The following is an 89,541-nucleotide window of genomic DNA, read 5'->3' on the forward strand; positions in this document are numbered from 1 at the left end:
CTCACGCACGTTATGATCGGTGATCAGCACGCCGATGTCGCGGGCCTTGAGCTGACGGATGATGCCCTTGATCTCGCCCACCGAGATCGGGTCGACCCCGGCAAAGGGCTCGTCCAGCAGAATGAAGGCCGGCTCGGTGGCCAGCGCCCGGGCGATCTCCACTCGCCGCCGCTCACCCCCGGACAGGCTCATGCCCAGGTTGTCGCGGATGTGCGTGACGTGAAAGTCCTCCAGCAGCTGCTCCAGGCGCTGCTGACGCCCCTGACGATCCAGGTCCTTGCGTGTTTCCAGGATTGCCATGATGTTGTCGGCCACCGAGAGCTTGCGGAAGATCGAAGCTTCCTGAGGCAGATAGCCGATGCCCGCCTTGGCGCGCTCGTGCATGGCGCTCTTGGAGAGGTCGAGATCGTCGATGCAGACGTTGCCGGCATCGGCCTTGACCAGCCCCACGATCATGTAGAACGAGGTGGTCTTGCCGGCTCCGTTGGGGCCGAGTAGCCCCACCACGCAGCCCTGTTCGATGGAGAGACTGATGTCGTGCACCACGCGCCGGCGCTTGTAGCTTTTCGCCAGGTGACGGGCGTGCAGGGTCTTCATCGCCATCTCAGCGCTCCGGCTGCAGGGTCATGCGAATGCGTTGGCGTCCTTCGACGCCTTCGCTCTCGGCGCGGGCCTGAACCACGCGACGGTCGAGGAAGTACTCGAGATAGCCGCCATCGAAGGTGTCCCCACCCTGGTGCAGCTCGGCGCGGTCGATCAGTTCGACGCGGCGTTCGGCCGCGTGATAGATGACGGTACGTCCCCAGCCGCGGACCACGGGCTGATCGGGGTCGGGCTGCTGTTCGAGGTAGGCACGCTCGCCGCGGGCCGTGGCGCGTGACAACTCTCCGGCCGCGTTGCGCCGGAGCTCGACGCGGTCGCCGGTGATGCGCATGGTGCCCTGGCGAATGTCCACGTCGCCGGTGTAGACCGCCGTGCCGGCGACATCGTCGAGATCGAGCCGGTCGGCCTCGATATGGATGGGCTGGTCGGCGTCGCGCTGCTGGGCCATGCTCGCGGCAGGGCTCCATGCCAGGCCGATCAATGCCAGGGTGAGCAGCATGCGTGGCGTTGGAAGCTTGCGTCGCTTCATGGCGTGAGTTCCTCCAGGGTGACGGGGTCGGCCTGTCCCGGCTGAGCGCCTTCCGGGGGATGATAGCCGCGCACATTGTCGGTCAATCGTGCCCGGTTGTCATGGATCCAGACGTCGAAGCGTTCGCCGCGCATGTGCTGCGGCGGTTGCTGCAGCAGCGCCGGCGTATCGCTCCAGGCGTGTCCGACATTGGCGTCGTAGTGCAGCACCTCGGTATCGAGTTGCCAGCGCTCCTCGGGGGCGAAGAGCCGTGCGTCGCCGGTCAAGGTCAGCGGGTTGCCGCCCGGGCCGAGCCGCCCCTCCTGGCTGTTCGCCACCCACTGTCGTCCTTCGCGGTCGATCAGGTGCGCCAGCGGCGTGACGGCACGTGTCACGTCGTCGTGAGGGGTGTGTACCAGGCGCGGGCTCTCCAGCCGCTGATGAGCGCGGCCTTCGAAATCGAAGCGTGTCAGGCGGGCCTGCTCCAGGAAGTAGTCGGGCTCGCCGGCTTCGTCGGTGGGTACCGGGCCGGGGGGTGGGGGCCGCCATGGGTCCAGCCAGGTGATCAGGCCGCCCAGAGCCAGCAGCAGCAGAAACAGCCAGATACGGAACGAGGGGCGCGGCAGACGACGCAGCATCGGCGGGCGACCTCAGCGCTTGCCGTGCATGTAGGTGTCGATCAGGGCGTCGCGATGTCCCTGCGCCTCGAGCAGCAGGTCACAGATCTCGCGCACTGCGCCATGGCCACCGCTGCGCTCGGTCACGTGATCGGCCAGGGCGCGGATGTAGGGCGGGGCGCCGGGCACGGTGATGCCGACACCTGCGCGCTGGATGGGCGCCAGGTCGGGCAGGTCATCGCCGCAGAAGGCGACCTGCTCGAGCTCGATGCCTTTGCGATTGCAGAGTTCGCGGAGAGTGGTGAGCTTGTCTTCGCAGCCCTGAAAGACATGATCGACGCCCAGTGCGGCGGCGCGATGGCTGACCATGGGTGACTCCCTGCCAGTGATGAAGGCGACCTGTAGCCCGGCGCGGCGCAGCAGCTTGATGCCCAGGCCGTCCTGGGTGTGGAACGCCTTGATCTCCACGCCGTCGGCCTGGAAATAAAGCCGACCGTCGGTGAGCACGCCATCCACGTCCAGGGCGAGCAGGCGGATCTTGCGCAAGCGGTCGAGCAGACGCGGGTCGAGGGTCGAGGTGGCGAGCGCCATGGGCTCTCCTTGTCAGAGTGAATTCAGATCACGCCGCTTCGCAGCAGGTCGTGCATGTGCAGGGCACCGATCGGGTGACCATCGTCATCGACCACGGCCAGTGCCGTGATCAGGTTGTCTTCCATCATGCGCACCGCTTCGGCCGCCAGTAGGTCGGCGCTGATGCGCTTGCCGGGACGGGTCATGACGTCGTCCACCGTCAGCCGGCTGAGATCCTGGTGCTGATCGAGGGTGCGGCGCAGATCGCCGTCGGTATAGACACCGATCAGACGATTCTGCTCGTCGACGACGCAGGTGAAGCCGAGTCCCTGGCGGGTGATCTCGAGCAGGGCGTCGCGCAGCGGGCTGCCCAGCGGCACGCGGGGCAGCCGGTCGCCCTGATGCATCAGATCGCCAACCCGCAGCAGCAGGCGCTTGCCCAGGCTGCCGCCGGGGTGGGAGAGGGCGAAGTCCTCGGCGGTGAAACCGCGTGCCTCGAGCAGCGCCACCGCCAGCGCATCGCCCAGTGCCAGGGCGGCGGTGGTGGAGGCGGTCGGTGCCAGGTCGAGCGGGCATGCCTCGCGTTCGACCCCGGCGTCGAGGTGGGCATCGGCGTGGCGTGCGAGTGTCGAGTCGGGGCGTCCGGTCATGCTCACCAGCGGTGTGCCGATGCGCTTGAGCAGTGGTAGCAGGGCGGTGACTTCCGCCGTCTCACCGGAATTCGACAGGGCCAGCACCACGTCGCCCGGGGTGATCATGCCCAGGTCGCCATGGCTGGCTTCGCCGGGGTGTACGAAGAAGGCGGGGGTTCCGGTGCTGGCCAGGGTGGCGGCAATCTTGCCGGCAATGTGACCGGATTTGCCCATGCCGGTTACCACGACGCGGCCCTGGCAGGCGAGCATCAGCTCGCAGGCGCGGTCGAAGTGGCTGTCGAGCCGTCCGGCCAGCGCGGCAATGGCCTGCTCCTCGATCTGCAGGGTGCGACGGGCGCTAGCCCGCATGGGCGAGTCCCCTTCCGCTGGGACGTTCTCGATTGTCGGCGTTGAGGTGTCGTTGGTCATGCGCTGATTGTTGTCCTTTGCGGGGAATCGCTCAAGTGGCACCGCTGGTTGCCGCGGCCAGCCAGGTCAGATAGACCAGATAGATGCCCAGGAAGAGCATGCCGGGCAGCCGCCCGAGCCGGCCGTGGCGGAACCACAGCAGGAGCATGCCCATGCCGAGGGTCAGCAGCAGCATGATCGGAAAGTCTCGGTTGGCGGCGGCGGGGTCGATCGGGCCAGGCGCCAACAGGCCGGGAATCGGCAGCACGGCCAACAGGTTGAACAGGTTGGAGCCGATCACGTTGCCGATGGCCAGGTCGTGATGTCGCTTGATGGCACTGGCAATGCAGGCCGCGAGTTCAGGCAGGCTGGTGCCTATTGCCACCACGGTGAGGCCGATGATCAGTTCGCTGATACCCAGGCCGCGGGCCAGCTCGCTGGCACCCCACACCAGGGTGCGCGAGCCGAGTGCCAGCAGGATGAGAGTGAAAGCCAGCCACAGCAAGGCGCGCCTGAGGGTCATTTCGGGGATGTCGTCGTCCGCCGGAGCATCGGGGGTATCGGCACGCAGCAGCCACCACAGGCTGAAGATCAGCAGCAGGCCCAGGAACAGCGCATCGAAGCGCCCCAGGATACCGTTGGCCAGGGCATAGCCGGCCAGGCCGGTGGCGCCCAGCAGCAGGGGCAATTCACGCCGCACCATGGAAAAGCGTATCGGGATCGGGCGAACCAGGGCAGTGATGCCCAGCACCAGGCCGATATTGGCGATGTTGGAGCCCAGGGCGTTGCCCGTGGCCAGGTCGGGCAGGCCATCCAGGGCGGCAAACACCGCCACCACCATCTCGGGGGCCGAGGTGCCCAACGCCACCACGGTCATGCCGATCAGCATGGCGCTCAGCCCGGTACGGCTTGCCGTGGCGGCAGCGGCATTGACGAAGCGGTCGGCGCTCCATACGAGCACGGCAAGGCCCAGGGCGATCGCGATGGCAGGCAGCAGCATGATGAAGGGTCGCAGCTAGGATACGAGGTGGCACATTAGACGTCTTCGGTGGCTCGGGTGCAAGCGACAGGACGTGCAGGCTGGCGCCGGGCGGCATGATTAGGATACGATGTTCGATAATTCTTTCTTGGATCTTGCAGCATGATCGAATCCCCCCTCGTGGAGGTGAAGGGCCTGCACTTTTCCCGCGGTGAAAAGACCATCTTCAGCGGCGTCGAACTGCAGATTCCTCGCGGCAGGATCACCGCCATCATGGGGCCCAGCGGCACCGGCAAGACCACGCTGCTCAAGCTGATCGGCGGCCAGCTCACGCCCGATGTCGGTCGCGTCCTGATCGACGGACAGGACGTGCATGGGCTGTCGCGCAAGGCGCTGTTCACCCTGCGCCGTCGCATGGGCATGCTGTTTCAGAGCGGTGCGCTGTTCTCCGATCTCAGCGTTTTCGAGAACGTGGCGTTTCCGCTGCGCGTGCACACCGAGCTGCCCGAAGCGATGATCCGCGACCTGGTGCTGATGAAGCTGCAGGCCGTCGGGCTGCGTGGGGCGCGTGAGCTGATGCCCTCCGAGCTGTCGGGCGGCATGGCCCGCCGTGTCGCCCTGGCCCGCGCCATTGCGCTGGACCCCGACCTAGTGCTTTACGACGAGCCCTTCGTCGGGCAGGACCCGATCTCCAAGGGCGTGCTGGTGCAGCTGATCAAGACCCTCAACGACGCGCTGGGGCTGACCTCCGTGGTGGTGTCCCACGACATTCCCGAGGCACTTTCCATCGCCGACTATGTCTATGTCATCGCCGACGGTCAGGTGATGGCGCAGGGTACTCCCGCCAGCCTGGATGTGGACGAGGACCGGCGGGTCAGTCAGTTCGTGCACGGCGAGCCGGACGGCCCCGTGCCCTTCCACTATCCGGCCCCCGAGTACTTCCGCGATATCCTCGATCTGGAGGGGCGCCCGTGATCGCACACATCTTGAATCTGGGGCGTCGCGGCTGCGACGTGCTCGAAGCGCTGGGTCGCTCAGGGCTGTTCCTGGCCCAGTCGGCGGTCGGCGTCCCTTCCCGCGAGGGTTGGTATCTCTGGTTGCGCCAGATGCACTTCGTCGGCGTGCTGTCGATCGCCATCGTGCTGGTTTCCGGTCTGTTCATCGGCATGGTGCTGGCGCTGCAGGGCTATACCATCCTGGTCGACTTCGGCGCCGAGCAGGCACTGGGCCAGATGGTGGCGCTGTCGCTGCTGCGCGAGCTGTCACCGGTGGTGGCGGCCCTGCTATTCGCCGGTCGTGCCGGCTCGGCGCTGACCGCCGAGATCGGCCTGATGAAAGCCACCGAGCAGCTCACCAGCATGGAGATGATCGGCGTCGATCCGCTGCGCCGGGTGGTGGCGCCCCGGCTGTGGGCCGGCTTCGTGGCCCTGCCGCTGCTGACCATCGGTTTCAGCGTGATCGGCATCTACGGCGGCTATCTGGTCGGGGTCGAGTGGCTGGGCGTGTTCGAGGGCTCCTACTGGGGCGGCATGCAGTCCAGCGTCGCCTTCATCGGCGATGTCGGCAACGGCATGATCAAAAGCATGGTGTTCGCCCTGGTGGTGACCTGGATCGCGGTGTTCCAAGGCTACGACCTGGTGCCGACCGCAGAAGGCATATCCCGCGCCACCACGCGCACGGTGGTCTACTCGTCCCTGGCCGTATTGGGCCTCGATTTCGTTCTTACGGCGGTGATGTTCGGAGGATTTTCCTGATGGTTGAGCGGCGTCTATCGCGCGATGGAGAGGCAGGATGAAGCGCAGTAAGACAATGGAGCTGGGGGTTGGCCTGTTCATGCTGGCCGGTATCCTGGGGTTGCTGTTCCTGGGGCTGAGGGTCAGCGGGCTGACCTTCAACATGCCGGGCGACACCTTCCGGCTGGAGGCCAACTTTGCCAACATCGGCAGCCTCAAGCCACGTGCACGAGTCACCATGTCGGGGGTGACGGTAGGGCGGGTCACTGCCATCGAACTCGACCGCGACTGGTACGATGCCCGGGTCATTCTCGAGCTCGACGCCGAGCTGGAAGGGAGGCTGGCGCGGGATACCACGGCAGCCATCCTGACGGCGGGCCTGCTGGGCGAGCAGTACATCGGACTCACCGTCGGCGGTGACCCGGAGATGCTCGTCGATGGCGACACCATCCGCGATACGCAATCGGCTCTGGTACTGGAGGAACTGATTCAGCAGTTTGTGTCCAATATGGTCAGCGATTGAGGAATTACTTCTCAAATGCCTGTGCGAGCGAATCGCTGCGTTGCGCGGTGCTCGGAATCCTCACATATACCCCATATGCTCCGGTTCCTGTGCTCCGTGCGCCTTGCGCTTCATCTCGCTCGGCGATTTGAGCAGCGATTCCTTGAGTTACCTTTTATTTGATGAGGTCCAGCCATGACTCAGATGACATCCCCCTTCACTCTTTTTCACCGCGTAGTGCTGGGCCTGTGCCTGATGCTCACCAGCCTGGCCGCAGCGGCGGCGCCCGAGCGCAGTCCCGAGCAGGTCATCCGCTACAGCGTCGATGAGCTGATGGGACAGATCGAAGGGCGTAGAGATTACTATGCCGACAACATGAACGAGCTGAAGGCGCTGGTGGACGAGAACCTCGATGACATCGCCGATTTTCGCTACATTGGCGCCAGCGTGATGGGTCGCTATTTCCAGAATGCCACCCCTCAGCAGCGTTCGCGCTTCGCCAACGTATTTCGTCAGACCCTGATCGATACCTATACCAAGGGCCTGGTGACCTTCGACTATCGTGAGCTGCGCGTGCTTGACAGCCAGCGTCCGCCGCGCCACGAGGATCAGGCGTCGGTCTCCATGGAAGTGGTGGCGATGGATGGCACCGTCTATCCGGTCAGCTACACGCTGCGCCTGACCGACGGCCAGTGGAAGGTGGTCAACGTCATCGTCAACGGCATCAATCTGGGCCTGACCTTCCGCAATCAGTTCGATCAGGCCATGCGTGATCACGGCCGAGATTACGATGCGGTGATCGCTTCCTGGTCGCCGGAAATCGCCACCGAGGAGCTGGAGCAGGGTGGTGATGCATGAGCCGTCTGCTCGAGCGCGGCGGTATTGAGCTCGAGGCTGGCCCGGAAGGGCTGGCCGTCAGCGGCGACGTCGATTTCGACATTGCCGCACCGCTGGCCGAGGCCGGTAGCGCCTGGATCGCTGGGCAGCCCGCCGGAACCCGCATCGTGCTCGATCTGAGCGGCGTCGAGCGGGTGAGCAGCGCGGCCGTGAGCGTGCTGCTCGAGTGGACGCGCCAATCTCGCCGTGCCGGCGTCAAGATTCGCGAGGTTCGGCTTTCCGCTCCGCTGGCCCGGCTCACCCGGGTGGCGGGGCTCGACGAGCTCCTGCCGCTGGCCCCCTAAAGCTGGGCTCGGCCTGCAGGGTCTGTACCCGGCATCGCCAAGCGCGATGCTTTTCTTTACCATGTAGGGATTCTTGTTCCTGGCCGTGGCCCCGTTTGGGGCCGCGTGCCGCTCCATTCGTCCCACAGGAGTTTCGCTTTTCATGCAACCCAGTGACATCAAGGCGCTGCTCGAGGCGCGCCTCGAGGATTGCGATTTTTACATCCAGGGCGAGGGCTGCAATTTCCAGGTCATCGCCGTGGGCGAGGTCTTCGCTGGCCTGTCCCCGGTCAAGCGCCAGCAGCTGATCTATGGAGCGCTCTCCGAAGAGATCGCCTCCGGTGCCGTACATGCCGTAAGCATCAAGACCTATACGCCGGCGCAGTGGGCTAGTGCGCCTGAGAACGTGGCTTCACCCGGCCAGGGTGCCTGACGGTCGAGATACATGGACAAGCTGATCATTACCGGCAACGGGCCCGTCGACGGCGAGGTCTGGGCCAGCGGTGCCAAGAACGCGGCGCTGCCTATCCTTTGCGCTACCCTGCTGGCCGACGAGCCAGTGACCATCGGTAACCTGCCGCATCTTCAGGACATCACCACCACCCTCGAGCTGCTCGGGCGCATGGGCGTCGAGCCGGTGATGGGCGAGAAGATGACCATTCAGCTTGACGGCTCCCAGGTGCGCGATTGCCATGCTCCCTATGAGCTGGTCAAGAAGATGCGCGCTTCCATCTTGGTGCTCGGGCCTCTGTTGGCGCACTTCGGTCACGCCGACGTCTCGCTGCCGGGCGGCTGTGCCATCGGCTCGCGTCCGGTAGACCTGCACATCCGCGGCCTCGAGGCGATGGGGGCGGAGATCCGTGTCGAAGGCGGTTACGTGCGCGCCCGCGTCGACGGCCGGCTCAAGGGCGCCACCATCTTCTTCGATACCGTGACCGTCACCGGCACCGAGAACCTGCTGATGGCCGCAACGCTGGCCGAGGGCACCACGGTTCTGGAGAACGCGGCCCGGGAGCCCGAGGTGGTGGATCTGGCCGAGTGTCTGATCAAGATGGGCGCCAAGATCAGCGGCCACGGCAGCAACAACATCGTCATCGAAGGCGTCGAGCGCCTGCATGGTGCCTATCATGACGTCATGCCCGACCGTATCGAGACCGGCACCTTCCTGGTCGCCGCCGCCCTGTCGCGGGGGCGGGTACGGGTGCGCAACACCCGCGCCGACATTCTCGAATCGGTGCTGGCCAAGCTGGAGGAGGCCGGGGCGAAGATCGCTCACGGCGACGGCTGGATCGAGCTCGACATGGAAGGTCGCCGCCCGCGGCCGGTCAATATTCGCACCGCGCCGTACCCGGGCTTCCCGACCGACATGCAGGCTCAGTTCGTGGCGCTCAATGCGGTTGCCGACGGCACCTCACGCGTGGTCGAGACCATCTTCGAGAATCGCTTCATGCACGTTCAGGAACTGAACCGCATGGGGGCGAAGATCGCGCTCGAGGGCAATACCGCCATGATCACCGGGGTCGAGCACCTCTCCGGCGCACCGGTGATGGCGACCGACCTGCGGGCGTCAGCCTCGCTGGTGATCGCAGCCATGATGGCCGAGGGCGAGACCCTGGTCGATCGCATCTACCACATCGATCGCGGCTACGAGTGCATCGAAGAGAAGCTGCAGCTGCTGGGCGCCCGGATTCGCCGTATCCCCGGCTGAGCGGGCAGGCGATTCGACCAGCGTTGACCATAGGCGAGAGCATGAGCAAGCAACTGATCCTGGCCCTGTCGAAGGGCCGTATTCTCGACGAGACCCTGCCGCTGCTGGCGGATGCCGGCATCGTGCCGGCCGAGGACCTGAGCAAGAGCCGCAAGCTGCTGTTCGACACCAACCTCGACGACGTCAAGCTGGTGATCATTCGCGCCACCGACGTGCCGACCTACGTTCAGATGGGGGCCGCCGATCTCGGCGTGGCGGGCAAGGACGTGCTGCTCGAGCACGGTGCCGAAGGGCTATATGAGCCGCTCGATCTGGAAATCGCCAAGTGCAAGCTGATGACCGCCGGCATCGACGGCGCCAAGCCGGCGCGCGCGCGCCGGCGGGTGGCGACCAAGTTCGTCAACGTGGCGCGCCGCTACTACGCCGAGCAGGGCATCCAGGCGGAGGTCATCAAGCTCTACGGGGCGATGGAGCTGGCACCGCTGATGAATCTGGCCGACGAGATCGTCGACATCGTCGATACCGGCAATACCCTGCGCGCCAACGGCATGTCGCCACGGGAGCTGATCGCGCCGATCAGCACGCGGCTGGTCGTCAACAAGGCCGCCATGACCATGAAGCACGAACGCCTCAAGCCGTTGCTTGCGCGCCTCTCCCAGGCGGTGGAGCGGCGCCGTCCGGCGGCAGAGCTTCCCGCCGGCTGAGCCGCGAACAAGACCACATCTCTTCTAGGAGGCGAATGCGAACATGAGCGAAACCCTGGCAGGATCCGTCGACCTGGCCCGCCTTTCCACCCGCGACGGCGACTTCGATGCCCGTCTCGACGCGCTGCTGGCCTGGGAGGGCGTGTCCGATGCCGAGGTTCAGGGGCGGGTGGCAGAGATCATCGCTGCGGTGAAGGAGCGTGGCGATGCGGCATTGGTGGAGTACACCCAGCGCTTCGATCGTCTGTCGGTGGGCAGCATGGCCGAGCTTACCCTGGGGGCCGACAGGCTGGAGCAGGCCTATCGCGGTCTGCCCGAGCAGCAGCGTGACGCCCTGGCCCAGGCTGCCGAACGCATTCGCCTCTATCACGAGCGTCAGAAGCCTGAATCATGGTCCTACACCGAGGCTGACGGCAGCGTGCTGGGCCAGCAGGTGATGCCCCTCGACCGGGCTGGCATCTACGTGCCCGGCGGCAAGGCAGCCTATCCCTCCTCTGTGTTGATGAATGCCATCCCGGCTCATGTGGCGGGAGTGCGGGAAATCGTCATGGTGGTGCCGACCCCCGACGGCGTGCTCAATGAGCTGGTGCTGGCGGCGGCCCACCTCGCCGGCGTGGACCACGTCTTCACCATCGGCGGCGCCCAGGCGGTGGCGGCGCTGGCCTATGGCACCGAGAGCGTGCCGCGGGTCGACAAGATCGTGGGGCCGGGCAACATCTACGTGGCTACCGCCAAGCGGGCGGTGTTCGGCCAGGTGGGTATCGACATGATCGCCGGGCCGTCGGAGATCCTGGTCGTCTCCGACGGTGGCACCGATCCCGACTGGTTGGCCATGGACCTGTTCTCCCAGGCCGAGCATGACGAGGACGCCCAGGCGCTGCTGGTGAGCTGGGACGAGTCCCATCTGGATCAGGTCGAGGCGGCCATCGCGCGCTTGCTGCCGACCCTGGAGCGTGAGGCGATCGTGCGCGAGTCGCTGGCGCGGCGTGGTGCGTTGATTCACTGTCGTGACCGCGACGAGGCCGTGCAACTGATCAATCGCATCGCCCCGGAGCACCTTGAGCTCTCCCTGGCCGACCCCGAGGCAATGCTGCCGCAGGTGCGCCACGCCGGTGCCATCTTCATGGGGCGCTACACGGCCGAGGCGCTGGGCGACTACTGCGCCGGCCCCAACCACGTGCTGCCGACCTCCGGTACGGCGCGCTTCTCCTCGCCGCTGGGAGTCTACGATTTCCAGAAGCGCTCTTCGATCATTCACTGCTCGGAGGCGGGGGCGTCGACGCTGGGTCGCGTGGCGTCGGTGCTGGCGCGGGGTGAGTCGCTGACGGCCCATGCACGCTCTGCCGAGTATCGCATCAAGGGTCGCTAGCAAGGAGCCTGGCGCGTCCCAGTCCAAGGGCGCTGGGGCATCGCATCAGCCGCGACCCCTCAGCGCTCGGGGCGCCGGCTCGGCGGGAGCGGGCGCTCGCCCACCTCCAGATCGACGGTGAAGGTCTCGCCGCTGCGCACCAGCGTCAGCGGCAGGGTCGCGCCTGGCTGTATGGCGGCGATATCGCTCATGGCGGCACGCGCATCGAGGATGGGGCGTCCATCGACCTCGAGCAGGACGTCGCCGGGCCGCAGGCCGGCCTCCGCCGCGGGCCCCTCGGGAACGACGCCGGAGATGACCACGCCGCGCGGCGCCACCAGGCCGAAGGAGGCGGCCAGGTCCTGGGTCATTTCCTGGGCTTCGACGCCCAGCCAGCCGCGGATGACCCGCCCCTGTGTCACCAGATCGTCCAGGATGGTGCTGGCCAGCCGCATGGGGATGGCGAAGCCGACCCCCTGGGAGCCGCCCGTGCGCGAGAAGATGGCGGTATTGATACCGACCAGCGCGCCTTCGGCATTGACCAGTGCGCCGCCCGAGTTGCCCGGGTTGATGGCGGCATCGGTCTGGATGAAGTCCTCGTAGGCGCTCAGGCCGAGGTGGCTGCGCCCCGTGGCACTGATGATGCCCATGGTCACCGTCTGGCCCACGCCGAAGGGGTTGCCGATAGCCATGGCGATGTCGCCCACCGCCACGTCGTTGGTATCGGAGATCTCGATCACCGGCAGGTTGTCCAGCTCGATACGCAACACGGCCAGGTCGCTCTCGGGGTCGGTGCCGATCACCTCCGCCAGGGTTTCCCTGCCGTCGCGCAGAGCCACCTGAATCTCGTCGGCGCCGTCGATGACGTGATGGTTGGTCAGCACATAGCCGTCCTCGCTGACGATGACGCCCGAACCGAGGCTCGACAGCAGGCGCTGTTGGGTGGGCAGGTCGTCGCCGAAGAACTGACGGAAGAACGGGTCCGACATCAGCGGATGCTCCTCGCGCGCCACCACCCGCGTAGAGTAGATGTTGACCACGGCCGGGGCCGCCTTCTCCACGGCCTCTGAATAGCTCACCGGGCCCTGCTGGCGCGAAAGCGGGGCGGCTTGCTGCAGCTCGGGGGCCGGGCGTGTCTGCGGTTGTACTGCCGCGGGTTGGCTTGGCTGGGCAGGCGTTTGCGGTGCCGAGGGGCCTTGGAGTAGCTGGGGAAAGGTATTCAGCAGCACGATGGCCAGCAGCACACCGATGAGAACGGGTAGGGCGTAGGCTATGAGAGAACGTCGCATGCGGCGTTTCCTGGTCGGCGGTGGTCGATGGTACCCCGCTCAGTCGTTACAATGACGTAATTGTAACATCGACTTCGAAGCGCTGTCCGGGAGGCACGATGATTTTGCGTAACGACCTGGTGCGGGCCTGCGATACCTTGCTCGCTGCGGCCGCCTTCAAGGATTACACCGTCAACGGACTCCAGGTGGCGGGGCGTGAAGAGGTGCGGCGTGTGATGAGTGGCGTCACGGCCTGTCAGGCGCTGCTCGACGAGGCGGTGGCGTGGGGTGCCGATCTGCTGCTGGTGCATCACGGCTATTTCTGGAAGAACGAACCGGTGCCGATCACCGGTATCAAGCAGCAGCGCATCCGCACGCTGCTGCTCAACGACATCAACCTGCTGGCTTACCACCTGCCGCTCGATGCCCATGCCGAGCTCGGCAACAACGCCGAGCTGGGCCGGCTGCTCGGCTTTCAGGTGGACGGCTGCGCCGACGGTGAGCTGGGGCAGGGGTTGGTGTGGCTTGGCGGCTTGCCGCAAGCCGCGACGCCGGCTGCGCTGGCGCGCCAAGTCGGAGAGCGGTTGGGGCGCGAGCCGCTGCTCATCGAGGCGCCCGGTGGGCATGCGATTCGGCGTGTGGCCTGGTGCACCGGCGGGGCGCAGGACATGATCACCCAGGCCTGGGAAGCCGGGGCCGATGCCTTCGTCTCCGGCGAGATCTCCGAGCGCACCACGCATCTCGCGCGTGAACTCGGGATCCACTATCTGGCAGCTGGCCATCACGCCACCGAGCGCTATGGCGTCCAGGCACTGGGAGCCTGGATCGCTCGGGAGTTCGGGGTCGAGCATCGCTTCGTCGATATCGACAACCCCGCCTGACGGGATAACGCTAACCCCGGTGGCGGCGGTCAGTAGCGGGGCGGCTGAGGCAGCTCGCTCTTGTCCTGGTTGGATTTCAGGCCGAAATCTTCCGACAGGGTGCCGCCGGAGCCGTCGGCATAGTCGCGGGGGGCCGGTATCTCGTCGCTCTCTGCGCCGGTCAGGGCCGGCTGGTCGGCAGCCTTGAGCTGCCGGCTCTTCACCGGCTCGCAGTTCAGCGTGCTGGCATCTTCGGTCAGGCGATGCTCGAGGGTGCGCATCTCGCGCTGGATGTTGCTCACCATCATGCTCACCTGGCTGAAGTGCTCGTCCAGGCCCTCCCGCACCACGCCCAGCTCGCGCTCACGTTCGGCCAGCTGGCGTCGCAGCTCCTGCAGCTGGGTCGATGAGGTGGCGAGCATGCGATAGCCAAAGGCGCCGATGCCGAGGCCGGCCAGCAGGCTGACGATAGCCACGATCCAGTTCACATTGCCGTAATCCACGAAATTCTCCTGATGCTGATACACGCCGCTGCCAGAGGTCTGACCGGTTCGGCGCACGAGACTTGTCTGGCTGGCCCATTATAGAAGCGTTGGCTGTTGGCGGGTCAACGATCATCGGTCTGCCGCGAGCGGGCGTTTTTGCTTCGCACGCTGGCGGCGATGCGTATAATGCGTTGCCTGAAACGCCATGAGCAGAGATCACCAAGGAAACTTCCATGTGCGCGACCGTGCCTCAAACGGAGAACCGCTCGGCTGCTGCCGGCACGCCGCTGGCGCGTTACCGGGCCGACCTCGAGCGCGATGACTTCCACTTCGACCCGGCTCAGGAGCAGGCGGTAGAGCATCTGCAGCGGCTATACGACCAGCTGGTGGCTTCGCCCAGGACCGAGCCGCTCTCGGTGACCACCGGTCGCGGGCTGAAGTCCAAGATGGCCGGCCTGTTCGGCAAGCGCGACAAGGTGTCGCCACAGCCGGCGCTGCCGGCCATCCAGGGGCTCTACTTCTGGGGTGGGGTCGGGCGCGGCAAGACCTATCTCGTCGATACCTTTCATGCCTCCCTGCCGTTTCCCGACAAGATGCGCACCCATTTTCACCGCTTCATGCAGCGGGTGCACAACGAGCTCGAGCACTACAAGGGGGAGAAGAATCCGCTGACCCTGATTGCCGGCAAGTTCGCCGCCGAGGCCAGGGTGATCTGCTTCGACGAGTTCTTCGTCAAGGACATCACCGACGCCATGATCCTGGCCAATCTGCTCGAGGCGCTGTTCGAGCGCGGCGTGGTGCTGGTGGCGACGTCCAACATCGTGCCCGACGAGCTGTACAAGGATGGATTGCAGCGCGCACGCTTCCTGCCGGCCATCGACCTGATCAAGCGGCACTGCCGGGTGGTCAACGTCGACTCGGGCATCGATTACCGTCTGCGCGCCCTGAAGCGCGCCGAGATTTTCCATGCGCCCCTGGACGAGGCGGCAGAGAGTGAGCTCGCTCGCAGCTTTCGTGAGGTTGCCGGGCATGCCGGCGAAACCGACGTGCCGATCGAAGTCAATCATCGCATTCTGCGCGCGCGCCGGCTGCATGAGGATGTGGTCTGGTTCGAGTTCCGTGAGCTGTGCGACGGGCCGCGCAGCCAGAACGACTACATCGAGCTGGCTCGCGAATTTCATACCGTGCTGGTTTCCAACGTGACGCGCATGAGTGCGGCCACCGACGACCAGGCACGACGCTTCATCAACATGGTGGACGAGTTCTACGACCGTGGGGTCAAGCTGCTGATGTCGGCCGAGGTGCCCGCCGAGGCACTGTATGCCAATGGACGCCTGGAATTCGAGTTCCAGCGTACCCTGTCGCGGCTGCAGGAGATGCAGTCCCACGAATACCTGGCCCTGGCGCACAAGCCGTGAGCTCCATGGTGGCGATAGTGCTTTAAACAGGGGGCGCAGTTCATGTAGAATACGCGCTCCTCGACCGTTGTCGCTTCCTGACGAGGCGACAACCAAGAAAAATAGGGATGATCCTGACCGCACTTCGTTGCGCTGGGTCCAATACACTTGTTTGATTTTGTGGTGATTTCTCCATGAAAACGTTCACTGCTAAGCCGCAGTCCGTGCAGCGCGACTGGTATGTCGTCGACGCGGCGGACAAGACGCTCGGCCGTCTGGCTACCGAAATCGCTCGTCGCCTGCGCGGCAAGCACAAGCCCGAGTTCACCCCTCATGTGGATACCGGCGACTATATCGTCGTGATCAACGCCGAGAAGGTGAAGGTCACCGGCAACAAGGCCAAGGCCAAGACTTATTACCGTCACACCGGTTACCCGGGTGGCCTGCGCTCCATGAACTTCGAGAAGATGATTGCGCACGCTCCCGAGCGCGTGATCGAGTCTGCCGTCAAGGGCATGCTGCCGAAGGGTCCGCTGGGGCGCGCCATGTACACCAAGCTCAAGGTCTACGCCGGCGCCGAGCACCCGCACGCCGCCCAGCAGCCGCAAGAACTGAACATCTGAGGGGATCATCACCATGGCACAGCAGTATTACGGTACCGGGCGCCGCAAGACTTCCACAGCCCGTGTTTTCCTCAAGCCGGGCACCGGCAAGATCACCGTCAACGATCGTGAGCTGGATCAGTATTTCGGTCGCGTTACCGGCCGCATGGTGGTGCGTCAGCCCCTCGAGCTGACCGAGACCACCGGTCAGTTCGATGTCTTCGTCACCGTCAAGGGTGGCGGCGGTTCTGCTCAGGCCGGCGCCATTCGTCACGGCATCACTCGCGCACTGATGGAGTACAACGAGGACTTCCGTCCGGCCCTGCGTGCCGCCGGCTACGTCACTCGTGACGCTCGCCAGGTGGAGCGTAAGAAGGTCGGCCTGCGCAAGGCGCGCCGTCGTCCGCAGTTCTCCAAGCGCTGATTTTTACTCAGTCGCTGGCGAAAAAGCCCGGGCCAATGCCCGGGTTTTTTTATTTTTTAATTCAAGAGATTGCAAAAAGAATTCCACCTTGGTCAGGGCCGCTTCGTCTTGTGCGAAGCGGCCCGATTCCTTAATATGTATCGGATTTTTAGTATCCGTGGTAGCGGAATTCAATCCGTGCGGTATCAACGGGTAAGCTGATGGGAGAAACCAGAAGATGGCAGACAACGGCGTGAACAAAGGGCGGCGCCGACTGCTCCTGGGTGCCACCACCGTCGTAGGGGCGGTGGGTGCCGTGGGAGTGGCGGTTCCCTTTGTGGCTTCCTGGCAGCCGAGTGCCAGGGCAAGGGCGGCCGGTGCGCCGGTTCAAGCGGACATTTCCAAGCTCGAGCCTGGGCAGCGCATGACCGTGGAGTGGCGTGGACGTCCGGTATGGATCGTCATGCGCACCCCCGACATGATCGAGCGCACCGAGAACTTCGATCCTGCACGCCTGGCCGACCCCGATTCTCAAGTGCAGCAGCAGCCTGCGTACGTATCAGGGCCGCTGCGCTCCATCAGGCCCGAGATTTCCGTATTGATCGGCATCTGTACCCATCTGGGCTGCTCGCCGCTTTTCCGCCCCAGTCCGGACGATGTCGACATGACAGCCTGGCCGGGCGGTTACTTCTGCCCCTGCCACGGCTCCTACTTCGACCTCGCGGGCCGGGTATTCCGCAACGTGCCGGCGCCGGCCAATCTCGAGGTGCCGCCATACCGCTTTGAAACCGACGATATCATTATCATCGGCGAAGATCAGGAGACTGCGTGATGGGTAATCCGAATCGGGTCAAGGCGGAAAGCGGCTTCATGCGCTGGGTGGACGATCGCTTTCCCGCCACGCAAATGTGGCAAGATCATCTGAGTCAATATTACGCGCCCAGGAATTTCAACTTCTGGTACTTCTTCGGTTCGCTGGCACTGCTGGTGCTGGTCAACCAGATTCTCACCGGTGTCTGGCTCACCATGAGCTACAACCCTTCCGGTGAGGGGGCCTTCGCTTCCGTCGAGTACATCATGCGCGACGTGGAGTATGGCTGGCTGATCCGCTACATGCACTCCACCGGGGCTTCGGCCTTCTTCGTGGTGATCTACCTGCACATGTTCCGCGCCCTGCTGTACGGATCCTACAAGGCGCCGCGCGAGCTGGTGTGGATCTTCGGCATGGCCATCTATCTGCTGCTGATGGCGGAAGCCTTCATGGGTTACCTGCTGCCCTGGGGTCAGATGTCCTACTGGGGTGCTCAGGTCATCATCTCGCTGTTTGCCACCATACCCTTCGTCGGTCCCGACCTGGCCCAGTGGATTCGTGGCGATTATCTCATCTCCGGTATCACGCTCAACCGCTTCTTCGCCCTGCACGTGGTGGCGTTGCCCATCGTGATTCTGGCATTGGTGGTGCTGCACCTGATCGCCCTGCACGAGGTGGGTTCGAACAACCCCGACGGCATCGACATCAAGGCCAAGAAGGACGAGAGCGGCAAGCCGCTGGACGGTATTCCGTTCCATCCGTACTACACCGTCAAGGACGTGTTCGGCGTGGCCGTGTTCCTGTTCGTCTTCGCGGCGGTGATCTTCTACTTCCCCGAGGGTGGCGGTTACTTCCTCGAGCGGCCGAACTTCGAGCCGGCCAACCCGATGGTGACGCCAGACCATATCGCGCCGGTGTGGTACTTCACGCCCTTCTACGCGATTCTGCGAGCCATCACCTTCGACATTGGGCCTCTGCAGGCCGAGTTCCTCGGTGTGGTCTTCATGGGTGGCGCCATCGCCGTGCTGTTCGTCCTGCCGTGGCTCGATCGTAGCCCGGTGAACTCCATGCGCTACAAGGGCTGGCTGTCGCGCATCGCGCTGGCGCTGTTCGCCATCAGCTTCGTGGTCCTGGGCGTTCTCGGCGCGCTGCCGGCCACGCAGCTGCGTACCATCGTGGCGCAGTTGTGCACGGTGATCTACTTCGCCTTCTTCCTGCTGATGCCGTTCTACACCAGGATGGAGAAGACCAAACCCGTTCCGGAGAGGGTGACTGGCTAATGAAAAAGCAACTGTTCGCACTGCTCTTCGCGCTGGTGCCCTTCGCTGCCATGGCGGCGCCGATGCCCGACGTGCCGTATTCGATGACACCGGATCTGCGTAACGAGGCGTCACTGCAGCGTGGCATGCAGCTCTACGTCAACTACTGCATGGGCTGTCACTCTCTGGAGCATCAGCGCTTCGCGCGTGCCGCCGAAGACTTCGGCATGCCTCAGGACCTGGTCGAAGAGAATCTGATCTTCTCTGCCGATCTGGCCTACAACGACCAGATGCTCACGGCCATGACCCGTGCCGACGGCGACAGCTGGTTCGGTGCGGCAGCGCCGGATCTGACGCTGCACGGTCGTCTGCGTGGAGCCGACTGGATCTACTCCTACCTGCTGACCTTCTATCGCGACCCTGACCGTCCCAACGGGGTCAACAACGAGGTCTTCGACATGGTGGCCATGCCCAACGTGCTCGAGCCGCTGCAGGGCGTTCAGGAGAAGGTCTGCGCTCAGACCGATCGTCCCATCGAAGGCGCCGAGCTCGATCCGCTGACCGGCAAGTATCAGTCCTGCGACGTGCTCCAGGTAACTCGCCCCGGCAGCATGGAGCCGGACGAGTTCAGAGAGGCGGTCTACGATCTGACCAACTTCCTGGCTTACGTGGGCGAGCCCTCCAAGCTGCAGGCGCAGGTGCTGGGTCCGAAGGTGCTGATCTTCATCTTCATCTTCGGTGTGCTGGCGTACCTGCTCAAGCGTGAGTACTGGCGCGACATTCACTGATTCGATTGAATCGGCAGGTTGTGCCGCAGGGGGCGTATGGCTATCGGGTCATGCGCCCCCTGTGTGTTCTTCTGAGTCCGCATTGCATGGCACGCCCCCGAGCTCGGGGTGTCGTGCTATCATGCGGGTTCGAATTGATGCGAGGATTGTTACATGGGTGTAGTGGCCAAGCGGTCATCGATGATCTTCTATTCGGGAAGCGATGACCACTTCAGTCATCGCGTGCGCATTGTGCTCGCCGAGAAGGGCGTGGCGGTCGATATTCTCGAGGTTAGCGGCGATCAGCGCCCCGAGGAGCTCGCCGACATGAATCCCTACAATAGCGTGCCGACCCTGGTCGATCGCGATCTGGTGCTCTACGAATCCAAGGTCATGATGGAGTACCTTGACGAGCGCTTTCCTCATCCGCCGTTGCTGCCGGTCTATCCCGTCGCGCGGGCACAAAGTCGTCTCTGGATGCATCGCATCGAGCGTGAGTGGTGCCCGCTCGTCGAACAGATCGAGAGCGGCGCCAAGAAGGACGTGGAAAAGGCGCGCAAGGAGCTGCGCGAAAGCCTGGTCGGCATTTCGCCGATCTTCGAGGACGTTCCGTTCTTCATGAGCGAGGAGTTCTCGCTGGTGGACTGCTGTATTGCACCGATCCTCTGGCGTCTCCCCGTGCTTGGTATCGAGCTGCCGGAAAAGCAGGTGAAGCCGCTCGTGACCTACATGGAACGCCTGTTCGAGCGTGACTCCTTCGTATCGTCATTGAGCGAGAACGAGCGCGAAATGCGCACCTGAACCAGGCGTCGGCCTGGCCGACGCCGCCACAATGGAGGAGGGCAGAACCCATGTTGTCGAGCCGTCCCTATCTTGCCAGAGGGCTCTATGAGTGGCTTCTGGACAATGAGCAAACGCCCTACATCGTGGTGGATGCCGAGCAGCCGGGCGTCAGCGTACCTCGTCAGTTCGTGCAGAACGGTCAGATCGTGCTGAATGTCGGGCCGACCGCCGTACGTGACCTGCACATCGAGAACGATGCCATCCGCTTTCATGCACGCTTTGGCGGGCAGCCAATGCAAGTGGTGGTGCCGATGCCGGCGCTGGTGGCGATCTACGCCAAGGAGAATGGCGTGGGGATGGTCTTCGGTCACGAGCCCGCCATGCCGATGCCGCAGGGGGAGGAGTCGGCCACCGACGCCAAGCCCGAGCTCAGCGGCATCGACACACCCGAAAGGGAGGGCGAAGGCTCCACCTCTGAGTCCGGTCCTGCAGGCAAGAAGCCTTCTCGCAAGCGTCCGTCGCTGCGCGTGATCAAGTGATTGCGTGACATGCGTCACACGTCGATGTGACGCGAATGAGCAGAAACGCAGAACGGCAGGCCATGGGCCTGCCGTTCTGCGTTTCGATGCGAGCAGCGTGTGGTATCAATCGAGGTAGTCGAAGACCTTGACGATGCGCTGGATGCCGCCGACATCGGCAACGGCGTTGACGATGCGGTCTGATTCGGCTCTTCTGACGATGCCCATGATGTAGACCGTGGCGTTCTCGGTCACGAAGCGCAGTCGGCTGGTGTCGATGCTCTGATCGGCGGCCAGGGTGGTGCGGATACGGGTATTGATCCAGGTATCGGACAGACGCTGGCTTGCCGGCAGGTTGGCAGACACCGACAGCTCGTTGTGCACGTCGCGCACGTTTCGGACCTCGAGGGCCACTTCGCTGGCGCGTTGTTTCAGCTCTTCGCTGGGCACCTGGCCGGTGAGCAGTACGATGCCGTTGTAGCTGTCGACGTTGATGCGCGCATCGCCGAGCCGTGCATCGGTGCGGCGCAGGTTGTGAGCGATCTTGGTCTCGATGCTCTCGTCTTCCACCTGGGCGCCCAGGGTGCGCTTGCCGTAGTTCTCGTCGATGGTGCCGGGGTTGGCGACGCCGGTGACGGTGGTGCAACCGGCAAGGGTAATGGCCAGTGCGGTCAGAAGGGTGGCGATCAGTCTTGTCGAGGTCATGGGATTACTCGCTGGTACCGAAGAGTTGTTCATCGATGAGGTCGCACAGGCAGTGTATCACCAAGAGATGAACTTCCTGGATGCGTGCCGTTGAAGTGGCAGGAACGCGGATTTCGCAGTCGTCCTGCCCCAGCAGGGAAGCCATGTCGCCGCCGTCGCGACCGGTGAGGGCGACGACGGCCATGTCGCGGTCGTGGGCGGCCTGTATGGCCTGGATGACGTTACCCGAGTTGCCGCTGGTGGAGATGGCGAGCAGGATGTCGCCGGGCTGCCCCAAGGCTCTCACCTGCTTGGAGAAGACTTCGCTGTAGCTGTAGTCGTTGGCGATGGAGGTCAGCGTCGAAGTATCGGTAGTCAATGCCAGGGCCGGCAGGCTGGGCCGCTCACGCTCGAAGCGGTTGAGCAGCTCGGAGGAGAAGTGCTGGCTGTCGCCGGCGCTGCCGCCATTGCCGCAGGCCAGGATCTTGCCTTCGTTGACCAGGCATTGAACCATCATCTGGCTGGCTACCTCGATGAAGGGAGGTAGCACCTCGCTGGCATAGGTCTTGGTATCGATGCTGGCGTTGAAGTGGCCGAGTATGCGTTGCTGATAGTCCATTCTGTCAAAGTCCTGGTCGCGGGACATGGTACGAGCTGGTGGTCAGAACGCTTCGAAAGCGCCCTGCACCCATTCGAAATCAAGCAAGGGCGGGGTGCCGGTCACTGCCAGCACGTCGAAACGGCAGGGACATGATAGCCGGTTGCGGGCCAGATAAAAACGCGCGGCATGGACCAGCCTGCGCTGCTTGGCCCGGGTGACGGTCTCGAGAGGATGGCCGTGGCGGGTGTCGGCGCGATGACGCACCTCCACGAAGACCAGTGTCTCGCCGTCGCTCATCACCAGATCGAGCTCACCGCCCTTGAACTGCTGGTTGCTGGCGATGAGCTTGAGCCCTCTGCCCGCAAGCCATTCGGCACCCAGGCGCTCGACACGAGCGCCGCGGGCCCGGGCATCAGTTGAGCTGGCCATTGTCGAGAAGGTCGCCGTCGAGTAGTTCGAAGCTCAGGATCGGGCGCGGTACGCCACGCTCGAAGCGTGCCCATGGCAGCCGGCGCTCGATGCGACCGTCACGCCCTGGCAGCAGCAAGCCGGTAGCGCCGAACAGCTCGCTCTCTGGCAGCAACTGGAACTGGGGCAGCCTGCGTGCCAGCTCATAGGCATCGACGCCCATTGCCATCAGGCGGAAGGTGGAGGGGTCGGAGTCTTCGCGCAGATCCTGGAAGCTGGCCAGGTAAGGTAGCGCCTCGACGCCGCCGACCGCTGCATCGGGGATCTGCCAGGGAATGTCGACGAAGAAGACGTCATCGAGGTCGTGGTCGAGCAGCGGCTGCGGGCGCCCCTCGTACAGGTGCGAGGTGGCGTAGATGGGCAGGTTGGCGGCGTCGATATAGTCGAGATTCGGCGGAACCTGGCGGGCGTAGCTGGGCAAGGCCAGCAGGAACAGCATGTCCGGACGGCCGCCGGAAAGTGCCCGACGAGTGCTTTCGGTGGCGGAGCCGCGGGGGTCGTAGGTGACGGCGTTGGTGACGATGCCGTCGAGTCGGCTCCACTCCTGCTGGAAGGCGCGGCCGACCCGGGTGCCCCACTCGTTGTCGGGTACCATCATGGCAGCGCGACGGTGGCCGTCCTCACGGGCGCGACGGGCTACCTGGCGCGCTTCGTCCTCTGCCGACAATCCGTACTGAAACAGGCCTTGCGCCTGGTTCATGTCGCCGTGGCCGTAATTGAGCGCCAGTGTCGGCAGCGGTACGCGGTCGCGATTCTCGAGTTCGGTGACCTCATCCTTGTCGAGAGGGCCGATGACCACCTGGGCACCGATGTCGCGCGCTTCGGCGTAGAGAGCATCGAGGTTGCCGTGACTGGCGTCGATGAACGAGAGGCGCAGGCCGCCGTTGCGCTCCGAGCTGTGCATGTGGTGCATGCGCATGCCGGCGCGGATCGACTCGGCGACGCTGCTCAGCGGGCCCGATTCGGGAAGGAAGACGGCAATGTGGCGAACTTCCCGGCCGCGCAGTTCGCGCAGGGCGACCAGCTCCGAGGGCACGTCGCGGGCTGCCGGGTGCCGGGCATTGCGCTCACGCCAGGTTTCCAGATTCGACAGCAGGCGCTCGATGTCGCCATCGCTTTCACGCACCAGGCTGGCAAGACTCAGCCAGCCCAGGGTCAGCTCGTCGGCGCCTTCGCGCAGGCTGGCCAGTTCGCTGGCGTCGAGCCGGGAGAGCGAGTTCCAGATGGGATCGTTGAGTGCTTCACGCTCGGTGCGGGCCTGAACGTACATCAGCATGTCGGCGGCGGCGCGATGTTCGTCGACCTGGCCAAGCGCCAGCCCCAGACGCTCGCGCAGGATCAGGCCGGCATCGCGGGGGAAGTCGATCTCGTCGAGCAATTGACCGGCCTGGATCACCGCCCAGGGCTCGTTGAGCTCGTTGCCAAGCTCCGACAGCAGCATGGCCCACTGCAGCCGGTATTCGGCGGGCAACTGGCTGTCGTCGATCTCGCTGGAGATCTGCAGTGCCTGGGTGCGCTGCCCCTGGCGTGCTAGGATGTCGGCCGCTTCGAGTCGGCTGCGCGCGGCCTCTTCGGGTGCCTGCTGCTGTGCCTGCCGCAGGAGCTGCTCGGGGTCGTCGACGGGAGCTCGCTCGACGATGCCGGGAGGAGCGCAGCCAGCCACCAGGAGGGCGAGGAGCGCGGTGGCCAGCAGGCCGCGGGGCATCTTTAGCATGAATCCTTCCTTGTCTCGGGCTCGGAGCGGCGTTCATCTGCCTCGGGAGTCGACCCTTCATCTCGCACGGGCCAAGGCCGAAAAATCCCCCTGAGGAGTCGCCATGTCAGATATACATCTTGGTACATTGTACGTGGTCGCCACGCCGATTGGGAATCTGGAGGACCTGAGCCCCAGGGCGGCGAGGATACTGGGCGAGGTGGCGCTGGTTGCCGCCGAGGATACCCGTCATACGTCGCGGCTGTTGCGTCACCTGGGATTGTCGGTGGCCATGCTCTCGCTGCATGAGCACAACGAGGCGGCCCGGGTCGAGCAGATCGACCAGCGCCTCCTGGGCGGTGAAAGTATCGCTCTGGTGAGCGACGCGGGAACGCCGCTGATCAGCGATCCGGGTTTTGTGCTGGTGCGCGAGTTGCGGACGCGGGGGCGTCGCATCGTGCCGGTTCCCGGCGCCTGTGCACTGGTGGCGGCGTTGTGTGCGTCCGGCTTGCCAACCGACCGCTTCCTGTTCCAGGGGTTCCTGCCGGCCAAGGGCGGGGCTCGTCGCCAGCGCCTGAAGGACCTGGCGACGCGGGAGGAGACGCTGGTCTTCTACGAGTCGCCGCACCGGATTCGCGACACGCTGACCGACATTGCCGCCGAGCTCGGTGCGCGCCGGCTGGTCCTGGCACGGGAGCTGACTAAATCCTTCGAAACCTTTCTGGAAGGCGACGCCGAGACACTGCTGGCCCGGATGGAGGCCGACCCGGATCAGGCGCGGGGCGAGTTCGTGGTCATGGTGGCGGGGGCCGAGCCGAGAGAGAGCGCCGATGCGGCAAGCGTGGAGGCGCAGACTCTGCTTGCAGCGTTGCTGGACGAGGGCGTGGGGGTGAAACAGGCTGCGGCCGTAGCGGCAAGGCTGTTGGGCGGGGCGAAGAAAACCTGGTATGGCCAGGCCCAGGCGCTGAAGGAAGCCCGTTGATACGGGGCGGAAAGACATTGAGAGGCCACCGGCACGCTGGTATTCTTGCGCTCGGAGTCGGCCAGACGGTCGCCGCCGCATCGGCCCTGGTCGGTGCGGGGGAGGAAAGTCCGGGCTCCACAGGGCAGGGTGCCAGGTAACGCCTGGGCGGCGCGAGCCGACGGAAAGTGCAGCAGAGAGCAGACCGCCTACGTCTCCTTCGGGAGGCCGGCAAGGGTGAAAGGGTGCGGTAAGAGCGCACCGCGCGCCTGGTAACAGTGCGTGGCATGGTAAACCCCACCCGGAGCAAGACCAAATAGGAACCCTATGACGTGGCCCGCGTCGGGTTCGGGTAGGTTGCTGGAGGGTCGCGGTGACGCGGCTCCTAGATGAATGACTGTCCACGACAGAACCCGGCTTATCGGCCGACTCCCCCGATTCACAGCTAGCGCATCCGGGCTACCGGATGCGTCCCTACGAGTCCGAGACATCAGGAAAGCGCATGCCGCCATCCGCAGCTGAACCGAGCCGTCATGGCTTTCGTCATGCCAGCGTGCTACTGGATGGGGCCGTGGATGCTCTCGTGCACGATCCCGAGGGTGTCTATCTGGATGGCACCTTCGGGCGCGGCGGCCACTCCCGAGCCATCCTCGAGCGCTTGAGTCCAGAGGGCCGCCTGCTGGCCATCGACCGCGACCCCCAGGCCATTGCCGAGGCGCACACGCTGACGGATTCGCGCTTCGCCATCGAGCAGGGCGAGTTCGCCAATCTGGCCGAGATCGCACGCCGCCACGACCTCTTCGGCAAGCTGAATGGCGTGCTGCTGGACGTTGGCGTCTCCTCGCCGCAGTTGGACGACCCCGAACGGGGCTTCAGCTTCCTGCGTGACGGCCCCCTCGACATGCGCATGGACCCGACCCGTGGCGAGAGTGCCGCCGACTGGCTGGCGCGGGCCAGCGAAGCCGATATCGCGCAGGTGTTCAAGAGCTACGGCGAGGAGCGGTTCGCCAAACGTCTGGCCCGAGCCGTCGTGACGCGGCGTCTCGAAAAGCCCTTTCTGCGCACCGGCGATCTGGCCGAGGTGCTCAAGACGGCCCACCCTGCCTGGGAGAAAGGCAAGCATCCTGCCACGCGGGCCTTTCAGGCGCTGCGTATTCACATCAACGCCGAGCTCGAACAGTTGGATGCCGCCCTGGCTGGGGCGCTGGAGGCGCTGGCTCCCGGTGGTCATCTGGTGGTGATCAGTTTCCATTCGCTGGAGGATCGGCGGGTCAAGCGCTTCATCCGCGAACACGTGCGTGGCGACAGCGACCTGCCGCGGGGCGTGCCGGTACGGGAGGACCAGCTGCGCAGGCGGTTGGAGATGCTGGGCAAGGCGCAGCGCCCGTCGGCGGCTGAAGTCGACGCCAATCCGCGCGCGCGCAGCGCTGTGATGCGCGCTGCACGCAAGCTGGCCTGAGGAGCGGCATGATGCAAGGACGCCTGTCACCACGCATGCTGCGAGCCGCCTGGCCAGCGAACAGGCGCCCCAGTTGGCGGCTGCTGCTGGTCATCGGCCTGGTCCTGGCGTGCCTGATCACCGCCATGGCGGTGGTCAATACCAGCCATCAGACACGCGCCCAGTACGCGCGTCTGCAGCAGCTCGAGCGCGAGCGCGACCAGTTGCAGACGGAGTGGGGACAACTGCTGTTGGAGGAGAGTGCCTGGTCGTCGCCGGCGCGCATCGAGCGTCTGGCTGTCGAGCGGCTCGAGATGCGGCTTCCCCACGTCAACGAAGTCGAGGTCATCCGGCCATGAGTACGGATGTGCGCAATGGAGTGACACCGCGTCGGCGCCCGCCCATGGCGCCCATGGGTGGGCTGCGGTACGGCGTCGTGCTGGGAGTGGTGTTCATCGGCCTGTTGCTGCTGGCCGGACGTATCGTGACCCTGCACGTCTTCGACCGACCGTTCCTGCAGGGGCAGGGCGATGCGCGGATTCTGCGCACCGAGTCGCTCACCGCACACCGCGGCATGATTACCGATCGCAACGGCGAGCCGCTGGCCATCTCCACTCCGGTGGTGACGCTGTGGGCCAATCCCCAGGAGGTCCCCGAGGACCGTATCCAGCGGCTGATGCTCTCCCAGGCGCTGGGCATGCCACCCGACGATCTGGATGCCAGGCTGGAGCGTTTCGCGGCGCGGGAGTTCATGTACCTGCGTCGCCAGCTCACCCCGGTTGCCGCACAGCGGGTCCTGGATCTGCGCGTTCCCGGCGTCTATGCCCAGCATGAATACAAGCGCTATTATCCCGCCGGCGAAGTGATTGCCCAGTTGCTGGGTGTGACCAACGTGGACGATATGGGCCAGGAGGGGGTGGAGCTTGCCTACCAGCCCTACCTGGCCGGCACACCCGGGCAGCGCAGGGTGATCAAGGACCGCCGTGGCCGCCTGGTGCGGGATCTGGCCGTTCTGCGCGAGGCCCAGCCGGGAGGTGAGCTGACCCTTGCCATCGATCAACGGCTGCAGTACATGGCCTATCGCGAGCTCAAGGCAGCCGTGGCCGAGCACGATGCCGATGGCGGTGTGGTCGTGATGATGGATGCCCGCACCGGCGAAGTGCTGGCCATGGCCAATCAGCCCTCCTACAACCCCAACAACCGTGCCGGGCTGGACCCGCGCGGATTGCGCAACCAGGCCATTGTCGACGTCTTCGAACCCGGCTCGGTAGTGAAGCCTCTGGCCATGGCGGCCATCATGGAAAGCGGACGCTTCGACAGCGACATCGTGGTCGATACCTCGCCGGGGTGGATGCGCATCGACCGCTTTACCATTCGCGACATACGCAACTACGGCAGATTGGATCTGGCGGGCATTCTCGAAAAGTCGTCGAACATCGGCATGTCGAAGCTGGTGCTGCAACTGGACGATCCGCTGGTGCCCGACCTCTACCGTCGGCTGGGCTTTGGCCAGAGCACCGATACCGGCTTTCCCGGCGAGGCCGTAGGTCATATGCCGGCGCCTGTTCGCTGGTCACGCAGCCAGTGGGCAGCGCTCTCGTACGGTTATGGCCTATCGGTCTCCGCCCTGCAGCTGGCCAGCGCCTATACCGCCCTGGCCAACGGCGGGGTGCGCATGCCGCCTTCGCTGCTCAAGCTGAACGAGGCACCGATGGGAGAGCCGGCCATCGATCCTCAGGTGGCCCACGAGCTGCTGCGCATCATGGAGCAGTCCGTGCAGCCGACCACCGGCGGGCGGCGGGCGGCGGTGCCGGGCTATCGCGTGGCGGGCAAGACCGGTACGGTACGCAAGACCTCGGTGACAGGCTATGAAGAGAACGCCTATCGCAGCCTGTTTGCCGGCGTTGCCCCGGTGTCCGATCCGCGCATCGTCACTGTCGTCATGATCGACCATCCCCGGGCTGGAGATTTCTTCGGCGGTGCCGTGGCGGCGCCGGTCTTCTCGCGTGTCACGGGCAGCGCTCTGCGCCTGCTCGACGTGCCGCCGGATCAACGAACACAATGACAGCTGCCTTTCCTACGACAGAGGTGCGTCGATGCAGGTGAGTGCTTCCCGTCTACAGTTGGCTCTGCGCCGCTGCTGGCCCAATCTGACGATGCCGGAGTCGACCGGCGATGCTGCGTTGCGTCTGGTGCTCGACAGCCGTCTGGTCGAACCGGGCGATGTCTTCGTGGCCGTGCCCGGTGTGAGCGGAGACGGCCGTAGGTATCTGGGCCAGGCGCTGCAGGCGGGCGCCGTGCAGGTGCTCTACCATCTCGAACCGGGCGAATCGCTCCCTGACTCGGCCGAAGGGCAGCCGGTGCTGGGACTGCCGTTTCTGCGCCAGCGCCTGGGCGAGCTGGGGCAGTGGCTGTACGAAGTGCCGGAGACGCTGGAGCTGATCGGTGTTACCGGGACCAATGGCAAGAGCTCCGTGACTCACTATCTGGCCGAACTGAGTGCGGCCCTTGGTCGGGCGGCCGGGCTCATCGGCACGTTGGGCGTCGGGCGTCCCGGGCAGCTCACGGATACCGGGCTGACGACGCCGGGGCCGCTGATGCTGCAGGCGGCTCTCGGTGAGATGGCCGCAGGCGGTATCGGGCGGGTGGCCATGGAGGTGTCTTCCCATGCGCTTGAGCAGGACCGCCTCGAGGGCTGTCGGGTCATGGCCGCGGTGTTCACCAATCTCACTCGTGATCACCTGGATTATCACGGCAGCATGGCCGCCTATGCGGCGGCCAAGGCACGCCTGTTTCGTCGCTCCGAGCTGGAGTTGGCGGTGGTCAATGCCGACGACTCCCTTTCCGGTCTGATGCTGGCGGGTCTCAAGGGCGGGGTGCGCGTGCTGGCCGTCGGCGACGATCCGGCGGCGACGCTGCGCGTCGTCGACTGGAAGCCAAGCACGTCCGGCCAGCTGGCGCTGGTAGCGACGCCGGAGGGGGAGCATAGCCTTGAGCTGCCGCTGATGGGGCGGTTCAATCTCGACAACGTGCTGCTTGCCATTGCCACGCTCTACGGTCTCGGGGAAAGCCTGGAAGCGCTGTTCGCCGCGGCATCCGGGCTGACGCCCGTACCCGGACGCATGCAGCGCTTTGGCAGCGATGGCATGCCGACCGTGATCGTCGACTACGCCCATACTCCCGGAGCGCTGGAGAATGCGCTGGGCGCGCTGCGCCAGCATCTGCCCGGCAACGGTAAGTTGTGGTGTCTGTTCGGCTGCGGCGGCGATCGCGACAGCGGCAAGCGCCCGCTGATGGGGGCGGCGGCGGAGCGTCATGCCGACCGGCTGGTGATCACCGACGACAACCCCCGCAGTGAAGACCCCGCCGAGATACGTCAGCAGATTTTTGCCGGCGTGTCGGCCGAGGCCAGCCAGCGTAGCGAGGTCGTGGCGGGGCGTAGCGAAGCCATTGCCCGCACCATCGCACAGGCCGACGCCAGCGATGTGGTACTGATCGCCGGCAAGGGCCACGAAACCTATCAGGAGATCGCCGGCGTGCGTCATCCCTTCAGCGATGTCGCCGAGACCGAGTCGGCATTGGCCAGGCGCGAGGCGGAACAATGAGCGGCTCAGGTCTGCACACGCTTGCCGAGGTGGCCGCCGCACTGGGCGTGAATGCGCCCCAAGGCGACGTTGCACTGGGCGATATCGTCAGCGATACGCGCAGCCTGTCGCCGGGTAGCCTGTTCGTGGCACTGCGCGGCGAGCGCTTCGATGCCCACGACTTCATTGCCCAGGCCCGCGAAGCCGGTGCCGCGGCAGCTCTGGTCGAGCGGCCCGTCGAGGACCCGCTGCCTCAACTGGTAGTGCCCGATACGCGCCTGGCGCTCGGTCTGCTCGGGCGTGCCCGGCGTCGGGCCTGGGGCGGCCCGCTGGTGGCGGTAACGGGAAACAGCGGCAAGACCAGCGTCAAGGAGCTGCTGGCCCAACTGCTTGGTCTGGGCGGCATGACCCTGGCCACACGAGGCAATCTCAACAACGATATCGGCGCACCATTGACTCTGCTGGGGTTGACCGACGCGCATCGTCTGGCGGTGGTAGAGCTGGGCGCCAACCACCTTGGCGAGATCGCCTGGACCACCAGTCTCGCCGAGCCACAGGTGGCCATCATCACCAACGTCACCGGAGCGCATGTCGGCGAGTTCGGCGGCATGGGCCAGATCGCCCAGGCCAAGGGCGAGATATTGGCCGGGCTCGGCGCCGATGGCGTGGCGGTGCTCAACCGCGACGATGTCTATTACCCTTTCTGGGCACAACTTGCCGCACCGCGTGAAGTGCTGGATTTCGGATTCGCCGAAGACAGCCGAGTGCGGGCCGACGAGCTGGCCTGCGACGCTCTGGGGCGCTATGCTTTCACGCTTGTCATGGACGGACGCAGGCTGGGCCGGGTGCAGCTTGCCCTGTTGGGACGGCACAGCGTCGCCAATGCGCTGGCGGCAGCGGCGGGTGCGCTGGCGCTGGGTGTCGACAGCGAGCAGGTGCTGGCAGGGCTAGCGGCTTGCATACCGATGCCGGGGCGCCTGAGCCCGCTGGGCGGTATACGGCAGAGCCATCTGTTGGACGACAGCTATAACGCCAACCCGGGAGCGGTCAAGGCGGCGCTGGCGCTGCTGACCGAGCTGCCCGGCCCCAGGTGGTGCCTGCTTGGCGCCATGGGAGAACTGGGGAGGGATTCGGACCGGCTGCATGCAGAGGTCGGCCACTACGCACGCAAACTGGGGATCGACGTGCTGATGACCTGCGGCGAGCCGGCACGGGCCGCGAGTCAGGCTTTCGGCGACGGCGGAATTCATTTCAACGACCACGAGGCGCTGACGCGTCATGTCCTGGACCATCTGCCCACCGGTGCCAGCGTTCTGATCAAGGGATCGCGCAGCGCTGGCATGGAACGGGTCGTGGCGGCGCTACGAGCTGACGCATCAAGGTGAACGCAACACATGCTGCTTTTTCTGGCTGATTTTCTGGCGCAGTACCAGAGCGCCTTCAATGTTTTCAATTATCTGACCCTGCGCATGATCCTGGGCACCATGACGGCTCTTCTGCTCTGCCTGTGGCTGGGGCCGTGGATGATTCGGCGATTGGTAGAGCGCCAGATCGGTCAGGCAGTGCGCGACGACGGCCCTCAGTCGCATCTGTCCAAGGCGGGCACGCCGACCATGGGCGGGGCCATGATCCTGATGGCGATCGCCGTCAGCACCCTGCTGTGGGCCGATCTCACCAACCGCTTCGTGTGGATCGTGCTGGTGGTGACGTTGGGCTTCGGTGCAATCGGCTGGGTCGACGACTATCGCAAGGTGGTGGAGAAGAACCCCCGCGGGCTGCCGGCGCGCTGGAAGTATTTCTGGCAGTCGGTGATCGGCCTGGCAACGGCACTGGTGCTCTATCTGACCGCCACCAGTGCGGTGGAAACCAGCCTCATCGTGCCGCTGTTCAAGGACATCGTCATCCCGCTGGGCGTTTTCTACATCGTGCTCACCTATCTGGTGATCGTGGGCAGCTCCAACGCCGTCAACCTCACCGACGGCCTGGATGGCCTGGCCATCATGCCCACTGTCATGGTGGCCATGGGCCTGGCGATCTTCGCCTACGCCAGCGGCAACGCGGTATTCGCCAACTATCTGCAGATCCCGAGCATTGCCGGTGCCGGCGAGCTGGCTGTCTTCTGCGCCACCATTGCCGGCGCCGGGCTGGGCTTTCTGTGGTTCAACACCTATCCGGCCCAGGTGTTCATGGGCGATGTCGGGGCGCTGGCACTGGGTGCGGCTCTCGGCGTGGTGGCGGTCATCGTGCGCCAGGAGATCGTGCTGTTCATCATGGGCGGCATCTTCGTGCTCGAGACCATCTCGGTGATCCTCCAGGTGGGCTCCTACAAGCTGACCGGGCGTCGCATCTTCCGCATGGCGCCGTTGCACCACCATTATGAGCTCAAGGGCTGGCCGGAGCCGCGGGTCATCGTGCGCTTCTGGATCATCACCGTGGTGCTGGTTCTGGTCGGTCTGGCGACGCTCAAGATTCGCTGATTCGAGTGCGCCCATCCTGTCGGGCGAGGAGAGTGGAATGCGCAAGGTGCCGAAGGGAGTGACGCTGGTGGTCGGGCTGGGTATCTCCGGCCGGGCCATCTGCCGGCACCTGGCCAGAGCGGGCGTGCCTTTCATGGTCGCCGATACCCGTGAAGTGCCGCCGGGGCTCGACGATTTTCGTCGCGCCCACCCCCAGGTGGAGCTTCACTGCGGAGTGCTCACGGCGCTCGACATGAGTGAAGCGGCGGAGATCGTGGTGAGCCCCGGCGTCGACCTGCGTACGCCGGGCCTGGCCGAGTGGGTGGGGCGTCGGCGCGATTCGGGAGAGCCGCTGGTGGTGGGCGAGATCGCCCTGTTCGTACGCGCCGCAAGTGCCCCCATCGCCGCCATTACCGGCTCCAACGCCAAGTCCACCGTGACCACGCTGCTGGGCGAGATGGCTCAGGCCGCCGGTCGGCGGGTGGCGGTAGGCGGCAACCTGGGCACGCCGGCGCTGGATCTGCTGGCCGAAGCCCCCGAGGCGGAGCTCTACGTGCTGGAACTGTCGAGCTTTCAGCTCGAGACGACCCCTCGGCTGGGCGCCGAGACGGCCGCTTTTCTCAATCTCTCCGAAGATCATCTGGATCGCCACGACGACATGGTGGGGTATCGCGCAGCCAAGCTGGGCATCTTCCGCGGCGCTCGTCATGCCGTGGTCAATGCCGAAGACCCGATGACCTGGCCCCTCGACCCGCTCCCCATGGAGCGCTTTACCACTCAGCCGCCGCAGGCGGACGAGTGGGGTATCGCCCAATTGGACGGTCGCGACTGGCTGATGCATGGTGGCACTGCGCTGATGGCGGCCGACGAGCTGGGAGTGGCGGGGCGTCACAACCAGGCCAATGCCCTGGCGGCGCTGGCCATGGGGTCGCATCTCGGCTTTTCGCTGGAGGCCATGAGTCGCGTGCTGCGCCAGTTCAAGGGCCTGCCTCATCGCAGCGAGCTGGTGGCCGAAGTGGACGGCGTGCGCTGGATCAACGACTCCAAGGGAACCAACGTCGGCGCCACCCTGGCGGCCATCGCCGGGCTGGGGCCCACCCTGCCCGGACGCCTCGTGCTGCTGGCCGGGGGGCAGGGCAAGGGGGCGGATTTTTCGCCGCTGGCCGAGCCGCTGGCCCGCTACGCACGTGAGGCGATTCTGTTTGGTGCCGATGCCGAGCGGATCGCTGCGGCGCTGCAGGGCCGCGTGACAGTGACCCGGGTCGACGATCTATCGGCGGCGATGGTCAGAGCGCGGGACATTGCCGCGCCGGGCGACTGCGTATTGCTCTCGCCAGCCTGTGCCAGCCTCGATCAGTTTTCCGGTTACCCGGCACGCGGAGAGGCGTTTCGCCGAGGCGTCGAGCGGTTCGTGAAGGAGGCGGGACATGTCGACTAAGACGAAGCAGGCGAGCAAGGTGCGGTTCGCGCGGCTGCGGCGCCTGCGCCAGCGGCTATCGACCCGCGATCAACCGTTCGACGGCTGGCTGCTGTTTGCCGCCCTGACCTTGATCCTGACCGGTTGGGTCATGGTCACCTCGGCGTCGACCGAAGTGGCGGCCAGCCTCACCGGAAACCCCTGGTACTTCAGCCAGCGCCATGCGCTGTTCGTGCTCATGGCGCTCGGGGTTGGCGTCGTGACGCTGCGCTCCCCGCTGGCCTGGTGGCGCGCCAACGGGCCACTGCTGTTGCTGATCAGCATTGCCTTGCTGTTCCTGGTGCTGCTGATCGGGCGTGAGGTCAACGGCAGCCGGCGCTGGCTGTCGATACCCCTGCTTCCTTTCAATTTGCAGGTGTCCGAGGTAGCCAAGCTGTGCCTGATCGTCTACCTGGCCGGTTACCTCGAGCGTTTCCTGCCGGAGGTCCGTCGTAGCTGGGGCGCCTTTCTGCGCCCGCTGCTGGTGATGGGGGTGATTGCCGTCCTGCTGATTCTCGAGCCCGATTACGGTGCGGTGGTGGTGATGACCGGCTGCGTGTTGGGCATGCTGCTGCTGGCCGGCGCGCCCTGGGGCCGCTTCGTTTTCATCCTGATCGGCGTCGGCGTGCTCGGTTTCTACGTGGCCATTGCGGAGCCATACCGCCTGGCGCGACTGACCAGTTTCTCCGACCCCTGGGCCGATCAGTTCGCCAGCGGTTATCAGCTCACCCAGGCGCTGATCGCCTTCGGTCGCGGCCACTGGCTGGGCATGGGCCTCGGCAACAGCGTGCAGAAGCTGTTCTACCTGCCCGAAGCCCACACCGACTTCGTCTTTGCCGTGATCGCCGAAGAGCTGGGGCTGTTCGGTGCCATTGCCGTGGTCGGGCTGTTCGCCTTGCTGATCTGGCGGGCGCTGGCGGTAGGGCGGCGTGCCGAGTTGGCCGGGATGGCCTTTGCCGCCTATGTCAGCTATGGCATCGCCCTGGTGATCGGCGCCCAGGCTTTCATCAACATCGCCGTGAGCACCGGCATGCTGCCGACCAAGGGCTTGACCCTGCCGCTGCTCAGTTACGGCGGCTCCAGCCTGCTGGTCAGCGCCGCCATGATGGCGCTGCTGCTGCGGGTCGACATCGATACTCGTCAGGCGTTGCGGCGGGCCAGCCCGACCGCACCACGGGAAGCCGTCGGGCGTCGTGAACCCAGGATCCATGGACAGGGAGTCATGAAGTGACGCAAGTCGGGCAGCGAAGGGTACTGATCATGGCGGGCGGCACCGGTGGCCATGTCATTCCGGCGCTATCGCTGGCTCGCGGGCTGCAGGCCCAGGGGCTGGAGGTGCACTGGCTGGGCAGCCCGCGAGGAATCGAGAACCGGCTGGTGCCGGCGGCCGAACTGCCGCTGCATCGCATTGCGGTGGCCGGCCTGCGCGGCAACGGCCTGGGCGGCTGGCTCAAGGCGCCTTTCAATCTGGTTCGCAGCGTATGGCAGGCGGTACGCATCATTCGCCGGCTCGAGCCGGCGCTGGTGGTGGGCCTTGGCGGTTTCGCCAGCGGGCCCGGTGGGCTGGCGGCCTGGCTGCTGCGCCGACCGCTGGTGATCCACGAACAGAACGCCGTGGCCGGGTTGACCAACCGCGCTCTGGCGCGGCTGGCCCGCCGCGTCTATGCCGCCTTTCCCCAGGCCTTCGGCTCGCGGGGAGAGGTGGTCGGCAATCCGGTACGCGAGGAGATTGCCGCTCTGGGCGAGTCGCCCCGCGAGGCGCAGACCATGCGCGGCCGGCGCCTGCGACTGTTGATCGTCGGCGGCTCGCTGGGGGCACTGCCCCTCAACCAACGCCTGCCCGAGGCGCTTGCCACACTGCCTGAAGCGAGCCGTCCCGAAGTACGGCACCAGGCCGGCCGCGACAAGGATACGGCGACCCGTGACGTCTATCTGGCGCAGGGCGTCGAGGCGGAGGTGAGCGCTTTCATCGACGACATGGCGGCGGCCTACGACTGGGCCGATCTGGTCGTCTGTCGGGCCGGGGCGCTGACCGTATCCGAAGTGGCTGCCGCGGCCAAGCCGGCCCTGTTCGTACCGCTGCCCCACGCGGTAGACGATCACCAGACGGCCAATGCCCGCGCCCTGGTGGCGGCGGGTGCGGCGCAGTTGATGCCGCAGCATGAGATGACGACGGCGGCGCTGGCCAAGAGCCTAACGACGCTGCTCGACCCCGACACTCTCGCCACCATGGCCCGGCAAGCGCGCCGCTGCGCGCACCTCGATGCCGTCGAGCGCCTGGTGGCCGGTTGCATGGAGACAGCGCTTGAGCGATAGCACTTTGAGGCCGGTTCCCGGTCAGGCAACGCTGCCCCGCCACGGGCGGGGCCTGGGCATGCGCCGTATTCGGCACATCCATTTCGTGGGAATCGGCGGCGCCGGCATGTGCGGCATCGCCGAAGTGCTCGCCAACCAGGGCTATCAGGTCAGCGGCAGCGACCTGAAGGCCTCGACGGTGGTGGCCCGGCTGCGTGAGCGCGGCATTCGCGTGGCCATCGGCCATGCCGAGGGCAACGTGGCGGGCGCCGACGTGGTCGTCGTCTCCACCGCCGTGGACGCATCGAATCCCGAGATTCGCTGGGCCCAGGAGCACCGCGTGCCGGTGGTGCGCCGGGCCGAGATGCTCGCCGAGCTGATGCGCTTCCGCCACGGTATCGCCGTGGCCGGTACCCACGGCAAGACCACGACCACCAGCCTGACCGCCACGCTGCTCGCCGAAGGCGGCCTCGATCCGACCTTCGTCATCGGTGGCAAGCTGACCAGCGCCGGTACCAACGCGCGCTTGGGCGAAGGCGATTACCTGGTGGCCGAGGCCGACGAATCCGATGCCTCGTTCCTGCACCTGCAGCCGATGGTCTCCATCGTCACCAATATCGACGCCGACCACATGAGCACCTACGGCGGCGACTTCGAGCGGCTCAAGGGCACCTTCATCGAGTTTCTGCACAACCTGCCGTTCTACGGGCTGGCCATCCTGTGCATCGACGACGAGCACGTGCGTAGCCTGCTCGACCGCGTTCATCGCCAGTTCGTCACCTATGGCTTCAGCGAGGACGCCGACTACCGTATTACCGATTTCGTGCAGCAGGGCGGCGAGATCCGCTTCACCGCGCTACGCCCCGATGGGCTGGCGCCCCTCGAGGTGCGCCTGGGCATGCCGGGGCGGCACAATGCATTGAACGCGCTGGCGGCTATCGCCGTGGCCACCGATGCCGGCGTCGACGATGCTGCCATCCTGCGCGGCCTGGCCGGTTTTGCCGGCGTGGGCAGGCGCTTCCAGGTGCACGGTCACTTTCCGCCCCCGTCCGGCACTGGCGAGGTCATGCTGGTGGACGACTACGGCCACCATCCCCGTGAAGTGGAGATGGTGATCAAGGCGGTGCGGGCCGGCTGGCCCCAGCGTCGGCTGGTGATGGTCTATCAGCCTCATCGTTACACCCGTACCCGCGACCTCTATGAGGATTTCGTCAGGGTGCTGGCGGGGGTCGACGTGCTGCTGCTGCTAGATGTCTACAGCGCCGGCGAGGCGCCCATTCCCGGCGCCGATGGCAAGACGCTGGCAGGCTCCATTCGCCAGCGCGGTCCGCTCGATCCGATCTTCGTGCAGCATAAGTCCGAGCTGCCGGACCTGCTGGCCAGGGTGCTGAGAGATGACGACATTCTGATCACTCAGGGAGCGGGTGACGTGGGCGGCATCGCCCTTGGGTTGGCCGAGAGCCGACTGAATCTCGACGAGGTGACGCTATGATGCAGACGCAAGGGCTCGGCCGGGTAGTAGTGCTGTTCGGCGGGAATTCCGCTGAACGCGAGGTATCGCTGAGGAGCGGAACGGCGGTGTTGGCGGCGCTCGAGCGCAGCGGTGTCGACGTCATCGGCTACGACCCCGCCGATGGCGGCCTGGTCGGCCTCGAAGCACTGGCCCCCGACCGCGTGTTCATCGCCCTGCATGGGCGTGGCGGCGAGGACGGAACGCTGCAGGGCGCGCTCGAGCTGCTGGGCATCCCTTACACCGGCAGCGGCGTGCTGGCTTCGGCGCTGGGCATGGACAAGCAGCGCACCAAGCTCGTGTGGCAGGCCCTGGGGCTGCCCACGCCGGAGTCGTTGATGTTGGCGGCCGACAGCAACTGGGACGAGATCGTCGCCACCCTGGGGCTGCCGCTGATCGTCAAGCCGGTGCACGAGGGTTCGACCCTCGGCATCACCATCGTCGACAGCCGGGAGACTCTCGAGGCGGCTTACCTTGAAGCGGCTCGCTACGACGCCCGGGTCATGGCCGAGCGCTTTATCAGCGGTGAAGAATATACGGTATCGCTCCTGGGCGACCGCGTGTTGCCGGCCATTCGCGTCGAGGTGCCGAGCGGCTTCTACGACTACGAAGCCAAGTACAACTCGAATGACACCCGCTACCACCTTCCCTGCGGTCTCGATGCCGAGCAGGAGGCGGTGCTGGGAGTGCTGTGCCGTCAGGCCTTCGAGGCGGTTGGCGGCGAGGGCTGGGGACGCGTCGACGTGATGCGCGACGCCCAAGGGCGATTCTGGCTCATCGAGGTCAACACCTCGCCGGGCATGACCGACCACAGTCTGGTGCCCCAGGCGGCCGCCCATGCCGGAATGGGCTTCGATGAACTGGTGCTGCGTATTCTGCGTACCACGCTGGAGCCGCGTCAGGCATGAGCAGTCGTGGCTCGACGCTGGGGGTATTGCTGCTGCTGATCCTGCTGGGAGCAGGCGGTCGCGCCCTGTGGACCTGGCTCGATCGCCCCATCGAGCGGGTGGCGATCCGCGGCGAATTGCAGCACGTCAGCGCCGATTATCTGCGCTCGCAGCTGGCGCCGCTGCTGCAGGGCCAGACCTGGCTCTCGGCCGACTTGCCGGCATTGCGCCGCGCGGCGCGCAATATTGATTGGCTGGCTGAAGTTCGGCTGTCGCGTGAGTGGCCTTATACGCTGGCGTTCGAGCTGGTCGAGCAGGTGCCGGTGGCGCGCTGGAACGATGATTATCTGCTCAATCCCGATGGCGAACCCTTCGCCTTCGAGCCGATAGAGCCGCCTGAAGGCTTGCCCGATCTTGCCGGTCCGGTGGGCAGCGGTGCCGAGGTGCTGGCCTATCACAATCGCTTGAGTTCGCGCTTTGACCGCATGGGAATCACCATCTCGCAACTGCGGCTGGAGCCGCGCGGCGCCTGGCGGCTGCAGCTCGACGACGGGGTCTGGGTCATGCTGGGACGTAGCGATCGAGACGCACGTCTGGCCAGGTTGGCTGCAGCATGGGAGCGGCAGTTGGGACCTCATGCAGCGCATATTCGTTATATCGATTTGCGTTATCCCAATGGAGTTGCCGTGGCCTGGCATGGCGAAACCGACCTGCAGGACGACGACGACGGGGCCGGCTGAGACCTTTATTCACCTTTCGGGCTCGTCTTGCAGCGTTGCGGTGTTTTCTTTGTCGTCAATAACCCGTATCGTGAAGCATGTTTTTTGCAATGGACTGGTGGTTTAACGCCAGTTGTTTCTATAATGGGCGCAATGACCATTTATCAGAATAATGGGATACCCAGCGAGTCAAGTTTCAGGAGACACTCCGGCACATGGCAGTCACTTCCAATTCATCCAACATGGTAGTCGGGCTGGATATCGGAACATCCAAGGTAGTGGCCATCGTCGGACAGCCTACCGATGACGGCGGCATCGAGATCGCTGGCATCGGGTCGCACCCTTCGCGCGGCATGAAAAAAGGTGTGGTGATCAACATCGAGTCGACGGTTCAGTCGATCCAGCGCGCCGTGGAAGAGGCCGAGTTGATGGCCGGGTGCGACATCCATTCGGTGTATGTGGGGGTGGCGGGCAGTCATATCAGCTCGATGAATTCCGATGGTGTGGTGGCGATTAAAGAGCGCGAAGTGATGCCCGCCGATATCGAGCGCGTCATCGATTCAGCGCGAGCACGGGCCATCTCCGAGGGACAGCGTGTGCTGCACGTGCTGCCGCAGGAGTTCTCCATCGACACCCAGGGTGGCATTCGTGAGCCGCTGGGCATGTCCGGTGTACGCCTCGAAGCGCGCGTTCATCTCGTCACGGCGGCGCTCAATGCGGTGCAGAACATCGATAAATGCGTGCGGCGCTGCGGCCTCGAAGTCGATGCCATCATCCTCGAGCAGCTTGCTTCGAGCATGGCGGTACTGACCGAGGACGAGCGTGAGCTCGGCGTTTGCATGGTCGATATCGGCGGTGGTACCACCGATATTGCCGTTTTCACCGAAGGCGCCATTCGCCACACGGCGGTGATCCCCATTGCCGGCGACCAGGTGACCAACGACATTGCCATGGCACTGCGTACGCCGACCCAATATGCCGAAGAGATCAAGGTCAAGTACGCCTGCGCACTCACCCAACTGGCTGCCAGCGACGAAATGATCAAGGTGCCGAGCGTGGGCGATCGTCCTTCCCGCGATCTGTCGCGCCAGGCCCTGGCCGAAGTCGTGGAGCCTCGCTACGAAGAGCTGTTCACGCTGATTCGCGATGAACTGCGGCGCAGCGGCTACGAAGACCTGGTGGCGGCTGGCGTGGTACTCACCGGTGGCACGTCGCGCATGGAGGGGGTCGTCGAGCTGGCCGAGGAGATATTCCACATGCCGGTTCGCATCGCCTGCCCGCACAATGTGCGCGGTCTCGCTGATGTCGTGCGCAATCCGATTTATTCCACCGGTGTTGGTTTGCTACATTACGCCCTTCAGGAGGCCAGGCACGGGCATGGCCGCGAGGGCAGGGTGGTGGCTGCGCCACCCAGGCGTGATGACGTCTCTCAGCGTGGAGGATGGGAAGGGATTCCGGCGCTGGCAAAACTCAAGGGCTGGTTGAAAGGAAATTTCTGACAGGGCCGCGGCGCGGTCCAGGAGACGGGGCTTATGTTCGAACTGGTAGATAGCGCACCCTCGAGCAGTGCGGTCATCAAGGTCGTGGGCGTTGGCGGTGGCGGCGGTAACGCCGTCAATCACATGGTCGAGAGCAACATCGAAGGCGTCGAGTTCATCTGCGCCAATACTGACGCTCAGGCGCTCAAGCGGGTGGCCGCCAAGACCGTGCTCCAGCTCGGCAACGAGATCACCAAGGGGCTGGGTGCCGGTGCCAATCCGGACGTCGGCCGTCAAGCAGCGATGGAGGATCGCGAGCGTATCGCCGAACTCATCAGCGGCGCCGATATGGTCTTCATCACCGCCGGCATGGGTGGTGGTACCGGTACTGGCGGCGCGCCTGTGGTGGCTCAGGTGGCCAAGGAACTGGGTATCCTCACCGTGGCCGTGGTCACCCGCCCGTTCCCCTTCGAGGGGCCGAAGCGCATGCGCGTGGCCGAAGAGGGCATGAAGGAGCTGTCGGAGCACGTCGACTCGCTGATCACCATTCCCAACGAGAAGCTGCTCTCCGTGCTGGGCAAGAACGCCAGCCTGCTGACCGCTTTCAGCGCTGCCAACGACGTGCTGCTGGGTGCCGTTCAGGGCATTGCCGAGCTGATCACCAGCCCCGGCATCATCAACGTCGACTTCGCAGACGTGCGTACCGTGATGTCGGAAATGGGCATGGCGATGATGGGTACCGGTGGCGCCACCGGCGAGAACCGTGCCCGTGAGGCGGCCGAGAAGGCCATCCGCAGCCCGCTTCTGGAGGACATCGATCTCCACGGTGCACGCGGTATCCTGGTCAACATCACCGCCGGCCCCGATCTGTCGATCGGTGAGTTCAACGATGTCGGTGCCACGGTGCAGGAGTTCGCTTCTCAGGACGCCACCATCGTCGTGGGCACTTCCATCGACATGGACATGACCGACGAGCTGCGGGTCACCGTGGTGGCTGCCGGGCTGGAAGGCCGTCAGGTCAAGGCGGCAGCGGCACAGGCTGCCAAGCGCAACGAAGGCAGCGAGTATCGTCAGCGTGCGCAGCCGGCCATGCGTCAGCAGAGCGCCGTGGCCAAGGCCGAGCCCCAGGAGGCCGCCAAGCCGCAGCCGGAGCGGAGGCGCTCCCCTCAGGAGCTGGACGATTACCTGGACATTCCGGCCTTCCTGCGTCGACAGGCCGATTGAGAAAAGCTATTGCAGGCTTAGGCAGGGCCAGGAGATGTTTTTTTGTTGAAACAATCGTTCGGTGTTATAGTGAACGGTGTTTGATAACCTAACAACGGCCTGGCTACTGCCCATGATCAGACAACGCACCCTGCAGAACACTATCCGCGCCACCGGCGTCGGCCTCCATTCAGGCAAGAAGGTCTACCTGACCTTGCGCCCTGCACCGGTAAACACGGGTATCGTGTTCGTGCGTACGGACCTGGATCCCGAAGTCCAGGTGCCGGCCAGCGCCACTCTGGTTACCGACACCACCCTGTGCACTGCGCTCTCGCGCGACGAGGTCAAGGTCGCTACCGTGGAGCATCTCATGTCGGCGCTTGCCGGCCTGGGCATCGACAACGCCTATGTCGATATCAGCGCTCCTGAAGTGCCGATCATGGACGGCAGTGCCGGTCCCTTCGTGTTCCTGATCCAGTCGGCCGGTATCGCCGAGCAGGAAGCGCCGAAGAAATTCATCCGCATCAAGCGGGAGGTGGTGGTCCAGGAGAACGGCAAGGAAGCGCGCTTCCTGCCGCACCAGGGCTTCAAGGTCTCCTTCGCCATCGAGTTCGATCACCCGGTCTTCGAGGACCAGAAGCAGACCGCGGTGGTGGACTTCTCCACGACCTCCTTCGTCAAGGAAGTCTCCCGGGCCAGGACCTTCGGCTTCATGCGCGATCTCGAATATCTGCGCTCGAACAATCTCGCCCTGGGCGGCAGCCTCGACAACGCCATCGTGGTCGACGACTACCGCATCGTGAACGAGGGTGGGCTGCGCTATGAGGACGAGTTCGTCAAGCACAAGGTGCTCGACGCCATCGGCGATCTCTACCTGCTGGGCTATAGCCTGATCGGCGAGTTCCGTGGCGTGAAGTCGGGCCACGCGCTGAACAACCAGCTGTGTCGCGCCCTGCTGGCCCAGCCCGATGCCTACGAGATCGTCACCTTCGAGAAGGAGCGCGAGCTGGCGCCCATCTCCTATGCGCAGCCGGCCATGGCCTGATTCTCAATCTGCCGCGACCGCTCATGGCAACGGCGCCGCCTTCGGGCGGCGCCGTCGTTTTCGGGGCAGCGTCTCTCAGCTCAGGAACGCCTTTCAGCCCGGAGACGCCGTCACTTCAGAAACCAGCCCTTCATCGTGCCCGTGATCTGACGCATGTCCACCTCGGGCGTGACATAGGCGGGCATGGTGTAGAGCCAGCGTCCGAACGGGCGCAGCCAGACCCCTTGGCGGCGGGCGAATGCCGCAACGCCCTGCAGTCGGCTGCCATCCTTCACCTCGATGACGGCGGTGGCGCCGAGCACGCGCACGTCGTCGACGTCGGGATGCCGGCGCAGTGCTTCATCCTCCAGCAGCTCCTCGCGAAGCACGCGATTGAGGCCGGCGATCTTGTCCAGGTAGCGCTCTTCCTCGAACACGGCGAGGCTCTCCAGGGCGACGCGGCAGGCCAGCGGGTTGCCCATGAAGGTGGGGCCGTGCATGAAGGCGTGCAGCGGCGACTCGCCGATGAAGGCGTCATGCACCCGGTCGGTGGCCAGGGTGGCCGCATGGCCCAGATAGCCGCCGGTCAGGCCCTTGGAGAGCACCATGATGTCCGGCGTCACCCCGGCATGGTCGGCGGCAAACAGCTTGCCGGTGCGGCCGAAGCCGGTGGCCACCTCGTCGAACACCAGCAGCACGTCGAACTCGTCGCACAGCTGCCGTGCGCCGGTCAGGTAGAGCGGCGAGGTCATGTTGAGGCCACCGGCGGCTTGCAGCAGCGGCTCCATCAGCAGCGCGGCGATCTCTCCGTGATGCCGCTCGAGTACGCTGCGCAGGGCGGCCAGGTCCCTCGCCACCTCGTCGGGTCCGGCGTCGTAAGGGGCTTGTGGCGCGGGTGCGAAGTGGTGGCGGGGCAGGTAGCCGGAAAACAGGCTGTGCATGCCCTCCTCGGGGTCACACACCGCCATGCAGCCGCTGGTATCGCCGTGGTAGGCCTGCATCAACGACAGCATGCGGTGCTTTTCGGGTTTGCCACGCAGGTGGTGATACTGCACGGCCATCTTCATCGCCACTTCCATGCCCACCGAGCCGCTGTCGGAGAAGAACACGTGCTCGAGTCCGGGCGGCGTGATCCTCACCAGCTCGCGGGCCAGCCTGTCGGCGGGTTCGTGGGTGAGCCCGCCCAGCATTACGTGGCACAAGATATCTGCCTGCTCCTTGATGGCGGCCACCAGGCGCGGATGCGAGTAGCCATGGATCATGCACCACCAGGAGCAGGTGGCGTCGAGCAGCGTCTCGCCGCCTTCGAGGAAGAAGCGCGGCCCCTCGCCGCCGACGACCTTGGGTGCGGTAGCCTGGGTGAGCAGATGGGCATAGGGATGCCAGACGGGGGAAGCCATCAGCGCCTCCGGGAAGGTTGGGCGGTAAGTTGAGCAATGAGCTGACGCCTGAGCATGGAGCGGGCGCAGCGAATCGGCAGCGTCATGCGCGCCGTAACGGCAGCCACGCAGGTTGCGGTGTACCTTGCAACGGCAAAAGCGGCAAGGACAAAAACGGCAAGGGTAAAAACGAGAAGTGTCACACGGCTTGAAGAGGGCGAGCCGAGATGGTGCGGATGGGGAGACTTGAACCCTCGTCTTTCCACACTATTTTGTTGTTCCCAAACAGTAACTTGCATTATGTATGGTTCCTGAAATGGCTGTATGGGGACCGGGGTGGGGACTGGCTACAGGTCGAGCAGCTTCTCGACGGCTTGGTGAATGTCCGGTCCGTCGGCGTGGATCCACTTGCCGTAGCGCTGCTGGATCATCTGGATGCTGCTGTGGCCCACGTGGTCTGCGATCCAGTGAATGGGGACCAGGCCGGTGGAGAGCATCTGGCTGATGAAGGTATGCCGGGCGTTGCCCGGGCCTCGGTACCGCACGCCGGCAAGCTTGAGGTGTGCGCGCCAGAACTTCTCCCTGACCGCCTGGTCCCCCGAGAAGGGGCGCCCCTGGTCATTGAGGAATACCGGCCGGACCTTGTGCTTCCGCTTGGTACGATTGTCGCGGTCGACGATCTCCACGCTGATCGGCGGCAGGTCACCAGTTAGCTTGTGCTGCTCGAGCAGCGCCTCGCGGGCTGGCTTCAGCAGGCGATGCCGGCGGCTCGATCGCTTGGTCTTGGTCACCTTCCAGCCACCTTCGACCAGGGCATGGCGGTACCGCACCATGCCGTTCTCCAGGTCCTCGACATCCTCCCAGCACAGCGCGATCGCTTCGCTCAGGCGGGGACCGTCCCAGATCGCGTAGCGCATCAGGTTCATCGGCTGCGGCCGGTGGGTTGGGGTAGAAGAAATCTTCTCGATCTCGGCCAGAGTGAACGGGTCGGGATCCTGGGCATCGGGCAGCTTGACGATGATGCCGGCAGCCGGGTTGTAGGTTGCCTTCACGCTGGCAACGTAGAGCTCGAACACCTGGGAGAAGATGGCCACCACTTCCTTGATGGTCTTGCTTGCCAGGTAGTTGAGCTCTTCGGCGATCCATTCGCGGATCTCGGTATGCTCGATGGTGTGGATCTGCCGGTGCGCCCACTTGGGCTTCAAGTGCTTATTGGACTTGTTCCGGTAGCTGCGGATCGACGAGGCGGCGACCTCCCGCTCCTTGCTCTTGAGCCAGGCCTCGAGGTAGTGGCCGAAGGTGTTGCGGGCCACGCGCCGGCTGCTGGGGAAGTGTCGGGCGTAGTCGAAGGTGCCCGAGGTCAGCTCGTAGTCGAGCACCTGGGCGAAGCCCTTGGCCCGCTCGCGGTTCTCGGGCGTGTCAGGTCCGAACGGTTCCCGGCACTTCTCACCCTGGTACTGGAAATAGACGCGGAGCTTGCCGCGGTGAACCTCGAAGCCTGCCATATCGCCCTCGCAGCGTTAGAGGCCACAGTGTAAGGAAAAACACGAGTCAACACGATAGCACCTGAAAAGTTGACTGATTTATACCGTTATCGCCCTTTTTGAGCGAGCCGCCCGCAGTGGGCGGCAATAAAATCAGTAACTTGGAAGGGTAGGTTGAGTGCGGTACCGCCAATTGATATAGCGCTGGCGAATGCCCTCGAAAGTCTCGGCGGCCTGGGGATTGTGGTCCAGCTCGGCGCGGCTCTCGATGCAGCAGGCCTGGCAGAGCCAGTCCCGGGCGTCGTCCTGGTTGTGGGTGCCGTCGGGCAGCTGACTTTCGCTCAAGCCGTGCTTGTGCCGCCGGCGGCGATCCAGGTAGAGCCGGAACGCGGGGTCCTGGCAGAGCATCGCCGCCTGGCGGGCGAGGCGCCCGCCTTTCGGCTGTTCTGTCATGCAGCACCCCCTTCCTTGCTTGAGATGCGGCCGGCAGTGAAGGCATCGACTGCGGGACACTCGGGGGCATGGAACTGGCCCGGCGTTGAATTGCAGGCCTGGCAACCTTGCGCTTCCTTCTGATCGCACTGCTCACTCGCGAGGGTAGCCAGGGCATCATGCGCATCTTTCAGGTGCTGGCCAGTCAGCACGAAGCGTTCGTCGCCCGGCCCAGTTGACCAAAACCCCTCGAGAGCGCGCTCAAGGCGGCGCTCGTTGGCTATTCGGCTGCCGTCCAGCCTGGGTTGTCTGAGCAGCCAGGCCTGGGCGAAAGGGCGTAGGGCGCCCTTCATTGCTTCGTTATCTATTTCGAGCTCCAGAACTCGCCCCTCCAACTCGTTGACCTCGCCCTGAAGCTGGGCCTCGAGGTTGCGCAGTCGGCGCGCTCGCTCATCAGCACTTGCCAACCGCGCCTCGAGGTAATCGACGCGGGCCGCGAGAGTGGTCTCCTGGGTGGCTTGCAGCTGCTCTCGCAGCTGCAGGACCTCGTCGCATAGCTCCTGGTAGGTCTTATTCATTGGTCTGGCTCCTCTCCGAACTCCTCCAGGTGCACGCGCCTGAAGTAGGCGGTACGCCGGCACTTGCCGCATTCGATGTCTTCCGAGCTGTCGCCGAGCAGAAACTCGTCGATCTCTCGGCCGCAAGCGCTCACGCCTTGCTGGCCTTCGGCTCGCAGGTGAGAAACTGGCTCTCTCATGACTGCGGCCCTCGTTCCAGTTGCTTGAGTGCGGCACGAGCAGTGGTAGCCAGGGCCTTCCGGTGGCTGATCTTCTCGTAGCCGCAGGCCTCAATGCGGTCGAGCGCGGCGACGCAGACCTCGAGCGTTTCGATCGGGCCTTGCCGCTGCAGCATGAGCTTGAGGTCGACGCCGGCGTCGGTCGCGCTGGTGTTCAGCAGAGCACTGATGCGGTTCACGGTGGTTGGATGCATGGCAGTTCTCCTTGTGCCTCAGCGCCGCTGGGCGGCGCGCTGCTCGCGGATGCCCTGGCATTCGATGCAGGTAGTTGCCCAGGGCGCGGCTTGTCGGCGGGCGGCGGGGATTTCATATCCGCAGTCCTCACACTCGGGGTCGAGGATGACGATCCTCGAGGGCCGCTGGCGGCTGGCCAGGGCGCCGGCAAGCCGGCGTTCCATCAGTTCGGTGGCGATATCTGCGTTGTCAGCCATGACGGGCCTCCTGGATGGCTTGGCTGTCCTGGTACCGGCACTGGTGGGCTTCGATGGCCTGGCGCAGCTCGTCCTCGGTGTTGAACGAGACCACCATGGCGTAGCGGTGGCGGGTATTGCCGGTGCGATCGCTGGCGACGGCGAGCTCGCCGGCGTCCTGCAGGATGCCGCGGGGCGGCCTGGTGTTCGTCTGTGTGGTGGCCATGATCATTCCTTTCCTCCGGTTTCGATGAGCCAGAAGCGGCGCATCAGCTTGTCGCCGTCGTCCAGGTACTCGTGGAGCTCCCGCCCGGTGTAGGCAGACCACTCGATCACGGTGAAGGCGGCGCGCTGCAGATCGCGGTCGATCACGCGCAGGCGGGTGAGATCGAGGGGCCATTCACTGCCGTTGTAGACGGCGAGCAGAATGCGCCGGCAGTGGTGGCTCTGGCCGGTGTGGCCGTTGGCCACCTCGACGAGGCGTTGCAGGGCGAAGGGGCCGCGCTGCTCGAGGTCCTCGAGGCGCTGCTCGGTGGCGGCCTCCTGGGCCAGCATCGCTTCCAGGGCTTCGCGGTTGCGCTCGCTGAGGCGCTGGCTGAGGTTTGGCATACGGGTCTGCATGGCTCAGCCCTCCGCCTGACAGTCGCAAGTGCCACATAGGGCATATGTGAGTGGGCTGGGAGCGCCCTGGGGAGTGGCGTCGCCCTTGTTGACCCTGTACAGCTTTTTCCGGCTTTCGATGGATAGGGTTTCATCAAGTACTTGAAGTACCTTTCCCTCCTTGGTCGATATTCGAATAGAGCGACCGCGTTGGGTTGCAGTAACAAACGAGACCTTGTCACCTTCCCGAATCTGGCTCAGATCGGGACGACGCTTCTTTCCACAGGTGTTGCAGTCGTAATCACTCATAATCAGCTCCTTGCATGGTGCGGTGGTTGTGCGCGCCGGCTGCTGGGGTGCGGCAGGCGGGCGAGTTCGATGCCGAGCTTGGTGGCGATGTGGTCGAGCCCGGCGTCGGTGAATTCGGTGCGGCCGTAGTGGGTCCAGCCGGCAATGGGGTGCCGGTAGGTGCCGGTGGCGACGATCACCAGCTCCACGCGGCCGCGGTAGGGGCCGGCCGGCAGGTTGTCGGCGCCGAGCACGCCGGCCTCGCGCAGTCGGCGGGCCAGGACGTTGCGGCCCAGGTTGAGCAGGGCGGCGGCTTGGTCGAGGGTGTAGGTGCGGTGGCTCATGGCGACGGTCTCCTTGCTCAGGCCTGGAAAACCCAACACTTCACGCTCGTGCCGCCCAGGCGGATCTGGCTGCGAACGGTGCGGTTGGCGTCGATGAACTTGCGGGTCTTGCTGGCACGCAGGTAGCGCTTCAGCTCTCGCATCTCAGGCACGCGCAGCTTGTAGTCGGCACAGCGGCGCTCGAAGTCTTTGAGGTTGATGGCGATCTGCGCGGCGCCCTTGCCGTAGTGGTTGAGCATCGGCTCCTCGGAGAGGCCTTCGAGGTAGTCGTAGGCTTCCCAGAAGTCCTGCACGAGAGGGTGGTCGGCGTTGATCGCCTGCTGCCGCTCGCGGGCCATCTGGCGCACGTAGCCGGCGGCCATCTCGATCACCTGGGCCTCGAACAGGCCGAGCCCCTCGGGGCCGAGGCAGTCGAGCAGGGCCATCAGCTGGCCGTGGCACTTGGCGATACGCAGCACCTTGATCTCGGGGTCTTCGGCGAGGCGGTTGGCGTAGGTCCGGGCGTTCGTGGTGATCAACTCGAGCAGGGCGGCTTCCCGCTGGGCGACGTCCAGGGCGAACTGACTCACGTGCTCGAGCTCGGTTTTCTCGAGCGCCTCGGCCAGCTCCTTGGTCTGGCGGCTCTGGCCCTCGCGGGTGAACATCAGGTGGCAGATACGGGTCTGGATCGCCTCGCCGGCCTGCACCGGGGCGTTCTGGCTGATGACGATGGAGCCGCGGAAGGGCGGTTCGTAAGTGTCGTTGCCGCTGTTCTTCACGCCGCGGGCGCGGATGCTGCGGCCGTTGAAGGCGGTCTTGAGTTCGTCCCAGTCGAACTGCTTTTGCTTGGTGCCGCCTTCCTGCTCGCGATCGGACTCGATCAGCACCACCGGCAGGTTGCTCACCTGGGCGAAGTTGCGGCTGCGCGCCGGCATGGTCGCCTTGCTGGGGTCGAAGCCTTCGTAGTCGCGCCGGCCGACCAGCTTCCACAGGAACTCGATCAGCGTGGACTTGCCCGCGCCGGCCTCGCCGACGATCTCGAGGAAGGGGAAGCTGCCCATCTCGCTGCGGATCTGCTCGGCGAGCAGGCTGCCCAGCCAATAGGCGGTGGCCACCACGCCGCGTAGGCCGAAGGCGCCGTAGAGTTGGCCGGTCCAGTCGGTGCGGTAGGCCTTGCGATCGGCATTGAGCTGCAGGGTGACGGACTGGCTCAGGGTCTTGAGCTGCTTGCGCGGGCCGAGCTCGAAGAAGTCCTCGCTGTTGATCTTGTGCAGCTTGCCGCCGGCCACGGCCAGGTCGCCGAACACGTAGGCGCCGTGTTCCTTGCTGTAGCCGATGAAATCGATGGTCTCGACCGTCTTGATGTTGCCGATCTGGTCCTGCAGCAGGGTGTCCAGCTGCTGGCTGGTACCGGTCCACACCGCGCCGGGGGCCACGCCCAGCAGGCGCTTCTTGAATTCCGAGGCGCTGGCCAGCTGGCCACCGCTGAAGGTGTTCTTCACCGGCGGCTGGCCGCCGGGAAACTCGACGCGGTAGTAGTACCAGCTCTCGTCGGTGACGCTGTTGGCCTGGTAGTAGAGCGCCGTGGGGTAGCAGGTGCAGATCCGCTTCACGCTGCCTGCCTGCTCGAGGGCGGCGTCACGAATGGCCGGATCGATCTGCATCTGATCACCGCCATCGGCGCCTTCGGCACGCACTGCACGGTCGTAGGCGTCGACGTCCAGCTTCCACCACCAAAGTTGCCGCTTGAACTCGAACCAGCACTCGCGGCGCTCGGTGCGGCGGTAGATGATGAGCGCCTTGGCCATGGCCGTAGGCGCGAGCAGCAGGTCGCCATGATAGCGATAGGTCTCGAGGTGCTTCTCGGTGAGCTCGCCGCGCTGGTGACAGTCGTTCCAGTCGTGACGGCCGCCGCCGGGAATCTGCGCGGCCTTGCACTCCCAGCCGGCGGCGCGGGCGCGCTTCACGTGCTTTTCGGTGGCGTTCTGGCCGGCGCGGTTGCCGTCCAGCGCCCACACCAGGTTGGGGCGGGCGGTCCCAGCCTTGTGCGCGGCATCGCTCAGCTGCTCGAGGGCGTTCTCGGGGTAGTTGGAGCAGCTCATCGCCGAGACGGCGGCGATGCCGTGGTGATAGAGCGCGATGGCGTCGAAGATGCCCTCAACGATCCACACCTCGCCGGCCTCGACCAGGTCCTCGAGGGAGAGCGCCGGCGGGCACCACCACTGGCCCTTGTAGCGGCCGACGAAGTTGGCCTTCTGCTTGCCGAAGCGCTCGGGCTTGTCGAGCAGGCGCTCCCAGTAGGCGCCGCCGGGCAGGGTGAAGCGCACTGTGGCGGTACCGCCGACGTCCTGACGCCAGTAGCTTTCCTGGGTATACCAGCCCTGGATGCGCTCGAGCTCGAAGCCGCGGCCGTCACGCAGGTAGCCGTCTGCCACCGGTGTTTGGCTGCTGGGTTTCTCATTCGGCTTTGGCGCGTAGCGCTCGCTCCACGACTCGAACAGCTCGGGGAACAGGCTCTTCACGTGCACCTGCTCACCGCACTGGTTCTCCCGGCCACACTTCAGCATCCACGGCTCTTCGGCCTTGATGAAAGCCTCGCGCTTGCCGCAGCCCGGGCAGCGCACCTTCTGCAGGTACGGCCCGCGCTCCTGGGCGTCGAAATCGCGCAGTAGGCGCGCGAGGATGTCTTGGCGCAGCGATGAATTCACGCTGAGCCTCCTATGCCGTGACGTGGAAGAGAGGGTTACTGCTGGATGACGATCGGCGTGCGGGTGGTGCTGTTCACCACGCGGGCCTTGCCTTCTTCACGAGCGCGAGAGAGCACGTGCATCAGGTCTTCGGCGGTGAAGGCCACGGGGCGACCGCCGGCAGTGCGCATGACCACCAGGTGGGCCGTGGTGGCATCGACATCGATGTGGGCCAGCTGGTTGGCGCTCGAGGTTTCGGCGTAGGCCTGCAGCGCCTGGATTTCGGCGACGTGCTCGGGGAGCTCCAGCTCGCTCATCAGGTACACCGTCAGCTCCTCGATGGCGGTGACGCGGTCGAGCTGGTGGCCGCAGCGGAACATCCAGCCGATGGCGAGGTTCTGCGGGTCCAGTTGGTGGACCACGGCGCGGGACTGGGCGGCGGCGGTGATGGGCGTGATCTTGGTCATGGTGATGTTGCTCCTGCGTACCGTGTGGTTATCAGTTGGCTTCGTTCATCAGCTGGGCCAGCAGGGAAGGCGCCGGCGGCAGCTGTACATCCGGGTTCGGCTTGGCACTGGGGCAGGTGGTGTGGATCAGCTCCATGCCCATCTTGGCGCGGAAGCCGCACCCCACCTCGTCGCTGCAATGTACCCAGGCCTCGCGGTACACCGGCGTGATGCCCACCGAGTTGCGGATGCGCATGGAGCTGCCGCAGTGGGGGCACGAGAGGCGTCGGGAATGCGTCACTGGTTTCCTCGTTTCACTTCGTAGAGAGCCCGGCCGCGGCCGGTGAGGCCCTGGGCGCCGCGGCGAATGCGCCGGCGCAGCAGCCACTCGGCGGCCTGCTCGCGGGTTTCCAGCCCCTGCTGCTGGCAGACGGCATCCAGCACCGCCTTCATCTGCTGATCGAGCTCCATGGGTTGTTCCGGCATGAGCACCTCGGATGCACGGTGGATGTAGGGGCTCCGTTCAGCTGGCTTGATCGGTGATGCTTGGCGTGAGGCCAGCGAGATCGACGCCGAGCACCTCACGCGCTTCCTTCATCATCATTTCGCGCATGACCTCGGCCTTGGGCACGCCCAGGTAGTTGGCCAAGGCGATGATCACGCCTTCCTCGTACTGGTCGAGGTAGACGGTCTTCTTGGTTCGAACGCGTTTGGGGTCCTGGTACATGGCAAATGTCCTTCTGCAGCGGTCACGAAACGGGTTACAGCAAAGGGATCTGGTCCGGCTGCTGGCCGATCAGGCTCAGCCCGGGCAGCGGCTTGCCCACCAGCCGGTAGAGATCGCGCAGCTCGCCGAGCAGCACCGACTGCTGAAAAGCGTTGCGGCAACGCATCAGGTCGCGGGTAATGGCGGTGATCTGGCGGGAGAAGGCCAGGCGATCCTTCTGCGGCACATGGCCGAAGAAGCCCTGCTTGCGGATCGCCGGCAGCACTTCGCTGCAGACCCAGTTGGCGAACTCGATGGCTTCGGGCTTGTTAGAGCGGAAGGTGGTCCGATAAACGGCCGCTTCGGAGATGAAGTACGTCTCCTTGGTGCCGTAGCTGGTCCGGAGATACAGGACCACCTTCCAGGTTTCCGGCAGGTTTCGGAGACCAGCTCCGCCTTTCCAACTGATGCCCAAGGCGTCGAAGACGTCCTTGGCACAGAACCAGGCTTCGCCCTGGTCGTCGGTGGCGGTGCGCACTTCGGCCTGCTGGAACAGGAACGGGGTGGCGAGGGGTTGCATCTCTTGCATGAGGTTTCTCCTGCTCGGGCGAACCGGGGCTCAGTCGTTGGGCTTGGGCGGGAAGTCGTCGACGTCGGTGACGACACCGTCCTTGATGCCGAGCAGCACGGCGGCACGATGGGCCTCGCCGCGGCGGCCCTTCTTGCGGCCGGCCAGCAGGTCACTGACGAGGTTGGGGTTGAGGCCGTGGGCGCGGCTGAACTCGGCGATGCTGATACCGCGTTGATCGAGCGCCTGGCGGGCTTGCTCACGGGTAAGAGGCATTGTGTTAACCTGTGTTGGTTTGCGTGCTTGTTTGAGGGAGTGTTAATGCGAGTTCCCGGAATTCGAGAACCCTATGTGCGTCGCTTCTGCTGGGACGTGGTCCGTGGAAGCGAGCCGCGCCATGTCAGGCACGAACCGCTGCCGGGTGCTCCAACAATGGAATGTTTCAGCATCGTTCCAGAGCAGGTGGCGCGTTTTGGCGGAGAACAGGTGCTGGGCTGGGCGATCTTCGAGTGGCGAAAAGTCATGATCGAGGCCGAGTTCCACACCGTTTGGCGTAACCCGAATGGGGATCTCGTGGACCTCACTCCTCGGCCGATCCCCTTGCGCAAGATTCTCTTTCTTCCTGATCCGAACCGCCGTTACGAAGGCCGACAGGTGGATAACGTCAGAAAGCCTTTGGTTAACGACCCGCGTATCAGGCGCTTCATCCAGTTGGCGGAGCGCCTCACCGCACTGCTCAATGAAGGCGATTTGGCCGATCAGTATGGAGAAATCCCTGCCACCCCCGAGATGAGGGATGTGCAGAACGAGATGGGCCAACTGCAGTTGGCGTTGGCAGAACGCTACGGAAGGCCCTAGCGAGTGGGCTTTCCATAGGATGCGGCGAATCCCGAGAGGTTGAGCGGCCATAGTGTTAACCTGTGTTCAATCGTGTGTTGCTCAGATGATGGTATTCGAATGAACAACTGTCAAGGGTTTGATTGTGCAATCGACCAACTTAGGTGAGCGGCTTCGGCTGGAAAGAACCCGGCTGGGCCTGTCACAAGAGGCTTTTGGCGAGGCTGGTGGGGTAAAGAAATTTGCTCAATCGAATTACGAGCGAGGCAAGAGAAACCCCGACACGAGCTATCTCGAAAAGCTTTCCAAGCTCGGGGTCGACATTCAGTTCGTTGTAACTGGTATCCGTTCGACCTCTGGTGGTCCAAACGAAGGTCAGGCTGCCCAGTTGATTAACGGCTCTGCTGATGTGGCAGTTGCCGGCACACCCGGCCCTGGTCTGGCCGAGGTGAAGCTCTACGACGTCGAGGGTGCCGCCGGCGCCGGCCGGGACCTCGAAGGCGAGCGGATCGAGGGGCATATCTACTTCCCCGAGGCGCAGCTGCAGGCCCTGGGCATTCAGCCCACCCAGGTAGCAGGCATCAAGGTGCGCGGGGATTCGATGGAGAGCACCCTGGCCGACGGTGACTGGGTGCTGGTGGACCTGGCCAACCGGGACATTCGGCAGGAAGGGGTGTTTCTGCTGACAGTGAGCGGCGAGCGGCGCATCAAGCGCGTGCAGCGCCTTGCCGGCGGCGCGCTCTACCTGATCAGCGATAACGAGCACTACCAGCCCGAGATGATCAAGCCCGAGCAGATGCGCGAGGTAGAGATCCTGGGGCGCTGTGAGGTGAGAATAGGGAGAATTTCGTGACCGGCATTATTGCAACAATGCAGTAATGCCACAGAGCCAGGCGGGCGCCTGGCGGACCCTCTGACGATAAGCGAGGCGGCAAAGACCGCCCAAAAGAACCGCCCCAGAGGGGGCATGTACGCAAGGGAATGACAATGGAGAACCTAGTAACTATCGGCGGGCTTTCGCTCGGCGTGGCGGGCTGGTGGGCCCTGGCTCGCTCCATGAAGACCAATGGCCGGCCCTGGTGGTGGCGGCATACGGCCGGCTTCCTGCTCTTCCCCTTTGCCATGTTGGGTGCTGGGATGATGCTGGGCGGCCTGCTTGGTGTTCCCTGGCAAGAGGGCGAGACCTCGAGGAGTGCGGAAATATTCGGCGGGTTGCTGTTTGCCTTGCCGGTGCTCCTGATTCTGTGGGTTTCCAGAAGGGCTGCCAAACGTCGTCTCGCTACCGCAGAATTGCCACCGCCGTCATCACAGCCAGCGCCGCCAGCCACTCCGGCACCGCCCAAGCCTGCATCACGACAGCCTGCACCGCCTAACTCCCGCACGCCGGTCCGCTCCGGCAATCTGCGCTTTCAGTATGAGGACGCCGAGGGAAATCTCAGCACGCGAGAGGTGGCCAACTGGAGCGCCTCGGGGCGCTACATCAAGGGCTTCTGTGTTGACCGGGGAGAGCTTCGCACCTTTCGTCGGGATCGCATCGCCTGTTTCCTCGAGGGGGAACATCTGCTCAATAGTCCATCGGTGGCTACGGCGACTCCCCGCCGGGCCAAGAGCCGCCCGCTGGAAATCCTGTTTACCGGTTTTGATGCTGAAGCCAGAGAAGAGCTGGAGGGCGAGGCCGAGTCGGAAGGCATGAAGGTGCGAAAGAGTGTCACCCAGAACCTCGATTTCCTCTGTGCCGGCCCCAATGCCGGGCCGAGCAAACTGGCAGAGGCCAAGGCAAAAGGGGTTGTCGTGATGAGTGAAACGGAGTTCTTGGATTTTCTGGATACCGGCGTGGTGCCAAGCTGATGGAGAGGGGTGATGAAAGTGAATTACTTGGGCCCCTGCCAGCTTGCCGAGCACCCGGCGTTTGATGGGCTTGAACCCCAGCGGCTGCCAGCCAGCTGCTACCTGGTCGAAGTGAGCGACGAGGCTGGGGTCGACGGCGGTATCATCGAGGGCGATGTGCTGGTGGTGGATGAGGCGCGCCCCGTGGAGCATGCCGACCTAGTGGTGGTGGAGATCGAAAGCCAGTACCGGCTGTTTCGCAGCCACCGGATCGGCGGTGGTCATCGGCTGATGCCGGCATGCGGTGGCCGAGGCCACTTTGCCAAGGCGAGCGACTGCCGCGGCGTCGTCATCCAGCACTTAAGACAACAGGCGACGGCCTGATACAACGCAAGGGAAGGGGGAGAGACAACCATGAAACGATTGACTGCAGCTGCGGCTTTGGCTGCCCTGATGCTGGCGGTATCGACCACGGCGATGGCCTGCGACCAAGACGACGCACTCACCAAGTGGGAGCAGGCGGAGGAGCATGAGATCATTCTCGGCGCTGGCAATATCAACGGCACCATGTCATTTGCCGTGGATGAGGGCGTTTGGGATCAGCTCGACTTCGGCACCCGCCTGGGCATGGTCGAGACTTTCCAGTGCCTGGTAGCAGGGCCGGGCAACGTGCTGCGCACTGCCAACGTGATCAACCGCGGCGGCCGGGTGCTGGCGGTCTGGGACGGCATCAGCAAGCAGCTGGATATCAAGTAGGTCAGGATCGGCTTTTTCCTACATCCGTGTAAGCCATATGCCATATCGGTGCCCGCGGCAGGCTGATAACTTGGTGAAGACGCTTCGCGATGCGATCGATTCGCCGCGGTCGCCAAGGATGAAAAGAGGCGCCATTCCAAAAGCCCTGCTCAGGACGAGCGGGGCTTTTTCATGGGCGCGCTACGCCAAATCCAGACCCTTCACCCTTCGTCTTCCTCCAGATTTCGCGTAGCGCCGCCTTCCTGATTGCGCACTTCCAGCTGCACGCTGCTGGTGAAGCCGCCATCGCCCAGCTCGTGGGTCACTTCGGTGACGATCCAGGGCGTGGCGTCGATCTCTGCCTTCCAGCCGCGCAGGCGTACCGGGGTTTCCGGCATCAGGCGTGGGTCACCTTCGGCCAGCTGCAAGGTGAACTCGGCGTGGCCGCGCTGGATGCGCTGCCATTCGCTGGTGGCGGCGGCCAGGGCATCGGCCTGGCTGGCGTAGCTGGGGCGCAGGCGTTTGGGGTTCTCGTCGGTACCGGCGATGACGTCGTGAACCCTGGCGTCGGTGGGATCGTGCCACTGGGCGATCACGCCGCTGTAGCTGTCGCGATCGGTGCTGGTGTAGCGGTGCTGGTCGCCGTCGCGGCGGGTGAGGGTGAGCGTGGGGATCTCGAGGCCGCTAGCGGTGAGCGCCTGGCCGGCAGCGACGAACAGCAGGCGCCTGGCCTTCACGGTGGCCACCGCATCGAAGCGTTCGGCCAGGCGGGTGAGGAAATGGAGATCCGACTCTTCGGTCTGGTCGATATGCTCGACCAGGGCGCCGAGGTAGCTCTGGCCGATGACGGGCTCGAGCTCGTGCTGGCCGGCGATGGTCTCGATGATCTGCTCGAGGGTGAGATCGTCCCAACTGCGGCTGCGCTTGCCGGGCAGGTCGCCGCGCATGTCGGCGCTGCGGGCGCGGATGCTCACCTGGTCGGGGCTGCCGCTGTGCTCCACCTCGTCGACGATGTACGTACCGCGTTCGACAAGGCCTTCCCCATGCCAGCCGATGGCAAGGGTCAGCTCGGCACCGCGGGGCGGCAGGGCGAGGCGGCCGTCGTGGTCGGAGAGGGTGAGGTCGAGCTGGTCGGCTTCCATGCCACGGCGATCGGTCAGGCGCAGCCGGCCGAGGCGGGCGCGCAGCTCAGGATGGAGCGTTTGCCCCTGCAGGGTGAGGCGGTAGTCGGGCCGGCGGCTCATGCGAACATCCCCCGCACCAGGCGCAGGGTGGCGGCATCCAGCACGGCGAGGCGCTCGTGATCGTCGTCGTCGATGCGCTGCAGCGTCATGTCGAAGTCGATCTGGCCGGCGGCGCCATCGCGGAAGAACTTGCTCTTGCGCTCGTTGAGCGACTCAAGCACAAACAGGCCGTAGTTCTTGCCGGTACCCTCGATCAGCGGCCAGGCCTTGCCGTCGCCCGCCATGCGGCGCAGCTCGTCCAGGTGCCGCTGGCCGCCGGTGAATTCGGGCAGCAGGGTACCGGTGAGCGTGATGGTGTCTTCCCCTGGGCCGAGAAACTGGCGCGCCGGCCGGGCGCCCACGCGGCTCTGCCCCGGGTGGCGCCAGTCGGTCTGCCGCTGCAGCTCCTGGTAGGGCACCGTACCCAGGCGGAACACGAACAGGCCGTAGGTCATCATCATGGTTGGGTGTCCTCAGTCGGTGTCGGTCAGTCGGTATCAAAAAGGGCGGAGCGCTGGCGGGCGCGTGCGTTGCGCTCGGCCTCGGCCAGGGCGCGCTGCACCTCGGAGGCCACCAGGCGGGCGAGGGCCTGTTCATCCATGCCCGGGGCGGCGTGCACGTTGATCTCGCCGATGCTCACATGCAGGCCGCCGGCGCTGGGCGCGGCCATGGGCGGGCGGGTATCGAAGGCGATGCCGCCGCCGTGGCCACCGCTCTCGACTCCGCCGCCGGCGACGGCCGCCGTGGCGATAGTGCCGAGGGCCAGGCCGGCGCCGGCACGACGCACGCGGTCGCCGAAGTATTTGATCTCGCGCAGGGCGCCGTTTTCCGAGCGCTCGAGGCCTTGCTGGTAGCCGGCGAGGGTGTCGTCGCCCAACTGGGCGAATACCCGCGATGGCGAGCGGATGCCTAGCCGATCGGCAAACCAGCCGCGCACGGCGCTGGCAGTGCTACCGATTTTGTCGCGCAGCACGCTCCACTTGTCGTCGATGCCATTCATCAGCCCATCGAGCAGGTCGCCGCCGAAGCCGGCAAAGACCCTCGAGGGCGAGTTGATGCCCAGGCGGTCCTTGAACCAGCCGACGATGTTGCCGCCGATGCCGGTAACGGCGTCGCGCACCTCACCGGCCTTGGCGCGTAGGCCGCCGAGCAGGCCGTCGATGATCATGCCGCCCAGCTCGGAGAGCGAGGCGGGCAGCTCCATGCCCAGGGCGGCCAGTCCGGCGCGGATGCCGCGCCACAGGATGCCGAGCGGCGACCAGTCCACCAGCAGTTGGGTCACGCCGCCGATGCCATCCTCGAAGGCGCCCTTGATGCCGGCCCAGGCGCGGCCGGGCAGCTCTCGCAGGGTGTTCCACAGGGCGGTGAACTTGGGCCCGATGGTTTCCCAGTTGCGCCACAGGTAGATGGCGCCGGCGGCGATGGCGGTGATGCCGGCGATGACCCAGCCGATCGGCGTGGCGGCGAAGGCGAGGCCGAGTGCTTTGATGCCGCCGACCAGGCCCGGCAGGGTGGCGGCCAGGCTGGCCAGCGCGGCGCCGGCCTTGACCAGGCTGATGCCGAACATGACGACGCTGAGGATCAGCTTGCTGGCGAACAGGCCGCCGACCACCATGGCCAGGTTGTCGAAGCCGCCGACCATGTCGGCCGCTCGTGTGACGATGTCCGCTAGTGTACCGGCCAGCTTGGCGGCGCCGCTGGTCAGTTCGATGATGACCGGTACCGCGGCCTTGAGGCGCTCGCCGAATTCGCGGGCAAAGGCGCGTACCCGGTGGCTGTTCTCCTGCATCCAGCCGGAGAGCTCGCGCATTAGCTGGGTTACGGCCGGCATCAGCTCGGCGCCGATGGTGTGGCGCATGCCGCTCATGCCGAGCTGGGCATCGAGCAGGGCGTCCTTGAAATCTTCGGCGCCGCGTGCGGCCTCTTCGGAAAGCACGCTGCCGGTCAGGCGGGCCTGGCGGGCGTAGTCGGTCAGCCCCTCGCTGCCGTCCTTCAGCATGTTGAGCATGTCGGCGCCGGAGTTGCCCAGCAGCTGGCTGGCAAAGGCAGCCCGGGTGGTGTGGTCTTCGATCTCGTTGAGCCGATCGGCGACGATGCCAAGCGCTCGATCGGGCGACATGCGGGCGAGCTCCTGGGCCGAGAGGCCGAGCTCTTCATAGGCTTTCTTGGCGGCACCGGAGCCTTGGGCGGCCAGACCGATGCGGCGAACGAAGCGCTGCATGCTGCCGTCGAGGGTGCCGGTGGCAACGCCGGAGCGCTCGGCAGCGTAGCGCAGCTCCTGCAGCTCGGTGATGCCCATGCCGATGGCGTCGGCGGTCTTGGCGACATCATCGCCGAGGGTGGCGGTGCTGTTGGCCAGGCCGAAGATGGAGCCGGCTGCGAGGGTGGCGCCGATGGTGAGGTTACGCGTGAAGCGGCGAGCCTCGCCGGTCATGTTGCGGAAACGACCGCTCACGTCGGCATCGCCCAGGCGGCGCAGGGCGTTCTGCTGACGCTCGAGGCGGCGGTTGGTCTCTTCGATCTGGCGGGCGAGGGCTTCGTTCTGTTGGGCGAGGCCGCGGGTGCCCTCGATGCCTGGCGGCAGCTGCCGGGCGAGTTCGCGCACCTGGTCGCGCTGGCCGCGGTACTCACGGGTGAGCTTGTCGACCTCGCGCTGCGCATTGGCCTGCTGCTGGGTGAGGCGACGGGTGGGACCCTCGGCGGATTGCAGCTGCTGGGAGATCTGGCGCAGCTCTTCGCGCTTGTCCATCAGTGCCCGCCGGGTGGCGTGGCTCTGGCGACTCATGTCGCGAAAAGCGGTGAGCTGTTTCTGCTGGTCCTGCAGGTTGCGCAGCTGGTCGCGGGTCTCGCGGATGGCGCGGCCGGCGCCCTGGCTGCCCTGCATGATCTGACGAAGTGGCCCGGTGGCCCTGTTGATGGCGCTGAGCGTCACGCTCAGGTTGAGATCGCGGGCCATGCGGGCTCCTATCGGCGTTGTGGAGAGCGTTGCGGTCGGTTGGTCTGTTCCACGCGCTGGCGGGCGCGCTCTCGCCAGTCCATCAGCTCCTCGAGGGGCATGGGGGCCATCTCAGCCGGCCCCCAGTGAAACACCATGGCGATATCCGCCATGGCGTCATCGACATAGGCGGGCAGGATTACGTGTCGCTGTCCTCCGCCCGCTTGCCCAGCAAAAAACGGCTCACCTTGCTGCCCAGCTGCACCAGGTCGGCCGGGTCCATCTTGCGCAGCTCGGCCTCGGTGAGGGCGGGCTCGGTGATGCGCGGCAGCACCTTATGCAGGCTGTGGGTATCCATGTTCAGCAGATCGACCAGGGCCACGCCGCGCAGGGCACCGCTGAGCGGTTTGCGCACGGTGATCTCTGTCACTGTCTTGCTGCCGCGCTGGATCGGCGTATCGAGGGTGACGGTTTCGGTGGGTATGCCCGGCGCGGTGGCGGGGGCGGTGTCTTTGGCTTGCTCGTCCATGGTCTCTCCTGGAGCGGATCAGGCCGCCGGGTGGCGGCCGGGAGTGGGGTGGTTTAGACGCCGAGGTTCCGGCGTCGCTGGGCGTAGCGGTCCTCACCGCGCACGCGGAACACCATGCCGGGCACGTCGCGCTCGATGATCACTTCACCGTCGACGGTCAGCTTGAAGTAGCTCAGCGTGGTGGTGACGCTGATCTGGTTGTTGTCGCCCTTGCTGGCGTCGCCCAGGGCGATGGTCTTGTGGCGGCCGCGCATGACGATCTCGACCGGGACGGTTTCGCCGGTCTCGTCGCTCTCGTAGCTACCGGTGAGGCGCAGCAGGGCGGCGTCGTGGATCGGTGAGCCCCAGGTATCGAAGATCTCGACGATCATGCCGCCGGCGGTCCACTCGAACACCTGCAGCTCGGCGCCCTGGTCGACTTCGATGGGCCCATCCATTCCGCCGCCTTCGTACTCGACCATGCGGCGTGCCAGCTCGGGCAGGGTGAGCTCGGGGATCTGGCCCTGCCAGTTGTTGCCGTCCCCGAACAGGTTAAAGTCCTTGAGAATCTTGGGAAGTGCCATGCTCAGCTTCTCCTAATTGGTTACCGAGGCCGAACCGGCTCAGGCGGCGGCGACGCGGTCGGCGAAGTCGACCAGGTAGCGATCGGTGATGCGCTGCATCAGGTTGAGGTTCTCGAGCGGCGGCACGGGGGTGTAGTCGTAGTCGATGAACAACTTGCCGTCCTTGAGGGATTCGGGGCTGTTGGCGGACTCGTCGAACCACGCCTCGCCGCCCATCAGGTAGCCCAGGCGTACCCATTCGCGGAATTTTGCGTTGATGCCCTCGATGATGTCGCGCACCAGGCTGGGGTGCATCGGCTTGTCCACGGCCCAGAGGTGCGCCTCGGCGAGGGTGTCGGCGATGACCTGGGCGGTGCGGGTGTAGTTCTCGAAGGCAAACAGCGGATCGTCTGACGTGGTACGCGAGCCCCAGAAACGGAAGCCGTTGCGGTTGATCAGCGTGGTGACCTCGGCAGCGTTGAGGTAGCCGGCGTCGGTGTTGGGGTCCTGCAGATCCCAGAACACATCCTTGCTGATGCCGGTCACGCTGTTGACCGGGATGTTGGAGAGCGTCTTGTGCCAGCCGAATTCCTGGTCCAGCCGGGCGCGGTGGCCGAGGGCCTTGGCCACGGCGGAGAGCGGGCGGGTTTCCTCGGCGTCGACGTCGAAGGCCTGGAAGTCGGGCCAGATCACCATGGCCTCGCGGGCGCCGAATGCCTCGCGGTACATGGCGGCCTCTTCCTTCGTCTCGCAGCCGTGGGCACTGACGTAGGCGAAGGCGCGCAGCTTCTTGGCTGTGGTAATCAGCTCGGCGGCCACGCTCTCGTCGTCCAGCTCGGGCACGCCGAGAATGCGCGGCTTGATGCCGAAGCGCTGCTCGGCAGCCAAGAGCGCCTGCATGCCGGTTTTCTGGCCCGATTCGGTGACGCCGCCGATGAGGTTCGCGGTGGTTTCGCCGGCATCGGCGCCTTCCTCGACGCGGACCGCGACCACCAGAGTGCGAGCCTCGGCGACGATGGCCCGCAGCGAGCGCGCCAGGGTGCCGCCGGTACCGGCCTTGCCGATGGCGGCATACAGATCGGTGAGCAGCACAGGGGTATCCAGCGGGAAGAGGTCGGCATCGGCCTCCGGCCCGGTAGCCACCAGGCCGACGACGGCCGTGGCAACGGTACGGATCGGGCGCGTGCCCTCGTTGATTTCGTGGACGCGGACGCCGTGATGGTATTGATCGGGCATGGGGGCTCCTGCGCGGTGGCGGGTGGCGACAGATCGGGCGTGATGCCGTCACCGTGCCCCGCACGCGCGCAAGGGGCCATAAGGGGGGCGTGTACCGGAGAGATGGTACATTGCGGGCTGTATTCGAGTAAGATTTTCAGAGCATGAAAGCCCCAAGAGGTGTGTCTGATGTCTATATCGCTATTAGTGGGTGCGCTTTCGGAGGGCAGTTAAGTTGAATGAATAAAATCTATAAGGAGGGGGAGTGAAGACGGTCAATGTGTGGATCGTAATCTGCGTTGCCATTGTTTCTTTAATGGCAATAGGGTTTTACGCAATTAATTTTTGGGGAAGCCCGATATCTGACGATACAAGTGCTTGGGCCGATTTTTCCACTTACGTGTCTGGAACGGTCGGGGTCGCAGCAGTTGTAGGGACATTAATGGCTTTTGTAATAACTTTGAGGCAGCAGCAAAGGCTTATCGATAGTCAGGAGGAAATGCTTATAGAGCAGCGGGTCCAAATATCAATAATGAAGAAGCAAGGGGAGGAGCTAAAGAAAAAGAACAAGATCGACATTGCATATAGCAGTACTGCCGCACTTTTTCCTGATTTTTGTAAGAATTTTGAGCTGTCTATAGAGAGAGGTGTGTCTGTTTTTTCTAAAGAAAGAGAGTTGAGCGTTGCTTTTGATGAGCTGGGCTATAGCAAATCGTTTGTTAGATCGACGATGCTAAACAGTCCGAATAAGTTATTGTCTGTAGCGCATATGGTCAGGGTGGGTGAGTTGGAAAGCTATGTTGGTCGTGTTTTTGAAAATATCAATAGGCTCTACTGCTTCATGGTTAGACAAGTTGAGGCGGCGCCGGAGTTGAAATTTTATTTTGAAAACTATCTTTTCTCAGGGAGGGGATGTGATAATATTTATTATTTCCACTTGTATCAGTCCTACTTGGTAGGGCGTGGAGAAAAGGAGCTTTTAGAAAAAGGTGTTAAATATTTGAATTTGTGGCATCACTACCCTGATGATCAAACTGCAATGTTTCATTGGGCGGAAGTGGGTAGAGTAATTCAAGAAAAAGTAGCGACAAACGATTAGCGCTTAACGATTCTCAAATTGCTCCAACTGATGAGACAGATTCTAGAACTGCTAGCCGCTGTGGGGTGGCCTTGGTGAGGATGGAAAGCCCGCCGGGTGGCGGGCTATGGCTCAGTAGAGGATTGGCCAGTAAGGCCATAGCCGTGCAGTAAGCTCTAGCAGTTGGTTGAGTAGCTGGAGCACGATGAGCAGAATTTCGTAGCGCATCATAGGTCCACCTCCAATGCATAGCGTCGAAGGTGGGTTGAAATGAGCCGTTGGCAGGAGGCTCGGCCTGATCTAGGATAGGTCATGCAGTAACCCTCGTTGAAGGCGCGCTAACGCCTGAGACTCCGAAGCCCTGGTCCCCACGACCGGGGCTTCGTTCGTTACGTGGTCTATTAACGACTGAATTCTCGGTCGGATCAAGCACCACAGCTAGACATTATTTTTAACGCTAGCTATTGATACCCCTAAGTTTTTGATTGGGAAGGGGGACGCCATCTTGTGCTTTTTTAAACGGTCCATTGCCTTGCTGCTCAGCAACTGTTCAAAGTGAGTGAGCTCTCGACACGTGAACTCAGGGTAACCCACAGCTCTGGAAGGAAGCGGCAAATAATCAACGCAAGGGTAGAAAAACCCGCCGAATGGCGGGCGCTATGCTCTCTCTGTATAGGGCAGCAATTAGCTACCAAGTGACGGCCTCGATGGCCGCGCGCTTGGCGTCGTCGTCGAGATTCTCGTCCTCGAGGGCGGCGTCGATCGCATCCTTGCGCAGCCAGGATCGGCCGTAGATCTGTTCGATGTGCTCCAGAGCGGCCAGGGCGAGGGCGTCCATTTGCTCGGCCGTCAGCGTGCGGTTGACGTTCGAGAGGCCGCGAAAGGTGAAGGTGGTCTCGGTGTCGCCGGCCGCGAGCAGGCGCTGCGCCTTGGCCGATAGGCCCAGCAGGTTGATCTGATCCTGCGGCCGGGTCTGCACCACGTCGTCATGCCCTGCAATCTTGTAGGGCAGACCGGCGGCGAAGGCGCGGTCGCGCTCGGCGTCGATCTCCTGTCGTTTGCGGGCGGCGAGGGTTTCGAGGTCCGGCGGCGGGATTGGCACCCAGGCGGGGCGGCCGTGCTCGTCGGCGCCGCGCCTCATGCCTTTAGGGGGCTCACCCTGGCCGTAGATTTTCCATTCTTGGTCGGTGACTTTTATAGCATCGTCTGGCCATTTCCCGCTTGACTCGTAATCGTCCCGCACTGTCGCTGGGTAAAATGCATTCTTGTGGCTGCTGTAGTACATAACCATTCCTCAGTGCCCGATTGCTAAATAGGAGCATGCATCATTAGCAGATTCAGAGAGAACTACGAGGCCTTCTGTTTCGCTAATGATAGCCCCGCCAACATACCTCAATGCAGATGTGGGAGTTCCCGTAACTTCTGTGCATAGCAGCCTTAAACCTGCATTTGGAAATGCGATGGGGAAATTGAAAAACGCATGGTTCGAACTATCAATGGACACCCGCCCCCACTGGAATATCAAGCCACCCAACCAGCTTGGCAAGATAAGATACCCTTGGTTTCCTATGCTGTATGACACTCCCCAGCGCAGCTTTTTCGGCGTAACAAACTTGGCATCATCCGTGCCGGCATCGACGGTCGATTGACTAGCAATTCGATCATCGATCGCGCCTTTCACCCGGGCCGGCGTCATGGCTCGGGTATTGTCAGTCCCGGCCAGCGCCTGGGCATTGGTCGCACGTTGGATCATGCCCTGTGCGGATTCCGTAGCGCCGGGGTGCTCGCGGCTCTCCTCATGCGCCTTGCGTTGATCGTCGACGTACTTGCGCGTGGCCAACACCACGCTGGGATCGATCTTCAGCTGAACGTTGGCCGTGTTGCTGAGGACCAGGTGCATGCGCACCACCTGGTTGCGGCCGCTGCCCTGGGCGAGCAGGGGCTTGTAGCTGGGCGGGCAGTTGGCCACTGCAACGAAGTCGCCGTCTTCGTCCTCGAGGCCTAGCTCGCGGATCCACCAGCCGCCGACGTTGGGCGGCAGCACGACTTCTGCGATCAGGATAGCCGGGTTGTCCGAGTCAACAGAGAGCTGATTGATAGCGGCGCGGTGCCGCTGGTTGATCAGTTGGGTTTGATCATGCTCGGGTACCGGGTCTGTTCCGTTGGCATCGCCGATCAGCATGTGCGTGAGTTTCCAGGGGATCCCGAGCGCGTTGGCATTGGCCTGCTTGGCCTCGCCAATGTCGGTCAAGAAGCCGCCGAAGGTGGAGTTCTCATTGATCATAGGTGGACATCCATCGTGTCATTGGAAGTGGTGACCAGGGCCTGGCGGGTGTGGCAGACCACGTCGATGTCGGGGCTCTCCCAGGGCAGCACGTCGAGCTCGTCGCCGTCGTTGATGGCAACGCCGAAATAGGTGTTCAGGTAGGTACTCAGAGTGATGTCGAGGCCGGTGATGTGCCGGGTGAGCGGTTTGGCGTCAGCAATCAGGCGTTCCAGCTCGATGAACATCGGCTCGGTGATGCCCTTATCGAGAACACCGATCCGAAGCGCGAAGGTTCCCCGGGGTCCTTCGGGCTCGGTTTCCCACCACTCTTTCACCTCGAGCAGGTAGCCCAGCGGCTCGACGACGCGGCGCAGGGCGCTGATCGTGCCTTTCTTGCTGTGCACGTAGTGGGAGCTAGCGATCACAGAGCGCTTGGCGGCCTCTGACCAGCTCGGATCCCATCGGTCGACCGAGAACGCCCAGGCGAGGTAGGGCAGCAGGTGGGCCGGGCAGTCCCAAGGGTTCCACAGTTGGCGCAGCGGTACCGGTACCCGCTGGATCTCGGCGAGGGCTTCGGCGGCGGCGCGCTCGAGGGGCGAGGCGTTGGGCGGCAGCAGGGGGCGGCGCTGGTCACTCATCGGGCACCCCCACCACAACGCTGGTATCGGTGCAGCGGGCGGCCTGAGTCTTGGCGATGATCAGGTGCTCGGCTGGCTCGATCAGATTGACGTGCTCGACGCCCTCGACGTGCAGGGCCGCTTTTATGGCGTCGCGATAGATGCTGACGCCGAGGCGGCGGCGCTGGCGGTGCTGGGCTTCGATGTAGCGTTGCAGCCGGGCGTTTGCGGCTTCGAGGATCGGCTCTTCGGCACTGCTGGCCCCCTCGAAGAGCTGCAGCTCGGCAATGATCTGGTAATCGATGATCTCGGCTGACTGCACTGTCACGCGGTCACCCACCGGGCGAATATCCTCGGCAGAGAGGGCCTTGCCAACGATGCCGAGTAGCTCCGGGCTTGCCTCACCGTTTCCCTCTCGGGACAGGACGATGATTAGTGCCTCGCTGGGCTCGGGCGAGAGGGCGCGGACATCGGCAACGCGGCCGTCGGCGCTACGGGCGTGGAACTCATAGGCACCGGTGGGGCCGGCGACGCTGAGGCCTTCCCATGATTCCTGCCCGCGCAGGCGTAGCTCGGTGTTGCCCTCGTAGGTGGGCGCTACCGGCGGGGTGGCGGTGGGGTCGCCGGGGTCGATCATGAGGCGTTGAACGTTGTAGTTGGCGACCAGGTGATCGAGGTCTTCGTCGTTGGCGTACGCGAGCATGACGGCGCGGGCGGCTTCGTTGACGCGCTGCCGCCAGTGGAGCTCGCGGTATGCGTTTTCCTGCAGCAGCAGGGTGAGCGGCTCGGATTCCAGCTCTAGGGTGGCTTCGACGTCGTCGCGGCGCTCGGCCGACACCAAGGCGAGAAGCGCGGCCTTGCGCTCGGCATAGACGGCCTCGTAGTCGAGATCTTCGACGACGGTCGGCGGTGGGAGCTGGGAGAGATCGATAGGGCCGCTCATGCAATGGGTACCTCGAGCTGCAACGGTTGGCCGGTGCGGGTCTGACCATCAATCTCGAGCACGGCGGCGCCGGGCTGGGTGGTGCTGACGCGGCGGCGAATGGCCGTCACTCTGATACGCGGTTCCCAGCGGATGATTGCCATGATGCTGGCGGCGTAGGCTTGCAGCAGTGTGGCGTCATTCAAGGGTGCGTCGATCAGCTCGGGCAACAGGCTGCCGTACTCGCGACGCATGACGCGGGAGCCGATAGGCGTGGTGAGGATGTTGCGCACGCTCTGGCGGATGTGATCGAGGCCTTCGAGGCGCCGACCGGTTTGCGCGTTCATTCCGGTCATCTACACGACTCCGTAGGTGCCGGCCGAGCTGCCGGTTGTCACGGGCACTTCAGCGTTGCTCTGGATCTCATCGACGACAGCGTTAGCGATGGCCTCGGCCAGTCGGTCCACCCATGAATGTTCGCCTTCGCGCTCGGCGCCAAGGCCAGCGAACTCGGCGGCTATACGTACCTTCAGGCTGTCTTTGTCGAGGGCCATGGCTATTCCCCTGCGGTGACCGTGCTGGACCCGTCGCCATGCGGCAGGCCGGTCAGGTGGCAGATATGGGCCGTAGTGACGACGGCGCTGCCGCCGTTGTGGTGGATGCTCTCGGCGTCGATGGTGGCCTTGCCGGCAGTTTTGACGTGGACGGCGCCGACACAGTCGATGGTGAGGGTTTTGGCTTCGTGGTCGTACTCGATGCGAGTGCCGTCGGGCAGCCAGCGGCCGATGACGTTGGGGCTGCTGTTGGGGGCCGGGTGGGCTTCCTGATAGATGCCGGTCAGCACCACGGCGGCGGCGAGGTCGCCACCGGGGGAGAGCAACACCACCTGTTCGCCGACGGTCGGCGGCGACCAGGTGCGGGTGGTACCGGCTCGGGCTTCGAGCCAGGGCAGCCAGGCAGTGAGGAGCTCGCCGGCCTTTACCCGTACGCGCGCGGTGGCGTGGTCCACCTCGGCGATTGTGCCGAGGCGGATCAGGTTGTTAATCAGGCGGAGTAGTTCGGCGACGTTGTTCATAGGGCCATGCTGTCGCGCGCGGGTAGGGGGCGGTAGCGGTGGGGAATGTACCGGGCGAGCGGTACACGCCTGGTCAGGTGAGGTGGTCGATCAGGTTGTCTCGGATGCGCTCGCGATCGGCGCGGCTGAAGCCGAGCAGCTCGCGCTGCGGGTAGCGCACGGTAGGGCCGCCAGGCGCGACGCGGTCGCGCAGGCCAAGCTGGTGAACCCGGGCGATGCTGGCTACGCGGCCCATGAAGCGAACCACGGCGGCATCGGGGCCTGCGCTCATGGTGAGATAGCGGGCGCTACGCAACTTGGAGAACATTGCCTTGCGACGGATGCTGCCGGACTGGCCGCGTAGGGCGCTTCGGGGCTGATAGGCGCTGCCGTCGGGGTTGCGTTGGGCCTTGATGCGCTCGCGCTGACTGATGCGGTTCTCTCGGGCGATCTGGCGGGCCAACTGGCGACGCTCACCGGGGCTGAGCTTCTCGATCAGCGGCTCGAGCCAGCGCTCGAACGATTCGAGGTCGCGCTCACTCATCGGTGGGGCTCTCCCAGCTGCTGGCCAGCTGGTAGGCATCTTCCCCGGGCGCCTTGGTGTGAAGCTCCCAGGAGAGCGCCGGGCAGACCTCTATCGGATAGGCGGGCATACGGTGCTCGGCGTTGATGGTGCCGGTTTCGCAGTTCACCAGGGCGATGACGCGCTCGGTAAGCCGCACGGTGAGGGCGAGATCCCAGGCGTCGTTGCTAAGGATCTCGGCCTCGAGGCGTATGGCCTCGTCGGGGTCGAGGTCGGGCTGGTAGCGGCTGAGCCACTGCAGCAGCGGGATCATCAGGGTATCCAGGCTGCCGCTGTAATCGGTGACGACGATCTGGGCGTCGACGCGGTACTCGTGGCTGAGATGCTGTCCACGAGCGAAGGCGATGCCGCCATCCTGCACGAAGGTAAGTAGCTTCTCGGGACCGCGCTTGAGGTCGGGCACGGCCTCGAGCAGGTGCTTGCGCAGGGCTTGCAGCTTGATCATTGGCGGGTCTCCGAATGGCTTTCGATGGCGTCAACCAGGCCGTTGTGGCGCGTGGCGCAGCGGTGGTACTGGCTGGCCCAGGCGCTCATGGTGAGAGCGACGTCGCCACCGGTGCCGTCAGTCAGCTCCGGCAGCTCGACCGGACAGCGCTGCAGCAGGCTCTGCTGGATCGGGAGCGCGGCCGGTGGCGGCGTCGTTGAGCAGGCGGACAGCGTCATCGCCAAGGCAGACGTTGCGATACAGCGGTTTCTCGATCTCACGGATGATTCCCCTGTCGATGACTCGCTCGTTGGCGGTGAGCTCGGCGAGGCGGGCTTCGACCCCGGCAGCGATCTCGCTTTCGCGGGCGAAGGCTGCGTCGATGGCGAGGCGGAGCGCCCGCTCGGCTGTTAGGCGGTGGCTGTCTTCGTACCAGCCGCGGGCCTGCCAACTGCCGGCAGCGGTGGCTACCAGCAGCAGGGCGAGGCCTGCCAGGCGCAGCTTGGTCATGCGGCTTCGCCGTAGGTGTCGGCGCAAGCGGCTTCGATCAGCACGTTGCCGACCGCCTCGACCAGGCGTCGGCGGTTGGCGATGTACTTTGCCAAGTCGCTTTTGTTCGAGATGAAGAACAGTTCGACGATGATGCCGCCGCCGTCCCGGATGAACCCGAAGCGACTGTGCTGACGCGACACGGCACCATCAGGTCCACGATTGGCGATGCCAAGTGTTTCGCTGATGGCCTTACACAGCACTGCTCCGAGCGGGTAATCGTCGGGGTGGGACAGGGTTTCCGTGCCCGTGGCGCTTGGATTCACCGCGGCATTGCAGTGAAACTCGACGGCGAGCTCGTGGGACTTGGCGGCGCCGATGGCTTCGACCAGCGGTAGGTTCTGCCCGGGATGGCCGTCTTTGTCGAACAGCACCTTGCCACGCAGGTAGGCGGCGAGCAGGTCGCGGAACTCGAGCACGATATCGGCTTCCGTGTAGCCGTGTCCGACGGCACCCGGGTCGGTGTCCGAGTGGCCGGCGGCGATGAACAGAGATTTAACCTGAGTGGCAGCGGGGGTGAGCGGATGGGTCATGTCATTGTCTCCGGCGTGGGCGGAACAAGTGGGCGAGGTTGCCGCCAGCGCGTAGCACCAGGGCGGCGGTAGCGGCGAGCAGCAGGGCGAGCCACCAGGCCTCCGGCTCACCGGCGGCGATGATGCGCACGACAATCACGGTGCACGTGACGACGGCCAGCCAGGCGAGGATGGCTACACCGGGTCGGTAGCGGCTGCCGTTGCGCCGAAACGTCAGGATGCGGGCGATGATCACCAGGGCGGCTATCACGGTCACCAGCTCGGCGATGGTCACTTCTTGCCTCCTAGCCAGGCCTTCAGGTCGAGGGTCTTGACCCCCTCGATGACTCTCAGCCCGGCGGTGATGGTCACCGCAGCGGCAACGAAAGCCGCCACGGCGCTGTGGTCGATGATGCTGCCGAGCATCGCGGGGCCGCCCAGATAGCCGATCCAGAACGAGATGGCGAGATAGGCGAGGCGCTCGAACAGCCCGAGATCCTTGGCGCTGATCACGAACAGGCTCGCGCCGCAGAACGCGCCAATGACGGCATTGGCGTCGATGCCCGGCAGCATGCCGATCACCACGGCGGTGAGCGTGGCGGTACCGGCGGCGGTGGTGGTGCTGGGTTCGGCCATGAGGTCCTCTGCGTATTGCGTTTCGTTATGTCCAGAGCTGAATGACGTCGCGCCGCTCTGGCTGTGGCGGGGCGTCGGGCAGCTTGACTGGGGTGCCCTCCGGCAGGATCGGGCCGAGCTCGGCCAGGCCGGGATTCAGCTGCAGCACCTGCTCGGTTACCGCTGCCGTGGCGCCGAGCACGCGGTGGCAGAGTGCGTCGAGCGTTTCGCCCTGGTGGGCGCGCACGGTCTGCATCAGATCAGCTCCACGGTGCTGTGGGTGCGGCCGGTGAGTTCGGCGATTGCCCAGCGGGCATCGCCGCGGTAGTCGTCGGCGGCGAGATCCTTGGCTTCGCCGCGCTCGTCGCCCTCGCCGGTGGCGCTGTAGGAGCGATAGCGCTCGAGCAGGTCGGCGTGGGCCTGGGCGTAGACGGCGCGAAGGTAGAGCTGGGCATGGTGGCCTTCGATCTGCCAGGGCTCGAGCGGGATGGCCGCGGCGCTTTCGATGCTGGCGGCCAGTTGCTCGGCCTGGTAGTCGGCCAGTTGCCGGTTGACGTCTGCCATCGCCACGCGCAGCGCTTGTACCAGGCGGGGTGCGGTAACGGTGCCGTCGAGGCGCTCGGCATCGCGGAAGTCAGACGGCGATACCGCCGGCCAGAAGCCGTTGTTGACGATCTCCTCGAGGGGCGTTTCGGTCTTGCCGGTACCGGCGGCGATCAGCGACATGGCGACGACTCATGTAAGAAGGGGGTGGGCCGGGATCAACGAGATGGGGCCGTAGCCCGCTCTCCCCCGGCGCCCCCTTGGCGTCGGCGGGCGACTCTGGGTTAGCCCTGGGCGGTGTCGCCCGGGGCCACGTTCTTGAGCTCGCGTTCGAGCTTTTCGATGTCCTTTTTCACGCCGGCGCGGTCATTGAGCGACAGGGCGCGCTGCAGGTTGCCTAGGGCGGCCTCCAGCATGCCGGCGTCACGCTGGGCGTAGCCCCAGGCCTTGTGCAGCTTGGCGCGGATCTCGTCATGCATGTCGTGATCGGCGGTGATCGCCTGGGTCCGTTCGAGGATCTCGGCAATGCGAGAGGCGGCGGCACCATCGTCGGCGAGCATGCGCAGGGCCTGCTCGGCGATCTCCTCGGCGATAAGGCTGGGGGTGTCGCGCTCGTAGCGATCGGGTGTCTGCAGGTTGTGGCGCATGGCGTACTCGGCAATGTCCAGGGCGCCCTCGAGGGCACCAATGTCGATGCACCACACCAGGACGGTCATCAGCACGTCGTCCTGGGCGCCGTTGCCGGCCTCGAGCACGCCGGTCACGTAGTCGTCGAACTGTGGCAACAGCTCGCGCTTCTTCTCGATCTTGGCCTGCACGGACTTGATGCCCTTGAGGGTGCGTCGGGCTTCCCACAGCGCGGCGGCGTGCAACTCGTACTGATCACCGTTCTGGGGGCGGTTGGGCTGGGCAGTCCCCGCCGCCTGGGCGGCGGAGACGCGCTGGAAGTGCTTACGGGCGGGGCTTGTCATCGGGCCTCCTTATTCGCCGGTCCAGTCGCCGAACACGATGTTCTCGACGAGACAGCCGAAGCCGTAATCCTCGACCACGTAGGCGTCGTTCGAGCTCTCGTAGTTCTCGATCCGGTTGCGCTTGGGGTTGTCGAGGATGTGCCGGCGGCGGCTGCCGAGCTGCCAGTAGAGCGAGAGGTTCTGCGGGCTGGTGATGAGCAAGCTGCCATCGGGAACAAAGGGCACGCGCACTGCTTGCTGACCGCCAACCCGCTTCTGGCTGACGATCATGTCCAGCGCGCGCTGTTCGGTGGGCGCGTGGTTCTGGTTGATCAACGGGAAGTACTTATCCGCCAGCAACTTCCGGCCCATGATCGAGGCCAGCTCGGTGGACTCGCGGTGCCAGGGGTCGATCATTTCGTTGACGACGTCGTAGACCAGGGCGTCGAGGTTTTCGTAATCGCCACCAGGGCCGACCCGCACCTCGCCTGCGTTGGCGCCTTCGCTGAGCACCCGGGCAGGGGCCTTTTCGCGATAGAGCTGCAGCCAGCCCTTGTTGACGTCCTGCAGCATCGGATTTTCGACGCGGTTGGTCTCGGTGGCGGCCGTGGTGCCATTGAAGCCCACCATGATGCGGTCGAGCGCCTGCTGGCGAATGATGGCGTTGCGCACGCGCTGCTGGAAGTCGGGGAAGCGGCTCCAGGCATCGAGCTGGGCCCAGGTGATGTAGGTATCGAACTCCGTCGACACACACTCATAGCTGGTGTCGGTGAGGTCGGTCACATCGCGCGGCGTGCGGTCCTTCTGGGTGACATCGGTGCGCCCGGCAATGGGACCGGTCACGCCCAGGCCGATCTTCTGGCCCTTGAGCTCGTCGACGCCGACGATATTGATCCGGTCGAGAAACTCGGAGCTTTCCTGGATCTTGGATTCCAGGGTCTGTTGCACCGACGGCGAGACGTTGAACTGCTCGGCGGCGCTCTCGACGCCTGAGAGCTGAGCGATGCGGTCTCGCAGCTGGTTGAAGGCCTTACGGGTATCGTTGCGCATCGGGGTTCCTCAGCAGTCAGTCAGTTGAGCGCCTTCGCCGCCGGTGGCAGGCGTGCGGGGCGGGGTGTCGGGGGTGCGGTCGAGCTGGTTGTAGAGCTCGTCGAAACGGCCCTTCAGCGCGGTGTGAGCGGCCTGCAGCTCGGAGAAGGCCTCGGCGGTGGGCCGGCCAGCGAGATCGTCGGCCAGGGCGCTGTGCTTCTGGACGAACAGGCCGAGGGTCTGCTCGAGGTCAGCGCGGAAGGCGGCGAAGCCCTTGTCCGTCTTGGCGTCGTGCTTCTTGAACAGCGCCATGACGCGCTCCATCAGGCTCGGGCCCTCGTCCGCCGGCTTCTCGTCGGAGAAATCCAGCTCGACTTCGACACCTTCGGAAAACAGGTTGCCGGGGTTGCGCTTGCGAGCGGCGAGCGGGCTCTTGTCGCCCTGCTGGGCGGAGAATTTGAGCATTTCGGTACCCAGACTCGCGGGGCTATCGGTCACTGCCAGGCCCTCGAGGTAGGCCTCACCGGAATCGGCGAACTTGGGGTTCACCTCAATGGAGGTGTAAACCTTCTGCCGCTGACCGTTGATCTCCTTCAGGCGATCGGTCGGGTCGATCTGCACGAAAAGCGCGAGCTTGCCGTCTTCGACTTCCTCGGCCTTGGCCGCGACGACGTCGCCCAGGGCGCCGAAATCGCTATCGGCGCGAATGCCGCGGATGTGCTCCATCCACACTCTCGCGCCGTACTTTTTCGGGTCGTAGTTTTCGGCCATCTGCTGGATCCACTCGCGTGAGATCTCGCGGCCATCTGTCGTAGCGCCTTGAGTGGCGACGCGGAACCATTTCATGAGGTGCCCTCGGCTGAGTTATCGGTCGGCTGGCTTAGGTTGCGGTCATGTGCGGTCAGGTTCCTCGCCCATGCGCGGGGCCTCAATCTGCCCGGCGTGTACGGCTCCCCTGGTACATGGCCCATGCCGATAAGGCGCTCACGCGCGCGGGTACGCTGGCCGCATGACGACCATGCCCCCCGATACTCTCGATTCGCCTCGCATCACCGCCCGCCACCTCTACTGGCAGGGGTGGCGGGTGGCTCGTATTGCCGAGTTCCTTGGGGAGAAGGCGGACACGCTTCATAGCTGGAAGCGTCGCGACAAGTGGGAGGAGGCCACGCCGCTCGAACGGGTGGAGGGCGCGCTTGAGGCGCGGCTGGTCCAGCTGATCGCCAAGCCTGAGAAGGAGGGCCGTGACTTCAAGGAGATCGATCTGTTGGGCCGGCAGATCGAGCGGCTGGCCCGGGTGCACCGGTACCAGGAGACGGGGCGTGAATCGGACCTGAACCCGAACATCCACGCGCGAAATGAAGCGCCGCGGCGAAAGCAGCGCCGCAACGCCTTGGATGAGGAGCAGGTTGAGCTGCTCAAGGCAGCCTTCCTGGAGACCAGCTTTCAGTATCAGCTTGGCTGGTACGAGGCCGGCCAGAAGCACCGCATACGCAACATTCTCAAGAGCCGCCAGATCGGCGCGACGTTCTTTTTTGCGAGAGAGGCGATAGTCGATGCCGCCGAGCACGGCCGCAACAAGATCTTCCTGAGCGCATCGAAGGCGCAGGCGCACATCTTCCGCAGCTACATCGTCCAGTTCGTGAAAGAGATCTGCGACGTCGACCTGAAGGGTGACCCGATCATCCTCGACAACGGCGCCGAGCTGCACTTCCTTGGCACTAACAGCAAGACGGCGCAGGGCTACCACGGCGACGTTTATTTAGATGAGTTTTTCTGGATTCACCGCTTCCAGGAGTTCAGGAAGGTGACGTCCGGGATGGCCATGCACAAGAAGTGGCGGCAGACGTACTTTTCCACCCCCTCGAGCCTGGGTCATGAGGCCTACCCGTTCTGGTCCGGCGAGCTGTTCAACGCGCGGCGGCCCAAGGCCGAGCGAGTCGAGTTCGACGTGAGCCATGCGGCGCTGGCGGACGGGCGGCTCTGCCCAGACGGCCAGTGGCGGCAGATCGTGACCGTGGAGGATGCGATCCGGGGTGGATGCGATCTGTTCGACCTGGACCAGCTGCGGCTCGAGTACAGCGTCGACGAGTTCAACAACCTGCTGATGTGCCAGTTCGTCGATGACAGCCAGTCGGCATTCCCCCTGGCCTTGGTCCATCCCTGCATGATCGACAGTTGGGAAGAGTGGGACGACTACCGGCCATTTGCGCCGCGCCCGGTGGGCGAGCGAGGCGTCTGGATCGGCTACGACCCCACCGGCACCGGGGAGGATGGCGATGGCGCCGGCCTCGTCGTGGTGCTGCCGGCCCGCACCAAGGATGAGAAACACCGGCTGCTCGAGCGGCACCGACTCAAGGGTGAGGACTACGAAGCCCAGGCGGCATTCATCAAGTCGTTCCAGGAGAAGTACCGCATCGAACACATTGGCGTCGATGTCACTGGCCTGGGCGAAGCGGTGGCCGAACACGTGGAGAAGTGGTTCCCCACCTTGGTGCGCTTCCGCTATGACCCGGCGGTCAAGGGCATGCTGGTCATGCAGGCCCAGCAGATCATGCGCAAGGGACGGCTCGAGTTCGATGCCGGTTGGAGCGACCTGGCCCAGAGCTTCATGGCCATCAAGCGCGAGCTGACACCGAGCGGGCGTCAGTACACCTACTCAAGCGGGCGCAGCCGCGCCACCGGTCACGCCGACCTGGCCTGGGCGACCATGCACGCCCTGCACAACGAACCGATCGACGGCCCGACCGAAGAGGGTGCGGGCTCCATGATGGAGATCTACGAATGAGCGAGACGACCAGCAAGCCGCGCATTCGCGTGCCGGCATACACCACAGACGGCGGGGCCAGCCGAATGGAGGCCTTCAGCTTCGGAGATCCCGAGCCGGTCACCAGCATGCGGGATATCTGGTATGAGGGGGTCTGGCTCACGCAGGATGAGTGGTACGAGCCGCCGATCCCTCTCTCGATCCTGGCCAAGAGTTACCGGGCCACCGCGCACCATGGCTCGGCGATGCAGGTGAAGAGAAATATCCTGCTCAGAACCTTCGAGCCGCACCCGCTTTTGAGCAGGCAAGTGTTCAGCGGCCTGGTTTTGGACTACCTGGTATTCGCCAATGGATACCTCGAGGAAGTGAGGGGGCGCCTCGGCCGGCGCCTGCCGTTTCGCCACCTGCGCGCCAAGTACATGCGCCGTGGCGGCATCGATGCCGATCGCTACTGGTGGGTACCCAACTACCTCGAGCGGGTAGAGCTGCCGAGGGGCAGGGTGGTCCACCTGCTCGAGCCCGACGTCGACCAGTCGATCTACGGGGTGCCCGACTATATCGGCAGCCTGCAGTCGGCCTGGCTCAACGAATCGGCCACGCTGTTTCGCCGGCGCTACTACCTCAACGGCTCTCACGCCGGATTCATTCTGTACGTGAACGACCCCGCCCAGGACCAGAAGGACATCGACGCGATGCGCCAGGCCCTCAAGGACAGCAAGGGCCCCGGTAACTTCCGCAACCTCTTCCTCTACTCCCCCAAGGGCAAGAAGGACGGAGTACAGGTGATCCCCGTGTCTGAGGTCGCGGCAAAGGATGACTTCTGGAACATAAAGAACCTCACGCGCGACGACCAGCTAGCCGGCCACAGGATCCCCCCGCAGCTCATGGGCATCGTGCCCACCAACTCAGCCGGCTTCGGCGACGTGGAGAAGGCGGCCCGGGTCTTCGTGGCCAACGAGCTCGAACCCCTGCAGGAGAGCCTGAAGGAGATCAACGAGATCGTGGGCGAGGAGATCATCAGGTTCCGGCCGTACCGCCTCGAGGAAGACGAGCCAAGCGCCGCCTGACACAACCGGATGCTCCGCTTGCCGCCCGCTGGGCGGCTTTTTTGTGCCTGCTCGTCAGCAAGCGCCACCTCATTCCTCGACCACCATGCCCCCAGGTCCATCACCTGCGCCGCGCCGCCTCCCCCCCGCCTGCGGGCTTTCTTCATGGCTTTTTTTTCGTGCGTGCAGCCCAAGGCTGCCAGCGCCACAGAATAGCGAGGTGAAGGGATTCTAAGCGTTTGTGTTTCCTTGCGTTTTTGTGCGAACCGAAGGCCAGGGCGAGACAGCCGGCGAGCGAGAGCGATTCTCAGAAGGTGGGGGGTGCTCGGAAAAAGGTAACGTAGGTAATTCGGCCATTTTTTGATTGCAAGCGACTGAATATAAAGGAATCAGGCGTTACCTTTAAAAGGTAACAAAAGGTACTGCAAAAGGTAACGCCGCCATAAGTGGCTGTTTATAAAGGATTCTAGAAAATGAAGAAATCACCCTTCAAAAAGGTAACGCATTACCTTTCCATCACCTTTTTGTTACCTTTTGGACACTCGTTTGAAATTCTTCAATTTCATCGGCTTGCGCCATTTTTCGGCTTGCCGTTACCTTTGTTACCTTTTTCCCAGCCCCCCAGGAATTCTAGGATTCCCTCGCGCACGTCATGCCCGCACGCGCGTCGCGCGCATATTCTCTCTCGTGCTGGGGACTTGACGGGGACTGGAAATCAGCGGGGACTGCGAAAGCGAGACAGTAAAAACAACTACTTAGAACAACAAATGGTGCGGATGGGGAGACTTGAACTCCCACGCCCGAAGGCACCAGAACCTAAATCTGGCGTGTCTACCAATTCCACCACATCCGCACGGTTGGGCAGGCGTCCACATTGTACGGACCCCGTGATGCAAGTCAATTGCCATGAGGCAGCTCGAGGTGCGCGATGGCGGCTTCGGGGCGCCTGGCCGGGGCCACACGGCTCAGTCGCGGTATCACGCCCAGGCAGGGAGCGTCGAGGGTGCGTTGCAGGGTCGCCAGGTTGTCGGCATAGAGCGATTCGTCGCGGGCGAAATCAGCATCCAGCAGGTTGCCCACCCAGCCGGCCAGACGAGCGCCGTCGGCACGTATCGCCTCCGCCGTCAGGCGGGCATGGTTGAGGCAGCCGAGCTTGAGGCCGATCACCAAGATGACCGGCAGATCGAGGCGCGTCGCCAACCCGGCCAGGTCTTCGCTGTCGTTGAGCGGCACCCGCCAGCCGCCGGCGCCCTCCACCAGGGTGAAATCGCGTGGGGCCTGCAGCCGGGCGGCAATCTGTTCGCTCAACCCGGCGAGATCGAGCTGGACGCCGGCGCGCTGGGCAGCCAGGTGCGGGGCGATGGCGGGCTCGAAGGCGAAGGGGTTGACCGTGTCGTAGCTCACTGCCGGCACACTGCGGGCCAGCAGGGCGAGGGCATCGTCGTTGCGCAGGCCATCGGGAGTGTTGGCACAGCCCGAGGCGACGGGCTTGAGTCCCAGCGTGGTGAGTCCCCTGGCGCGTGCCAGGGCCAGCAGGCTGGCGGCGACGAGGGTCTTGCCGGCATCGGTATCGGTGCCGGTCACGAAGTAGACGGACATGAAGCCGGCTCCTTGTCGAGAACGAGGGTAAGACGCTGATAGCTCAGCGGCAGACCCGCGGGCTCGCGCAGCGACTCGTAGCGCCGCTCGGCACGGCGTAGATCGTGGCGGGTGCGGCGCGCGGCAGAGCGTGTGGCCTGGGCGCCGACCCCTCTGATGGAGGCCATGACGGCCGTCAGGTCGGGGTAGAAGAAGCGCTCGGCAGTCTCGCTGCAGCGAACCCGGGTAAAACCCGCCAGTCGCGCGCTGGCCAGATGCTCCAGCCGCGAACGGAAGGATAGCAGGGTGTCCGGAGTGGACCAGACATGCGCCGCCTCGCGCAGCGTACCGGGCCCCAAGGTATTGATCACGGCCCGTCCGCCGGGGCGCAGCACGCGAAACAGCTCGGCCATCAACGCATCGAGATCGGTACACCACTGGATCGCCAGGTTGGAGAACACCAGATCCACCTGGCGGGCGGCCAGGGGCAGCTCGGCGGCATCGGCACAGAGCCAGGCGATGCCTTCACCCTCGGTCTCGCGGGCCACCTGCAGCATGCCCGGGGCAAGATCGAGCCCGAGCACCTGGCAGTGCGGGCCGAAATGCGCCGCCAGGCGCCGGCTCCAGTGCCCAGGACCGCAGCCCAGGTCTAGCACGACCTCGGCCTGGGCCGGCAGATGCTCCCACAGCGCCGCTCCCATCTGCTGCTGGGCCTGTGCCAACTGCGTATAGCGGCCTGAGGCCCGGGAAAAGGCCTGGGCAACCTGCCGGCGCCAGTCGCTTGGATCGTCCGGCAGTGGCCGGACATCGGCGTGACCAAGACTCCCGCTCATATTGCCGCCTCGTGCTTGTCGTCGGCTGCCACTTCTTTCCTCAGTTGCGTCAGATAGGCGGCGAGCGCCGTCGGACATGACAGCATGGGGCAGTGGCCGGTATCGGCCAGTACCAGATCGGCCGAGTGGCGCGCCTCCTCGCCCAGCAAGCCGTCGTGTGCTCCCGCCACTCGCCGAATCGGGCAGGGGGGCGTGGCGAACTGGAGTGTGAGATCGATGCCGGCCAACTGCTCGAGTCCGGCTTCGAGGGTGTGCAGTGAGGCGCTGGGTCGGGGCCCGATCAGGTCCAGCAACCGCCGATGCGCCGTGCGCGGAGTGGGCTCGCCCTGCAGCTGCCAACGCAGAAAATGCTGCCAGGTAGCCTGGGGCTGGCGCTCGAAGGCGCGGCGGAAGGTGTCGAGTTCCGTGGCCGAGACGCCGCCCGCCTGACAGAAGCGCGCCGCGGTGCCGATCAATACCAGCGCCCGAGGCGGCGGCAGATGGGCCAGCAGCGCGCCGGCGAGCAGGCCGCCGAGCGACCAGCCTACCCAGATGGCATCGGCTGGCAGCGCATCGCGCATCAGCGACGCAAGTTCGGGCAGTGAAGCAGGATGGCTCTCTGCGCGACGTTCGCCGTAACCGGGCCAGTCGGGAGCGTGCACCTCCATGCCGGCCGGCCAGTAGGGGGCGAGGGGCTGCCAGATGCGCGCATCGATGCCCCAGCCCGAGAGCAGCACCATGGCCGTCATGCCGCGTCCTCCTCGTACAGGCGGGCCAACGCTTCGAGCAGCCGGTCCAGGCTTTCCCGCGGGTGGCTGGCGCGCAGGGTGATACGCAGCCGGGCTTCTCCGTTGGGTACGGTGGGCGGCCGAATGGCGCCGACCAGCAGGCCTGCCTCGCGCAGGCGCGCCGCCCAGTGCATGACCTGCCGACCCTCGCCCAGAACCAGGGGTTGAATGGGAGTGAAGGAGTCGCCCAGGGGCAAGCCAAGCAGCGCCGCTTCGTGGCGGAAGTAGTGGATGTTGTCGCGCAGTTGCTGACGTCGCTCCGGCTCGGCGGCCAGGACGTCGAGTGCCGCCAGGCTAGCGGCGGCCACGCCGGGCGGCTGGGCGGTGGTGTAGACGTAGGCGCGGGCGAACTGGATGAGGTGCTCGATCAGCGCTTCGCTGCCGGCAACGAAGGCACCGCCGGTGCCCAGCGCCTTGCCCAGCGTGCCGACCAGGACCGGAACGTGCTCGATCCCGTGGGCGTGTCCCACACAGCCGTCGCCGTGAGCGCCGAGAATACCGATGCCATGGGCATCGTCGATCATCAGCCAGGCGCCGTGGCGGGCGCTGACCGTGGCCAGGCCGCCGATGTCTGCCACGTCGCCGTCCATGCTGAACACGCCGTCGCTGGCTACCAGCTTGGCGGCCTCGGCCGGCGCACGGCTGAGCAGGCGTTCGAGATCATCGAGGTCGCGATGATGAAAGCGCCGCGAGCGCGCCCCGGTGAGGGCGGCGCCGTCCAGCAGGGAGGCGTGGTTGAGACGATCCTGGAACAGCAGGGTGTCGCTGTCGCAAAGGGCCTGTAGGGTGCCCAGGTTGGCCATGTAGCCGGTGGAGAACAGCAGTGCCCGGGGCCGCCCGACGAGTGCCGCCAGGCGCCGTTCGAGCGCTTCATGGACCTCCAGATGGCCGCTGACCAGGTGCGAGGCACCGGCGCCGGCGCCGAACCTGCGCACTGCCGTCGCCTGGGCCTCGGCGAGGCGCGGATCGTCCTTTAGGCCGAGGTAATCGTTGCCGGCAAAATCGAGCAGCTCTGGCTGGAGCGTGTTGCGCTCACGCCAGAGTCCCTGGGTGCGGCGCCAGGCCGCGGCCGCTTCGAGTCGCTCGGTCCAGACGGCGGAACCCGACGGCATGACCTCAGACCTGCGTGGCGTCGTAGGCCAGTGCGGCGCTGGCCGCCTGGGTCGTCTGACGGGCCAGGGCGCCTTCCAGCGAGGCTTGCTGGCGAGCGTCGTCCTGGCAGGTTTCGCGCCGCTCGGGATGCAGGCCGAGCTTGGCGAACAGGGCGCGGTCGCGCTCCACCTGGGGGTTGCCGGTGGTCAGCAGCCTGTCGCCGTAGAAGATGGAGTTGGCGCCGGCAAGGAAGGCCAGCGCCTGGGTCGACTCGTCCATCTGCTCACGACCGGCCGACAGGCGCACGTGGCTGGCCGGCATCAGGATACGAGCCACGGCAATCGCACGTATGAACTCGATGGGGTCGAGATCCTCCACCTGCTCCAGCGGTGTACCCGGCACCTTGACCAGCATGTTGATCGGTACCGACTCGGGATGCGGCTCGAGCCGGGCCAGCTGCTGCAGCAGCGCGGCGCGGTCGCGAGGCGCCTCGCCCATGCCGAGAATGCCGCCGGAGCACACCTTCATGCCCGCATCGCGTACGTTGGACAGGGTTTCCAGGCGGTCGGTGTAGGTGCGGGTGGTGATGATCTCGCCGTAGAACTCCGGCGAGGTATCCAGATTGTGGTTGTAGTAGTCGAGACCGGCCTCGGCCAGGCGGCGGGCCTGATCTCCATCCACCATGCCCAGGGTCATGCAGGTCTCGAGCCCCAGCGCCTTGACCCGGCTGACCATCTCCAGCACCACGGCAAGATCCTTTTCGCGCGGGCTGCGCCAGGCCGCGCCCATGCAGAAGCGGCTGGCGCCGGCCTCCTGGGCGGCCTTGGCCTGGGCCACCACCTTCTCGATCTCCAGCAGCTTCTCCTTGTCCAGCCCGGTGGTGTAGTGGCCCGACTGGGGACAGTACTTGCAGTCTTCCGGACAGGCGCCGGTCTTGATCGATAGCAGGGTGGAGACCTGCACGGCGTTGGGGTCGAAGTGGGCGCGATGCACCTGCTGGGCGCGGAACAGCAGATCGTTGAAGGGCAGGGCGAAGAGCGCCTCGATCTCGGCCAGCGACCAGTCGTGGCGGGGCTTGGCATGGGCTTGGAAGTCGGAATGGCCGCCGAGGCTAGTGGGCAGGGCATCGGTCATGGTGGACTCGCCTTGGTCAACTTTGAAAAGTCATGATGTTGACCATGCAGCGTACGTGAAACTGAGAGGCTGTCAACCCACGCTTATGGTAGGGTTGACTAGCGTCTCGCTGCGTACCGCTTGGCCTGCTTCTGCATCGTAAAGTGATAAGCTCGGTGCTTGTCAGCCATGGCACAAGGACCCAGGCCGTGCAGGAAAACATTGAGCCCCAATGCGCACCGGAAGCGTCGCTAGAAGCAGCAGTTGGAGACCAGGTCGCAGGCCAAATTTCAGGTAAGGCGGCGAGTGAAGAGACAGTGGCCGGTCGCAAGACGACGGTCGGTTGGCTGCGTTCGCTCTGGCACGGCCTCGACCTTGGCCTGCGTCGTGCACTGCCTGGGCGCTGCGGCTTCTGCCTGGCCCCTGCCGAGCGGGACCGCCCCTGGTGCCAGGCCTGCTTCGAGGCGCTACCGTGGAACCTGCCGGCCTGTCCCAGCTGCGCCGAACCGCAGCCGCCAGGGTCGCTGGCGGGCAAGCGCTGCAGTCACTGCCTGAGCCGACCGCCGGCCTTCGTCCGTTCGCACGTGCCGTTGCGCTATCAGGACGAAGTGGCCCAGTTGATGCAGCGCTTCAAGTTTCATGCCTCTCCGCGGGCCGGCACCGTCCTGCTCGAACTCTTCGAACTAGGTCAGGGGCAGCAGAAGCTGGCCTGGCCCGAGGCGCTGATTCCGGTGCCGTTGCACCCCAAGCGCGCCCGGGAGCGCGGCTTCGATCAGGCCGACTGGCTGGCCAGGCGCCTGGCGGCGCGCCACGGTCTGCGGCTCTACAGGGCGCAGCGGCGCCATCACACCCCCTCGCAGCGTGGCCTGGACCGCACCGAGCGCTTCGGCAATCTGCGCGATGCGTTCGTGATTACCGAAGCACTCCCCGAGCGCGTGGCGCTGCTCGACGACGTCATGACCACCGGCGCTACTCTGGATGCACTGGCCCGGGCCTGCCTGGCCGCCGGCGCCCGCGAGGTGGAGGCCTGGGCGTTGGCGCGCACTCCGTTATAAGCGGCAGGCCGGCTCACAGGGTCGGCTCCGGCTGATAAGATAGGGGGTTCTTTTCAACCGGTGACGATCATGCAGAGCACGCCGCATCCTTTTGCCAGCCTTTCTCCCGCCCGCGTCGTGGCCGCCGTCGAGTCGCTCGGCTTCTGGCTGCCCGGCGAGCCCTTCACGCTGAACAGCTATGAGAACCGGGTGTATCTGCTGCATGACGACGAGGGGCGGCGCTGGGTGGCCAAGTTCTATCGCCCCGAGCGTTGGCAGGACGCCCAGATCCAGGAAGAGCACGACTTCCTGGATGAGCTGGTAGCAGAGGGAGTGACCGTGGCGGCGCCCTGGCGCAACGCGGCGGGGCAGAGCCTGCATCATGCCGAGGGCTTTCGGCTGGCGCTGTTCCCGCAGCTGTCGGGGCAGGCGCCGGAGCTGGAGAATCCCACCCATCTGTTTGCGCTGGGCGAGCTGATCGGCGCCGTGCACGCCATTGGCGAGCGCTCTACCTTTCGCCATCGCGTGAGTCTCGATCTGGATGGCATGGTGCGCGAGGCCCAGCAGCGGGTACTCGGCGCCCCTTGGCTCGACCGTCGCCAGCGCCAGGCTTACGAGCGGATCAGTAACGCGTTATACGCCGAGCTGCAGGCCTACGCCTGGACGCCGGAGATGGCGATACGGGTACAGGGCGACTGCCATATCGGCAACATGCTGGGTCGTGACGATCACTTCGCACTGGTGGACTTCGACGACTGCCTGATGGCCCCGGCCATTCAGGATCTCTGGATGCTGTTCACCGCCGAGCACGAGGTGGAGTGGCAGATGCAGCTCTCAGAGGTGCTGGAGGGCTACGAGCAGCAGCGCGAGTTCGACCGCAGTGAATTGAAGCTGATCGAGCCGCTGCGAACCTTGCGCCTGATGCGTCACAGTGCCTGGCTGGTCGCCCGCTGGGACGATCCGGCCTTCCCGCCGGCGTTCCCGTGGGTACCCGATGCCGGCTACTGGGATGCGCACATTCGTCAGTTGGAGCAGCAGCGGCTGGTGTTGGCGCAGGCGCCGCGCTGGCTGACCTGACGATTGGCTTGAAAGTGGGGGCTGGGTACTGGCGCTGCGAGGGGAAGCCCGGCGCACTCGACTGGAGTGCGCCGGCAGGAATCACATGTCGTCGGGGTCGGGGCGCTCGGCGGGAATCGGGTTGGCGATACCCGCACCGTTGGCCTGGCGGCGCTGCTCGTTGATACGGGCGGAAGGGTTGTCCTGCTCCTCGATCTCCAGCGTGCTGGCCAGCTTGAGATGAAACACGTGATCGGCGTCCAGCTCGCAGCGCTCACCGTCACACGCCACGATCCCGTAGCTGCCATCCAGCTCGTAGCCGGCGGCAGAGAGGCTGCCGCTGTAGATATCGCTGTCGCCGCCATCCGTCTCGATGCAGGTCAACGACTTGGTGGTGATACGTAGACGATCGCCGTCCTGACGGGCATCGCCGACGAGAACGCAGTATTCCGGCAGCTCATGGCTGGCTTCGGCAGCGTCGCCGGCGGGGCGTAGCAGAATGTCGTCCAGGCGCGTCTCTCCGCCAGCCAGGGTCAGGCTGTCGACCGCCTGCACTGCGACGGTGGCATCCTTGGGTAGAGAGAGGGTGCCTGCCGAGGCATGCAGAGGCATCAGAAGTAGGGCCACTCCGCTGGCCGTCAGTATCGCATCCGAAATCTTGATCATATCGTGCTCTCGCGGGGACAAGTCTGCGCGTTTCGGCAGTTTCGATACATGGCATTTTACCATAGCTGGCGGTACGCAGCAGTGGCACGAATGTCGCAGCGGAGCAATTTCAGACGACCTGCCTGCGAGATACTGTGGGTTACGGTAGAATGACGGCAGGATTGGAAAAAGTTGTACAAAGTATAATTTTTGTATATTTTCTGACTAGCAGCGACGATGGCCGGGCCATCGCGAAACGAGCGGTACCATCCAGCAGTCGCAGGGCCTGACCATGAACGAAGAGCTTGCCAACTTCTATCGCCAGATCATTCTCGAATTGGGGGAGGACCCTGAGCGTGAGGGGCTGCGCGATACGCCCAAGCGTGCCGCCAAGGCGATGCAGTTTCTCACCCGCGGTTACTCACAGACGCTCGAGGAGCTGGTCAACGGCGCCGTGTTCGAAAGCGAGACCGACGAGATGGTGCTGATCAAGGACATCGAACTCTATTCGATGTGCGAGCACCACCTGCTGCCGTTCATCGGCAAGTGCCACATCGCCTACCTGCCGAGGGGCAAGGTGCTGGGTCTGTCCAAGTTTGCACGTATCGTCGACATGTATGCCCGTCGCATGCAGATCCAGGAGAATCTGACCCGACAGGTGGCCGAAGCCGTGCAGCAGGTCACCGGTGCACGGGGGGTCGGCGTGGTGGTCGAGGCGCGCCATCTGTGCATGATGATGCGCGGCGTGGAGAAGCAGAATTCCAGCATGTCCTCTTCGGTGATGCTGGGTGCGTTCCGCGACAACCCGACGACACGTCAGGAGTTTCTCATGCTGGTCGCTGGGCGCTGAACGCGCCGCGCCGGCCTAGCGGTCTTCCTTCATAGGAGCCAACGCCATGCCCCTGCACGCTCTGGATGATCAGCATCTCGACCATGACCTGGCGACCATCCGCATCAAGAACCTGCGTTTGCGTACCTACATCGGCATCAAGGACGAGGAGATCCTCAATCGGCAGGACGTGGTGATCAATGCCGTGATCCGCTACCGGGCCGACAAGGCGATGGCGTTCAATCGTATCGAGCAAGCGCTGAACTATCGCACCATCACCAAGGAGCTCATCGCTCTGGTGGAGGAAGGCCGCTTCCAACTGCTGGAGCGTATGACCCGCGAGGTGCTGGATCTGATCATGTCCCACGAGGAGGTGCTCACCGCTCAGGTGGAGATCGACAAGCCCCATGCGCTGCGCTTTGCCGATTCCGTCTCCATTACGCTCTCCGCCAGCCGGGAACCGCGTCGCCGGCACTGATCGATACCTCTCCTCAATCTGCCTCGGGTTGGTGGCAGCGGGTCTTTGCGCTTAGCATGGGGCAGTACCGCTGAGCCGAAAGAGAGAGACGCAACGTTGGAACGTGACATCTCCGCCCCGGAGTCGCCGCGGCGGCGTTATGCCCCCTGGGCCATGACCGCCATCGTGACGGCACTCGTTGCCCTGCTGTTCCAGGGCAGCCTGCCACCACTGAACATTGCCGCCGCCATCTTCGCATTGATGGGACTGCGCCAGATCCGCCGCCGCCCCGACCGCTACATTGGCCGAGCTTTTTGCTGGCTGGCCATCGCGCTGGTGCTGATACTTGCCATACTGACGGCGATGCTCCAGCCCCCGGTGCTGGACGATGCTCCCGCCACTGCCCCCGAGCCGCGCACCATCGAGGTGGAATGACGAAACAGGGCGCGGCACGAATTCATACACGCCAAGTGAAGCAAGGCCCGTAGAGGCCAGGAGAAACGACATGGAAGCTCTGAAGGAAACGCAGCTCTACTGTCCGTTCGCCTATATCGACGGCAGTTGGGTCGCTGCCGACAGCGGTGAGCAGATCGAAGTGGTCAACCCGGCGACCGGCGAGACCTTCGGTACCGTACCGAGGCTGGGCCGGGCAGAGACCGAGCGCGCCATCGCCGCAGCGGATGCGGCGCTGGTCGGTTGGCGTGCCCTCACCGCCCAGGAGCGGGCCGACATCATTATGAAATGGCACGACCTGATGATGGAGCATCAGGACGACCTGGCCATGATCATGACCCACGAGCAGGGCAAGCCGCTCAAGGAGGCCGCCGGTGAGATCGCCTATGCGGCGAGTTTCCTGCGTTGGTTCGCCGAAGAGGCGCGGCGCATCTACGGCGAGACCATCCCGGCGTCGAAGCCCAATCAGCGTATCGTGGTGACCAAGCAGCCGGTGGGGGTGGTCGGTGCCATCACGCCGTGGAACTTCCCGGCGGCGATGATCACGCGCAAGGCCGGCGCGGCGCTGGCGGCAGGCTGTACCATCGTGATCAAGCCGGCCAGCCAGACCCCGTTCTCGGCCACTGCGTTGGCGCTGCTGGCCGAGCGCGCCGGCATCCCGCGCGGTGTTTTCAACGTGGTGCCGGGCCGGGCCAGCGAGATCGCCTCGGCAATGACCGAGTCGCCGCTGGTGCGCAAGATCACCTTCACCGGCTCCACCGAGGTGGGCCGCGAACTGATGGCGCAAGCCTCTCGCCACATTCAGAAGATCTCGCTGGAGCTGGGTGGCAATGCACCGTTCATCGTCTTCGAGGATGCCGACCTGGATGCCGCCGTCGAGGGAGCCATGGCGGCCAAGTTCCGCAATGCCGGCCAGACCTGCATCTGCACCAACCGCTTCCTGGTGCAGTCGAGCGTGATCAACGCCTTCTGCGAAAAGCTGGCGGTGGCGATGAACAGCGAGCTGAAGGTGGGTGACGGCACCGAGCCGGACATCAACATCGGCCCGCTGATCGACGACAAGGCGGTGGCCAAGGTCAGTGAGCACGTGCACGACGCCGTCGACAAGGGCGCGGAGCTGCTGCTGGGCGGCAATCCCCATCCGCTGGGTGGCAACTTCTTCTCGCCGACGTTGATCAGCTTCGCCAACGCCGACATGAAGGTCGCCCACGAGGAGACCTTCGGCCCACTGGCAGCGGTGTTCCCCTTCGAGGACGAGGAGGACGCCGTGCAGATGGCCAACGACACCCAGTACGGCCTGGCCTCCTACTTCTACTCGCGGGATCTGGGCCGGGTATGGCGCGTCGCCGATGCGCTGGAGTACGGCATGGTGGGCATCAACACTGGGCTTATCTCCAACACCGCGGCGCCGTTCGGCGGGGTCAAGGCCTCGGGTCTCGGCCGCGAGGGCGGCCACCAGGGGATCGAGGAATTCCTGGAAACCAAGTACCTCTGCATCGACCTGGGCTGACCGGGCTTCGCCCGGAGCCGAAAGTCATAAGCTGCAAGAACGAAAACCCCGTCGGCCTGAACTGCACCCCGAAAGTTGGACACCCAATCCAACCTTCGGGGTGTTTTTATGAGCAATCGATACGATGAGGGGTTCAAGCTGCTGGTGGTGCAGCAGTGTTTGCACGATGACACCAGCT

At 64.8% G+C, this 89,541-nt stretch carries 110 protein-coding genes, 1 tRNA gene and 1 other RNA gene (1 of these 112 running past the window's edge); 49 read left to right on the plus strand and 63 right to left on the minus strand.

Annotated features, from left to right (window positions below):
* The 6 genes from lptB to HOP59_RS05615 all read right to left on the minus strand — a co-directional run.
* Positions 1 to 597, minus strand: the 5' portion of a protein-coding gene (gene lptB, locus HOP59_RS05590; RefSeq protein WP_010629181.1) for an LPS export ABC transporter ATP-binding protein. It extends 129 nt beyond the left edge of the window; 597 of the gene's 726 nt are visible here — the first part of the coding sequence; its start codon is at positions 595 to 597; its stop codon lies off the left edge, out of view.
* Between the two features lie 7 nt (positions 598 to 604).
* Positions 605 to 1,132, minus strand: coding sequence for a lipopolysaccharide transport periplasmic protein LptA (lptA, locus tag HOP59_RS05595; RefSeq protein WP_010629180.1), 528 nt, complete (start codon positions 1,130 to 1,132; stop codon positions 605 to 607).
* Complete coding sequence (gene lptC / locus HOP59_RS05600) at positions 1,129 to 1,749, minus strand: LPS export ABC transporter periplasmic protein LptC (RefSeq protein ID WP_234253126.1); 621 nt, start codon at positions 1,747 to 1,749, stop codon at positions 1,129 to 1,131. The genes lptA and lptC overlap by 4 nt, the downstream gene beginning before the upstream one ends.
* 12 nt (positions 1,750 to 1,761) lie before the next feature.
* Entirely contained in the window at positions 1,762 to 2,319 is a 558-nt protein-coding gene (locus HOP59_RS05605; protein WP_010629178.1) for a KdsC family phosphatase, read from the minus strand.
* A gap of 23 nt (positions 2,320 to 2,342) precedes the next feature.
* Positions 2,343 to 3,299: a KpsF/GutQ family sugar-phosphate isomerase gene (locus HOP59_RS05610; protein WP_010629177.1), complete on the minus strand. Its 957-nt coding sequence runs from the start codon at positions 3,297 to 3,299 to the stop codon at positions 2,343 to 2,345.
* A 91-nt stretch (positions 3,300 to 3,390) separates the two neighbouring features.
* On the minus strand, positions 3,391 to 4,338 hold the full coding sequence (locus HOP59_RS05615) for a calcium/sodium antiporter (RefSeq protein ID WP_010629176.1): 948 nt from the start codon (positions 4,336 to 4,338) through the stop codon (positions 3,391 to 3,393).
* 141 nt (positions 4,339 to 4,479) lie between these two features.
* Between HOP59_RS05615 and HOP59_RS05620 the strand changes: the two genes are divergently transcribed.
* The 9 genes from HOP59_RS05620 to hisD all read left to right on the plus strand — a co-directional run bounded on the left by HOP59_RS05620 (position 4,480) and on the right by hisD (position 11,493).
* On the plus strand, positions 4,480 to 5,292 hold the full coding sequence (locus HOP59_RS05620) for an ABC transporter ATP-binding protein (protein ID WP_010629175.1): 813 nt from the start codon (positions 4,480 to 4,482) through the stop codon (positions 5,290 to 5,292).
* Positions 5,289 to 6,071, plus strand: a complete 783-nt coding sequence (mlaE, locus tag HOP59_RS05625; protein WP_010629174.1) for a lipid asymmetry maintenance ABC transporter permease subunit MlaE — start codon at positions 5,289 to 5,291, stop codon at positions 6,069 to 6,071. Before HOP59_RS05620 ends, mlaE begins: the two co-directional genes overlap by 4 nt.
* Positions 6,072 to 6,108: 37 nt before the next feature.
* The gene (gene mlaD, locus HOP59_RS05630; RefSeq protein WP_010629173.1) at positions 6,109 to 6,573 is read left to right on the plus strand and encodes an outer membrane lipid asymmetry maintenance protein MlaD; all 465 of its coding nucleotides are present in this window, start codon (positions 6,109 to 6,111) and stop codon (positions 6,571 to 6,573) included.
* Between the two features lie 174 nt (positions 6,574 to 6,747).
* Positions 6,748 to 7,410, plus strand: coding sequence for an MlaC/ttg2D family ABC transporter substrate-binding protein (locus HOP59_RS05635; RefSeq protein WP_010629172.1), 663 nt, complete (start codon positions 6,748 to 6,750; stop codon positions 7,408 to 7,410).
* Positions 7,407 to 7,733 (plus strand): STAS domain-containing protein, encoded by a 327-nt coding sequence (locus HOP59_RS05640; protein WP_010629171.1) that lies wholly within the window; start codon positions 7,407 to 7,409, stop codon positions 7,731 to 7,733. The genes HOP59_RS05635 and HOP59_RS05640 overlap by 4 nt, the downstream gene beginning before the upstream one ends.
* Positions 7,734 to 7,875: 142 nt before the next feature.
* On the plus strand, positions 7,876 to 8,145 hold the full coding sequence (locus HOP59_RS05645) for a BolA family protein (RefSeq protein ID WP_010629170.1): 270 nt from the start codon (positions 7,876 to 7,878) through the stop codon (positions 8,143 to 8,145).
* Positions 8,146 to 8,157: 12 nt separating this feature from the next.
* The gene (gene murA, locus HOP59_RS05650) at positions 8,158 to 9,420 is read left to right on the plus strand and encodes a UDP-N-acetylglucosamine 1-carboxyvinyltransferase (protein ID WP_010629169.1); all 1,263 of its coding nucleotides are present in this window, start codon (positions 8,158 to 8,160) and stop codon (positions 9,418 to 9,420) included.
* A 41-nt stretch (positions 9,421 to 9,461) separates the two neighbouring features.
* The gene (gene hisG, locus HOP59_RS05655) at positions 9,462 to 10,124 is read left to right on the plus strand and encodes an ATP phosphoribosyltransferase (RefSeq protein ID WP_010629168.1); all 663 of its coding nucleotides are present in this window, start codon (positions 9,462 to 9,464) and stop codon (positions 10,122 to 10,124) included.
* A 43-nt stretch (positions 10,125 to 10,167) separates the two neighbouring features.
* Positions 10,168 to 11,493: a histidinol dehydrogenase gene (gene hisD, locus HOP59_RS05660; RefSeq protein WP_234253127.1), complete on the plus strand. Its 1,326-nt coding sequence runs from the start codon at positions 10,168 to 10,170 to the stop codon at positions 11,491 to 11,493.
* Between the two features lie 59 nt (positions 11,494 to 11,552).
* Here the strand turns inward: hisD and HOP59_RS05665 are convergent, their stop codons facing one another.
* Positions 11,553 to 12,761 carry a Do family serine endopeptidase gene (locus HOP59_RS05665; protein ID WP_010629166.1) on the minus strand — a complete coding sequence of 403 codons (1,209 nt, stop codon included), beginning with the start codon at positions 12,759 to 12,761 and terminating at the stop codon, positions 11,553 to 11,555.
* A 98-nt stretch (positions 12,762 to 12,859) separates the two neighbouring features.
* Between HOP59_RS05665 and HOP59_RS05670 the strand changes: the two genes are divergently transcribed.
* Positions 12,860 to 13,621 carry a Nif3-like dinuclear metal center hexameric protein gene (locus HOP59_RS05670; protein ID WP_234253128.1) on the plus strand — a complete coding sequence of 254 codons (762 nt, stop codon included), beginning with the start codon at positions 12,860 to 12,862 and terminating at the stop codon, positions 13,619 to 13,621.
* Positions 13,622 to 13,650: 29 nt separating this feature from the next.
* Here the strand turns inward: HOP59_RS05670 and HOP59_RS05675 are convergent, their stop codons facing one another.
* Complete coding sequence (locus HOP59_RS05675) at positions 13,651 to 14,103, minus strand: Z-ring associated ZapG family protein (RefSeq protein ID WP_010629164.1); 453 nt, start codon at positions 14,101 to 14,103, stop codon at positions 13,651 to 13,653.
* Positions 14,104 to 14,318: 215 nt separating this feature from the next.
* On the opposite strand from HOP59_RS05675, the gene zapE reads away from it, so the two are divergent.
* The 8 genes from zapE (at position 14,319) to HOP59_RS05715 (ending at position 20,646) form a co-directional block, all read left to right on the plus strand.
* On the plus strand, positions 14,319 to 15,503 hold the full coding sequence (zapE, locus tag HOP59_RS05680; protein WP_234253129.1) for a cell division protein ZapE: 1,185 nt from the start codon (positions 14,319 to 14,321) through the stop codon (positions 15,501 to 15,503).
* A 173-nt stretch (positions 15,504 to 15,676) separates the two neighbouring features.
* Positions 15,677 to 16,105, plus strand: coding sequence for a 50S ribosomal protein L13 (gene rplM / locus HOP59_RS05685; RefSeq protein WP_010629162.1), 429 nt, complete (start codon positions 15,677 to 15,679; stop codon positions 16,103 to 16,105).
* 13 nt (positions 16,106 to 16,118) lie between these two features.
* Positions 16,119 to 16,508: a 30S ribosomal protein S9 gene (gene rpsI / locus HOP59_RS05690; RefSeq protein ID WP_010629161.1), complete on the plus strand. Its 390-nt coding sequence runs from the start codon at positions 16,119 to 16,121 to the stop codon at positions 16,506 to 16,508.
* 217 nt (positions 16,509 to 16,725) lie between these two features.
* Positions 16,726 to 17,319, plus strand: a complete 594-nt coding sequence (gene petA, locus HOP59_RS05695; protein WP_010629160.1) for a ubiquinol-cytochrome c reductase iron-sulfur subunit — start codon at positions 16,726 to 16,728, stop codon at positions 17,317 to 17,319.
* A complete protein-coding gene (locus tag HOP59_RS05700) occupies positions 17,319 to 18,578 on the plus strand; it encodes a cytochrome b (protein WP_010629159.1) in 1,260 nt (419 codons plus the stop codon). The genes petA and HOP59_RS05700 overlap by 1 nt, the downstream gene beginning before the upstream one ends.
* Positions 18,578 to 19,345 (plus strand): cytochrome c1, encoded by a 768-nt coding sequence (locus tag HOP59_RS05705; RefSeq protein ID WP_234253130.1) that lies wholly within the window; start codon positions 18,578 to 18,580, stop codon positions 19,343 to 19,345. Before HOP59_RS05700 ends, HOP59_RS05705 begins: the two co-directional genes overlap by 1 nt.
* A 153-nt stretch (positions 19,346 to 19,498) precedes the next feature.
* The gene (gene sspA, locus HOP59_RS05710; protein WP_010629157.1) at positions 19,499 to 20,125 is read left to right on the plus strand and encodes a stringent starvation protein SspA; all 627 of its coding nucleotides are present in this window, start codon (positions 19,499 to 19,501) and stop codon (positions 20,123 to 20,125) included.
* Positions 20,126 to 20,175: 50 nt separating this feature from the next.
* The gene (locus HOP59_RS05715; protein ID WP_234253131.1) at positions 20,176 to 20,646 is read left to right on the plus strand and encodes a ClpXP protease specificity-enhancing factor; all 471 of its coding nucleotides are present in this window, start codon (positions 20,176 to 20,178) and stop codon (positions 20,644 to 20,646) included.
* Positions 20,647 to 20,751: 105 nt separating this feature from the next.
* Here HOP59_RS05715 and HOP59_RS05720 read toward each other — a convergent pair whose 3' ends face one another.
* Genes HOP59_RS05720 through HOP59_RS05735 form a run of 4 tightly spaced genes read right to left on the minus strand, consistent with a single transcriptional unit; the run spans position 20,752 to position 24,092 of the window.
* On the minus strand, positions 20,752 to 21,330 hold the full coding sequence (locus HOP59_RS05720; protein WP_010629155.1) for a BON domain-containing protein: 579 nt from the start codon (positions 21,328 to 21,330) through the stop codon (positions 20,752 to 20,754).
* 4 nt (positions 21,331 to 21,334) lie between these two features.
* The gene (locus tag HOP59_RS05725) at positions 21,335 to 21,928 is read right to left on the minus strand and encodes a phosphoheptose isomerase (protein WP_010629154.1); all 594 of its coding nucleotides are present in this window, start codon (positions 21,926 to 21,928) and stop codon (positions 21,335 to 21,337) included.
* Positions 21,929 to 21,970: 42 nt separating this feature from the next.
* Positions 21,971 to 22,339: a YraN family protein gene (locus HOP59_RS05730; RefSeq protein WP_010629153.1), complete on the minus strand. Its 369-nt coding sequence runs from the start codon at positions 22,337 to 22,339 to the stop codon at positions 21,971 to 21,973.
* Positions 22,323 to 24,092, minus strand: coding sequence for a penicillin-binding protein activator (locus HOP59_RS05735; RefSeq protein ID WP_234253132.1), 1,770 nt, complete (start codon positions 24,090 to 24,092; stop codon positions 22,323 to 22,325). The genes HOP59_RS05730 and HOP59_RS05735 overlap by 17 nt, the downstream gene beginning before the upstream one ends.
* A 103-nt stretch (positions 24,093 to 24,195) precedes the next feature.
* On the opposite strand from HOP59_RS05735, the gene rsmI reads away from it, so the two are divergent.
* The 17 genes from rsmI (at position 24,196) to lpxC (ending at position 43,103) form a co-directional block, all read left to right on the plus strand.
* Complete coding sequence (gene rsmI, locus HOP59_RS05740; RefSeq protein ID WP_026038206.1) at positions 24,196 to 25,053, plus strand: 16S rRNA (cytidine(1402)-2'-O)-methyltransferase; 858 nt, start codon at positions 24,196 to 24,198, stop codon at positions 25,051 to 25,053.
* Positions 25,054 to 25,106: 53 nt separating this feature from the next.
* Positions 25,107 to 25,469, plus strand: an RNA gene (gene rnpB, locus HOP59_RS05745) — RNase P RNA component class A.
* Between the two features lie 65 nt (positions 25,470 to 25,534).
* Complete coding sequence (gene rsmH, locus HOP59_RS05750) at positions 25,535 to 26,491, plus strand: 16S rRNA (cytosine(1402)-N(4))-methyltransferase RsmH (protein ID WP_010629150.1); 957 nt, start codon at positions 25,535 to 25,537, stop codon at positions 26,489 to 26,491.
* A gap of 11 nt (positions 26,492 to 26,502) precedes the next feature.
* A complete protein-coding gene (gene ftsL / locus HOP59_RS05755) occupies positions 26,503 to 26,829 on the plus strand; it encodes a cell division protein FtsL (RefSeq protein ID WP_010629149.1) in 327 nt (108 codons plus the stop codon).
* Positions 26,826 to 28,535, plus strand: a complete 1,710-nt coding sequence (locus HOP59_RS05760; RefSeq protein WP_010629148.1) for a peptidoglycan D,D-transpeptidase FtsI family protein — start codon at positions 26,826 to 26,828, stop codon at positions 28,533 to 28,535. The genes ftsL and HOP59_RS05760 overlap by 4 nt, the downstream gene beginning before the upstream one ends.
* A 31-nt stretch (positions 28,536 to 28,566) precedes the next feature.
* Complete coding sequence (locus tag HOP59_RS05765; protein WP_234253133.1) at positions 28,567 to 30,075, plus strand: UDP-N-acetylmuramoyl-L-alanyl-D-glutamate--2,6-diaminopimelate ligase; 1,509 nt, start codon at positions 28,567 to 28,569, stop codon at positions 30,073 to 30,075.
* Positions 30,072 to 31,439 (plus strand): UDP-N-acetylmuramoyl-tripeptide--D-alanyl-D-alanine ligase, encoded by a 1,368-nt coding sequence (locus HOP59_RS05770; protein WP_234253134.1) that lies wholly within the window; start codon positions 30,072 to 30,074, stop codon positions 31,437 to 31,439. Before HOP59_RS05765 ends, HOP59_RS05770 begins: the two co-directional genes overlap by 4 nt.
* Before the next feature lie 9 nt (positions 31,440 to 31,448).
* On the plus strand, positions 31,449 to 32,531 hold the full coding sequence (mraY, locus tag HOP59_RS05775; protein WP_010629145.1) for a phospho-N-acetylmuramoyl-pentapeptide-transferase: 1,083 nt from the start codon (positions 31,449 to 31,451) through the stop codon (positions 32,529 to 32,531).
* Positions 32,532 to 32,568: 37 nt separating this feature from the next.
* Positions 32,569 to 33,948 carry a UDP-N-acetylmuramoyl-L-alanine--D-glutamate ligase gene (murD, locus tag HOP59_RS05780; protein WP_234253135.1) on the plus strand — a complete coding sequence of 460 codons (1,380 nt, stop codon included), beginning with the start codon at positions 32,569 to 32,571 and terminating at the stop codon, positions 33,946 to 33,948.
* On the plus strand, positions 33,938 to 35,197 hold the full coding sequence (gene ftsW / locus HOP59_RS05785) for a putative lipid II flippase FtsW (protein WP_234253136.1): 1,260 nt from the start codon (positions 33,938 to 33,940) through the stop codon (positions 35,195 to 35,197). The genes murD and ftsW overlap by 11 nt, the downstream gene beginning before the upstream one ends.
* Positions 35,198 to 35,226: 29 nt before the next feature.
* A complete protein-coding gene (murG, locus tag HOP59_RS05790; protein ID WP_035591510.1) occupies positions 35,227 to 36,282 on the plus strand; it encodes an undecaprenyldiphospho-muramoylpentapeptide beta-N-acetylglucosaminyltransferase in 1,056 nt (351 codons plus the stop codon).
* A 58-nt stretch (positions 36,283 to 36,340) separates the two neighbouring features.
* Complete coding sequence (murC, locus tag HOP59_RS05795) at positions 36,341 to 37,753, plus strand: UDP-N-acetylmuramate--L-alanine ligase (protein ID WP_051004664.1); 1,413 nt, start codon at positions 36,341 to 36,343, stop codon at positions 37,751 to 37,753.
* Positions 37,750 to 38,679 carry a D-alanine--D-alanine ligase gene (locus HOP59_RS05800; protein ID WP_010629140.1) on the plus strand — a complete coding sequence of 310 codons (930 nt, stop codon included), beginning with the start codon at positions 37,750 to 37,752 and terminating at the stop codon, positions 38,677 to 38,679. Before murC ends, HOP59_RS05800 begins: the two co-directional genes overlap by 4 nt.
* Complete coding sequence (locus HOP59_RS05805) at positions 38,676 to 39,398, plus strand: cell division protein FtsQ/DivIB (RefSeq protein WP_010629139.1); 723 nt, start codon at positions 38,676 to 38,678, stop codon at positions 39,396 to 39,398. Before HOP59_RS05800 ends, HOP59_RS05805 begins: the two co-directional genes overlap by 4 nt.
* Before the next feature lie 194 nt (positions 39,399 to 39,592).
* A complete protein-coding gene (gene ftsA / locus HOP59_RS05810) occupies positions 39,593 to 40,876 on the plus strand; it encodes a cell division protein FtsA (RefSeq protein ID WP_010629138.1) in 1,284 nt (427 codons plus the stop codon).
* A gap of 33 nt (positions 40,877 to 40,909) precedes the next feature.
* Complete coding sequence (gene ftsZ / locus HOP59_RS05815) at positions 40,910 to 42,079, plus strand: cell division protein FtsZ (protein WP_010629137.1); 1,170 nt, start codon at positions 40,910 to 40,912, stop codon at positions 42,077 to 42,079.
* Between the two features lie 112 nt (positions 42,080 to 42,191).
* Entirely contained in the window at positions 42,192 to 43,103 is a 912-nt protein-coding gene (lpxC, locus tag HOP59_RS05820; RefSeq protein ID WP_010629136.1) for a UDP-3-O-acyl-N-acetylglucosamine deacetylase, read from the plus strand.
* A gap of 110 nt (positions 43,104 to 43,213) precedes the next feature.
* Here lpxC and bioA read toward each other — a convergent pair whose 3' ends face one another.
* From bioA to HOP59_RS05910, 18 genes are all read right to left on the minus strand, one after another.
* Positions 43,214 to 44,482: an adenosylmethionine--8-amino-7-oxononanoate transaminase gene (gene bioA, locus HOP59_RS05825; RefSeq protein WP_010629135.1), complete on the minus strand. Its 1,269-nt coding sequence runs from the start codon at positions 44,480 to 44,482 to the stop codon at positions 43,214 to 43,216.
* 326 nt (positions 44,483 to 44,808) lie between these two features.
* On the minus strand, positions 44,809 to 45,966 hold the full coding sequence (locus tag HOP59_RS05830) for an Arm DNA-binding domain-containing protein (RefSeq protein ID WP_234253137.1): 1,158 nt from the start codon (positions 45,964 to 45,966) through the stop codon (positions 44,809 to 44,811).
* 132 nt (positions 45,967 to 46,098) lie between these two features.
* Positions 46,099 to 46,398, minus strand: coding sequence for a hypothetical protein (locus HOP59_RS05835; RefSeq protein ID WP_234253138.1), 300 nt, complete (start codon positions 46,396 to 46,398; stop codon positions 46,099 to 46,101).
* Entirely contained in the window at positions 46,395 to 46,955 is a 561-nt protein-coding gene (locus HOP59_RS05840; RefSeq protein ID WP_234253139.1) for a hypothetical protein, read from the minus strand. The genes HOP59_RS05835 and HOP59_RS05840 overlap by 4 nt, the downstream gene beginning before the upstream one ends.
* Complete coding sequence (locus HOP59_RS05845) at positions 46,952 to 47,134, minus strand: hypothetical protein (protein WP_234253140.1); 183 nt, start codon at positions 47,132 to 47,134, stop codon at positions 46,952 to 46,954. The genes HOP59_RS05840 and HOP59_RS05845 overlap by 4 nt, the downstream gene beginning before the upstream one ends.
* Positions 47,131 to 47,367 carry a hypothetical protein gene (locus tag HOP59_RS05850; RefSeq protein ID WP_234253141.1) on the minus strand — a complete coding sequence of 79 codons (237 nt, stop codon included), beginning with the start codon at positions 47,365 to 47,367 and terminating at the stop codon, positions 47,131 to 47,133. The genes HOP59_RS05845 and HOP59_RS05850 overlap by 4 nt, the downstream gene beginning before the upstream one ends.
* Before the next feature lie 18 nt (positions 47,368 to 47,385).
* Positions 47,386 to 47,604: a TraR/DksA C4-type zinc finger protein gene (locus HOP59_RS05855; protein ID WP_234253142.1), complete on the minus strand. Its 219-nt coding sequence runs from the start codon at positions 47,602 to 47,604 to the stop codon at positions 47,386 to 47,388.
* Positions 47,597 to 47,809 (minus strand): hypothetical protein, encoded by a 213-nt coding sequence (locus HOP59_RS05860; RefSeq protein ID WP_234253143.1) that lies wholly within the window; start codon positions 47,807 to 47,809, stop codon positions 47,597 to 47,599. The genes HOP59_RS05855 and HOP59_RS05860 overlap by 8 nt, the downstream gene beginning before the upstream one ends.
* A gap of 2 nt (positions 47,810 to 47,811) precedes the next feature.
* Positions 47,812 to 48,204, minus strand: coding sequence for a DUF7673 family protein (locus HOP59_RS05865; RefSeq protein ID WP_234253144.1), 393 nt, complete (start codon positions 48,202 to 48,204; stop codon positions 47,812 to 47,814).
* Between the two features lie 3 nt (positions 48,205 to 48,207).
* Complete coding sequence (locus HOP59_RS05870) at positions 48,208 to 48,492, minus strand: hypothetical protein (protein WP_234253145.1); 285 nt, start codon at positions 48,490 to 48,492, stop codon at positions 48,208 to 48,210.
* A gap of 2 nt (positions 48,493 to 48,494) precedes the next feature.
* A complete protein-coding gene (locus tag HOP59_RS05875) occupies positions 48,495 to 48,815 on the minus strand; it encodes a phage antirepressor KilAC domain-containing protein (protein WP_234253146.1) in 321 nt (106 codons plus the stop codon).
* 17 nt (positions 48,816 to 48,832) lie between these two features.
* A complete protein-coding gene (locus HOP59_RS05880) occupies positions 48,833 to 51,502 on the minus strand; it encodes a toprim domain-containing protein (protein WP_234253147.1) in 2,670 nt (889 codons plus the stop codon).
* Between the two features lie 35 nt (positions 51,503 to 51,537).
* Positions 51,538 to 51,948, minus strand: a complete 411-nt coding sequence (locus HOP59_RS05885) for a hypothetical protein (RefSeq protein WP_234253148.1) — start codon at positions 51,946 to 51,948, stop codon at positions 51,538 to 51,540.
* A 31-nt stretch (positions 51,949 to 51,979) separates the two neighbouring features.
* Positions 51,980 to 52,228: an ogr/Delta-like zinc finger family protein gene (locus tag HOP59_RS05890; protein WP_234253149.1), complete on the minus strand. Its 249-nt coding sequence runs from the start codon at positions 52,226 to 52,228 to the stop codon at positions 51,980 to 51,982.
* On the minus strand, positions 52,225 to 52,413 hold the full coding sequence (locus HOP59_RS05895) for a hypothetical protein (protein ID WP_234253150.1): 189 nt from the start codon (positions 52,411 to 52,413) through the stop codon (positions 52,225 to 52,227). Before HOP59_RS05895 ends, HOP59_RS05890 begins: the two co-directional genes overlap by 4 nt.
* 37 nt (positions 52,414 to 52,450) lie before the next feature.
* The gene (locus HOP59_RS05900) at positions 52,451 to 52,654 is read right to left on the minus strand and encodes a hypothetical protein (protein ID WP_234253151.1); all 204 of its coding nucleotides are present in this window, start codon (positions 52,652 to 52,654) and stop codon (positions 52,451 to 52,453) included.
* 34 nt (positions 52,655 to 52,688) lie between these two features.
* Complete coding sequence (locus tag HOP59_RS05905; RefSeq protein WP_234253152.1) at positions 52,689 to 53,222, minus strand: BRO-N domain-containing protein; 534 nt, start codon at positions 53,220 to 53,222, stop codon at positions 52,689 to 52,691.
* A 30-nt stretch (positions 53,223 to 53,252) separates the two neighbouring features.
* Entirely contained in the window at positions 53,253 to 53,477 is a 225-nt protein-coding gene (locus tag HOP59_RS05910; protein WP_234253153.1) for a DNA-binding protein, read from the minus strand.
* A 45-nt stretch (positions 53,478 to 53,522) separates the two neighbouring features.
* Here HOP59_RS05910 and HOP59_RS05915 point away from each other — a divergent pair, with 45 nt between their 5' ends.
* The 5 genes from HOP59_RS05915 to HOP59_RS05935 all read left to right on the plus strand — a co-directional run bounded on the left by HOP59_RS05915 (position 53,523) and on the right by HOP59_RS05935 (position 56,621).
* Entirely contained in the window at positions 53,523 to 54,059 is a 537-nt protein-coding gene (locus tag HOP59_RS05915) for a hypothetical protein (protein ID WP_234253154.1), read from the plus strand.
* A gap of 124 nt (positions 54,060 to 54,183) precedes the next feature.
* Positions 54,184 to 54,891 (plus strand): XRE family transcriptional regulator, encoded by a 708-nt coding sequence (locus HOP59_RS05920; protein ID WP_234253155.1) that lies wholly within the window; start codon positions 54,184 to 54,186, stop codon positions 54,889 to 54,891.
* A 134-nt stretch (positions 54,892 to 55,025) separates the two neighbouring features.
* The gene (locus HOP59_RS05925; RefSeq protein ID WP_234253156.1) at positions 55,026 to 55,886 is read left to right on the plus strand and encodes a BRCT domain-containing protein; all 861 of its coding nucleotides are present in this window, start codon (positions 55,026 to 55,028) and stop codon (positions 55,884 to 55,886) included.
* Positions 55,887 to 55,898: 12 nt separating this feature from the next.
* Complete coding sequence (locus tag HOP59_RS05930; RefSeq protein WP_234253157.1) at positions 55,899 to 56,249, plus strand: S24/S26 family peptidase; 351 nt, start codon at positions 55,899 to 55,901, stop codon at positions 56,247 to 56,249.
* A 30-nt stretch (positions 56,250 to 56,279) separates the two neighbouring features.
* Positions 56,280 to 56,621 (plus strand): hypothetical protein, encoded by a 342-nt coding sequence (locus HOP59_RS05935; RefSeq protein ID WP_234253158.1) that lies wholly within the window; start codon positions 56,280 to 56,282, stop codon positions 56,619 to 56,621.
* A 200-nt stretch (positions 56,622 to 56,821) separates the two neighbouring features.
* On the opposite strand, the gene HOP59_RS05940 is transcribed toward HOP59_RS05935, so the two are convergent.
* The 7 genes from HOP59_RS05940 to HOP59_RS05970 are packed head-to-tail and all read right to left on the minus strand — an operon-like array spanning position 56,822 to position 63,065.
* Positions 56,822 to 57,844, minus strand: a complete 1,023-nt coding sequence (locus HOP59_RS05940; protein WP_234253159.1) for a contractile injection system protein, VgrG/Pvc8 family — start codon at positions 57,842 to 57,844, stop codon at positions 56,822 to 56,824.
* On the minus strand, positions 57,841 to 58,284 hold the full coding sequence (locus HOP59_RS05945) for a phage tail protein (RefSeq protein WP_234253160.1): 444 nt from the start codon (positions 58,282 to 58,284) through the stop codon (positions 57,841 to 57,843). The genes HOP59_RS05940 and HOP59_RS05945 overlap by 4 nt, the downstream gene beginning before the upstream one ends.
* Before the next feature lie 26 nt (positions 58,285 to 58,310).
* Positions 58,311 to 60,779 carry a phage tail tape measure protein gene (locus tag HOP59_RS05950; RefSeq protein WP_234253161.1) on the minus strand — a complete coding sequence of 823 codons (2,469 nt, stop codon included), beginning with the start codon at positions 60,777 to 60,779 and terminating at the stop codon, positions 58,311 to 58,313.
* Between the two features lie 8 nt (positions 60,780 to 60,787).
* Positions 60,788 to 60,931 carry a GpE family phage tail protein gene (locus HOP59_RS23455; protein ID WP_267955215.1) on the minus strand — a complete coding sequence of 48 codons (144 nt, stop codon included), beginning with the start codon at positions 60,929 to 60,931 and terminating at the stop codon, positions 60,788 to 60,790.
* 26 nt (positions 60,932 to 60,957) lie between these two features.
* Complete coding sequence (locus HOP59_RS05960) at positions 60,958 to 61,287, minus strand: phage tail assembly protein (protein WP_234253162.1); 330 nt, start codon at positions 61,285 to 61,287, stop codon at positions 60,958 to 60,960.
* 53 nt (positions 61,288 to 61,340) lie between these two features.
* Positions 61,341 to 61,850: a phage major tail tube protein gene (locus HOP59_RS05965; RefSeq protein WP_234253163.1), complete on the minus strand. Its 510-nt coding sequence runs from the start codon at positions 61,848 to 61,850 to the stop codon at positions 61,341 to 61,343.
* Positions 61,851 to 61,889: 39 nt separating this feature from the next.
* A complete protein-coding gene (locus tag HOP59_RS05970; protein WP_234253164.1) occupies positions 61,890 to 63,065 on the minus strand; it encodes a phage tail sheath protein in 1,176 nt (391 codons plus the stop codon).
* Between the two features lie 244 nt (positions 63,066 to 63,309).
* Between HOP59_RS05970 and HOP59_RS05975 the strand changes: the two genes are divergently transcribed.
* The gene (locus HOP59_RS05975; RefSeq protein WP_234253165.1) at positions 63,310 to 64,143 is read left to right on the plus strand and encodes a hypothetical protein; all 834 of its coding nucleotides are present in this window, start codon (positions 63,310 to 63,312) and stop codon (positions 64,141 to 64,143) included.
* 667 nt (positions 64,144 to 64,810) lie between these two features.
* Here HOP59_RS05975 and HOP59_RS05980 read toward each other — a convergent pair.
* From HOP59_RS05980 to HOP59_RS06065, 19 genes are all read right to left on the minus strand, one after another.
* Positions 64,811 to 65,407 carry a DUF4376 domain-containing protein gene (locus tag HOP59_RS05980; protein WP_234253166.1) on the minus strand — a complete coding sequence of 199 codons (597 nt, stop codon included), beginning with the start codon at positions 65,405 to 65,407 and terminating at the stop codon, positions 64,811 to 64,813.
* Between the two features lie 9 nt (positions 65,408 to 65,416).
* On the minus strand, positions 65,417 to 66,406 hold the full coding sequence (locus HOP59_RS05985) for a phage tail protein (protein WP_234253167.1): 990 nt from the start codon (positions 66,404 to 66,406) through the stop codon (positions 65,417 to 65,419).
* A complete protein-coding gene (locus HOP59_RS05990) occupies positions 66,403 to 67,026 on the minus strand; it encodes a phage tail protein I (protein WP_234253168.1) in 624 nt (207 codons plus the stop codon). Before HOP59_RS05990 ends, HOP59_RS05985 begins: the two co-directional genes overlap by 4 nt.
* Positions 67,019 to 67,948 carry a baseplate assembly protein gene (locus tag HOP59_RS05995; RefSeq protein ID WP_234253169.1) on the minus strand — a complete coding sequence of 310 codons (930 nt, stop codon included), beginning with the start codon at positions 67,946 to 67,948 and terminating at the stop codon, positions 67,019 to 67,021. The genes HOP59_RS05990 and HOP59_RS05995 overlap by 8 nt, the downstream gene beginning before the upstream one ends.
* Complete coding sequence (locus HOP59_RS06000; protein WP_234253170.1) at positions 67,945 to 68,283, minus strand: GPW/gp25 family protein; 339 nt, start codon at positions 68,281 to 68,283, stop codon at positions 67,945 to 67,947. Before HOP59_RS06000 ends, HOP59_RS05995 begins: the two co-directional genes overlap by 4 nt.
* On the minus strand, positions 68,284 to 68,481 hold the full coding sequence (locus tag HOP59_RS06005; protein WP_234253171.1) for a hypothetical protein: 198 nt from the start codon (positions 68,479 to 68,481) through the stop codon (positions 68,284 to 68,286).
* 2 nt (positions 68,482 to 68,483) lie between these two features.
* Positions 68,484 to 69,002 carry a phage baseplate assembly protein V gene (locus HOP59_RS06010; RefSeq protein ID WP_234253172.1) on the minus strand — a complete coding sequence of 173 codons (519 nt, stop codon included), beginning with the start codon at positions 69,000 to 69,002 and terminating at the stop codon, positions 68,484 to 68,486.
* A 73-nt stretch (positions 69,003 to 69,075) separates the two neighbouring features.
* A complete protein-coding gene (locus HOP59_RS06015) occupies positions 69,076 to 69,525 on the minus strand; it encodes a phage virion morphogenesis protein (RefSeq protein ID WP_234253173.1) in 450 nt (149 codons plus the stop codon).
* On the minus strand, positions 69,518 to 70,009 hold the full coding sequence (locus HOP59_RS06020; RefSeq protein WP_234253174.1) for a phage tail protein: 492 nt from the start codon (positions 70,007 to 70,009) through the stop codon (positions 69,518 to 69,520). Before HOP59_RS06020 ends, HOP59_RS06015 begins: the two co-directional genes overlap by 8 nt.
* Positions 70,006 to 70,227, minus strand: coding sequence for an Rz1-like lysis system protein LysC (lysC, locus tag HOP59_RS23680; protein WP_422676033.1), 222 nt, complete (start codon positions 70,225 to 70,227; stop codon positions 70,006 to 70,008). Before lysC ends, HOP59_RS06020 begins: the two co-directional genes overlap by 4 nt.
* The gene (locus tag HOP59_RS06025) at positions 70,127 to 70,498 is read right to left on the minus strand and encodes a hypothetical protein (RefSeq protein WP_234253175.1); all 372 of its coding nucleotides are present in this window, start codon (positions 70,496 to 70,498) and stop codon (positions 70,127 to 70,129) included. The genes lysC and HOP59_RS06025 overlap by 101 nt, the downstream gene beginning before the upstream one ends.
* Positions 70,495 to 71,070, minus strand: coding sequence for an N-acetylmuramoyl-L-alanine amidase (locus tag HOP59_RS06030; protein WP_234253176.1), 576 nt, complete (start codon positions 71,068 to 71,070; stop codon positions 70,495 to 70,497). The genes HOP59_RS06025 and HOP59_RS06030 overlap by 4 nt, the downstream gene beginning before the upstream one ends.
* A gap of 1 nt (position 71,071) precedes the next feature.
* The gene (locus HOP59_RS06035; protein WP_234253177.1) at positions 71,072 to 71,344 is read right to left on the minus strand and encodes a phage holin family protein; all 273 of its coding nucleotides are present in this window, start codon (positions 71,342 to 71,344) and stop codon (positions 71,072 to 71,074) included.
* A complete protein-coding gene (locus HOP59_RS06040) occupies positions 71,341 to 71,685 on the minus strand; it encodes a putative holin (protein WP_234253178.1) in 345 nt (114 codons plus the stop codon). Before HOP59_RS06040 ends, HOP59_RS06035 begins: the two co-directional genes overlap by 4 nt.
* Positions 71,686 to 71,710: 25 nt before the next feature.
* Complete coding sequence (locus tag HOP59_RS06045; RefSeq protein ID WP_234253179.1) at positions 71,711 to 71,920, minus strand: tail protein X; 210 nt, start codon at positions 71,918 to 71,920, stop codon at positions 71,711 to 71,713.
* Positions 71,920 to 72,390 carry a head completion/stabilization protein gene (locus HOP59_RS06050; protein ID WP_234253180.1) on the minus strand — a complete coding sequence of 157 codons (471 nt, stop codon included), beginning with the start codon at positions 72,388 to 72,390 and terminating at the stop codon, positions 71,920 to 71,922. Before HOP59_RS06050 ends, HOP59_RS06045 begins: the two co-directional genes overlap by 1 nt.
* Before the next feature lie 101 nt (positions 72,391 to 72,491).
* On the minus strand, positions 72,492 to 73,178 hold the full coding sequence (gene gpM, locus HOP59_RS06055; RefSeq protein WP_234253181.1) for a phage terminase small subunit: 687 nt from the start codon (positions 73,176 to 73,178) through the stop codon (positions 72,492 to 72,494).
* Positions 73,179 to 73,187: 9 nt separating this feature from the next.
* Complete coding sequence (locus HOP59_RS06060) at positions 73,188 to 74,207, minus strand: phage major capsid protein, P2 family (protein WP_234253182.1); 1,020 nt, start codon at positions 74,205 to 74,207, stop codon at positions 73,188 to 73,190.
* A gap of 9 nt (positions 74,208 to 74,216) precedes the next feature.
* On the minus strand, positions 74,217 to 75,032 hold the full coding sequence (locus HOP59_RS06065) for a GPO family capsid scaffolding protein (protein WP_234253183.1): 816 nt from the start codon (positions 75,030 to 75,032) through the stop codon (positions 74,217 to 74,219).
* Between the two features lie 163 nt (positions 75,033 to 75,195).
* Between HOP59_RS06065 and HOP59_RS06070 the strand changes: the two genes are divergently transcribed.
* Together HOP59_RS06070 and HOP59_RS06075 are read left to right on the plus strand one after the other, a co-directional pair.
* The gene (locus HOP59_RS06070) at positions 75,196 to 76,971 is read left to right on the plus strand and encodes a terminase large subunit domain-containing protein (protein ID WP_234253184.1); all 1,776 of its coding nucleotides are present in this window, start codon (positions 75,196 to 75,198) and stop codon (positions 76,969 to 76,971) included.
* Entirely contained in the window at positions 76,968 to 78,017 is a 1,050-nt protein-coding gene (locus HOP59_RS06075; RefSeq protein WP_234253185.1) for a phage portal protein, read from the plus strand. The genes HOP59_RS06070 and HOP59_RS06075 overlap by 4 nt, the downstream gene beginning before the upstream one ends.
* A gap of 747 nt (positions 78,018 to 78,764) precedes the next feature.
* On the opposite strand, the gene HOP59_RS06080 is transcribed toward HOP59_RS06075, so the two are convergent.
* The 6 genes from HOP59_RS06080 to bioB form a co-directional block, all read right to left on the minus strand.
* Positions 78,765 to 78,849: transfer RNA gene (locus tag HOP59_RS06080), tRNA-Leu, on the minus strand.
* Between the two features lie 44 nt (positions 78,850 to 78,893).
* On the minus strand, positions 78,894 to 79,595 hold the full coding sequence (gene bioD, locus HOP59_RS06085; protein ID WP_234253186.1) for a dethiobiotin synthase: 702 nt from the start codon (positions 79,593 to 79,595) through the stop codon (positions 78,894 to 78,896).
* Positions 79,577 to 80,407 (minus strand): methyltransferase domain-containing protein, encoded by an 831-nt coding sequence (locus HOP59_RS06090; RefSeq protein WP_234253187.1) that lies wholly within the window; start codon positions 80,405 to 80,407, stop codon positions 79,577 to 79,579. Before HOP59_RS06090 ends, bioD begins: the two co-directional genes overlap by 19 nt.
* Entirely contained in the window at positions 80,404 to 81,135 is a 732-nt protein-coding gene (locus HOP59_RS06095) for an alpha/beta fold hydrolase (protein WP_010629132.1), read from the minus strand. Before HOP59_RS06095 ends, HOP59_RS06090 begins: the two co-directional genes overlap by 4 nt.
* On the minus strand, positions 81,132 to 82,286 hold the full coding sequence (gene bioF / locus HOP59_RS06100) for an 8-amino-7-oxononanoate synthase (RefSeq protein ID WP_010629131.1): 1,155 nt from the start codon (positions 82,284 to 82,286) through the stop codon (positions 81,132 to 81,134). Before bioF ends, HOP59_RS06095 begins: the two co-directional genes overlap by 4 nt.
* Positions 82,287 to 82,290: 4 nt before the next feature.
* A complete protein-coding gene (bioB, locus tag HOP59_RS06105; RefSeq protein WP_234253188.1) occupies positions 82,291 to 83,400 on the minus strand; it encodes a biotin synthase BioB in 1,110 nt (369 codons plus the stop codon).
* 296 nt (positions 83,401 to 83,696) lie between these two features.
* On the opposite strand from bioB, the gene HOP59_RS06110 reads away from it, so the two are divergent.
* Both HOP59_RS06110 and HOP59_RS06115 read left to right on the plus strand, forming a co-directional pair.
* A complete protein-coding gene (locus tag HOP59_RS06110) occupies positions 83,697 to 84,434 on the plus strand; it encodes a ComF family protein (RefSeq protein ID WP_234253189.1) in 738 nt (245 codons plus the stop codon).
* A gap of 69 nt (positions 84,435 to 84,503) precedes the next feature.
* Positions 84,504 to 85,490 (plus strand): serine/threonine protein kinase, encoded by a 987-nt coding sequence (locus HOP59_RS06115; protein ID WP_234253190.1) that lies wholly within the window; start codon positions 84,504 to 84,506, stop codon positions 85,488 to 85,490.
* Between the two features lie 81 nt (positions 85,491 to 85,571).
* Here HOP59_RS06115 and HOP59_RS06120 read toward each other — a convergent pair whose 3' ends face one another.
* Positions 85,572 to 86,135, minus strand: a complete 564-nt coding sequence (locus tag HOP59_RS06120; RefSeq protein ID WP_234253191.1) for a hypothetical protein — start codon at positions 86,133 to 86,135, stop codon at positions 85,572 to 85,574.
* 271 nt (positions 86,136 to 86,406) lie between these two features.
* Between HOP59_RS06120 and folE the strand changes: the two genes are divergently transcribed.
* The 4 genes from folE (at position 86,407) to HOP59_RS06140 (ending at position 89,363) form a co-directional block, all read left to right on the plus strand.
* Positions 86,407 to 86,964, plus strand: a complete 558-nt coding sequence (folE, locus tag HOP59_RS06125; RefSeq protein ID WP_010629126.1) for a GTP cyclohydrolase I FolE — start codon at positions 86,407 to 86,409, stop codon at positions 86,962 to 86,964.
* Between the two features lie 46 nt (positions 86,965 to 87,010).
* On the plus strand, positions 87,011 to 87,421 hold the full coding sequence (folX, locus tag HOP59_RS06130; protein WP_010629125.1) for a dihydroneopterin triphosphate 2'-epimerase: 411 nt from the start codon (positions 87,011 to 87,013) through the stop codon (positions 87,419 to 87,421).
* 96 nt (positions 87,422 to 87,517) lie between these two features.
* Positions 87,518 to 87,835, plus strand: a complete 318-nt coding sequence (locus HOP59_RS06135; protein WP_010629124.1) for a DUF4190 domain-containing protein — start codon at positions 87,518 to 87,520, stop codon at positions 87,833 to 87,835.
* A 70-nt stretch (positions 87,836 to 87,905) separates the two neighbouring features.
* Positions 87,906 to 89,363 carry an NAD-dependent succinate-semialdehyde dehydrogenase gene (locus HOP59_RS06140; protein ID WP_010629123.1) on the plus strand — a complete coding sequence of 486 codons (1,458 nt, stop codon included), beginning with the start codon at positions 87,906 to 87,908 and terminating at the stop codon, positions 89,361 to 89,363.
* Positions 89,364 to 89,541: the final 178 nt, after the last annotated feature.

It is taken from the genome of Billgrantia aerodenitrificans, assembly GCF_021404405.1.
GTDB classification, from domain to species: domain Bacteria; phylum Pseudomonadota; class Gammaproteobacteria; order Pseudomonadales; family Halomonadaceae; genus Halomonas; species Halomonas aerodenitrificans.

What these genes read in the sequence shown, in the direction of transcription:
- HOP59_RS05670 (WP_234253128.1), top strand. Translation starts at nt 12,860, where the DNA reads ATGATTTTGCGTAACGACCTGGTGCGGGCCTGCGATACCTTGCTCGCT.
- HOP59_RS05945 (WP_234253160.1), bottom strand. Translation starts at nt 58,284, where the DNA reads ATGATGATGACCTACGGCCTGTTCGTGTTCCGCCTGGGTACGGTGCCC.
- HOP59_RS05805 (WP_010629139.1), top strand. Translation starts at nt 38,676, where the DNA reads ATGAGCAGTCGTGGCTCGACGCTGGGGGTATTGCTGCTGCTGATCCTG.
- ftsW (WP_234253136.1), top strand. Translation starts at nt 33,938, where the DNA reads ATGTCGACTAAGACGAAGCAGGCGAGCAAGGTGCGGTTCGCGCGGCTG.
- lptC (WP_234253126.1), bottom strand. Translation starts at nt 1,749, where the DNA reads ATGCTGCGTCGTCTGCCGCGCCCCTCGTTCCGTATCTGGCTGTTTCTG.
- bioA (WP_010629135.1), bottom strand. Translation starts at nt 44,482, where the DNA reads ATGGCTTCCCCCGTCTGGCATCCCTATGCCCATCTGCTCACCCAGGCT.
- HOP59_RS05760 (WP_010629148.1), top strand. Translation starts at nt 26,826, where the DNA reads ATGAGTACGGATGTGCGCAATGGAGTGACACCGCGTCGGCGCCCGCCC.
- HOP59_RS06050 (WP_234253180.1), bottom strand. Translation starts at nt 72,390, where the DNA reads ATGTCGCTGATCGCCGCCGGTACCGGCAAGACCGAAACGCCCCTCGAG.
- HOP59_RS05965 (WP_234253163.1), bottom strand. Translation starts at nt 61,850, where the DNA reads ATGGCACTTCCCAAGATTCTCAAGGACTTTAACCTGTTCGGGGACGGC.
- zapE (WP_234253129.1), top strand. Translation starts at nt 14,319, where the DNA reads ATGTGCGCGACCGTGCCTCAAACGGAGAACCGCTCGGCTGCTGCCGGC.
- HOP59_RS06015 (WP_234253173.1), bottom strand. Translation starts at nt 69,525, where the DNA reads ATGAGTGAGCGCGACCTCGAATCGTTCGAGCGCTGGCTCGAGCCGCTG.
- rsmI (WP_026038206.1), top strand. Translation starts at nt 24,196, where the DNA reads ATGTCAGATATACATCTTGGTACATTGTACGTGGTCGCCACGCCGATT.
- HOP59_RS06065 (WP_234253183.1), bottom strand. Translation starts at nt 75,032, where the DNA reads ATGAAATGGTTCCGCGTCGCCACTCAAGGCGCTACGACAGATGGCCGC.
- HOP59_RS05730 (WP_010629153.1), bottom strand. Translation starts at nt 22,339, where the DNA reads ATGGCCAGCTCAACTGATGCCCGGGCCCGCGGCGCTCGTGTCGAGCGC.
- folE (WP_010629126.1), top strand. Translation starts at nt 86,407, where the DNA reads ATGAACGAAGAGCTTGCCAACTTCTATCGCCAGATCATTCTCGAATTG.
- HOP59_RS05765 (WP_234253133.1), top strand. Translation starts at nt 28,567, where the DNA reads ATGCAGGTGAGTGCTTCCCGTCTACAGTTGGCTCTGCGCCGCTGCTGG.
- HOP59_RS06010 (WP_234253172.1), bottom strand. Translation starts at nt 69,002, where the DNA reads ATGAACAACGTCGCCGAACTACTCCGCCTGATTAACAACCTGATCCGC.
- HOP59_RS05895 (WP_234253150.1), bottom strand. Translation starts at nt 52,413, where the DNA reads ATGCCGGAACAACCCATGGAGCTCGATCAGCAGATGAAGGCGGTGCTG.
- HOP59_RS05860 (WP_234253143.1), bottom strand. Translation starts at nt 47,809, where the DNA reads ATGGCCACCACACAGACGAACACCAGGCCGCCCCGCGGCATCCTGCAG.
- HOP59_RS05960 (WP_234253162.1), bottom strand. Translation starts at nt 61,287, where the DNA reads ATGGACGAGCAAGCCAAAGACACCGCCCCCGCCACCGCGCCGGGCATA.
- HOP59_RS05715 (WP_234253131.1), top strand. Translation starts at nt 20,176, where the DNA reads ATGTTGTCGAGCCGTCCCTATCTTGCCAGAGGGCTCTATGAGTGGCTT.
- lptA (WP_010629180.1), bottom strand. Translation starts at nt 1,132, where the DNA reads ATGAAGCGACGCAAGCTTCCAACGCCACGCATGCTGCTCACCCTGGCA.
- HOP59_RS06140 (WP_010629123.1), top strand. Translation starts at nt 87,906, where the DNA reads ATGGAAGCTCTGAAGGAAACGCAGCTCTACTGTCCGTTCGCCTATATC.
- HOP59_RS05845 (WP_234253140.1), bottom strand. Translation starts at nt 47,134, where the DNA reads ATGAGAGAGCCAGTTTCTCACCTGCGAGCCGAAGGCCAGCAAGGCGTG.
- HOP59_RS05925 (WP_234253156.1), top strand. Translation starts at nt 55,026, where the DNA reads ATGGAGAACCTAGTAACTATCGGCGGGCTTTCGCTCGGCGTGGCGGGC.
- HOP59_RS05940 (WP_234253159.1), bottom strand. Translation starts at nt 57,844, where the DNA reads ATGAGCCGCCGGCCCGACTACCGCCTCACCCTGCAGGGGCAAACGCTC.
- HOP59_RS05915 (WP_234253154.1), top strand. Translation starts at nt 53,523, where the DNA reads ATGCGAGTTCCCGGAATTCGAGAACCCTATGTGCGTCGCTTCTGCTGG.
- gpM (WP_234253181.1), bottom strand. Translation starts at nt 73,178, where the DNA reads ATGACAAGCCCCGCCCGTAAGCACTTCCAGCGCGTCTCCGCCGCCCAG.
- HOP59_RS05905 (WP_234253152.1), bottom strand. Translation starts at nt 53,222, where the DNA reads ATGCAAGAGATGCAACCCCTCGCCACCCCGTTCCTGTTCCAGCAGGCC.
- hisD (WP_234253127.1), top strand. Translation starts at nt 10,168, where the DNA reads ATGAGCGAAACCCTGGCAGGATCCGTCGACCTGGCCCGCCTTTCCACC.
- rplM (WP_010629162.1), top strand. Translation starts at nt 15,677, where the DNA reads ATGAAAACGTTCACTGCTAAGCCGCAGTCCGTGCAGCGCGACTGGTAT.
- HOP59_RS05930 (WP_234253157.1), top strand. Translation starts at nt 55,899, where the DNA reads ATGAAAGTGAATTACTTGGGCCCCTGCCAGCTTGCCGAGCACCCGGCG.
- HOP59_RS05835 (WP_234253138.1), bottom strand. Translation starts at nt 46,398, where the DNA reads ATGACAGAACAGCCGAAAGGCGGGCGCCTCGCCCGCCAGGCGGCGATG.
- HOP59_RS05615 (WP_010629176.1), bottom strand. Translation starts at nt 4,338, where the DNA reads ATGCTGCTGCCTGCCATCGCGATCGCCCTGGGCCTTGCCGTGCTCGTA.
- HOP59_RS05985 (WP_234253167.1), bottom strand. Translation starts at nt 66,406, where the DNA reads ATGATCAATGAGAACTCCACCTTCGGCGGCTTCTTGACCGACATTGGC.
- HOP59_RS05885 (WP_234253148.1), bottom strand. Translation starts at nt 51,948, where the DNA reads ATGACCAAGATCACGCCCATCACCGCCGCCGCCCAGTCCCGCGCCGTG.
- HOP59_RS05735 (WP_234253132.1), bottom strand. Translation starts at nt 24,092, where the DNA reads ATGCTAAAGATGCCCCGCGGCCTGCTGGCCACCGCGCTCCTCGCCCTC.
- ftsA (WP_010629138.1), top strand. Translation starts at nt 39,593, where the DNA reads ATGGCAGTCACTTCCAATTCATCCAACATGGTAGTCGGGCTGGATATC.
- HOP59_RS05645 (WP_010629170.1), top strand. Translation starts at nt 7,876, where the DNA reads ATGCAACCCAGTGACATCAAGGCGCTGCTCGAGGCGCGCCTCGAGGAT.
- lysC (WP_422676033.1), bottom strand. Translation starts at nt 70,227, where the DNA reads ATGACGCTGTCCGCCTGCTCAACGACGCCGCCACCGGCCGCGCTCCCG.
- HOP59_RS05725 (WP_010629154.1), bottom strand. Translation starts at nt 21,928, where the DNA reads ATGGACTATCAGCAACGCATACTCGGCCACTTCAACGCCAGCATCGAT.
- HOP59_RS05910 (WP_234253153.1), bottom strand. Translation starts at nt 53,477, where the DNA reads ATGCCTCTTACCCGTGAGCAAGCCCGCCAGGCGCTCGATCAACGCGGT.
- HOP59_RS06060 (WP_234253182.1), bottom strand. Translation starts at nt 74,207, where the DNA reads ATGCGCAACGATACCCGTAAGGCCTTCAACCAGCTGCGAGACCGCATC.
- HOP59_RS05900 (WP_234253151.1), bottom strand. Translation starts at nt 52,654, where the DNA reads ATGTACCAGGACCCCAAACGCGTTCGAACCAAGAAGACCGTCTACCTC.
- bioF (WP_010629131.1), bottom strand. Translation starts at nt 82,286, where the DNA reads ATGCCGTCGGGTTCCGCCGTCTGGACCGAGCGACTCGAAGCGGCCGCG.
- HOP59_RS05610 (WP_010629177.1), bottom strand. Translation starts at nt 3,299, where the DNA reads ATGCGGGCTAGCGCCCGTCGCACCCTGCAGATCGAGGAGCAGGCCATT.
- HOP59_RS05770 (WP_234253134.1), top strand. Translation starts at nt 30,072, where the DNA reads ATGAGCGGCTCAGGTCTGCACACGCTTGCCGAGGTGGCCGCCGCACTG.
- HOP59_RS06025 (WP_234253175.1), bottom strand. Translation starts at nt 70,498, where the DNA reads ATGACCAAGCTGCGCCTGGCAGGCCTCGCCCTGCTGCTGGTAGCCACC.
- HOP59_RS05620 (WP_010629175.1), top strand. Translation starts at nt 4,480, where the DNA reads ATGATCGAATCCCCCCTCGTGGAGGTGAAGGGCCTGCACTTTTCCCGC.
- HOP59_RS23455 (WP_267955215.1), bottom strand. Translation starts at nt 60,931, where the DNA reads ATGGCGGATATCGCCATGGTGTTTCACTGGGGGCCGGCTGAGATGGCC.
- HOP59_RS06075 (WP_234253185.1), top strand. Translation starts at nt 76,968, where the DNA reads ATGAGCGAGACGACCAGCAAGCCGCGCATTCGCGTGCCGGCATACACC.
- HOP59_RS06045 (WP_234253179.1), bottom strand. Translation starts at nt 71,920, where the DNA reads ATGCAGACCGTGCGCGCCCACCAGGGCGAAACGCTCGACGCACTCTGC.
- bioD (WP_234253186.1), bottom strand. Translation starts at nt 79,595, where the DNA reads ATGTCCGTCTACTTCGTGACCGGCACCGATACCGATGCCGGCAAGACC.
- HOP59_RS06070 (WP_234253184.1), top strand. Translation starts at nt 75,196, where the DNA reads ATGACGACCATGCCCCCCGATACTCTCGATTCGCCTCGCATCACCGCC.
- murA (WP_010629169.1), top strand. Translation starts at nt 8,158, where the DNA reads ATGGACAAGCTGATCATTACCGGCAACGGGCCCGTCGACGGCGAGGTC.
- sspA (WP_010629157.1), top strand. Translation starts at nt 19,499, where the DNA reads ATGGGTGTAGTGGCCAAGCGGTCATCGATGATCTTCTATTCGGGAAGC.
- HOP59_RS05855 (WP_234253142.1), bottom strand. Translation starts at nt 47,604, where the DNA reads ATGGCTGACAACGCAGATATCGCCACCGAACTGATGGAACGCCGGCTT.
- ftsZ (WP_010629137.1), top strand. Translation starts at nt 40,910, where the DNA reads ATGTTCGAACTGGTAGATAGCGCACCCTCGAGCAGTGCGGTCATCAAG.
- HOP59_RS05950 (WP_234253161.1), bottom strand. Translation starts at nt 60,779, where the DNA reads ATGGCCCGCGATCTCAACCTGAGCGTGACGCTCAGCGCCATCAACAGG.
- HOP59_RS05995 (WP_234253169.1), bottom strand. Translation starts at nt 67,948, where the DNA reads ATGAGCGGCCCTATCGATCTCTCCCAGCTCCCACCGCCGACCGTCGTC.
- murC (WP_051004664.1), top strand. Translation starts at nt 36,341, where the DNA reads ATGCGCCGTATTCGGCACATCCATTTCGTGGGAATCGGCGGCGCCGGC.
- HOP59_RS05665 (WP_010629166.1), bottom strand. Translation starts at nt 12,761, where the DNA reads ATGCGACGTTCTCTCATAGCCTACGCCCTACCCGTTCTCATCGGTGTG.
- hisG (WP_010629168.1), top strand. Translation starts at nt 9,462, where the DNA reads ATGAGCAAGCAACTGATCCTGGCCCTGTCGAAGGGCCGTATTCTCGAC.
- HOP59_RS05640 (WP_010629171.1), top strand. Translation starts at nt 7,407, where the DNA reads ATGAGCCGTCTGCTCGAGCGCGGCGGTATTGAGCTCGAGGCTGGCCCG.
- HOP59_RS05990 (WP_234253168.1), bottom strand. Translation starts at nt 67,026, where the DNA reads ATGAGTGACCAGCGCCGCCCCCTGCTGCCGCCCAACGCCTCGCCCCTC.
- mraY (WP_010629145.1), top strand. Translation starts at nt 31,449, where the DNA reads ATGCTGCTTTTTCTGGCTGATTTTCTGGCGCAGTACCAGAGCGCCTTC.
- HOP59_RS06000 (WP_234253170.1), bottom strand. Translation starts at nt 68,283, where the DNA reads ATGACCGGAATGAACGCGCAAACCGGTCGGCGCCTCGAAGGCCTCGAT.
- lpxC (WP_010629136.1), top strand. Translation starts at nt 42,192, where the DNA reads ATGATCAGACAACGCACCCTGCAGAACACTATCCGCGCCACCGGCGTC.
- murD (WP_234253135.1), top strand. Translation starts at nt 32,569, where the DNA reads ATGCGCAAGGTGCCGAAGGGAGTGACGCTGGTGGTCGGGCTGGGTATC.
- rpsI (WP_010629161.1), top strand. Translation starts at nt 16,119, where the DNA reads ATGGCACAGCAGTATTACGGTACCGGGCGCCGCAAGACTTCCACAGCC.
- HOP59_RS05865 (WP_234253144.1), bottom strand. Translation starts at nt 48,204, where the DNA reads ATGCAGACCCGTATGCCAAACCTCAGCCAGCGCCTCAGCGAGCGCAAC.
- HOP59_RS05700 (WP_010629159.1), top strand. Translation starts at nt 17,319, where the DNA reads ATGGGTAATCCGAATCGGGTCAAGGCGGAAAGCGGCTTCATGCGCTGG.
- HOP59_RS05705 (WP_234253130.1), top strand. Translation starts at nt 18,578, where the DNA reads ATGAAAAAGCAACTGTTCGCACTGCTCTTCGCGCTGGTGCCCTTCGCT.
- HOP59_RS05830 (WP_234253137.1), bottom strand. Translation starts at nt 45,966, where the DNA reads ATGGCAGGCTTCGAGGTTCACCGCGGCAAGCTCCGCGTCTATTTCCAG.
- ftsL (WP_010629149.1), top strand. Translation starts at nt 26,503, where the DNA reads ATGCAAGGACGCCTGTCACCACGCATGCTGCGAGCCGCCTGGCCAGCG.
- HOP59_RS05800 (WP_010629140.1), top strand. Translation starts at nt 37,750, where the DNA reads ATGATGCAGACGCAAGGGCTCGGCCGGGTAGTAGTGCTGTTCGGCGGG.
- folX (WP_010629125.1), top strand. Translation starts at nt 87,011, where the DNA reads ATGCCCCTGCACGCTCTGGATGATCAGCATCTCGACCATGACCTGGCG.
- HOP59_RS06095 (WP_010629132.1), bottom strand. Translation starts at nt 81,135, where the DNA reads ATGACGGCCATGGTGCTGCTCTCGGGCTGGGGCATCGATGCGCGCATC.
- HOP59_RS05850 (WP_234253141.1), bottom strand. Translation starts at nt 47,367, where the DNA reads ATGCATCCAACCACCGTGAACCGCATCAGTGCTCTGCTGAACACCAGC.
- HOP59_RS06020 (WP_234253174.1), bottom strand. Translation starts at nt 70,009, where the DNA reads ATGATCAAGCTGCAAGCCCTGCGCAAGCACCTGCTCGAGGCCGTGCCC.
- HOP59_RS05870 (WP_234253145.1), bottom strand. Translation starts at nt 48,492, where the DNA reads ATGAGTGATTACGACTGCAACACCTGTGGAAAGAAGCGTCGTCCCGAT.
- rsmH (WP_010629150.1), top strand. Translation starts at nt 25,535, where the DNA reads ATGCCGCCATCCGCAGCTGAACCGAGCCGTCATGGCTTTCGTCATGCC.
- HOP59_RS06090 (WP_234253187.1), bottom strand. Translation starts at nt 80,407, where the DNA reads ATGAGCGGGAGTCTTGGTCACGCCGATGTCCGGCCACTGCCGGACGAT.
- HOP59_RS06005 (WP_234253171.1), bottom strand. Translation starts at nt 68,481, where the DNA reads ATGGCCCTCGACAAAGACAGCCTGAAGGTACGTATAGCCGCCGAGTTC.
- HOP59_RS05720 (WP_010629155.1), bottom strand. Translation starts at nt 21,330, where the DNA reads ATGACCTCGACAAGACTGATCGCCACCCTTCTGACCGCACTGGCCATT.
- HOP59_RS05635 (WP_010629172.1), top strand. Translation starts at nt 6,748, where the DNA reads ATGACTCAGATGACATCCCCCTTCACTCTTTTTCACCGCGTAGTGCTG.
- HOP59_RS05935 (WP_234253158.1), top strand. Translation starts at nt 56,280, where the DNA reads ATGAAACGATTGACTGCAGCTGCGGCTTTGGCTGCCCTGATGCTGGCG.
- HOP59_RS05840 (WP_234253139.1), bottom strand. Translation starts at nt 46,955, where the DNA reads ATGAATAAGACCTACCAGGAGCTATGCGACGAGGTCCTGCAGCTGCGA.
- HOP59_RS06030 (WP_234253176.1), bottom strand. Translation starts at nt 71,070, where the DNA reads ATGACCCATCCGCTCACCCCCGCTGCCACTCAGGTTAAATCTCTGTTC.
- murG (WP_035591510.1), top strand. Translation starts at nt 35,227, where the DNA reads ATGGCGGGCGGCACCGGTGGCCATGTCATTCCGGCGCTATCGCTGGCT.
- HOP59_RS05875 (WP_234253146.1), bottom strand. Translation starts at nt 48,815, where the DNA reads ATGAGCCACCGCACCTACACCCTCGACCAAGCCGCCGCCCTGCTCAAC.
- HOP59_RS05970 (WP_234253164.1), bottom strand. Translation starts at nt 63,065, where the DNA reads ATGCCCGATCAATACCATCACGGCGTCCGCGTCCACGAAATCAACGAG.
- bioB (WP_234253188.1), bottom strand. Translation starts at nt 83,400, where the DNA reads ATGACCGATGCCCTGCCCACTAGCCTCGGCGGCCATTCCGACTTCCAA.
- HOP59_RS06040 (WP_234253178.1), bottom strand. Translation starts at nt 71,685, where the DNA reads ATGGCCGAACCCAGCACCACCACCGCCGCCGGTACCGCCACGCTCACC.
- mlaD (WP_010629173.1), top strand. Translation starts at nt 6,109, where the DNA reads ATGAAGCGCAGTAAGACAATGGAGCTGGGGGTTGGCCTGTTCATGCTG.
- petA (WP_010629160.1), top strand. Translation starts at nt 16,726, where the DNA reads ATGGCAGACAACGGCGTGAACAAAGGGCGGCGCCGACTGCTCCTGGGT.
- HOP59_RS06115 (WP_234253190.1), top strand. Translation starts at nt 84,504, where the DNA reads ATGCAGAGCACGCCGCATCCTTTTGCCAGCCTTTCTCCCGCCCGCGTC.
- HOP59_RS06120 (WP_234253191.1), bottom strand. Translation starts at nt 86,135, where the DNA reads ATGATCAAGATTTCGGATGCGATACTGACGGCCAGCGGAGTGGCCCTA.
- HOP59_RS05980 (WP_234253166.1), bottom strand. Translation starts at nt 65,407, where the DNA reads ATGTACTACAGCAGCCACAAGAATGCATTTTACCCAGCGACAGTGCGG.
- HOP59_RS05605 (WP_010629178.1), bottom strand. Translation starts at nt 2,319, where the DNA reads ATGGCGCTCGCCACCTCGACCCTCGACCCGCGTCTGCTCGACCGCTTG.